The organism is Lachnospira multipara ATCC 19207, assembly GCF_000424105.1.
Lineage (GTDB): Bacteria > Bacillota > Clostridia > Lachnospirales > Lachnospiraceae > Lachnospira > Lachnospira multipara.
Map to the genome: position 1 here is coordinate 1 of NZ_AUJG01000009.1, position 95,540 is coordinate 95,540.

Here is a 95,540-nt window from a genome sequence, read left to right on the forward strand (position 1 = left end):
GAAGGGGCTTTAACCCCTTCTGACACTAGTAAGCTTTATACCCCCGCTTAAAGCTTACGCTTTTGAAGCGGGGGATTGCTTACACTGCGTTCAATAAAATAATGAAAAAAAGAGACCTAATATCGGGATTTTATCTTGATGTTAGGTCTCATTTTGCATTATACTTTTAAGGATTAATTATAGTAGACATTTAAGAAAGGACTAGATTTAGACTAGATTATAGATATGGCAAATAAGGTTATTAATAAGATTAAAGATAGAATGCTTTTGGGTTCGATTTATGACAACATAATGTTAAAGACAAAATATAAGGGGGAGCATCTTTCCTTTAATTACAATGTTATGATGGGGCAAAAGCACAGAATGCTTTATTATAAAAGACTTAAGAAGGAATATTTGGCAAAGGTTAGCGCTAATAGACCTTGGGAAAATTTGGAAAAAAGAGACAACAATGATCAGGTTTGGATTTGTTGGTTTCAGGGCTTAGAGGCAGCGCCAGAGCTAGTTAAGATTTGTGTTGATTCGGTAAAGAAACATTTGCCAGGTAAAAAAATTACAATTATTACTGAGGAGAATTATGGCGATTACGTTGAGATGCCAAGACACATTTTAGAAAAGAAGAAAGAAGGAATTATAAGCTACACTTACTTTTCTGACCTTGTAAGACTTGAGCTTTTGACAAAATACGGCGGATACTGGATTGATTCTACTGTTTTATTGACGGGTTCAAAGTTTGTGGAATTTACAGATAAGATGGATTTCTTTGCTTACTCTTTTTATTATTTTGGCTTTAATCCGGAGATTATGACAATTAATAACTGGTTTATGAAAAGTAAGACAAATAACAATATTTTAAATCTCACAAAGGAGCTTTTATACGCTTATTGGAAGGATTATGATAGGGATTTAAACTACTTTATTAACATGCTTTTTATGACTATGGCGGTGGATTTCTATAAAGAAGAATTTGAAAAAATGCCAATTGTTAGTCAGGTAAATGCCCATGTTCTTGCAAGTTACATGGGCGAGGAATTTGACGAGCTTAAATGGGAGCTTTTAAAGAGCATGACGGATGTTCATAAGCTTAGTAATAAGTTTTCTGAGAAGGAAACTAGCGGGGAGAATACATTTTATAAGAGATTGATGGCTAGAGAGTTGGATTAATAGGGAGGAATTATGCAGAAGAACGTTTTTACACAACCAGAGATTTCCCAGGTTAAGGATTTGACTTTGAAGTTGGCGAAGGCAAACAAGCAGCTATCTAATGAGCATAAGATTAGAAATCAGATGCTTGCAAACATTTCCCACGATTTAAGGGCACCAATGACTGCAATCAGAAATGCAGTTGATTACCTTAATACCTTTGAGGGTGAGGAAATGCCAAGTTCTGAGGAATTTCACTCTATTGTTGCCATGCTTGATAGACGTAGCACAGTTTTGGAAAATTTAATTCAGGACTTGTTCTACCTCACTTCTCTAGATAATCCTTCTCACAGATATAGTTTTGAGAGGGTCAACATGAAGAATTTTCTCAAGGAATATTACATTTATCTCTTGGAGGACAGTCGTTTTAAGACTAGAAAGCTAGAGTATTTAATTGGCTATGACCTTGAAGCCTTCTGTAGCATTGATATAGACACTTTTACCCGTACATTGGACAATTTATTCATAAATGCATTTAAGTACTCAAATGAGGGCGACAGCATTAAATTAGATGCTTATATAAAAAGGAGAAAACTTGTTATTTGCATCGAAGATACAGGGATTGGCATTGCTAAGGAAGATGTAGCAAAGATTTTTGATAGATCTTACACAGTTTCAAATGCAAGAACTCCAGAGTCGGTTACAACAGGTAGCGGACTTGGCCTTGCCATTGTGAAATCCATTATTGAGCATCACAAGGGAAAGGTTTACTGCGAAAGTGAATTAGGGGTTGGAAGTAAGTTTTTTATAGAACTTCCCCTAATTAAGTAGATCTGTGAAATAAAACATATAAGCTTTAGACTTGTAAAAATGGGACATGTATAAATTAAAATACGGATAAAATAAGACCTCTGCAAAATTGCAGGGGTCTTATTTTTATCCTTATCTTATTTAGCTTCAATAAAGCCTAATTTTTTAAGATTTTCTAAGAAACTAATTGTTGCACCTAAGCACTCGTCTTCTGAGACGTCGTACTGTGCTCTTAGATTTAATACTATATCTTCAACCTTTGTATCTTCTTGGATTATATCCCAAATTTCATTAGCTGCGCCTTTTAAAAGAAAGTATTTTCCAGTTTCAAAATCAATCATTGCCTTGTCGCCATCAAGTTCGGCAACCTCAAGCTTTTTTGTCAAATGGATTCTAGTGCTTTTATCCATAAGTTCCTCCTCAAATAAATATGTGAGATCAAAAAAACATAAAATTTTTTCTTATTATATAATACTTTATTTTAAAAAAATGTCAATTTAAAATTGATAAAAAAATTTCATTATAAGTAAATAAAACTAATATTGATATTCCCTGACTATCTTTGAAAATTTGTGAAATTTTTAGATGTATTTTCCAGACATATATGGTAAAATTTTTACACATTATTATATTTTAATGAGGTTTTGATAATGAGAAAGATTAAACGATTATTTGAGCTATGCTTTAACTTTATTTTTAAGAATCATGAGAAGTTAATGACTATTCAGGCAGTTATAGTTTCTGCTTATTATTTTAAATGTATTTATAAGATTCCGGCTAAAAAGCTAGAGGAAAGATTTGGGACGAGAGGCGTGGAATCCCCTGAAAAAGAGGATCTTGAAAATCTTAAGCTTGCAATGCATGTTGGAGATAGAGTTGCTAGAGTTACAACTAAAGCTCCTTGGGAGACTAAGTGCTTGTGCAGAGCTTGGACAGCCCAGTATCTTTTAAAGAAGAGACATGTTCACTCTACGATGTATCTTGGCATTGGCAAGGATGAAACAGGCAAGATGGTGGCTCACGCATGGTTACGATGCGGTCAGGTCTTTGTTACTGGTGGAGATGGTAGCGACTATACTACTGTTGCCAAGTTCTATGTTTAGAAATGAAGTGACTAAACGGATTCCGAATGTCCGCTTTACAAAATAAGACATAAAAAGACAGCCAAGGCAATGTAATGCTTTGGCTGTTTTCTTATATATTAAATAGTATGTTTATTCTCAATCTTAATTTCTCTATCACAGTATTTTAGTACACTTGATCTATGGGTGATGAGAAGGCAAGTTGGTCTTGGGCTAAGTTTTTTGATGCCTTCTAAGACTTTGATTTCAGTCTTTTCATCAAGGGATGAAGTGGCTTCATCTAAAACTAGGAAAGGCGCCTTACGAACTAAGGCTCTTGCGATGGCTACTCGCTGTGCCTGTCCTTCTGAGATACCGTGACCTCTTTCTCCAATAACTGTATCAATGCCCTTTGGAAGCTCGCTTATAAAGCTATCTGCAGCGGCCATTTTAACGGCCTCAAGGATTTCTTCTTCTGTGGCATTATAATTGCCCATTTGGATATTTTCACGGATTGTGCCGCTAAAAAGTGTGTTACCCTGTGGGACGTAGGAAATGAACTCTCTTGTAGAAGCGTTGGCGGGCTCTGATTCATTTTCCTTATTATAAAAAGAAATTAGGCCGCTTGCTTGGTTCATAAAACTCATAATAAGTCTTACAAGAGTTGTTTTACCAATACCTGATTCACCAACGATGGCAACGAATTCGCCAGGCTTGATGTCTAAATTTACATCTTCAAGGACAAAGTCTTTTTCTGTGTAACCAAAGTTTACATTGTCAAGCTTTACACCAACATTTGTTGAGTCAATTTTGTTTGGTAAACGGTCTTCTGTCTTAATGTCCTCAAGCTCAATGATTCGGCCAGCAGAAGTAAAGATAGAAACAATCTTAGGTAGCTGCTGTGCAAGGTTAATGATTGGAGCTTGAACTCTATTAACAAGAGTAAGGAAAATCGACATTGTACCGTATGTAATTGAGTTATTTGATAACTGAATGGCACCAAAGGCAAATGCTGCGATATAGCCAAACTGGAAGGCAAAATTAAGTGCTGATGAGCTGGCAATACCAACCTCGGCACGCTTTAATACCCACTTAAATCTGTTATCACGTAAATTTGTAAGTCTGTCTACTGCTTCATCTTCGATTGTGAAGGCCTTTACAATAAGTAAGTTAGCAAGGCTTTCTTGAACAAAGGAACGATAAGCAGATTCTGATTCTTGCACCTTCTTCTGGTATTTGTGCATTTTCCTAGCAAAAGCATAGCTAATTAAAGCTGATATAGGCGCTAGAATAATGGCAAATATAGCAAGAAGTGGCTCATAATAAAAGAGAGTAAAGAAGGTTGCACAAAGTTCAAAGAAAAGCTCGATGATTGTTGGTATTGTATTGACGATACCGTCTGCAACATTTCCTGCATCACTTGTAAAACGGGTCATTAAATCCCCTGTGTGATATTCTTTTATATCCATCCAATGAGCATGAATAATCTTCTCATAGACTTGCTTTCTTATGCCAAATGAAAAGCGCTCGTTAAGCATTATTGAAACGAGACTATTAGCCACCGTAAAGGCGATGTTTACAAAGATCATAATAAAGTAAATGCCAATAGCCCAGGCAATAATGTTACCACCTGTTGCCGAATCTATAATGGTCTTTGATAAAAGAGCCATAAGTATAGAAAAGACTGTGGCCATAATATTAAAAAACATAACCAAGATGATTCTTGGAATGTAAGGTTTCGAGTATGAAAATAACCAGCTGATGTATTCTTTCTTAGATTTTATCTTTGCTAGTTTTGAAAAAAAATTATTCACTAGTTCCTCCAAGTTAAATGATTTTTAGAAAAAAATAGAAGGGCTTAATTAAAGCCCTTCCAATTATAGTTTCCACTAAGTAAAAAGTCTATAAAAATTTCATAGAAAATTACCAAATCCAACCCTTACCGAAGAAACCATAAATATTGAAACCAGAACAGTTATCTCCACTAACTTCTTCTGCCCAACCTGAAATATCTACGTAATTTCCAGAGTTATTGCAGCTAGTTGTTGGTTGTTCATAGCTGTATCCACGGTCACATGCTGTATCCTTAATCTCAAATTCTTCGATTGCAGGTGTCTTCCAATTCTTCATAATTGAATCTCCTTTACTACGAAGTTAAATATTAAACTTAAGATTCAAAGCTTGCCCAAAGGTTACCATTCTCATCGATTCTAAATGCATCGAAAGATGGCTTAATGCTTTTTCCCTGTGCTGTCTCTACAATTTCAAGTTCTTCTACTCTAGGTGTTATCCAAGTTTTCATAATATAACTTCCTCCTTATTAAAAAACATCACAATTAATGTAGCATAAATACAGTAGTTGTAAAGCTTTCTAACGATTTTGTAAGTTATTAATTAGTCTTCTGCACCTGATGGGAAGCTAACCCAAAGGTTACCATTTTCATCTGTTCTAATAGCATCGAAAGTAGCCTTAATAACCTTACCCTGTGCTGTTTCTGTAATTTCTAATACTTCTAATTCTGGTGTTGTCCAAGTTCTCATTGTAAAATCCTCCGTTTTAAATCTTCTTCATTTTAATTTCATTAAATCATTAATCTAATAATTAGCTAAATCTTATTCTTCAGCTCCTGATGGGAAGCTAGCCCAAAGGTTACCATTTTCATCTGTTCTGATAGCATCGAAAGAAGGCTTAATAACCTTACCCTGTGCTGTTTCTTCAATAGCTAATACTTCTAATTCTGGCTTTGTCCATGTCTTCATAATGAAGTCCCTCCTTTTATTTCTTAATTCTTTTTTATTATATTATGAGATTGGAATTTGTAAAGCAATCTAACAACTTTGTAAGAATTAAATCTTTGTGAAATAAAAAACGAGTTTCGCACAAATGCCCTATTTGTGCGGTTGGAAACTTTGTTAGTTTACAAGGTTTCCAAATTCGGATAGACTAACCAAGCATAGAGTTTCCTGTATTTGGTCACTGTTTATCTGCTCTTTCGCCTCTAGTTCTTTTTTAAAGTTTTCTATTTTTTTCTTATCAAAGTACTCTAAAAGGAAAGGGTTTCCTAAGCTAGATAAAACCTTGCTTTTTAGCTCATGCTTCCAAACCTGATTTACTCTGTAAGCATAATCAGAACTTTGTAAGCCACGTCGATTTACAATATCAAGAATTTCATCTGGCACGATGCCCCTCATATAGTCTCTAACCATGCGGCGCTCCACACCATTTTTAACAAAGCAAGAAGGATCTGCCCTAAAGCAAAAGTCGATTATTCGCTTATCCTTTGCTGGGTCCCTTATAACAAGGCCATAAATAAGGCTAAGACGAGTGTCAAAGAGGCCTAGATGCTGTAGGATTCTAGTATCGTAAACGTAGCGCTCAAACTGCTTTCTAGAGTCCATGTAGCTACCACCCTCTCTAGTGAAATTCTCCTTTATAAGCTGCTTTATCTTGTACTTTTCAATTAAGTCTGCCCTTAGAAAATGTTCATCTATAGCAGAGATATCTAGGAAGAATTTATTCATAAATGTCTTTAAAAAGGTCTTAAGGAAGTATTTTTTAGAGACCTTACGGTAGTTGCAAAAAGCCTTGGCTTCTTTTAGTGCTGTGGCAAATTTACATTTTCTTAAATCCTGATAAACCCTTGATAAAATCTTGCCGTTAGAGATTGTGGAATTGCCGTACTGACCCTTTAACATAACCTTACAGTCATTGGCGCTTGCAAACTCGTAAATCTCGCTAATCCAAGTGTAGTTAACTAGGGATTTGTGAGGAAGTTCAGTTAGCTTAATGGTATTTTCTAAATCTGAGAAGGCAGTTTTTCCCTTACAATCTACAAAGTTTGGCTCAAGATTATCGTAGTATTTTTTGATGATTTTTGGGCCAAAGGATTCGTCATCGATGGCGTATTTGTCACTATCTGCGCTGGCTAGGTAGTCCTTTAGAGGAACAGAGGTGTAGGAATAAAGCTTCTTATCCTCTTTTTTAAGTTCCTTTAAGGCAAGGCAGGCAACAGAGCTAGAATCAAGGCCGGAACTTAAGGTACAGCCTGTATTTTTCTCAGATCTAAGGACTGATTTCACGCAAGTATTTAGAGTACTTACAAAGGCCTCTCTCCAGTCTTCATCACTTTTATACTTTAATTTGTTTTCCTTGGCTTCCTTTGCAGGATTGTAGTAGCTGTGGGACTTGATTTTGCCATTTTTTATGAAAATGTAATGGCCAGCCTCTACGGTATATATGCCCTCATAGGCAGACAAATTAACCTTGTAGATCATGTCTGGATTTGCAAGGGCAGAAGCTAGGCTAATCCACTCTTCGTTTAGCTTATAGCTTTTTTTAGTAGTTTCCTTTGTGGCCGCCTTAATACTATTAAGTAGGGTTCCAAAGTAGATGTAATCCCCATCTAGGGCATAATGTATAGTTCTAGTTGAGGTGTGGTCTGTGTATAGATAGAATTCCTTGCTATCTAGATGGTAAACTGCAAAGCTAAATATACCTAAAACTTTTTTTGGAAAATCTGGACCAAAGCTTAGGTATGCGGCATAGATAAGTTCCTGGTCAGAAATCTTCTCACAAGCTTTTTTGAAAGAATCAGACATTGAATCAGCCACATCTTCTTTGAAAAATTCTGACATATCAGTTACAAGATTTTCCTTTACTAGAGGAATCAATTCTTCCCTATTATCAATCATACAATCTGTGGCAAAGACGATTTGCCTTTTTTCATCATAGTATGGGGAGATGCTGTAGTGATCTTCTTTTGTGAAGTATTGCTCGCCGGAAACAAATACGAATTCTGGATTTGTTCGGGCGTTAATTTTATCGATTTTATAGCCCTGCAGACTTTTAGTCATTGCACTTTTAATGGCCTCTAGGTCTTCTAGGCCACCTGTTGTTTTAATTACGCCGGATATTGCTGCCATAATTTTTTCCTTCCTTTATATCTAATTTTAGCCTAAATCCAGCGTTACTAGATTTAGGCTATTAGGTAAATTTTTTACAATCTAAACATATAATTCAAATCTATAATTCAAATCTATAATTCTATCTTAAAGAAATCCTTTACAATCTCTAACTGCTCTTTTGTACTATCTATATTTTCTGGGCGAGTCATGTGGAGGATGTCTAGTTTAGAGGCAATTTTAAGGCATCTTGAGAAGTCCTTAATATCTGTCTTTAGCTCGCGCATGGCTGGGAATAGGAACCAGTTTGTATAAATAGCTGCTACTTTATCATTACCCTTAATGGCTTCATACTGGACTTTATCAACATCTGCTGAATGGTCAAGGACAATCATGCCAAGGCACTGGGCAGGCTCAGTTGAAAAACCTTCAGTTCTTGAAAGGGCAAATTTATCCTTAGTTTCATCTATGTAACGTAAATCTTCTTCTTTTAGGCCGTTACGTTCAAGGGCATCCCTACAAAGTTTTTGCTGTGGGAAGGCTGGGTAAGCAAGAAGCTTATCCTCTTCTATATTTACAACCACTACGTCGTCTGAGATGAGGCTCGCATTAGTTGTATCAAGGATACGAGTTGTAAGAGTAGATTTTCCACTACCACTAACTCCTGAAATTAAGAGAGCCTTGCCATTAATTCTTACGCAGCTGCAGTGAATTGAGTGCATATCTCTTTGCCAGAATAAAAAGGCAATGCAATAGCCAAGAATAAAAGGGTGAAGATTTTCTTCACTGGCATTTTCTCTTTTATAGGCTGTGATATATTTTCCATCTTTAATTCCAAAGAAGCCCCAGCTATTAGTAAAGTAGCTAAAGTGTCTATCAATCTTTGAAGCTAGTTCTGTGTCTGTAGGCAACTCCTTTAAAACTTCTTCTGGTAACTGCTCATTAGTAATAATAATATCGGCGTCGTCTTTGCTAATTTCATCAATGCTTACACACTGATAAAGCTCAAATTCAGACATTACCTTCTTTCCATAGAGTTTGTAGTAGTACATTTTCCTTTAGCTCCTTTTCTTTATAAAACTCTTAACCTTGTTAGAAATCATCTTAAAGCCATCAGTATTGTGATAAAAAATTATGTAAATAACGGACACAACAAGTCCTATGAAAATGATTTCCACAATTAACTTTGACCATGAATCAATAGTAAATCTATCTAGTAATAGCTTAAGTAAAACACAGCTAGCTAGGGCAATAAGCGCATTTTTAGCAATAGATGTGTAGTAACCTGTAGCACTTTTATCAAAGAAATCCTTAAATAAAACTATTGGTTCATATAAGAAGTAAGATGAAAGTCTTGATATAACTGTTGCAAGTAGAATTCCTGCAAGACCAAGCCAGAGGCCTAAAATTACTGATAAAACAATATTTAGGATGGAACCTGCAAGGGAAACATATTTTGTCTTCATGTAAAGACCTGTGGCATCTCTGTAAACCCAGAAAGGCTGTAGGATACATGAAAGGTATGTATTAAGTGTAATTGCCACTACTGTTAAGAAGTCTAGGGTAAAGTTAGCGCCTAACCAAACTGTGATAAAGTCGTTAATTACAAGGAAGAATCCACAAGTAATAACGCCGCTCATAATAAAGGATAGGGATTGAATACTTACAAAGACTTCGTATCTTTTCTGGCTATTTTCCTTGGCAATAACATTACCGATACTTGCTGTTAATGCTGAGAAAATGATTTGCAAAACGAGAAGTAGCTTCTGACTTATCATAAGATAGTTAGAGTAAAGTCCTGCAATTCCAATACCAACAATCATAGAAATGATGATGTTATCAGTTCCTGTAAATAAGGTGTTACTTAATTTGTAAATTACAACTGATCGCAAATTTTTATAAATACTTTCCCTGTCCTCTTTTGAAAGCTTTTCCTTGTTCTTGATGTAAGGATAGTATTTCTCGGCTTTCCTTGTGGCAATTAGATTTCTAATAAACTGAAGCACAACGCCTATTGCAAGATAGACAATGTAGTTTTGCCATAAAACAAGGGCTAGAATCTGTAAAAATGTTTTTCCAAAGGAAATGTAAATATTAATGGAAGTTAACTCATAATTCTTTTGGTCTGCTGTTAGAATAGTTGTTTTATATACAAAAAGATATGAAATAATTACTCCAGCAAGAGAGAATAGATAGTAAACTTCAAGAAGTGGTATATCTGTTTCTGTCTTTACAATTACACGTAGGAAAGGCACTAAAATAAGGCCAATTACTGTAATTGAAATTGCTATAATTCTATAGACATTACTATAGAAGGTTACAAGTGCGGCTAATTTTTTCTCATCCTTCATAGCAAGAGGCTTGTAAAAAGAATAAGCCATTGCTGTATTAAAGCCTAAATCTGCCATGGATAAAAGGTTTAATACATCCGAAAAAACACTGTTAATACCTAGATATTCTGCACCTAAATATCTAATAAATACGGTTCTTGATACAAAGCTAAGGACCATAGCCACAAATTGAGAAGCAAAACCCCAAGTCATATTTTTAGCAGTTTGTTTTGTTCTACTTTCTTTACTCATAAATCCTCCAAATTACTCATCAGTTCTAGTAAAGTCTAAGCCCATATTCTTATATAGGTCTACGATTGTCTTAGCTTTTGTAGTATCTACGCGAGTTAATTCAATTCTTCTCTTTCGACTTTCCTTATGTGTAAGGCCTTTTGCCCCTCTAACAAGCCAGTAGTAAGGCAAAAGTTCTGGGTGCTTGTTAAGCTTTGGATAGAATTCCTTCATGTAGGAAATTGGTGGGAAGAAGAACCATTTTCCCTTAACCACCTTTGCAATATCCTGGTTTTCTTCCTGCTTAGCAAACTGGCTAAAGAAGCCGTTTTCACCCTTACCATATACACCACAATCAAGCATAAAGTAGAATAAACTTTTTTCTAGACTGTCTAATTCCTTCTTTTCTAACCAGTCATAGGCAAGGCGTCTTGACTGGAATTCGAAGCTTGATAGACCACAAACTTCTAGTTCAGTTTCTAGCTTTTCGTAGTCTAATTTATTCTTAAAATGTTCTAAGTAGACATAGATATCTACTAAATTTCTAATGCCACATCCATTTTCATAAAAATGTTTCGCCATATGAGCAATCATGTAAACATAGAAGTCTTCAATACTAAGTTGGTAACAAGCCTTTGTGCCTTCCTTAAGAGTTGCTCTTTTAACCTGATAATAATCATAGATTTTCTTGTCTACATTTTTATCAAATAGAGCCCAATGAGCCTCAACAATCCAGTGAGGTTCTTTTTTATAAACGTCGTGAATCTTGACAGAATCAATAAGCTCATAACCCATGAACTTAAATAATTCTCTAGATCTATTCATGGTCTGGTCATAGATCATAAGGTCAATGTCCCCCATTTGGCGAAGTACAGACTTTGGATAGATTTCCTTTAAAATTGAACCCTTCATTAGCATATAGTCGACGCTGTAGTTTTCAAGGTTATTGGAAATGTTTTTTACCTGCTGTCTTTGACCTAGGTCAATGAAGGTATCTGTTGCTAGTCTTGCCTTAATTAACTTCTTGTATTTTTCATCAATATCTAGCTTAGTTAAGGGTTCTAGTAAAATGTATTCCATCTGATGTAGACTAGCTAGCTTGCACAAATCCTCAATATTTACGCCTTCATAAACACTTTTAATTTCTTCTTTTTCTAGTGATGATAAAATTAAGTCTCTTAAGAAATCAATGTTGATTGTGTTATTCATGATTAAAGCTCCCCCTCTATTTTTAAATTTCGTTTGTGTACTTTAAGATATAGTCTTTTCTAGTTTCAAAGAATTCTCTTATTGTATCTAGTTCACTAGAATATGCAGAGGATAAAGATCCACTAGAGATAAATCTCTTGTAACTATATTCAGTACCTTTTTCAAGCATGTCTGTGACTGCTGTTATGGCTTCGTTAACATTTTCCTCACTAAAAGTATTATTAGCGAAGTCTTCCATTGTCTGGATAAGCTTAGCTCTAAACTCTTCGTTGTCAATTAAAGACATAAACATCTTATCGTCCTGGAAAGCGTCGAAAAGATAAGAGTTAATAGTTGCGGAAGCAAGTCCGTTTGAGCTTGTATTTTCCATAGTTCCATCTAGTGGAGTATAGATATAGCGCCACTTTCCATCACTATATTCTGTCTCGCCGTCCTCAGAAACTGTTCTCCAAACATACTTTGTATCTGAATCAAGGTAGGCATTAGATAAATATAGATTTGCTGCCATAAACTGAATGTAGCTATCCATATCAATTCTTGCCTCTGCGTAGTCGTAGTTATCTTCATCAGCCATGTCATGCTTTGCAATCCAGCTAACAAGATCTGCGTATTCTTCGCCGTATTCAGAGTGATTACTATTAGATACCTCTCCTGTAGTTGTTGAAACTACTACGTCACTTTCATCTAGAGAATAAGTATCAGCAATATAGCCCTCATCAATAGTTGCTCGTAAGCAGTAAAGTCCCCAGTATTCGCCGTTAATAAAGACGGAAACTGGTGTGAGGCTTAAGCTTGCTACCTTAGTGTCCTCTAAAAGATTAGCAGCTAAGTATTCTCTTATCTTATAAGTGTTATCTGTAAGATTTGTTGTAAGTGTTAGGCTATTATTAGTGCCACCAAAGAATTTATTAAGGCTTGAGCCATCCCAATTTAAATCTGAATCTGAGCTTAAAAGTAAACTTTTTTGAGATGTAGAAACTGAGTAATCATTAATTACGCTAAGCTTAAGATTTCCCTCATAAGTCTTATCCTTACTCTTTTCATAATATTCAACTGTTACGTCCTTTTCATCAGCTGTTAAGAAGTTAGAGTAATCAGAAGCCTGAAGTCCTCTAGCAAGAGCTGATTCATAGCCAGTACCCTTCACATAAATACCATTAAAATAATCTGCAAAATCCTCTGGATTTATTGTGATTGAAAGGCAAGCGTAGTTTTTAACATCAGAGCTTGATTTCTGGCCGATGTAGTAAGTCTGAGTATAGACATTAGATACATTTCCATCAGCATCCACAGCAATAGCTCTAATTACTGTACCCTTACTTGAGCTTGTAGTAACATAAGAATCGTTATTCTGCTCTGCTACTTCTTTAGTAAGAGTAAGGTCTGTTCCACTAGCATTGCTAATCTTAATTTCATCTGTATAAATATTTGACTCTGTAGTTGGAGTCTCACCATTAGTTGTGTAGTAAATTGTCTTACCCTCAGCTGCTTCAAGGTTTAGAGAGATGTCGTTATCATAGTAACCACCATAGACACTAAAGCTTACATCATCAGTGCTTTTAACAATTGTAGCCTTTGAGTTGTTGCCATTTTTTGTCTGGCTCATAATGGCTGTAGATGTAAAGCTTGTATCTGTGTAGCCAAAGCTTTGATCTGCTGTAAGAGTTGGAACTGTTAAATAGCGGCCTCTAGTTCCAAGATAGTTTTCCATTGTATCATCCCCAAGGCTTACAATGTCATGCTCGCCGCTTCCAAGTGCTAGACCTGTTTCTACTACTAAATAGTCCTTAGAATCAAGACTTGTATTATCCTCAAAACTATAAATCTTTTCTCCGTTAAGATATAGAGAAAGATTTGAAAGGTCTGCCTCTGTCTGGTCGTTATTGTAGAGCTCTACATAACCACTAGCACTAACTTCATTTATATATACATTTTCTAAATTCACATTAGAATTAAGGGAAATGTCTGTTGCTGTTTCTAAATTCTCTAGAGTTTTTTCTTCATCCTTTTGGGCCATCTTATCACTAACGATGATAATGGCAAGAATTATGATGATTACAACACTTATTGCAATTATTATCTTATCTCTAGTTTTAAACTTATTCTTTGAAGCCATAATTTCCTCCATTTTTATTTCTAGCTTTTTTGATTAGTCTTATAATTAGCATTACTAAACAAGCAAGTATTGCGCCTATGAGCCCACCAGTTATATTAGTGATAATATCTTCCACTTCAAAATAACCACGGCCTGTGATTAACTGCACGGTTTCGATAGTTCCACTAGTTATAACGCTGTATAGGAAGGGCAATAATAGTTTTCCAATTAAGCCTTCTTTATAATGAGCCACACTAAGAATAAAGCCCCAAGGCATAAAGAGCGCTATATTTAAAATGTAATAAATAGACGCTGTTATAGCACCGACTTCTCCTAAATTTTTTAATAGTAACTTAGTTAATGGGAGCTTTGTTGGGTGACAGATAAATTCAAAAAATGTTTTAATCACCGTCTGGGTAACTTTAGTATCTAAATTTATTGTGCCCCTTGAGCCCTCTTCTCTATTTAAGAAGGTAATGCTAAGCAATACGCAGGCGTAAGCAAGTATTGCAATTATTATTGTTTCATCTAATGCCTTAACCTTTCTAATTTCTCTTTTTGAAAGAAAAAGACATATAGAATGTGTTATCAATGCAAGCCCAAAGACCGCCAAAATTAATAGTCCATATGAAACGCTTTGTGTTTGTTGATCAAATATTAATTTAAATAGCTCGTTATAGCTAATCTGTGTGTAACCATCCATAGATATCCTCCATTTTTAACAAACAGGATTATTTATAGCTTATAAATTTGGTAATTCTGTGTTATTTCTCTGGGCTAGATAGTAAGAATAGAAAGGAATATTTTTCTTTAATTCCTTATATCTCTTCTTTCTAACTAGTATTTGTACTTTATCATAGATTGCTGGATTTTTCTTTAAAAATCCCTTAATCTTTGCTTTTAATCCCTGACCTTCGTTGTCAGACTTAGTTCTCCATTCTCCTGCATTTAGGTGAATTGCATAGTGTCTACCTGTTAGAGTACCGATTTCAAAATACTCCTTAGGGAAGATTACAAAGTCGCCTAAATCCTGGAATTTGTTGTTTAACTTAAAGTCTTTATAGGTCTTTAAAATGTGGTAAGTGTGATAATAATTACTTGTTGGATAACCGTAGGCAATATATTTTCCATCTACAAAATCTAGCTGCTTGCCATTAGGTGTCTTTCCAAAAACAGTGTTATCATACATATCAAGTAAGTCTTTAATATACTTATTGCCTGGCTTTGCACCAATGATGGCAGTTCCTACTGAATCATCAAAGATGAAGTTAATAAAGCAAGGGTAATCAAGTAAATTATCAAAGCTTTTGTTTACTTTAACATCTGTATCAAGATAAATTCCGCCGTATTCGTATACAGCCTTTAATCTATAGTAATCTCCAATGAAGCCTAACTTTCTTTCTTTAAAGGTCTTTCTTACAAAATCATTTTCATCAAAAGAACAATTAGATTCATCCCAACGCATTATCTTATAGCCCTTTAGTTTTTCCCAAGTGTCAAGGCATTCTTTTAAGTCCTTTGGAAGTGGCTTACCGCCAAACCAGCAATAATGTAGAATCTTAGGAATTTTGTTTGTATTATTAGTCATTTGATCCTCCTAAATCTTAGCAGCTGCTTTTAACTAATTAAAAGCAAGTTAATATAAAACTGACTTCTTAATGAATTTTGAATTTGTCTTTAATTTACTATCCTCTTTTGGAACTTCTTTAAGGGGATGTGAATAGCAATCTCTACATATGAAAAGTGCAAATAAAATGTAGATGTACTTTAAGTTCATAAGGGAGTCAATCCAAAATAAATTAGCATAGGCACTTACTACACCAACGAAAAGTACGATGCAATAAGGGTCTTTGTAGCGGTAAATTTTTTTCACAAAGTCTTTTAGGAAGCTAAAGATTATTAAAATGTAGCTAAAAAGACCAGGATAAGCGTAACGGATATATTCGCAAATGTAGTAATTATCTACACTGTATACGTAGGAACCGTTAATCTCGGCACCAAAGGAACGCTTTCTACCAATACCTACAAGTGGGTTTAACCATTTTAATTTAAAAATGTCATAGAGCTGGGCTCTGTAGTTTGAAGACTCTGCCAAGGCTGAATCAGCACCGTAGTTTACAGAAAAGTTTGTTCCAAAGCCTTCATCTATAATACTTGTAATCTGAAGCATAACGTATCTACCAAAGGCCATGTTCTGTGTTAGGAATACCACCACAATCATAATAAGTATGAAAGGTACAAACATTGCCCCAAATCTTCTTTTATGTTCCTTGCTTGAAAAAATAAATAAAGCAAGAAGCTCAAAGAAGAGAATTGAAAGGGTTGAACGTGAGCCGCATAAAAATACATTTACAATAAGAAGAATCAAAAGACCTTTTCTTAAAAGGAAATCAATTCTGTTATTTTTGTAGTCAAAGACTACGAAAGGTGTCATGGTAACAAGCATAAGTCCGTATCCTAGGGAATGGATAGCAGGTCCCATGATTCTGTAACTTCCTGATCTAACAAAGACACCAGTGTAAAGACCCTTAATGGTTTCAAGCTTTGCAAATAAACTCTCGCCAAGTAGGTATTCAATAACGCCCATAATTAGTAGGAAATATATAAATCTTATAATCCATTTGAAAACGTAATCAGCGCCGTATTCTGTCTTTATTAAATAAATCAATGTAAATAAAATCAAAAATTCAATAAAGGGATTAAGAAAGGCACCAATATCTGCACGTAATACCAAAGTGTATAAAGTTACGAAAATGTAGAGCCCAATGAAAATGCTTTGCTTAAGATCCATTACCATTCCTGTAAATCTCTTTACTTCCACTTGCGAGGTGAAAATGATAAATAAGATCACAAAAAGCATAATACGCTGGGCAGTAAAATCTATGACTAGATGAAAGCCGAAGTACTGTGGAAGTACGTATAGGGCAAATAAAAAGAGCCAGGCAATTTTACTATAGAAGTTTTTTTCGTACTTATCTTTTATATATTTACTTTTCATATATTCTCCAATCTTGAAAGTAAATTATTAGTTCTTAATTGCCATCATAAGCTCCACAGGAATTGACTTTCTGCTGTGATAACAATTGTTATATTTAAAGATTAGTGGGATGGTGTTAAAAATTTTCTTATCCCTTAAAATTTCAATTCGTAAATCAGTAGCCTTTATATTTTTCTTTAAAAGGTCGATTTTTTTCAAATCTTTATCACTGGCCTCAACATAAGTTAAAGTCTGTGCATGGCTTTTCTTTAAATCCTCAAGGAACTTAATTCTCTTCTTTAAGTCACGCATCTTATGCATGGTGACGTTGTTAGAATGAAGTCGTCTATGAAGAGTTATGCCATGATAGAAGTAGAGGCCGCCGCGAACGAGAGCCATTTTCCAAAAGAACTCATCATGAGCCCAGCCCTTATACCAGAAGTCCTTGATATCCTCGTAAAAGCTTCTTCTAACAAGCATGCAGCAACCTTCACAGCCAATAAAGATGTTAGTAGAATTAAAGTCTAGCTTTACTAGTTCCTTATTGTTTGTAAAAGTCTTAGTTGCTTCTTTTGATGGTCTAGGGGCATCTGCTGAAGATACAAAGCTATCAAACTCAGAGCAGAGAAGGTCGATATTAGTGTTTGCCTCCATAAGGCTAGTCATGTTCTCCACCTTATCTTCCACCCATAAATCATCCTGATCACAAAAGAAAATGTAGTCGCCAGTTGTAAGGCTTACAGCTTTTAGAAAGTTTGAGGCATAGCCAAGATTTTCTTCATTTTTAACTAGCTTAATTAAATTTTCTAACTTCTTTTCCTTTATGTAATTAGTCACGATTTCAAAAGTCTTATCCTTTGAACCATCATCGCAAATAATGATTTCGTCTACCTTTTTAGTCTGATTGATTACTGATTCTAACTGTTCAATTATAAAGTCGGCTCCGTTATAGGAAGCCATTGCTACTGAAATTTTCATTTTACTAACCTCTCATAAGTCTAGCTAAAACTAAACTTATTAATCCTGCATTATAAGGGTTAATGAAGTTAATGTAAGTCTTTAACTTGCCCTGATAATATGGATTTTTCATGTATTCTGGAAACCAATTCTCAAGATTATAAAAACTATCTCTAATTAGTTTCTTCTTTAATTTCTTATCTGTAACTCGTCCGATTCTGCTTATGTTGCTGCATAGCAAAATCTTAGAGATAAAGTATTCAAGTTCCTTTTTGTATTCTTCATAGAAACCCTTATCTTTATAAAAATCAATAATGTCCTTTAAAACTAGAATTATGTCCCCAGTCTTTTGCTGCGCCTTTAAGGACTTAGAGTTCATGGTAGAACCCACTCTTAAAAAGTAGTGAACAAAAGGGTCTGAGACGTAGTTACTAGTCTTAATAAAAGGAATGGTCTTTATAAAAAATGCAGTGTCCTCGTAAATTAAGCCTTCTGGGAATTTAATGTTATTCTCCTTAAGGATTGAAGCCTTGTAGAGCTTATTCCAAGGGGAAACCTGAGGATTTATAAACATATCTTTATTGTCCTTATGGGCTCTAACTTCACCTCTAGTTTTAAGCTCCTTATAGTCCCCATTCTTATCTTCTATAAAGTGAAAATAACATTCCACATAATCTGCATCATTCTTTATTGCTGACTCATACATGGTCTTAAACATATCCTCTTCCACGAAATCGTCAGAGTCTGCAAAAGCAATGTAATCTCCTGTGGCAAGAGTTATACCTAGGTTTCTTGCAGTGGCTTGACCGCCGTTTTTCTTAGATATAACTTTTACCTTGTCAGGATAGGCCCTCTTATATTCCTCTAGAATTTCTAGGGAATCATCTGTTGAGCCATCATTTATGAAAATGATTTCTATGTCCGTAAGGCTTTGACCTACAAGATGATCGGCACATCGCCTTAGATATTTTGATGTGTTATAAACTGGAACTATGATACTAACCTGCATGTCTTACCTCACTTTTGAATTTAATTTACTTGTTTGCGCTATATTTTAAACCGTAGCCGTATTCCTTACCGTACTTCTTTGTGTTGTACTTGTATTCTCTAGAGTTTACGGCGATGCCATTATAGATAAATCCGCAAATGTCAGCTCCAAGTGGCTCGATAGTTCTAATTACATTTTCTTCCTTATCAAACTTAGTGTGGTTCTCGCGAACAACTAAGACGAAGCTTGTAACGCTATCAGCAAGGGCAAGAGCATCTGCTACTTCGCCAATAGGTGGGAAGTCAATAAAGATAACATCGTAAGTTTCTTTTAAGCTCTCAAGTAAGTTTTTACATTTTTCACTAGATAATAATTCCATAGGGTTTGGAGGAATCTCACCAGCAAATAAAATGTCTAAGTTGTTATTATAGTTAAATAGGTCATAGTCCTTATTAATACCTGCAAGGTACTGGCTTAAGCCCTGACGAGAAGTAGTCTTTAAAACTCTTGAGATACCGCTCTTTCTTAAGTCACCATCAATAAGTAAAACCTTCTTACCAAGGAAAGAATAGCTAATGGCAAGGTTCATAGAGTTAAGGGACTTACCCTCACCTGAATCTGCACTAGTAATGCCATAAATTGGGCACTTCTGATCCTTAGCTGTATATAAAAGTTTAGTTCTAATTGAGTTGTAGGCCTCAGTAATTGTGAAAGTGCTATCCTCATTTAAAACCTTAGGGTTGTAAGAAGTATTCTTAATAACCCCCTTAGCCTCTTCAGTTTCGATTTCAGGTACATCACCAAGGATTGGAATTGTAAACATATCCTCGATTTCGTACTTCTTTCTAATTGTTGTGTTTAGTAAGCCCTTTAAGATAAAGAAGATAAAGGCAAGGATTGCACCAAAGAAGAATCCAAGGATGGCTGTAAATGGCACATTTGTCTGCTGATATGGGCTTGTTGGAAGCTCTGCAGAATCAAGTACCTGCACGCCACCGGCCTTAACTAAAGTTACAATCATATCTGGTGCTAATTCGCCAATTGCGTTGGCGATTTTCTGTGCATTAAGTGGGTTTGAGTCTACAACGTAAACATAGAATACGGCTGTATCTTCAACGGCACTTGTAGAGATAATATTTTTAAAAGTAGATGTTGAGTAATTAAGTCCTGTCTCCTCCTTTAAGGCTTCAAGGAATGTGTTACTCTTTAAAATCTGTGTATAGCTAGAAATGAGGTTCTTTGCCTGATTTACTTCGCTATAAGTAATATTTACAGAAGTATCTGAAGCGTAGTCTGGATCTGAGTATGCGTAAAATGAAATCTTAGCCTGATATACAGAACTACGAGTTGCATAAGCATATCCTCCAAATAAAAGTGCAGCAACTAGGCCACAAAATACCATGTAAGTGAGATTCTTCTTAATAATCCAAAGAATCTTTTCTAAATGAAAGTTAGCTACAATAATCTTAAACATAAATCTTTCCTTTCTTAATAGTTTCCTTTCCTATAGACTTTCTTCTAATCTAGCTAGGTAATCTTCTAATCTTGCAATTACTTTATCTTTACTTGAAACGTATTTGTCAAACTTGTGTGTCTTTGCTTTATTTATGAGTGAGACAAGGTCGTCCCCCTCTTCATAGATGAAGCAGAAATTCTTTTTTGAAAATGCTTTCGCAATCTCTATCTGGTGATCATCCACATGTTCTTTAAACTTCGCTAGTCTTGGGGCTACAATTATAGGCTTGTCCTTATTAATGGCCTTTAAAATTGTTCCCACCCCGCTGTGACTAATTATCAAGGAAGCCTCCTCCATCTTTTTAGTAAATTCTTCATTTGAAAGAAAGTCTAAATACTGGTAATTTCTTGGCTTATAATCGCTGTTTCCAACTTGAGCAAATATTTCCTCTTTTATAAGGCCCTCTTCTTTTAAGTCATCTACAAGTTTTAATAGTCTGTTAAATTGGAACTTCTGAGTTCCTAGTGAAATAAATATCATAAAAGTCTCCTAAAAGATTCCACCAATATATTCAGCCTCTGGGAAAAATTCTTTGCATTCCTCCCACTGCACACAGAATAAATCAGCTTTCTTTTTCATTAACTTTCCTGTAAGAGAGGCAGAATCAACTCTTGCAAAGGATTCAATATAGATTACCTTTGCTCCAAGTCTTTTTGCCACCACACAAAAAGGATAGGTCATTAGGGCACCTGTTGAAATTACAACATCGGGTCTTTCCTTTTTTAGGATTTTCCTTGCCTTTAAAAATAGTTTTATAAAGGCAGGGATAAAATCCTTTTGTTTTCTATTTATCTGTGGCACTTTTATGCATTTGTCTCCCCAAAGGGTCTTCTCCTGGCCACCTTCTTCAGTTACTAAAAAAGAGTCATACTTTTTTGCAATTGGATACAGACAAGATATTTCTTCTAAATGTCCTCCCGAAGAGGCTAAAAAAGCAATCTTCATAATGTCTCCTTTAATATGCGTCATTTCTACCTATTACTGCCACAAAGGTCTTTAGTAAGATCTTTAGGTCAAGAGATGGTGTCCAATTGTCAATGTATTCCACATCTAAGTTAACTACTTCTTCAAAGTCTGTGATTTTACTACGGCCATTTACTTGCCAGTTTCCCGTAATACCTGGCCAAATAACAAGTCGCTTCCAGTGTCTTTGAGTGTAGTTGCTCACTTCATCCACTGTGGGAGGCCTAGTACCCACCAAACTCATATCACCCTTTAAAACATTAAATAACTGTGGTAGCTCATCAATACTTGTCTTTCTTATAAAACGTCCAACCTTTGTGATTCGTGGATCATCACTCATTTTAAACATAAGGTTGTTTTTCATTTGATTATTTTTTAACAAATCTTTCTTCTTTGCTTCGGCATCGTTACACATGCTTCGAAGTTTATACATATCAAAGATTCGTCCATTTTTACCAACTCTTCTTTGCTTAAAGAAAACTGGTCCCTTTGAATCAAGTTTTATTGCAATAGCTGCAACTAAAACAATTGGGGAAGTTACAACGATAAGAATCGAACTAACTATAATATCAAATAATCTTTTTAAGAATTTTGTAGACATACTAAGAGGTACTGCGTGATATGTCATAACAGGATACTTTCCGATACTACTTACGTAGCGCTGAATACTGTTAGATTTATATACATTAAGGATAAGTCTTGTAGTAACTCCCATTACATTACATATATCCATAATGTTCTGAATTGTAGCAATATCTTTCTCGTGCTTACTCATTATAAAAATTTGGTCAATATTGTTATTCTGAATGATTTCAACTAAATCATCTATGTTTCCAAGATAGTTGGCATCTTTTCCCTGCTCCCTGTCAAAGGAAAGAAAGCCTACGATTTCAGCATTGAAATTACTTCTATGCATACAATGGATGAAATCCTTATAATCTCTCTTGTTTCCAATCATGATAGAACGTTGTGATAGCAAATGAGTCTTTGTAACTAAGTATCTATTAAACATTGCATTAATTAAGAGCAATATAAAATAAATAATGACAAAGTAGAATAGCTGGAATGCATTATCATAAATTCTTCTATCATGTGTAAGGTAAGGTAGCAATACATTTACAGCTAAACTTAAAAGATAGGATCTTGTAACAAATAATACAAATCTATCTCTGTAAAAGAAGGTTGTAACATTATATGCCCTTGTGTCCTTGTTAGTCATTATATAAATAATGACGATACCTAAACAAACTGCCCATAGATCTGAAAATAGACTTGCTTCATCTAGGTAATAATGGTTAATTATTGCAGCAATATAGTAGGAAAAAATTCCTAGCAATATGTCTGTCAACATGTAAACAAAGTTGGTGTTAGCTCCACCATTTCGTCGGTACATGCTTTTACCGACTATTTTCCCTAATTTAGCACCCATAGAGTCTCCCGTCCTCACTATTTAAAAATAAATTGATTTTAGAAAAAATCAGATATGATTTTAACACTATATTGCAATTCTTTTCAATAGTTTCCAATGAGGTTTTAAATATAAATTTTAGTATTTTATTGACATTATACTGTCACTGCTTTCTGTATCTATAAAAGATATAGTAAGGCTTAATTTTCCCGCATTAAATGCATTGGAATATTCTTCTTTAGTTATGGCCTGATAGCTATCATTTATACCTACTCTTATGTACTTTGCTCCCTCTGGTACTTCAAAGGTGTTGTTCTTGTAACCGTAGTCACTATTGTTTGTTTCTATGACATTCATATTTTCATCGTAAAAATGTACATAGTGTATCTTTGTTGTTGCATATCCATCAGTGGAATTAAGATTTAAACTGATATAGTTAACATTTTCAGAAATCTCAATTCCTGTAGCTTGATTTCCTGTAACAATGGTGCCCCAGTACTTATCTTCCACTAGTTCACCCGTAGTTTGATTTAGTCGCATCCAGAGGAAATTCTCCATGCTATCCAAGCAGTAGCTATTAGTTGCCATGTAAACGCTAGGATTTATTAGGGCTTCAATAATGTCTGTCCTTGAACTTTCTAAATCTTTTCTATTAATTATTGCATAGTCATTCATGGAACCATTGTCCCAGTAAATGCACTTAATACCGTGATTGGCGGCATTGGCTACATAGTTTGAAGCATGAATATCTCTATATTTTACAGGCTTAAAGCTTTTATTAGAGCTTCCAAACTCTCCAATAATTATTGGAAGCTCATATTTTTTAGAGTATTCTTCTAAGTTAGCAAAGAAGCTATCAATCTCATCTGTGTAAACCGTTGAGTAATCATGAACCGTAAGGATTAATCTATCCTCTGCACTATCCTCTGGCACAACAAAGCTTTCAAGGTAATTAGTTTCCGCTCCATCAAGAAGGGTTGGAATCATAAGAAGTCTGTCGGTGTTATTGCCTCCAGTCTCTCTTACTGTGTCTACAAAAATCTGATTTAGTTTATTAACCTGTTGTGCAGCCTTGGTGCTATAATTCCAGCTTTGCTCTAAATTGTCCACTTCGTTGTAGCTCTCAAAAATCAAGTGCTCATCGTAATCTTTAAAGTAGTTTGCAATTTCACTCCAAAGCATGGCAGCGTTTGCGTATACATTTTCCATCTCCTCATCACTGACGCCGGCATAGATAAGCTCCTGCTCGTGGTGAGTATCAAGAATCACATAAAGACCATCCTCAAGGGCATAGTCCACAACTGTTTGCACGCGGTCAAGCCACTCTTCATAAACTTTCAGGTTTCCATTAGAATCCACATAGGTGTTGTTATACCAGGTCACGGGAATTCTTATGGTGTTAAAGCCGGACTCCTTCACGTAGTCAATTAGGTCCTTTGAAACTGTAGGGTTTCCCCAAGAAGTTTCCTGCTCTAGATTAGCGCTTTCGCCTCTATCTCCGTAGTGTGAATCAAGGGAATTACCAAGATTCCAGCCTACATTCATTGAGGCAACAAAGTCTGTTGCAGATAAATCCGACATGTTAGTGTTGTGCTCATATTTTGTAAAGAGGCTTAAGTCTATGGTCACATTTTCCTTAAAGAGTTTTTCAAAAAATGTGTAACCCTCCGTGTCGTTTGCACTAACACTTACAGCAATATAGTTTGTAGACTCGCTAGGAGTAAAAAACTCACCGTTCTCAAAGGAGTTGCTTTGTAAATAGTTGCCTTCGCTGTCAAACTCGCTAATTTGCATTGTAAGATAGTGGTTTGAAAGGCTGATGAGGTATTTGCTGTTGCTGGCCTCTAGATTTAGGTAGTATTTAACTCTTAAAGAGCTTGATTCTACCGCGATACCTTCTTTATAAAAACGACCGGATTCGTAATTGTCAAAGTCTGTGAAGTCAAAATCTGATAGAGATACATTTTCAAGGGTCTCATATCTAAAGCTATCACTAAAATCAATGACTAGGCCGTCCTTTAGTAAGTCAAGACAGTCACTGCCCCAATCGCTGGATCTTAAAATTATGCCAATATAGGCGCATTCTGGGTTCTTTGCCTTGTAACTACTAAGGTTTTTATAGTTTCCTGCGTAATCAAGCCATTTGCCGTTTTCGTCGTATTCGCTGATTTCTATGTTAACCCTGTAGTCGTTAACATTTACGCAATAGGTCTTGTCTGCATCGATTCTGTAAAAATCTCTAGTGCAATAGCTACCGCTATCAGAAGAATAGGAACCGCCCCAAGATAGGTAATAGCCGACTCTATAGTTACTATAATTTGAAAGGGAACCAGAACTTATATATGTGGAAAGTTTGGAATCATCCTCTGAAATGTCATTTAGATTGTTGATTTGTTCTAAATTGATGGAGGAAGTAAGTTGCTCCTCTAGGCTTTCTTTAGTGTTTGTAACCAGCTCTCCACTTTCGTATTCATAAAGGGAGAAGCTAACTTTATCTGTGTCCTCGTTTAAGGAAAATATATCGTGATCCCCTAAATCTGTGGACTTGATAAACAAATTATCTTCTGTATATTCATTAATTATTAGGCGCAGGGCACTGTTAATACTGATTCGATAAGAACTTGAATCAATACGGTAAAGGGCCTTAATGCATAGGTAATTATTATCTTTATTAAAATGTATCTGATCATCAACGATACCAGAACTAAAATCAGATTTAGAAAGGCTTATAGTGGTTTCGCCTCTGTAATCTTTAACCTCTAGTTTGCTATCTTTATTTGTAAATATTAATGTCCTAATAACTATTAATAATAAAATGACTGCAATTGATGCAATCCCTATTATTAGAGTTGGTTTTTTTAGTCTCATTTAACTAGCTCCTCTAAAAGATTTCGCTAATTATTTTACTGTATATAGCTATAAAATAAAAGAATTTTTTTAATAAAGAAAATTTATATTTAGCTATGTCATTGATACATTTTCATAAAGATGATAAAATTTTAAATTGCAAAGACAAAAATAAAGTTGGAGGATTTTATGGGAGAGTATGTTTTAAGTTGCTGTTCTACAGCGGACGTTAATAATGAGTGGTATAAAAATCGCGACATAAATAAAATTTACTTTCACTTAAGTGTAGGTGGAGATGAATATGATGACAACATTGGTGTAACTATTACTCAGGAAGATTTGTTTAAGAGAATGTTAAAGGGCGAGGAAGCTCATTCTTCTCAGGTTAATGTTTCAGAATATACAGAGTATTTCGAAAAATTCTTAAAGGAAGGCAAGGACATTTTACATGTTACTTTAACTTCTGGTATCTCAGGTACAATTAACTCAGCTAGAATTGCTGCAGATGAATTATCTGAGAGCTATCCTGATAGAAAGATTTACATTGTAGATTCTTTCGGAGCTTCAGCAGGTTATGGTTTACTTATGGATAAGCTTGCTGACCTTAGAGATGAGGGTAAGACTATTGATGAAGTTAAGGATTTTGCTCTTGCTAATAGACTTAAGCTTCAGAGCTGGTTCTTCTCAAACGACCTTACTTTCTTTATTAAGGGTGGCAGAATTTCTAAGGCTTCAGGTACTATTGGAAATATGCTTAACATCTGTCCTTTCATGGAAGTTGCAAAGGATGGTACACTTCAGGTTAGAGAGAAGATCAGAACTAAGAAAAAGGTTATTAAGAGAATGGTTTCTAAGATTGAAGAGACTGCCGAAAATGGCCTTGATTATTCAGGTAAAATCTGGATTAGTACAAGTGATATGCAGTCAGCTCTTGAAACAAAGGCTGCAATCGAGGAGAAGTTTACTAAAGTAAGTGAAATTCAGATTAGCCTAATTGGTGGAACAATCGGCGTTCACACAGGCCCTGGTACAGTTGCTGTATTCTTCTGGGGTTCTGAGAGAGTTTAGAATTTAGAAATTATTAAATTTAAAAAGCCTGTAGGGACTTGTAGTTGCAAATCCTTACAGGCTTATTTTTATTTACTTTAGTAGAGCTTGTTCTCCCATTTTCCACGGATTAATCTTACAAGGAAAATGATTCCTCGAACTGTAAGTTCTGTTGCCATGGCAATCCAAACGCCCCTTAGGCCAAGAGGCTTTACAAGCATGATGGATAGTGGAACTCTTACGCACCACAAGCTAAATAGGCACATAAGGCTTGGGGCAAGGGTATCGCCGGCACCTCTAAAGACACCGGAAGCTACAATACTTACAGCAAAGAAAGGTTCTGCGAAGGCTTCAATTCTAAGCACTGTTACGCCAAGGGCCTTAATTGCTGGGTCTGGGGTTAGGATTCCAATCATTATTGGAGCAAGGAAGTACATTAAAATACCAGTTAAGGTCATGATAATTACGCCTGTTCCAATGGCAATATAGCCAAGTTTCTTGGTTTGATCATTTCTTCCAGCACCGATGGACTGGCCAATGATTGTCGTAGCTGCGGACTGCACACCATAACCTGGCATGTAGCAAAGAGCCTCTGCTGTAACTGCAAAGGAATTGGCTGCCACCGAGATGGAACCTAGTGGAGCAATAATTCTTGTAACTGCCACGGATGCGCCGCTTGTGATTCCTCTTTCACAGGCAAGTGGAAGGGAAATTTTAAAGGCTTTCTTAATGTCAGCTAGCTGAATCTTTAACTTCTCATCCTTTCTTAGATGGAGAATGTCTGACTTAGCAAACATGTAGTAAATTAAAAATGCAGTAACTACTACGTAAGATACGCCTGTACCTAGAGCTGCACCAGCAACTCCAAGGCCTGCACCATAAATCTTTAGCTTTAAGCCAAGGATGTTATAAGTTGCAGTTGGGAAAATGAATATGAAGTTAAATATCATATCCAAAATAAACATTAATGTGTCACAGATGCTAGGGATCTTCATATTGCCGCTAGCCTGTATCATGGCACAGGTGATGTAGTTAATCATAAACACCGGAATAAATGCGCCATATACTAATAAGTAAAGTGTTGCGTTGTGTCTTATCTCTTCTGCTCCACCAAGCCATCCTGGCAAATAGAAGGAAATTGACATAACAAGAGCCATTAGAAGAAGGGCAATAAGCATATCAATAATTACGCCGGTCTTCATAAGATTTCTTGCTCGTTTGTTGTCTTTTGCACCGATAGAGTGAGCCATTTGCACACTAAAACCTTCAACTAGGGAAATCATAATTCCACCAATAACCCATGTACTTGAAGAAACCAAGCCAATTGAGGCAGAATCATTAGCACCGAGTCGCCCTACCATTGATGCATCTATATATTGCATTACAATAGATGAAATCTGGGCTAAAATAGCAGGTCCGGAAAGCTTAAGGATTAGTTGTACGCGCTGGTTAAAGCTTAAAGGTTCACCATCTCGTAGTGCTCTTAAGTAATCTTTTTTCATTTTCCTACTCCTTACGGAACATATATAAAGTGAGAATTCATGCTAGCACAAATTCTCACTGTAGTCCATTAATTATATATTAAATTTTACTTTTGTCTAGTGCTTTTGAAAATGTATTGTTAGTTTGAGTGCAGTGCCACTGCGTTCATGAGGAAGTAGCGAAGCGGTTTCCGAATGTCCGCTTTACAGCTTTGTCTACTTTCTATAGACAATCTTATTCTTGCCGTGAGTTTTGGCGCTATATAATAGGTCATCAACTCCCTTTAGGCAGCTATTCATGTCATTAAATTTATGACAGGCTACAAGTCCTATACTTACAGTTGTTATAAGGTCTGGAGCATTCTTCCACTTAGTATTTTCAAGACTTGTTCTTATGCTTTCTGCTTTTAAATAAGCTTGCTCAAAATTCTTTGCTCTATAAAGACACATGAATTCTTCTCCACCATATCTAGAGGCTAATTCTCCTTCTTCTTCTAGAATGTTATTCTTTAGCTTGTTAGAAAAATCCACAAGTACCTTATCTCCAAATAGGTGTCCGTAAGTATCATTTATAATTTTAAAATTATCTAAATCATACATTGCTATGTAAAAGTCCTTCTTATCAAGGGATAACTTAGGACTTATATTATCGTTTATATTAGTGTCTTGATTAGATTTAGAAGATTCATTTGCATATAAATTAAATAAAACATCGTAGAGATGACGTCTATTATATAGGCCTGATAATTCGTCTTTAATGCTCATTAGCTGTAGTTGTTCTAGCAGTTTATTACTCTTTATATGTTCCTGTCTATAAGCGTTTAAGGACATTAGTGTTAAGAAAAATATAGCTATACCCGCAGAAGCTAGTCCTATTGCATTGTCTAAATATCTTGCGCTTAAAGAAAGAACTGAAGTATTTAAATAATTGCCGTTATCGACGTAGGGTAACCATAAAATACTTATATGTATTATAAGAGTAATAATAAGACAGACAATACTTTGAACGCCTTCCAATAAAAGGGCAATTAAGAAAAAACTAGTCAACATATAAAGCGGAGATCCAGAGTCGATTCCACCACAAGTTAAGTATATAAAAGGAATTAAAATACAACATAATATGTAGGTGTATATTAATTTACCTAAAGCTATTTTATTATAGTGGATGGTTAAATATCCCACCCCTGCCATTATTATAAAAGACATAAATACAACAAGATTTGCAATAAGGCCGGAATCTTCTACGAAAGTGATGATAGATGAAAATAATGTTAAAAATGAACTGATAAAAACAACATTAATATATATTCTATCATCTAAATCAGAATGCCTATTGTAAAAATCTTTTAAGATCTTCTTAATATCCATATGAGCATATCCTTATTGTAAACAAATTTTTTATTAATTAGATTATATCACATTAGGTTTTTATTATAAAGAAAAAGGACTAGGAAACTATTAGATTATTCCTAATAATTCCCTAGTCATCTCTTTTATTGTTAGAAACTTCTGAGTCTGTTTATATATTTTTAATGTTGATTAGTCGATTGTATCAATGACATCAAGACTATGTGTCTCGTTCATCTGCTTACACATTTCAATGAACTTCTCAAGTGGAACATTGTTAAGCTTCTTGTTAGTACCTCTGATGTTGATAGATACTGTTCTTTCAGCAACTTCCTTATCACCAATAACGATGATATATGGATCCTTGTAGTTCTTGAATGTCTTAATCTTAGAATTCATGTTGTTATCTGAGTAGTTAGCTTCTACTCTAACGCCAGCCTTATCAAGTAAGTCAGCAACTTCCTTAGCATATTCGTTATGCTCTGGTAAAATAGGAACAACACCTACCTGGTATGGTGATAACCAGAATGGGAATGCACCTTTGAAGTTTTCTGTAATAATACCGAAGAATCTTTCGAATGAACCAAAGATAGCTCTATGTAATACTACAGGCTGCTTCATTGAACCATCAGCTGCAACATACTTAAGTTCGAAGTTCTTTGGAAGCTGGAAGTCAAGCTGGATTGTACCAGTCTGCCATTCTCTACCAAGGCAATCCTTCATCTTTAAGTCAATCTTAGGACCGTAGAATGCGCCATCACCTTCGTTGATTTCGTATCCGCCTTCGCCAAACATTTCATTTAATACGTTCTTTAAGCTTTCTTCAGCCTTGTTCCATACATTGATATCACCCATGAAATCTTCTGGTCTTGTAGATAATTCTACTCTGTATGTTAAACCGAATGTATTATAAATGTCGTTAGCAATTGACATGATGTTCTTGATTTCTGAACCAATCTGATCTTCTGTTACAAATAAATGGCAGTCATCCTGACGGAATAACTGAACTCTAAATAAACCATTTAACTGACCAGACTTTTCCTTACGGTGTACAAGGTCTGTTTCGTTGTAACGGATTGGAAGATCCTTGTATGAATGCTGCTTTCTTCTATAAACCATCATAGCGTTAGGACAGTTCATTGGCTTAAGAGCAAACTTAAAGATATCATCTGGATCTGTATCGTCATCTGCTTCTTCATTGTACATAAGGAACATGTTGTTCTTATAATGAGCCCAGTGACCTGATGTCTTCCAAAGTACTGTAGAGTTAACTACAGGAGCTGCGATTTCTTCGTAACCCTTCTTATCATGGATGCCTCTCCAGTAATCAAGTAAGGCATTAAACATCTTCCATCCTCTTGGTAACCAGTAAGGCATACCAGGAGCTGTCTCATCAAACATAAATAAATCAAGAGCTGGACCAATCTTCTTATGGTCTCTTTCAAGAGCTTCCTGAATTAACTTCTTGTGTTCCTTAAGCTGCTGCTTGTCTGGGAATGCGTAAACATAGATTCTCTGAAGCATATCTCTATGTTCGTCACCTCTCCAGTAAGCACCTGAAACTGACTTGATTTCAAAGGATGCTGACAATAATTCCTGTGCGTTAGGTACGTGTGGTCCACGACATAAATCATAGAAATCATCACCTGTGTTATATACTGTAATCTTCTCACCTTCTGGTAAGTCGTTAATCAATTCAACCTTAAATTTCTGATCTGCAAAAAGCTTTAAAGCTTCTTCCTTAGAAACTTCCTTAACAGTGAAATCTTCTTTTCTCTTTAAGATTTCTGTCATCTTGTTCTCGATAGTCTTGTAATCTTCCTTAGTTACTGTTCTAGGTAAGATAAAGTCATAATAAAAACCATCTGCAATCTGAGGTCCGATTGCAATCTGTACATTTTCCTTACCGAAAATTTCCATTACTGCCTTAGCAAGAATGTGAGCAAGTGAATGGCGGTAAACCTCTAAATACTCCTCTTTAACCATTATTGGCCTCCTTAAAAATATAAATGTAGTCTAAAGCTTACGCTTTAAAAAAGCCGGGACGATAAAAAAAGCCCCATACATCAGAATAAACAAACTAAATTAGATAATAAGAATCTTAAAATTTAGTTTTGCTTATCTAATGCACGGGACGTATAGTTTACTTTTACGCGGTTCCACCCTGCTTGCCAAAGTGTTATATAAAGGAGCTATGCTTAAATCGGAAAGTCTTAAAAGTTTCCTGCAATGGCTTACCCATAAGTTTAACTTCGGCCTCTCATTTAATGATTATAACGGAATCACCGGGCTTTATTAGAGCCTCTCAGAGCTGGTGTTCAATTAAGTTTAAGTTTGGATGCTTCCACCAAGCAATTGCCTGCATCCTTCTCTGGAACCTCCGCTTAATCTACTGGTCTCTTCAACGATTTATGCATGTATTTTTAAAATGTACATGCAAGATTTATTTTAGAACGAAAAAGAGAAAAAGTAAAGGGCAAATTCAGAGGAACCACAATCTTTTAAAGTTTATTGATAACTTGATACGTTTGTTTTTGATACGGCCTCGAAATCTACGTAGAAACAGAAATTATTATCATCTGCGCCTTCGATGGATTTCGTAGAATTTCCATTTGCAAGGGCTATGGCAACCTCTACTGCTTTTTTGGACTGACCCTCGGCATTTTGGTAAACTGTAAAGCTTAATTCGCCATTGGCAATGGATTTACAACCATCAGCTGTAGCATCTACTCCTGCTACAGGAACATCTGAGGTGCTAAGACCATGGGCCTTTAAGGCTGTAATTGCACCAAGCGCCATAGTGTCATTATTAGCAAAGATAACATCTAGGTCTTGATTTGTTTTAAAGAAAATTTCCATTAAGTTGGCAGCTTCTGTGTCTGACCAACTTGCATAGTCACAAAATACTATATTTAAAGTGACATTTTTCTCTTTAAAATATTGCTTTACAGCTTCTGTTCTTCCTATTGTTCCAGAGTGATTTCTTTCTCCCATAAGGATGATGGCATTTATACTAGAAGGCTTACCAAGTTTTTCATACATGTATTCGGCTTGTAGTCTTCCAGCCTGGTACTCATCTGAGGCTACATATACGTACTTATTAGCCTTTAAAACGTCTTCATCTGGTTTGTTATTCATAAATATTACAGGTAAATCTCCCGCTGCTATTTCTAATTGTAGAGCTGTAGCGGAATCTACTGGGACGCAGATAATCGCATCGTATTTTCCAGATTCGGCAGCAGCTTTTATATCAATAACTTGTTGGTCTACACTAGAACCACATAGAGTGGTGGTTACACTTGCCCCTTGTGCTTTTGCCATAGATTCCACTGATTCTTTAAGGCTTAATCTAAAGTCATCGTCAGTATCCTTTATAGTAAAGAAGAAGGATAAGCCAGAGCCTGAACCTGAAGAAGAATTACAAGCAGTTAAAAGGCTAGTAACAGGTAATAGACTAACAATTAATATGAGTGCTAAAATTCTTTTTAAAATCTTACTTGTATTTTTCATATATTTACACCTCCTATTCTTCATCATCACTTTCAAGCTTAAACTTAGATACATAGCTTGTAAGCTTTTCAGAGGTGTCTGCTAATTCTTCTGAATTAGCTGCAACGTCTTCACTATGTCTTGTGATGTTCTCTGCCTGTTCTACCATTTGCTTAGAGGTTTCAAGAATCTCATCAGCAGAGGCTGCCTGTTCCTCAGAAATAGCGGCTACATTAGTTGCAACGTCATCTACCTTAGTAACACCATTAATCATATCTGTTACAAGATTATTTGAAGTAGCAATGTTTTCATAAATCTTGTCAAAGGTTTCAACGGCAGTATCAATTAATACTGTATTTGACTGGATATTTTCTGCACTAGTATTAGCCTGAGTTACTACTTCGGATATTAAGTTTCTGATTTGTTCAATCAACTTAGCAATATTTTGAGCATTATCTGCTGAGTTTTGAGCTAATTTTCCAATTTCACCAGCAACTACAGCGAAGCCTTTACCAGCTTCTCCTGCTCTTGCTGCTTCTATACTTGCATTAAGTGATAAGAGGTTTGTTTCTTCTGCAATTTCTCCAATAAGACCTACAATACCTGTGATTTGTTCAGAGGCATCTCCAACCTTATTAATAGATAATAATAATTCTTCGATAGATTTTTGAATCTGGGTCATGGCAAAAGATAGTTTTTCCATATCTGTTTTACCTTGTTTAGAAATTTCTACAGATTCCTGCATAGACTCATTTGCTTTAGCAGAATTGCTTCTAGTATCTGATACGACTTCTGTTAAGGTTTGGGCATTAATGGCAATTTCGTTAACGGCTTTAGCAAGTTCATCTACAGTAGAATTTAAGTTTTGCATTGCCTTAGCCTGTTTTTCTGAAGCTTCATACATTGACTTGGCAACGACGTCACTAGTCCTTGATTGATCCTGAAGTTTGTCAGATTCTAGGGCTACATTTTTAAGCATATCTCGCATTCGAACAATGAAGTCCTCTACTTTATCACTCATAATGCCGATTTCATCATTGCTAGAGCTGTTTATGCTAATTGTAAAGTCGCCATCTGCCATGGCAGTAACGCCATCAGAAATTTTAGAAATTGGCTTAATAAGATAATTTACAATTACTATAATTACAACAGATGTAAGTAAAATAGCGAATACTGCAATAATTGCAAGTCTTCTTATTAAAACGTGAATAGAAGACATAACAATATCTTTTTTGATATAAGAAACTAATACCCAATCAGTACCGTCAATTTGAGTTAGGCTGACAAGATAGTTATTTATTTCCTCTTTGTTGTAATCCTGATTATCGATTTTTTTTGCAACTCCAGATAATAATTTATCAGAGCTTGAGTTGATATTTGTTGAAACAAGACTAGTATCAGGATGGGCTAAGATAGTGTTATCGTTAGTATCTATAAGGAAAGAATAAGCATTATCCATCTTTACACCAGAATTCACAATAATACTAATCTGGTCAAGGGATAAATCTGCAGCAAGTACCATTAACTCATCTCTATTAAGGTTTATAATACCTGAAGCAGAGATAATAGAGTCTCCTTTATAATCAGTATAAGTCTGTCCATAATTGAGGTTTACACGGGTTAAACCATCCTTATACCATTTTTCAGAAGTAACATTTTCACTAATCTTAGTAGATTCACTTGCCTTGTATAATTTACCTGTGGATGTGCCAATGTAAATACCATCCTTTGCATAGCTATTGTAGCCATAGAAAGAATCAAGAATTTCCTGAAGTTCTTCATCATCTGGATTTGTTGCTTCAATAGTTTGTTTTACTGAAGAGAAGTTTTCTAGATTTTTCTCTAGCCAACTTGTAATATTATCAGCTTGGTTGTTTAGAGAAGATTCTAGAGCATCTTCTGATAAGTTTTGTATCATTTTTTCAGAAAGAATTCCTGCCATAACAATAATTAGAATAATAAATATAATTATGGCTGGCATGATGAAAACAAGAAACTTATCACGCACTTTAATTACGCGTTTAGTTTTAGTTGCTTTGCTCATAAAAAAATTTACCTCCTAGCATCTTATTAAGTTGTCACATTATACTTATTCTAATTATATCATAGAGTTTAAAAAGATACAAATAGTATATATTTGCATAAGATAAGGGCTATCGTAAAAGATAGCCCCTTTTTATAGAATCATACAGATTTAATTACAATAATTCTTGAAACCTTACAATAAGTTAACAAATTCTAGGCAAGCCTTCACCCTGTAATACATCTAGTATTCGCTTTCCGCCTATCTCGGTTTCAATATATACGCAGGCTTTATCTTCCGCCATTTCTTTTACTTCTCCGATTATTACGGCATTTTCACCATATTTAGAATTTCTTATGACTTCAAGGGCTTTACCGGCTTCATTCTTTGGAACGACAATGATACATTTTCCTTCATTACCCATATAAAGAGGGTCTAGACCTAGAAGTCCACAGAAATCACGAACTGCATTACTTACAGGAATCTTATCTTCTTTTAGCTTTATATCAACCCTAGAACTTCTTGAGAGTTCTGTTAGTACTGTTGCTAGTCCGCCACGAGTTACATCTCGCATTGTATGTATATTAATCTTTTCTTTTAATAGATTAGATACTATGTCTGTTAAAGGTGCGTTATCACTTTTAATAGAGTTTGTAATATTCATGCGGCTTCCAAGAATTGTTGCATGGTGATCTCCTAAGTTTCCTGAAAGAATTACAAGATCCCCAGCAGTTAAATTCCTAGAGTTAATGTCTAATCCTTCCTCGACAAATCCCACACCGGCAGTATTTATCATGATTCCACCGTTACCATCTATAACCTTTGTATCTCCGGCAACTATTATTACTCCCGCTTCCTTTGCAGTTTCTGCCATTGAATGAACTATTCTTTTTAGAGTCTCTGAGTCTGCGCCTTCCTCTATAATAAAGCCACAAGTTATGTATTTTGCTTTAGCTCCACGCATAAGTAAGTCATTAACCGTTCCACAAATGCAAAGACGACCAATGTCACCACCGGGATATTCAATGGGTTTTACAACGAAACTATCTGTTGTCATTGCAATTTTTTTAGAACCTGGAATAACCGCACAGTCCTCTAGTTCCTTTACTGTTTCATTATCAAATTCCTTTATGAAAATTTCATCTATTAATTCAGAAGTGAAAGCACCTCCACTTCCGTGAGCCATTGTTATAATCATTTTTGTCCTAACCTTTTAATTGTAATTTTTAGGTTATCCTCCTATTCTTTATGAATTAATCGCCATTTTTAAATGCTTGATAGCAGCTTCCTTCTGAAGAAACCATACAAGCTCCTTGAGGTGTAAGGGGACTACAATACTTTTTAAAGAGTGGGCATTCTTTTGAAGAAATTTTACCCATTAAAACATCAGAACAGCGACAAGCTTTATTAATCTTATAATCGTCAACTAAGTTAAAGCTACCAGCATCATATTTTAGATATTCATCTTTTAGGTAAAGGCCGGAATTTTTAATGTTTCCCATACCTCGCCAGATTGCATCTCCCTTTTTAAAATACTTATTGATATTATCCTTTGCCTTAGTGTTACCTTCCTCTAAAACTACTGATTTGTAGTAGTTACCAACCAATGACTTTCCGGTCTTTATAAAGCTATCTTTATTGATGCAGGTTTTAGTTAAGGCATAAATTCCAACTAATAATTCCTTAGGACTAAAGCCAGTTACTGCCATTGGCACCTTGTATTTATTAGATACTTCGTAAAATGCTTTTGTTCCTGTAATTACACTAACATGGCCAGGTGCTATAAAGCCATCGATTTTAGCATCATTTGCACAAAGAAAATCTATGGCTTCTGGCATTGTTTTAAGTGCCGTTAAGAGCTTAATATTCTTAATATCCTCTCTAATTATTGCATCTAAAAGCAAGGTATAGACAGGAATTGTTGTTTCAAAACCCACACAGGCAAATATGTAATTAGTCTCAGGATTTTCTTTTGCCATAGGAATTATATCCATAGGAGAATAGACGTAGTCTACCTTTAAGCCCTTACCTTTTTCTTCATTTAGACTAGAATTCCTGCCTGGGATTCGCATCATATCGCCAAAGCAAACGATATGAGCCCCGGTTTTTCCTAGCTCTATTAATTTATCTACAAAGGCAGAAGGACTTACGCATACTGGGCATCCCGGACCAGAAATCAATTTTATCTTTGGAGAGATTATTTTTTTGATTCCTGATTTGGATATAGCTGCTGTATGACTGCCGCAAACCTCCATTAGCCTTAATTCTTTTCCATCATAGTTTTGTAAAAATTCGACATATTTTTTAACATCAATTTCAGCCATTAACTAAGTTCCTCTATTTCTTTGAAAATGTCTAGAATCTCCTCGGCTTCTGATTTAGAAACCTTTTGAATTATGCAACCTGCGTGCACTAAAACGTTATCACCAATAGAGACATCTACAAGTCCCGTTGCTGCATTAACTAAGTTGCCGTTAAAGTCCACAGTTGCTGTATTATTATCATTAATTTGGGTGATCACACCCGGAATTGCAACACACATATTTCCTCCTATTTTGTAAAAATCTTAATTTCCTAGATAAATCTGGCCAAGGGCAATGCCACCATCACCGCAAGGCACCTTCTCATTTAGGTAAACCTTAAAGTCCTCTTTTTCTAGTCTAGTTACTAGAAGTTTAAGCAGCAAGCTGTTATTAAAGCAGCCCCCGGATAGGGCGATGTCAGAACAATTTGTTTTATCACGCATGGCAATAGCCACGCTAACTAAGGCCTTTGCAAGGGAGTTGTGGAATTCAAAAGCAAGCTCATCCACTCTTGCGCCGGCAATATATAATTTGAATAAATCGGACATAAAGCCCTTACTATCCACTAAAATTTCACCATTGATTTCCTTTACTATTACAGGAATTATGGCTGGATTTAAATTTTCAATTCTCTCAAAATACCTTGTGGCAAGGGCTTCTAGCTTCATTGGTGCCTCGCCCTCGTAGCTATTTTTCTGGCAAATGTTCATAATCACCGCCGCAATATCAAAGAGCCTTCCAACAGAAGAGGTCTTGTAAGAATTTATGTGCTCTTTTAGCGCAGCCTTTAAAAGATCAAGGCTTGCGGAGTTGATATATTTTTTAAAGCAAGGATGATTAATCAAAAGCTCTTCATCCACTAGCTTTGCATTAATTGCCTGAATCATAGCCACCATGGCAGATTTATCAATATCCACCGTGGCATTGTCAGCTCCAATTAACTCTAAATAGTCAAAATGTCCCAAGCGCCTAAAATCAGTGTCCTTGCAGTACAAGAACTCGCCACCCCAGATATTTCCATCATTTCCATAGCCCGTGCCATCTAAAACAATGCCAATGCACTCGGATAGTGAATGTTCTGCCATAACCGAGGCCTGATGGGCGTGATGATGCTGAATTTCAAGGGCTTTAGTGCCTGCCTCATTTGCCAAAATCTTGGTATCTTTGTTGGAATAGTAGCCTGGGTGCCTATCCGCTATGAAACTCTCCGGCTTTAGGTCTAGTAGCTTTGTGAAAATCTTTCTAGCTCTGTCCTTTGCCTTTCTTGCCTCATAGTCGTCTAAGTCACCAAAATGGCCACTTAAAGTTACATAGTTTTTTCTTGCTAGAGCAAAGACGGATTTTAAATCTGCCCCTGCTGCGTAGTAATCATTTTTCAAAAATTTATTTATCTTAATTGGGTCAGGAACATAGCCCCTAGCCCTCCTTATAATCTGCGTTATTTCTCTATTATCAAGCTTTGTGACCTTCACAATAGAGTCATCCAATGGATTTATTATCTCTCTTTCATTATATAAGCTTCCGTCGATTTGTCCATTTTTTACAAGATCGAAAATGTCTTTATCCCTTGCAATAATAGGCTCTCCCGCAAGATTTCCACTAGTCATAATTAGACATTCAAACTCCTGCATTAGTAAAATCTGCAAAGGATTTGAAGGAAGCATTGCCCCAAGTCTTATGGCATTGTCATCGATTTCCTCAGATAAGTTGTAGCCAAAACTATCAGTGTCACTGCCAATTTCTTCTCTCTTTCTAACTAGCACAATAGGTCTTGCATTAGATTCAAGAAGCTCTGCTTCTTTTTCTGATACATAAGCGATTTTCTTTATTGTCTTAACATCAGGAAACATGACTGCAAAGGCCTTTTTCTCACGTGCCTTTACTTGGCGCATTTTCCTAATGGCCTTAACATTTTTGGCATCACAAACAAAGTGGTATCCGCCAATATCCTTGACGGCTAGCACTTTTCCTGCCTTTATTTCTTTAACAGCTTTTGAAAATGCATCTTCCCTTTCAAGTTTATAATCTTCCACTAGGCCATTAATTTCGTTTCGTTTTTTTGCATAAAACTTTAGAATGGGACCACAGTCATGGCAAGCGATAGTCTGAGCGTAATGTCTTATATTTTCAAAAGTCTTATACTCAGTTTCACAGGCCTCACACATTGGAAAGTCCTTCATGCTAGTGTTTTCCCTGTCGTAGGGAAGCTCATTAATTATGGTAATTCTTGGACCACAAGCCACGCAACTAATAAAAGGATAGCGATATCTTCTGTTATTTTTATCAAGAAGTTCGCTCTTGCATTTGTCGCAGGTTGCGTAATCCACGGGGATGAAACGAATGTTATCGTGGATGTTTAGAGAGTTGTTAATAAAAAAATTACGGGGAGGATTTTCATTGCTAGTTTCTGTGCTAATTAAAATATTGTCGACCCTTGAACCTGGCAAAACTGTGTTATTTTTACATAGCTTTGAAAGATTTTCTTTAAGGATATCGAGTCCTTTTTTATCATCAAATATTTTAATTAGGACTTGACCACCAATGTTGGATACACTTCCTTTCAGGTTTAGTTTGTTGCCGAGTTCCTCTACATATGGGCGAAAGCCCACACCTTGTACAAGTCCAGTAACATTTAAGCTATAAAGTGTATGCATCAAATCCCTCCCCGTTTATGTTTATGTTTATTCCTCTGCCTTAGCTTTTGCTGCGGCTTCGGCTTTCTGTTTTGCTATTTCAGCGGCCTTAGCTGCTGCGGCAGCCTTTGCCTCTGCTTCTTTTTTAAGCTGTTCCTCGGATTTCTTATAAGTAGCAACGCTCTTTTCAAATTCAGGTGTTTGATAACCTACCACCATTTTTAAACATTTTTTAGGACATTTATCTACGCAAAATCCGCAGGCTACACAGTCAAATCTATCAATTGACCAAGTGGCATTAGCTCTGTCTACGGCAAGGGCATTGCTTGGACATGAACGAACACACATACCACAAGAAATGCAATTGTCGATGTCGATTTCTACATGGCCTCTACTACCCTCTGGGTACTTAATTTCACTAGCTGGATAGCTAGTTGTTACAGGGGGAAGAAATAGATTTTTTAATGCTTGTGTAGCAAATTGTAAAATAGCCATATCTACTCCTTTCTGTATTTGTTGTTTCCAGATTTTGTTAAACTGCCGACCACAGGCCAAGCCTTTCGGCCGGCGATACATTTTCATTATCAAAATCTTATCTCTCGGTACAACTAATACATGGATCAATTGTAAGTACAAGTAAACCAACATCGGCTAGCTCTGTGTTCTTTAACATCTCGCAAAGGCCTGCAATATTGGCAAATGTAGGAGTTCTTACTCTGATTCTGTCTAGGTATGGAGTGCCATTTGCCTTGGCATAGTAGAAGGCCTCGCCACGTGGCTGCTCCACTCTCATAATAAACTCGCCGTTAGGATTTCCCTTAACTGGAGTGCTAAGTGTCTTGTCTGCTGGAAGCTTTGCAATAGCCTGACGAATAATGTCAATTGACTGGTAAAGCTCCTTTAAACGTACATAACATCTAGCATATGAGTCACAATCATTACTTGTAATTGGCTCAAAATCTATCTTAGAATATCCTGCATATTCTAGCTTTCTTAAATCTACTGCAAGGCCTGAAGCTCTTGCAAATGGACCAACACAGCCAAGTTCGTGCACCTTTTCCTTTGAAAGAATGCCCACGCCCTTAAGTCTTGATTCAACTGTGTAATCATAAAAGAAAGTCTTTTCAATAACTTTAAGTTCCTTTTCAACCTCACTAAGGGTCTCAAGAATTGTTCTTTGCTTATCTTCGTCGATGTCTCTTTTGACACCGCCAATTGTATTTACGGAGAAAATGAGTCTCGCACCTGCAGTTAATTCATGTAGGTCAAGGACCTTTTCACGAATTCTCCAGCACTGATAGAATAGATTTTCAAAACCAAAAGCATCAGCAAGTAAGCCTAGCCAAAGGAGATGAGAGTGCATTCTATTAAGCTCTGCCCAGATTGTTCTAAGAAGCTTAGCTCTATCTGGAACCTCCACATCCATGATGTGTTCTATAGTTTCGCAGTAGCCCATACCATGCTGGAAGCTACAAATACCGCAGGTTCTCTCAACTATATAAGTCATTGTATTATAATCTTTTTTCTTTACTAAGCCTTCCAAACCTCTATGAATAAAGCCGATTGAAGGAATTGCTTCAATTACTCTCTCATCCTCTACAACTAAGTCTAGGTGAATTGGCTCAGGAAGTACGGGATGCTGAGGGCCGAAAGGAATAACGCTACGTTTACCCATTGTTTTCTTCCTCCTTCTTCTCTTCTTGTGGCACACCCAGTGGCGCCTCCACGTTTATTCTATAGAGCTTATTGTCAAGATCGTTAGTAATTAACTTGATTTTGACACCGAAGATTTCCTTCATTTCATTTTCATAAAAAAGCGCTGCCGGAATAAATTCAGTAATGGAGTGAATCTCTTCCTCTGGCGAAATCACAACCCTTAAAGATAGCGCTTCAAGAGTTTCGTAATTTGAAAATGTATATGTTAAATGAAATTTATCTTCGTAATAGGCTGCGCAGGCTTGGGAAAATCTCAAACCTTCTCGCTTTAATTCTAGACATCTCTCAAGTAAGTCACTTGCTGGAATTTCCTCAATTTTTGAGAGCTGGCGCACTTTGTCGTTAGTCTTTAATTCAACAGTCTCATCCATTATGCAATTCCTCCTTCAAGTTCTCTTTCTAGAGCTTCTGCTCTTTGGTTATAAATTTCGATGCCTTTTAAAATGCCATCAATAATTGCCTGTGGTCTTGCTGCGCATCCAGGTACATAGACATCCACAGGAATTGTAGTATCTACGCCGCCTTTGATGTTGTAGCATTCCTTAAATACGCCGCCTGTACAGGCACATACGCCAATAGCAACTACCACCTTTGGGTCTGCCATTTGCTCATATAACTGTTTTACTGTGGCTTCGTTTTGTGCATTTACGCCACCTGTTATTACTAAAATGTCTGCCTGAAGTGGATCACCTGTGTTCATAACGCCAAGTCTTTCTGCGTCATAAACTGGTGTCAAACAGGCTAAAACTTCAATATCACATCCGTTACAGCTAGATCCATCATAGTGGAGAAGCCAAGGTGATTTTAATCCTTTTCCCATGTCAACCTCCATTATTTTATAATCATAAGAATTATTAAGTTAACTCCAGCAGTAAATAAAGTCACTACCCATGTAGTTTTAAGCATTGTCTGCCATTTTACTCTGGCGGAAGCATTATCAATTAATATTTCAAGAAAATATACTAATAACACTACGACTAAGGCAACAACTATGCTGATTGGATTTTTATTTACAACAAAAAGTGATACAACTGCCATTAAAAATACATTTTCATACCACTCAGTTACTGTAAATATAGCTAAATTCTTAGTTCCGATATCTGATGTTATACCCTTTACAATCTCCTGATTTGGATGGTGAGAAGTTGCTAAATCAAATGGTGACTTTCTCATCTTGATTGTAAGGATAAAGACAAAGGCTATGAAAAATCCTGGTAAGTACATAATTGCACTATCTGAACTTCTAGCAATGTCTGCTACGTTAAAGCTGCCTGTTGCAAGGTAGAAGCCAACGCAGGCAAATAATACTGCAGGTTCGTAAATCATCATGGATAAAAGCTCTCTTTGAGCACCGATTGATGCATATGGAGAACTTGTTACAACGCCTGCAAAATAAAGGAAAGTTGCTGCTGTACTCATTACAAAGAAGCACATTAAAATGTCAGTTCCTGAAAAGAACATTGCTCCTGTAAGAATCATTAAAACCATGTAAGAAATCAAAAGGAAATTCTGTGATTTTGTTACAGCAGTTTCTCTCTTAGTTAACAATTTTGATACATCATAGAAGGGCTGTAAAAGTGGCGGACCAACTCTTCGCTGCATTTTCGCAGATATTTTTCTATCTAGTCCATCTAGTAAACCGCCAATTAGTGGAGCTAGAAGGATGTAGCATATGGTAAGAATTATTCTAATCATAAGAACACACCTCCTATTATTCTACACATCATTACAACTATTACTGCTAGAGTAAAAATCTGTGATGGAATCATAAGTTTTCTTGAACCGATAATCTTATGGAAATAGAAATTAGACAACCAAAGGGTCTTTTCATTTCCTAAAGAATCTGTAAAGGCTCTGTTGTCCCCTGTGTTCACACCATTCATATAAGATAACTTAAGATCTTGCTTTTGCTGCTTACTACTTAGGTAAGCAAGGAATGGCACTGCAAATACAACAACGATTATTATTATCAAAGTAAATAAAACCTGATTTGACAATACATTTTCAGATTTACCAAACATCTCATTAACCAATGGATTCACAAAGGTTTCTGATACTAGTGGGAATAGGGCACATAGTGCAATCATAAGGATTGCGTGTATAGTAAGGGAAATCATTTCATTTTTCTTAGTCTTATCTTTAACAGGATTACCGTTTAGATGACTATGACTAATGATTTTGCCCATCCACTTTGTCCAATAAAAGGAAGTTGTTGCAGATCCAAAAATTATAAAGAATACTAAAACAATATTTCTTACGTCTACCGAAGCCTTTAGTGCTGCCCACTTGGAAATTAACATACCAAAAGGAGCAAGGAACATACCAGCAATACCAATAAACATAAAGATTGCTAGTTTTGGTAGCATGTAAAGAAGACCATGCATATCTTCTACGTCTCTTGAACCAAGAGCATTTTCTGTTGCACCAATGTCCTGGAAAAGAAGAGATTTTGAAATTGCGTGGAACATCATTAAAAATATTGCTGCCCAAACTGTCTCAGATGTACCAACACCAGCACAGGCCACCATAAGACCTAGGTTAGATATTGTTGAGAAAGCAAGAACTTTCTTTCCATCTGATTGAGCAATTGCCATGAAGGAGGTTATTAAAAATGTAAAACCACCTACGAAGGCTATCATTTCTCCTGTTAGTGTTCCTGACATAGCAGGAGCTAATCTTAGTAAAACATAGATTCCAGCTTTTACCATTGTTGCTGAATGTAGAAGAGCTGAGCTTGGTGTTGGAGCTACCATAGCACCAATAAGCCAAGTTGAGAATGGTAACTGAGCTGCTTTTGTCAAAGCTGCAAAAGATATTAAAGCAACGCAAATTACAGCACACTTTGACTGAATAGTACCCATGGATACTAAGACATGAAGATCAACATTTTCATAAGTATATCCATAGTAAACGATTGCGATTGCAAGAGCGCATCCGCCTAAAAGGTTCATCCATAATGCTCTAAAGGAGTTATTAACAGCTTCTTCTTCTCTTGTGTAGCCAATAAGAAGGAATGAGCAAATACTTGTCATTTCCCAGAAGAAGTCAATCCAGAGTAGGTTTTCTGATAGGACAAATCCAAACATTGCTCCAAGGAATAAGAATAGTAGAGCAAAGAAGTAATATCTTCTATCAGTAACGTTACTGTGGTGTGCGCTGTGGTGGTATCCATGCATATATCCCACTGCATAGACTACAATTAAGCTTCCTATAATTCCAACGATTATACACATTAAAATTGAGAGATAATCGATGTAAATGTGACCAACAACTTCGCGTGTTTCAGGTCCGAAGATCTCGTAATAGGCTATAAGAGCTGTTGGACAGATTGATAACAAACTTACCCAGGCCTTTTTATACTTAAAAGACAGATAAGTCACAACGCCCATTAGTACTATTTCAGCCGCTAATATAATGTGATCAACTAACTCAGTGTTATAGTAAAGAGTGATTGTTTCCATCCCTTTGCTAATCCATTGACATACTAGAACCCCAACAGAAACCATAATGACAACAGCTGATAAATAAGCTATAGCATTTCTGATTTTGTTAATTCTAGTACAGTACATTATTATGGCTATAACTAATGGAAAAATAATTAAGAATGGTATTATCGCCATAAGCACCCCCGTAAAATTATTTGACTTAATTTGTTATTTTATTTAGAAATGTTTTCTGTTAAGAATACATTTTTTTATAAGTCAATTCACATTACATTATATTATTTTTAGTGTTTGAATTCAATTATTTTTGAAAATAACTGACTTGTCATGACTGGTCTTATAGCAGGAAATTTTATATAATTTGGATAGTTTTTTTTAAGGGGGAAATGTAGCTATGCATGAAATGAGTTACTGTGTAAGAATTGTTGACGAAGCTATTAAAGCTTGTAAGGAGAATTCTTTAGAAAATGTATCAAGTGTTTATGTGGAAGTCGGCAGAATGACAGCTTGTGTAAACGAGCTTTTGATAAAGGCCTTTGATAAGGCAAAGAAAGATACTATTTTGGAAAATGCAAATCTTGTCATAACTAATCAAGATGTTGTGGCTTTTTGTGAGATCTGTAATAAAGAATTTAAACCTAGCATAGAAAATAACTACCTCTGCCCTATATGTAAGGGAGTTCAAAGTCGTATTGTTAAGGGTAGAGATTGCATTATTACTAGGATTGAAGGGGAGTAAAGATAAATATAGCCAGCCAAAAGGCTGGCTAGTGGAGTTGTAATGTTCTATGTTCTTTTGTTTATGCTTCTTTAATTTCGTTGAATTTCTCTAATATGGCATCTATCTCTGGATAATTTCTTTTTAGAGAGATTGGCTTGCCACTTTTATCTAGGAAACAATGCTCTGAGCTTCCAACACATTTAATTTCACATGTTTTTGAATCTGAAATAGTATATTTAATAGCTAATTTGATTCCGTTGTACTTAGTAACCTCTAAAGCTACATTTACAATGTCATAATAATGCGTCATTGATCTATATTTTGCTGAAACTGATAGAACGGGACTTATAATTCCCATTTCTTCCATCTTCTCATATCCCATTCCAATTTCTGTTAAAATATATGATCTTGCTTCCTCAAACCATCTAATGTAATTGCTGTGGTGGGCAATTCCCATTTGATCTGTTTCGTAGTACTGAACTTGGTGCTGGTAAGGTTTAATTGCTTTAATGTCTGTCATCATGATTCTCCTTTCTAATAGCCTGGATTTATGGATATTATAGACATTCTGCCATTAATATCTACGTCGTTTTTATTAACGATTCGTTCGTATCTATTCATCCATTTTGTTGTTATGCCTCCGAATTTTGCAACATTTTCCTTACTAACATTGCCCTTTAAAAGCATTATCATGGCGATGTGTCGTAGGCTCTGCATGGTGAAAGGAGCAATTCTTTCCTTTGGTGTGTTTACCATATCGATGTACTTTTGAAGTAATCGTTCTGTATCACGCATCTTTATCTGGTTATTTCTATTGTTGTAAAATAGCGGTCCGTGGGCTATTTCATAATCGCTTAAATATTTATCAAGAATCTTTGAAAGATCTGTATCTAATTCAAGAATTCTTCTGATTCTTTTGTTGTTATTTAAGCTAAGGGCTAGATGCTCTTCATCCACTAGCAATACATTTTCCATAGTCAAATGGCAGACCTCAGTATTAGTCAGGCCCAGCTTTAGGCATAAAGAAAATATAGTGAAAGCCCTATAATCATTACATTCTATACACTTATTTAGCACTAAGTCAATATCTTTAAGACTTGGTAAATCCTCTTCTTTTATGGTTTTATCCTGTTCTGGTAGGCTAAACTCTTTGAAATAATTAGTATATTCTTCTCCGTGATTTATCTTGTAATTCTCAATGAAGTCACATATAGAGCGCATTACAGAATATCGCATTACGGCGGTACTGTAGGAAAGCTTTTCCTTATTAATCTTGTTTAGCAAGTCCTCATAGAAGGTTTTCGTATCCTCCAATGTTAAATAGTAAGGATCGTGGCCAACACACTTTGTAAAATGTGTAACAACATTGTAGTATTCCTTCCTTGTTCTTGCTTTTAAATTAGTTTCAAAGTAAATCCAAATCTTGTCATTGAATTCTTTGCTGATATCTAAATTGACTTTGTTAATAGAAAACACCTCCTAAAGCAGTAGCAGTATTAGTATAAGTTAATTTTGTCATACATTGACGACATATGTCAAGCATTTTCAAAAAAACAAATCCCTCAACTTATCTCAAAATCAAATAAAAATCAAACAAAAAAGTAATTAAAGAAAAAAACGATTTTTGAACTGAGTTCAGAGTTTTATATCGATAATATTATTTATAAGTTATCCACAACAAAGCTAGTGTTTATGCACATTTCACCATTTTTACTGTGAATAAAATTATTTGATTTTATATCGCTAATCAAATATAATAGTATATGCGTTTTTAAATTTGTGACGTATTATTTAGACGGGGGTAAATTAATGGAACAATATTCAAGAAGATTCATCGAAGAGTTAGCTAACCATATTGATCCGCTTATTATTGATTACTTCAACAAAAAGAAGTCAGTCTATAAAGGTTTCAAAGCTGATAATGTTGCTGAATTAATAGATGAAGCTTTAATGGAACATCTTGAAGGTAAGACCAGTAGAGATGATTTAATTCCCATTATTAATAAAATTAAAAAATCTAGATTACAGAAAAGAGCTCGTTGGTATAAGAATTACATCAACGACATTAACACAATGAGCATTGATGATCCAAAGCATCCACTTGCTAATGATATCCAGATGGCCAAGACTATAGCTATCGATAAGTATGCTGATATTTTCGGAGATAAAGATATTCCAGAAATTATTGAGGATCGTAAAAATGCAGCTACTGAATGGAAGAACAACTCAAACAGTTTACTCATTAACTTTCCAGGTATCTCATCATTTACAGATAAGTCAATTTATAACTCTCTAAAGAATGATGTAATTATTAGTTCTTGGAAATATATTGAGTCAGAGCTTGCGGGTAACATAGATTCTTATTTAAGACAGTTCCCAGCTGAGTTGGTTGATAAACCACTCTTTAGTCCATCATCCTTTACACTTATGATGAACGAAGCATCAGAGAATATTTTACAAGAAATCATCACTGATGAAAATGGAACTGAACTTCTAGAGGTTCATGTTAACTCAGGTAAACTTAATCCACCTAAGGCAATGGACACTAACGATTTAAAACTTGTTAATGCTTTCATTTCCAATATCAATATGCAGGAGTTCTCAAGAGAGAAATCCGTAATCGTGGATTTGAATACTTTGGGTAAGGAAGTTGTAAATTATCATGTTGGTAAGAACGTTCTTAATAAGATTTCAAATTCTTGCCGCAAGCTTGTAGAATATAACTTCTTCTACGAGTCAGATGGAAGTAAGATTTTCTTCAACCTTTTCGATAATATTGTTATTAAGGAAGATGCTGAAAGACCTTATGCTATTGCTCAGTTCGGAGAAGTTTTAAGTAACGCCATCATTAAGAAGAAGCTTATCTCTATTACTTCTGCTTCTTATGATGTATTGCAAAACAATCTTTCAAAAATAATCTGCTACGCTATGAAACAGGAACAGATTGCAAACCAGGAAAACAAGGTGGGCGAATACAGCTACACTTATTTCCAGAAGATTGTTCGTTTTAAACTTAAGAATAAAAAGAAGAATCTTCAACTCATCCAAGATAGTCTTCAGGAATTCGTTGATAACAAAATTGCTATTGAAAGTTTCGAACTTAAGAATGGTGTTTTTATCATCAAGTTCCTACCACTCTCAGATGCTGAACTTGAAGATTTACAATTTGATAAGAAAGACAAATTAATAGATAACGTTGTAAAATAAAAAACTATGCTGCAGATTGATATGTACCCTCTTTACTGGACAATGTAAAGTTCAGTAAGGAGGGTACATATCAATCAGGCAGCATAGTTTTTTTAATCCTTTTTATCAAATACTAATATCTATAAATTTGAAGTTGCGCGTTTCTACGAGCGGTGCAAGGATGCACCGAATTGGCTGTCGGGAGCTTGCTCACGGACAGACATATTCGTGTGTAGACTTATAGTGCGACAGCGCGACATGAGCATGAAGCGTAGCGGAATGCGAATGCAGTCACCGCTCGACAAATCTCGATTTGTCAATCTACGGAATCACTTAAATTCAAATTGCTTCTTTCATCATACGAATAACTTTTTGAGCGGATTTTTCAATAGACAGCGATTTTGCAAGTTTTATATAATCAAGGCCTACAGAATACAAAGAATCGCGGTGCTCATACCAATACTCTATTTTGTGAACAAGATCTTCAGGATTTTCCGCCTTGTATTTGTTCTTTTCAGAAAGCGCATATATTGATGTTGAAGACAACTCACTGTCTGCAATAACGGGAACGGTTCCCTGTGCAAAGGCCTCCATACAGCCCATGCCTTCGATTTCCACATTGGCACAATGGACGTAAAGATCCGCCCGTCGGATTTCCTTTCTGAGCTCATCCTGCTCATAGAATCGCATGACCGGCGGGTTTGGCAGCGTTTTACCCAGCTTTTTGTATTCCTTTTCCAGCGGACCTCTCCCGGCAAGAATCAGCTGAATGTCCGCCGCATATTTACAGGCGCCGATGGCTCTGATCAGTGTTTTCTGGTCTTTTTCATTGGAATATCGCCCGACGCTGATGATTGTGAACATCCGATTCTTGTCAATGCAAGGCTCATCGGCAATGAACTCCGGAGGAATACCGTTAGATATCACGCAGAGCTTTGATTTGTATCCGCATCTTTCTAGTCGCTCACGTACTTTTTCCGTAGGACATTGTATCGCTCGGCAATACTGATAAACACCCCAGCGAAAAACATTCATGATGTTCATGTTGAACAGTTTGAAATTGAAAATCGGGACAGATGCCGTCATGTTTTCAGGGTACAGATGATACGTTCCAGTAATCGGGAGACCTTTTTTATGAGCGATCTTCGCCACCTGTATACTTAGTGGAAACGAATCTTCAATATGTACAATGTCCGCCCACGATAATGCCTCTTTTGCGACATCTGCATCCGGTTTTGCGAAATGGTAATTCTGCTTGTCCATAATTCCTTTAACAAGTGGAATATGCATTACCGGTACTGAATAATCGGATATACCGCCGTGATCTGATGAAAGCACCCGGACTTCTTCTCCCAAACGCACAAACTCTCTGACAAAGCGCTGAGTAGAGATCGAAAGGCCATTGCTTGTATTAAAGTATTCTCCGCAAACGATCAGTATTTTCATACATTAACTGTCCTCCGATAAATTCCAATCTGTAAATTTCTTATTAAATAAATAATACCATAACACAATTTAATATCCAAATAAATTTTACTATCTACATTTTTTCAAAATCACCTGTCTTAAATTCAATTTTTTATAAAAAGTTAGATTTCTTTAGTCTACATTATGTCTACATTTTTTCGAAATTTCCCTTTAAAAAATTCAAAGAAAAATTTTCCGATTCTAAAAATTTCATTTTGAAAAATGCCTTAATTTAGGTATTTTTTTATACTTTGTCGTCTTTTTCTTAAATTTAACTCGAACAAGTCTTCCTAAAACCGCATAAATACTGAATTCTAAAAAATCAAATTGTCATTTTTATTTTTATTAAGTTTATTGAATATAAAATTCACTACGATAATGTCGACAATTTTAGAGTAAATTTTTGTTTTTTTTAAATCGAATGTAGACAATTTCAGAGTAAATTTTTTCTATGTAGACAAAATTAGAGTAATTTTTGATTTTTTTCACCTTAATTTAAAATATTTTGTATACTAACAGTATATTTTACGCTGTAATTAGTATAATTTTTTATCTTTTTTTTTAGACTTCAAAAATCGGCATGTCTACATTTTTTCGATAAATAGGGCATTTTAGAAATTTTAAAGAAAAATTTCAGACTAAAAAAAGAAAATTGTAGATAAAATAAGAGTATTTTTGCGATTTTTTGTAAAAATTGCTCTACAAAAAAAAATTTCAAAAAAAACGTAGACAATTTCAGAGTAAATCAAGATAGATGTAGACAATTTTAGAGTAAATCGACGAAAAAATCGAGACTTTTCCACAATTTGTAGATATTTTACAAGTAAATACTTCAATTTGATAAAACCACAAGATATTGATAAACTCACAATAAAAAAAGGGGGTGAAAGATCTTGGATAAATTTGCTAATATCGGAAAAATTGTTATAGTTCCAGCTCTTGGTATTCAGAAAAACTACTCTGAAACTAGAAGCGTCGAAGTTCCAACTTTAGACTTTACTAATACAAGATGTAGTAATTGTATTAATAAATCAATCATTAACGCATTTCCTAAGTCATCAACTAAATATCAGCAAGCCTGTGATAACTGTAATAGTTGTCCTTACAAGTCTTTCACTAACCAGACCGTGACTGAAACAGTATATCATAATGAGAAAAATAAATTTGGTTACAAACCAATGCTTAAAGCTAACGGAATTAAGCTTTTACTACTACTCCACTTCTATCATCCAGATAGACATGGAATTATAGAAAACCTTGATGTTTTAGATTTAGCTAAGCAGCTTAATTGTAATCCAAAAACAATATGGAATAACCTCGAACTTCTAACAAGTTATTCATATATTGATTACGTTAAGTCAGATACTGATAAGGTTACAGTAATTATCAATAATTTCGAAAACTACTATCTTCCAGCAAATAAGGGAGGTCGTGGTTTTATTGTGTTATCTAGAGAACTTCTTAACCATTTAATTGCTATTAAGTCTTTAGTTGCGCTTCGAATTTATTTACGTGAGCTCATCAATCTTGATCAGACAAACTATAACGGAATCGTAAGCATAGATTCAGTAAATATCAAAGATATCAAGCGAGGCCTACCAGACTACTGCAAGCCTTGCATTATTAAGAGCTCTCTTGAAACACCAACTGACATTTTCAAAATCAATATCGAGAAGAAGATTATCAAGTTTACAATTAATGAGAAGTTCTTAGCTAAAAAGCAGAAAGAAAACCTTACTAATGAGTATGAGAAAATGTTTACTCAATTTGTAATGGACTTCAATAGAAACATTCCTATCATAAATTCATCTGGTCAGTATGAAAAACGATTTGAGGACTTCTTTAAAGATGAAACATGTGAATCAGGATTTAAGTTATTGAAATTTAGTCCAAAAGAAATTGAAAATATTTCAAGAATTGCTGTTCATTATTCTTATGATTATGTAATTGATGTAATACAAATTATTTACAAGAGCTATTATTTAACCAATCGTCAAAACGATATAAAAGACATTGGAGCCTTGATAAATTCAATATTACGATCTCAATTTAATAACAAAAATTTGGCTGCTTAAAACAAGTAGTCTTCTTTTTGTGTCCAGAAATTTTAAAAATTCACTTTCTCGTTTAATTTTAGCTCATTTTTTCTCTAAAAATATTAAATTATCATTTAATTTCCACAATTTTCAGTCATTTTTACCCTGAATTTTAAAACAAATTTAAAAAGTTTTATAAATAAGTAAGATTTTTATTCTTTTTACTAGAAAGTTTTCGACATTTTTTTGAATGTATTCAACTGTTTTTATCAGCTTTTCAACTATATCTTTTAAGCTTTCAACCTACAAAAAAAATATTCGACTATTAGGAAAATGTATTCAACATCCCTTAAAAGATTTCAACAATCCGCAGCAAAGAAATTTACTTTTGACATTCGTTGAAAACCGCACCACTACTGTGATTAAAAAAATTTGATTTAGCAATTAATGTTAATAATTAATGTATTGTATTTATGTTTATAAAAAGGGTATCTGGAATATATTTATTGATTTATAAATTAGATAAAAAAGAATTTTTAATATCGTTTTAACGATAGAATATGTTTATAACGTTACATGATCTCATTATTTAAGACTAACAATATATAATTTTATTACTTAATTTATGATAAAATCTTTAATGTTTTTCTCAAAGTATTTAAAATTACTATATGAATTATAAAAATTTAGGAAGTAAATTTTATTTTGGAGAATTTTCTTCTCTATTAAGCTCTTTTTAATTACTGTGATTAATAATTTAAAAGGGCTTGATTTATTTCTCCAGAAAATATAATTTACTTCCTGCTCTATTTTTTTTAAAATTTTCTCTTTTTGTGTATAAATCCAAATAATTTTTAAAATTATCCACAAAAAACTATGGCTTTAATTTGTCCATATAGCGACTTTTTTATTTAAAAGGATAAATTAATTAGCTTTTAACAAAAACGTCTATATGAGCAAATTAGAGGTTATTTAAAAGGTCATCCATTCTGCTCTTTAATAATTCAATTCTGAGACGTAAATCTGCATCATTTTTGATGACAGTTTTGTTATTCTTCAAAATGTCGAAATTATTTTCAAGTAAATTTAATGCCTGTTCTGTTTTTGCAATTGAAGAAATTCTTTTTAATTCTGAATCTGAAATTGCAGTGTTGCGTTGCTCTTTTTCTTTTTGAGCTTGCTTTAACTTTTCAAGGTTAGTTTCTAATCTAGCTCTTTCCTTTTCAGCCTTATCCTTAGCTTTAATTATATACTTGAGTTCATCTTCAAGATCTTCCTTGCTCTTAGTTGGCTGTGGAACGCTATTAATCTCATTAAGCTTGTTTTCTAGAAGGGTAAGCTTTTCATTTTTCTCTTCTAATTCTTTGGAAGCTTGCTGAAGTTTTTCTTGATATTCTTTAGCTTCTGCTTCCTTTTCTTCTGAGAGCTTTTTGATTGACTTATACTCTTCATTTTCAACCTTACCATTGTTCTTAATAAGATTTAAAATTGACATCTGAGCTTCTTCATCGAGCTTACCAAACTTATCAGCCTGGTTAAGATCAATACCGTTAGAGTTAAGTAATTCACTGAGCTCTGGAATTAACTTCTCGGCTGTAGTATATTTTCTTGCCTGTCTTTCACTGATGTTAAGTTGCTTAGCGATTTCAGCGTTAATATTGCTGATTTCACCCTTTAATTTCTTTGCTTCATAAAGCTCCTTAAGACGGCTAACTTCCCATCTCTTTACTTCCATTGAAGCTTCTCTTACATCATGGTTAGCAGATATAAGCATGATTTCTTCATCAAGTTCGCTTGTTGTCTGCTTTTCAACCTTACAAGGAATACCTGCTGGGAAAAGGTTGTTATATTCTTTATCTGTCATTGATGAAATAGCATTAAAACGTCTTTCACCTGATACTAATCTATATGTGTTTGTATCTACATCGAATAATACTGATAGATTGTGTCTTAGACCATTTACTAAGATACTTTCTTTTAATGCTTCAATACCATCCTGAGTGTACATTTCATTCTTAGGGTTTGCCTTAATCTGCTCCTTTGGAATGAACTTAAAGTTATATTGAGTTCTTGCTTGAAGATCCTTCATCTTCTCTCCAGCGTTGCCTAAATTACCTGATTTGGTTGTTCCTGCGCTAAAACTTTTTTTAGCCATAATTACTTTTCTCCTTTCAAGTATTTTGCAAGTTCTCTATAGTGCTTGTTATCCATTAATCCTAGATAATTTACAAGCTCTATATAATCCTGCGCTGCGCCACATCTCTTATCGTATGTTAAAAGTGGTTCAAATGTTGTATTTGACTCATTTACAGCAATACTATTTCTGATGTATGGTGGAAGGAATTTATCTCCGAACATATTTTCATAAGACTCAAACATCTGCTTAAAGAGTGTTGTTCTTCCAGCAACTCTTGTCATGAAAATACCTGCAAATTCAATATTTAAATTGTACTTTTCGTTTAATTCATCAACTGAATCTATAAGTGACATTAATCCATCATATGAGAAATTATCTACACAGATTGGAGTAATAATCTTATCACTTGCACACATTGCGCATGTTGTTAAATATGATTTAAATGGTGAATTATCGATGATGATATAATCGTATTTCTCTTTAAGAAGTGCTAAATTATGACGTAAATACAATTCAACGTTAGATTCTTTCATCTTGTCATAAATTACATATATTAGATTGTTTAATTCTCTTGATGCGGATAATATAGAAATGTTCTCGTATTCTGTTTCTGTAACATAATATTCGAGTTCTTCAAGATTATCCATCTTACTACAAAACAGCTGTTCATAGTTCTCATCTTCTATTCCTTCTGATAAACCAAACATTTTAGTTGTGTTCATCTGTGGATCTAGATCAATTAGAAGAGTCTTATAACCAGAAATTGCTAAAATCTGAGCAATTGTGATAGACGAAGTTGACTTACCAACACCGCCTTTTTCATTAATTAAGCTGATAACTTCAGACATTTTTGACCTCCCTTATTTCATCTAATATTCATTATACATCATATATTTTTTCATTCAAGGAAATTTCATCAAAAAGTACAATAATTTTGAACTGAGTTCAAACTATATTAGATGCTTTTATTTTTAACATTCATCTTCAAATCATCCTCAAATATTGTATCAAAGGAATATTTTGAACTGAGTTCACAATGCTTATATCCTACTCTTCCAACTAATACTTGGAAAGTGAATATTTTATGTTATCTAATAAGTTGAACTCAGTTCATTTTCTTTTTAATCCTATTAGATATTGTGATTGGATTTTGAATTCTAATTTAATAAATTGTGAACTGAGTTCAAAAATAATCTATGTTATTTATATTTATGTAGACTGGATTATGAACCAATTAATGATTAGCATTCGTTAAAATTTCCCTTTAAAGATTACTGATTCAAAATTGAACTCAGTTCACAATTATAATCTATAACAAACATAAAACTACAAATTTACAAATTACTAAGTTACTTAAACTATATTATACCTCATTCTGTACTTTATAATAACAGACTGAAAATTATATATCTCCATTAGAATATACCTCCAATTTTGAACTGAGTTCACATCTCATTAAAGAAATCTGAAAATATAGCAATTATGCAATACAAAATACATATAAACATACGTTCTTTGTTTCACGTGGAACAAGAACTCAAGGAATTAGAACTATTTGCGATTTTATTAAATCTTTAGGTGATTTTATATTTTAATCATGATAAAATAATTAATTGTATGACGACATAAGTAAAAAGCTTTAAATCTTATATTACAATGATATTAGTAGTTAGTTTTTATTAGAATTATGAGCTTATTAAGATATATGAGCTTTATGGTATATAAGAAATTGACAAATATAAGAAATCTGTAAGATTTAAGAGCATCTTCTTACAAATCACACGAAACTAAGAATAAGAGGTAGATTTAATGACATTTGAACGTTCTTATAGAATTGGTGTAGAGGATATTGGCTATGAAAATTTAGCCACAAACAAAACAATTTTAGAGATTATGGAAGATATTGCGTCAGTTCATTCAGCTTCCGTGGGCTTTGGCGTTAAGGAAATACAGGATAATAACGCTGCTTGGGCACTACTTGATTGGAAAGTAAAAGTTATTAGAAGACCAGATTATGACGAAGAAATCAAGGCAGTTACTTGGTCTAGAAAGGCTGACAGACTTTTAGCTTACAGAGATTTCAAATTATTCGATAAAGATGAGAATTTAATTGCAATTGGCAGTTCTAGATGGATTTACATGAACCTTGAGAAGCGTAGACCAATGAAGATTACTGCAGATATCATGGATAGATATGAGTCAGAGGATGTTTCTGTTTTTGATGAAGAAATTGCCAAGATCGATATCTCAGCCCTTGAAAATAAGCAGGAAATTGCTAGCTTAAACTATAAGCTTAGACGTAGAGACATGGATTATAACGGTCATATGCATAATATAAGCTATATTGATATTGCAAATGAAGTCCTTCCGGAAGAATTATATTTTAATAAACATTTTTCTGATATTAGAGTTGAATACAAGAAGGAAATCCTAAAGGATGACGATGTTGTGGTAAAGTATTTCCAGGATAATGACAGAGTTTTGGTAACATTTGAGACAGAGAATAAGCTTAATGCAGTTATAGAATATAAAAATTAAAGAAGATTGAAAGAAATAGGCCCTTATGGTATACTCAAATTAACAGAGATAGGTTAATTTAGTATACCTAAGGGCTTTTTTAATGCTTTTGAAAATGTATTTCTAACGGCCAAGAGTTTACTACAAATAGCCTAAAAGGAGGGATTTTTATGACACTAATTAATAAAGAGAAGTTTTTAAATGGTGTGGGAAAGGCTGTAGATGCTACTAATAATGCAGCTGATAAGGCTGAAGCTTATATTAAAGAGCACGAAATTGATAAGAAAACAAAGAAAGTAGCATCAGAAGCTGGAAAAACAGCAAAAAAGATTGGTAAAAAAGTAGGATCAAAGATAGCAGATTTTATCGAATAATGTTTTACGTGAAATATTGAAAAACTAATTATAAAAAGAGCTAAGTAATTTAGTTAAAACAATTTTAACTGATAAATTAAGTAAAATATATGTCTAATACTCAGAAAGCTAGATTTTATGCGCCTTTGTTGATCTTGAAACTGTATGACTTTGTATGAATGATGTGAAAAGGTTTTCATATTTTTAAAGTTTTAATACGTTAAAGCCGCATAAATACTGAATCAATAAATTGTGTAAAATCTAGTTCAAGACAAAAAAACAGTAAAATTTTTCAAAATAAGACAAAAAATCAGTAGTATAATATAAAATCGGTGATATAATAATACTTGTTCGTGAGACAGAAACGAACATTGAAAAAGCACAGAGACATGAAGGTTAATCTCCATATTCCTTCGTGTTTGACTATATTTCTATCCCCTCTACTCATCCCCGGTCCCCCAGGCCGGGGACATTTTTATATTTAGTAATTAAAATTCGGATTTTTAAATAAGTATATATATAAAGATAAATAAAAAGCGAAAGCCAAGATTATATTAATATCAAGGCTTTCGCTTTTTGTTTGAGGTTTTTTATGAAAAAAATCTTAGCGTTATTCAAGTGTTTTTTTATAATCAGTTCCCCATTCTGCCATAGAATTGATAATTGGTCTCATGGATTCACCGATTTCAGAGAGAGCATATTCTACATGAGGGGGAACCTCTGGGTAAACAGTTCTTGTGATAATGCCATCCTCTTCCATTGATCTAAGTGAATCTGTAAGAACTTTTTGACTAATTCCATCTAAACTGTTTTTTAATTCATTAAATCGCCAAGGTCTTACAAGTAAATTTCTTATTATAAGAAGTTTCCATTTACTGCCAATCAGACTAACTGTTGTAGCAACTGGACACTCTGGTAATTCTTGTTTTGTCTTCATGTGAACTCCTTTCGATTTAGAAATATTTTCATAATAAATAATTATAATCAATCATGTTATAAGTACAAATATGATTAAATGCATAAACGATTAAATGCAAATAGTATTTATTTCAATATAGCATGAAAGTATCGTAAGGTCTATAAAATAAGAAAATGATAGCAAGATATAAAACAAAATATAAGTTACAAAAAAGTAACTGGGTTATAAAAAAGTGCGTACTTTTCGATAATTTTAACTTAGTTTATAGTAAAGAAAAGAAAGCAAGTTAATAAACAAGTTTTCTAATATTTATATTCACAATTAAAAGGAGGATGAATTTTATGTCATTATTAAATCTTAATGGTTGGGTAAATGGTAGCGAAAAGGCTATGGCAGCATGCGGTTCAGCATGTGGTGCTTCAGATCCTAAGCCAGATGAAAAGCCAGCAGCATGCGGTTCAGCTTGCGGAGCAGGTGACAAGTAATTTTTTACCTAATAGATTATACAAACTTAAGTTTAAAAATTAGAACTAAGCAAAAACGTACATTACAGGCCTCCAGATATTTTTTTCTGGGGGCTAATTAAAAATAATGGAGGATTATATGAAATCATATTTTTCATTTCAATGGCATATAACTGACGAATGTGACCAAAGATGTAAACATTGTTACATATATTCAAGCGGCGAGCATACTTGTCTGGCATCTATGTGTCAGGAACAGATAGAGAAGACATTTAATAATTGCTTGGATTTTTGTAAAAAATATAATCGCACCCCTTACTTTTACTTGACTGGTGGAGATCCAATTCTTCATCCTGATTTTTGGAAATTAGTCGAGACTTTTAAAGCTAACGACATTAAATATACAATTCTTGGAAATCCATTTCATCTTAATGATGAGGTCTGTCAAAGACTTAAGGAGACAGGTTGTGAGAAATACCAGCTTTCAATCGATGGATTAAGAAAGACTCACGATTGGTTTAGAAAGCCGGGCTCTTATGATTGCACACTTGAAAAGATTGCTACTATAAATAAGGCAGGAATTAGAAGTGTAATTATGACAACGGTATCAAAGACCAATATGAATGAGCTCCCTGAAATTATTGATGAGGTTGTTAAAGCGGGTGCAAATGTATTTGCTTTTGCAAGATATGTTCCATCCGGTGGTGATTTAGATATTAGTATGACTGGTAAGGAATATAGAGAACTTCTTGCAGCATGTGATAAGAAGTTTAAGGAATATGAATCAAAAGGATGTAAGACATATTTTAATAAAAAGGACAATCTCTGGACGCTTTACGAATATGAAATGGGTGAGTTTAAGATTCCTGATTTCACAAAGCAAGATATGATTTATGGTGGATGCAATTGTGCAAACTGTCATATAACTGTGCTTCCAACAGGTGATATCTATGCTTGTAGACGTGTGGCTGATTCTAAGGTTGGTAATGTCTTTGAAGATAGAATTGGTGACCTTTGGGAAACAAGTTTTGAGAAGTATCGTGAATTTGATAAGTTTGAAAAATGCAGTCGCTGTAAGTTAAAGGCATGGTGTCGAGGATGTCCTGCAGTGGCAAAGGGAACAAATGGAAGTTTTTATTCTTATGATCCTCAATGTTGGCTAGAAGAGGACAGCGAATTGTTAGCATAGTAAATTGTTAGTATAGCGTATAGTTAGCATAGCGAATTGTAAGCATAGCGTGTTGTTAGCATAGAAAGGTGATTTATGAAAGAGTACATGAAGGCAGTGATTTTAGATAAGGTTACAGCGGCTTGTGACATTTTCTTATCTAGAAAGGAAATTCCAGAGGTGAAGCCTGGATGGCTTTTAATTAGGGTTAAAGCTTTTGGAATGAACCATTCAGAGCAGATTTTAAGACTTGAAGAAATTAAATACGATTATATAAAGAAACCGATTGTTCCTGGTATTGAATGTGTTGGGGAAGTTGTTGATGAATCTAATACCAGATTTAAAAAAGGGCAAAAGGTAATGGCACTTATGGGTGGTATGGGCCGTTCTTTTGATGGGGCATATGCAGAATATGCCTTATTACCTGAAAAAATCGTATTCTCAATAGATAGTGATATGAGTTGGGCTGAGCTTGGTGCAATTCCAGAGACTTATTTTACAGCTTGGGGTTCGCTATTTGAGGCTTTAAATTTGCAAAAGAACGACACACTTTTAATAAGAGGCGCAAGTTGTGCCCTAGGATATGCAGCAATTCAGCTAGCTAAGGCTCTAGGAAGCAAGGTAATAGCAACAACTCATAAGGAGTCTAAGCTAGAACTAATTGACGAGGCTGACGAATGCTTAATTGATGACGGTCAATTAACAGGAAAAATAAAGGGAGTTACAAAAGCTTTAGATTTAGTAGGCCCTAAAAACCTGATAGATACTATGAAAGCAGTAGAAAAGGGAGCTTTCGTATGTCAGACAGGAATCCTTGGCGGAGTTTATGCTTTTAATAATTTTGACCCTATAAAAGATATCCCAAACGGTGTTTATTTAACTTCGTTTTATTCAAATTATCCGACTCAGAAGCAAATTAACGATATATATACATTTTTAAAAGAACATAAATTAAGGCCAAAATATAATAAACTTTACAAGTTTTCAGACATAAAATCCGCCATTTTAATGCAAGAATCCGGTCAGGCAAAGGGAAAAATTGTCGTGGAAATGGATTAATTTAAAATGAACTGAGTTCAATTGCATTTTTATGAACTGATAAAATTTATTCTTTACAATTGTATTATCTCCTAATTTTTTATATTATATAGTTATAGTATAAGGAGGTATATGCGATGTACGAAAAACTTTTTACAGAGCATAATATCGGCCCCGTGACAGCAAAAAATAGAATAGTTTTTGAGCCAATGGGCAATTATTATGCAGAGCTTGACGGTAGCGTGTCAAAACGTGACATTGCTTTTTACGCTGAGAGGGCAAAGGGCGGATGCGGTATCGTAATGACAGAAGTAGCTTCTGTTAACAGTAAGACTGGACGTGGTAATCTTCGTAACATTTGTACAGACGACGATAAATTCATACCTGGCTACAAGGAAATGGCAGATGAGGTTCACAAATATGGATCGCTGCTTTTTGTTGAATTGTACCACCCGGGATGTCAGGGAATTGCTCCAATTAACGGCGGTTCCATGGCTTCACCAAGTGGTCAGGAAAGCAATTTGATTCATATGCCCACCCACGAAATGACAGTGGAGGAGATTAAGGCCACAGTTAAGGATTTTGTGGACGGTGCTGTGAGAATGAAGAAAGCAGACGTTGACGGTGTTGTTCTTCATGCAGCACACGGTTATTTATTGTGTGAATTTATCTCGACCTATACAAATCACCGTACAGACGAGTACGGCGGTAGCATTGAAAACAGAGTGCGCATCATTAAGGAAATTATTGAGGGCATCAGAAAGGAATGCGGCGACTATCCGATAATTATTAGATTTTCAGCAGACGAATATATGCGTGAAATCGGCATAGAAGGCGGCATGGTTTTAGAGGACGCTGTTGAAATGGCAAAGCTTTTCGAGCAGTACGGCGTGGATGCCATCGACGTTTCTTCCGGAAATTATGAGACTATGAATTGGGCTTGGGAGCCAACCGGATTTGATGAGGGTTGGAAGATGAAAAATGCGGAAACCATCGCAAAGGCAGTATCTGTCCCTGTTATTGGCTGTTCCGTTATTAGAACTCCTGAGGGCGCTATGGAATTCTTAGATCGTGGCGTGCAGTTTGTAGGTTCAGCAAGACAGTTCTTCGCAGACCCTGATTGGGGTAATAAGGTTAAGGAAGGTCGAGTTTGTGAGATAAGAAAATGTATTTCTTGTCTTAATTGTATGGAAAGCCTTATGGTGGCAAATGAAGATAATGGAATCAGAGCACAGTGTACAGTAAATATCGAGGGTGGCGATGAAATCACCTACCTTCCACTTAAGGAAGATGGTGCTGGCAGAAAGGTTCTTATCTTAGGCGCTGGTCCTGCGGGTCTTGAGGCGGCAGTAGTTGCGGCACGAAGAGGATTTGCACCGGTTATTGTTGAAAAGGATTCCTGCATTGGTGGTCAGCTAAATTTAGCAAACAAGCCACCTAAGAAGGAAAAAATTACATGGCTTATTGACTATTATCAGGCAATGCTTGATAAGTACAATATTAAGGTCTGTCTAAATACTGAGGCTACATTTGACTTAATAAAATCTGAGAACCCTTACAAGGTAATTAACGCTATTGGCTCTTCGCCTGTGCTACTAGGAGCAATCAAAGGCCTAGATCAGCCATTTATCATTACACCTCCAGAGGTATTATCAGGAAAATGTAAACTCAGTGGCAAAAATATTTGCGTCGTAGGTTCTGGTATGACCGGTATTGAGACTGCAGAATTCCTACAGGATCAGGGAAATAATATCGAACTTTACGAGATGGCAGATGACATTGGTCCAGGACTTTTCTTCCAGAATTTAATTGACGTAATGGGTAGATTAGCACCAGGAGGCTGTAAGTTCTTCCCTAAGCATCAGTTGATTTCAGTTTCAGAGCATGAAGCTAAGTTTAAAAAGACTGACACTGGTGAAGATGTTACAGCTAAGTTTGATAATATAGTAATTTCTCTTGGAACTAAATCAAATGATTTAGACGAGGAAATTAAGAAGAATTGCCCAGAGGTGATTTCTGTTGGTGATGCTTCTAAATCAGGTAGAATTAGAGCGGCCCTAGAGGATGGATATAAGGCGGCTATTAGTTTATAGGCTAGCGATATGCTTATAAGCTAATATTTGTGGGATAAATAAAATATTAATGGGACAAATTTTGAGATGGAGCTTCAAAGTTTGTCCCATTTTTTATTGATAAAAAATTATGCTTAATTAAATTAAACCAAAAATAATTTGACAAAACCTATCCTCTTATGTTAGATTATTGTCCTGTTAGCACTAGCTAACCAAAGATAGGAGGAAAAAACATAATGAGAGGTAAAATTTTCGCATTATTAATGACTTTAACTATTTTAGCTACAACAGTTATAGGTTGTGGCACTAGTTCAAAGAGTCAAGAAACAACTAATGAAAATCAGGTAGAGAGTTCATCTACTGAATTCCCAATTACAATAAAGCATGCTTATGGTGAGACAACTATCACAAGTCAGCCTGAAAGAGTTGTAACACTTTCTTGGGCTAATCAGGATGCTATATTAGCTTTAGGCGTAGTTCCAGTTGGAGTATCTGCAGCAAACTTTGGTATGATGTCAGAGAATAATCTTCACCTTTGGACAGAAGAAGCTTTTAACAATTTAGGAGAAACAAATCCTAACGTATTTAACGATGAAACAGGTTGGGATTATGAAGCAATTGCTGCAGCGCAGCCAGATATTATCGTTGCTTCATATTCAGGTATGACTGAAGAAGAATATAATTTACTTTCTGAAATTGCTCCTGTAATTCCATACCTTGAGACAGCTTGGAAGACTAACTGGAGAGAACAGACAATTACTAATGCTACAGCAATTGGTAAGAAAGAAGAAGGTGAGGCATTAGTTGAAGAAACAGATGCACTCATTTCAGATAAGTTAGCTAACTACCCAGAATTAGAGGGAAAGTCAGCAGCATTCTTCTGGATCTCACAGGATGACATGAGTACATTTTACGCTTACTTACCAGCTGACCCACGTGCTTCATACCTAAACGATTTAGGATTTACAACACCAGATAGCATTCTTTCTTTAGCTTCAAGTACAGAGGATTTCTCAGTTACTATTTCTAGAGAAAATGCTGAACTTTTAAACGATGTAGACATTATGGTTGTTTATGGTGATGAGGGCTTACTTGAAGCATTAAAGGCAGATCCTTTAATGAGTCAGATTCCAGCAGTAAAGAATGACGCAGTTGTATTACTTGATTCAACATCAACACTTGCAGCTGCAACAACACCATCAATCCTTTCAATCCCATATTCGATTGATGAGTATTTATCAGCATTAAGTGAGGCAGCAAAGAATATCGATGAAGAATAAGAAAATTACATTTGTATTTTTTCTTGGAATATTTATTTTAATGATAGCTGCTTTTGTATCTATAAGCTACGGAGCAAAATCCGTAGCTTTTTTAGATGTAGCAAAGGCATTGTTTGGCGGTAAAAGCACAGATTACAATATAAATGTTGTAAAGGCTAGAATTCCAAGAACAATTTTTGGAATAATTGCAGGAGCGTCCCTTAGTATTTCAGGGGTGCTAATGCAGTCCATTACTAAAAACCCAATAGCAGACCCAAGTATTTTAGGGGTAAATTCCGGAGCCTCTTTATTTATAGTGGTTGGAATTACATTTTTTAATATCCAATCAAAAATGTCATATATTGGCTTCGCTTTTCTAGGTGCCATGTTTGCAGCACTTTTAGTTTATAGACTTGCATCTTTTGGATTTGGTGGAGCAACACCTATTAAACTTGCGCTTTCAGGTTCAGCTATTAGTATTGCATTATCATCTATTATAAGTATGATTGTAATGCCTAACAGTAACGTCATGACAACTTATAGATTTTGGCAAATTGGAAGTATCGGTGGAACGAGTTATGAGGATATTAAACTTATTTTGCCTATTACAATTTTGGCGATTTTTGTTAGCTTGTGTATGTCAAATAGTTTAAATACCCTTTCTCTATCTGAGGAAACAGCTATTGCTCTTGGCTTAAATGTAAATCGAACTAAGATAATTGCAGCAATCTGCGGTGTTTTACTTTGTGCTACAACAACAGCCCTTGCGGGGCCAATTAGTTTCATTGGTCTTATGGTGCCGCATTTTGTAAGAATGCTAATAGGTTCTAATCATGCTCCACTTATAGCAATTAGCGGTGTATATGGTAGCTCAATTCTACTTTTCTCAGATGTTTTGGGTAGAATTGTAGGACGTCCCGCAGAACTTGAATCAGGAATAATGACAGCTCTAATTGGAGCACCTGTTTTCATTTTCTTGGTCAGAAAGGCAAAGGTTTCTAATCTATGAGAAAGAGTAAGAGAATCTACGTTATTAAATTATGTATATTAGCAGGTCTTGTTTTAGCTTTGGCCTTAATTAGCTTGTGTTTTGGAACGGTAAATTATTCCCTTGATCAAGTTTTTAAGGTTATATTTAAAATGAGTAAAACAGGGGCCTTTATCATTACCCGCTTAAGACTTCCTAGAGTTTATGCTGCAATTTTATGTGGTTTGGCATTTGGAATTGCTGGTAATATTTTTCAGACTTTACTTAACAATCCTCTTGCAAGTCCAGATATTATCGGGGTTTCATCAGGATCAACAGTTGCAGCGGTGTACTGTATTTTATTTTTAAGATTAAATAGAAATCTAGTATCCTTTATTTCTGTAATTGCAGGAATTGTGGTAGCTTTGGTTATCTATAAAATTTCATACAGAGACAAATTTTCAACAAATCGTTTAATCCTTGTAGGAATCGGCTTTCAGGCCTTCTTTAGTGCTTTGACAAATTGGATGATTATGAAGGCGGCAGAATATGATGTTCCAACAGCTATGAGATGGTTAAATGGTAATTTAAACGGCATAGTTACTGAATCTTTACCTATGCTTTTTATAGTTGTTATAGTTTGCGGTTTAACAGTTATTGGCTTTAGACATAGCCTTCAATCTATAGCATTAGGTGAGCAAATCGCAGTTGTTCACGGTGTTAGGGTAAATCGCGTTAGAGCACTTTTAATTATATGTGCGGTTATGCTTATTGCCTTTGCAACAGCAATTGCAGGCCCTATTGCTTCGATTGCATTTTTGTCGGGGCCTATTGCAGCAAGAATTTGCGGAAGAAATCAATCCAATATATTATCGTCAGGTTTAGTTGGGGCAATTCTTGTTCTAGCTGGTGATTTTGTAGGTGAAAACTTATTGGCAACAAGATATCCAGTTGGCGTAGTTACAGGAATTTTAGGAGCTCCATACTTGATTTATCTCTTAATTTATCAGCACAGGAAAGGAAAGGCATAATGAAGAAACACACACTTTTAGCTAACAATATTTGTGTAGGTTATGGTAATGAAAATATATTAAAATCCGTAAATCTACACATTCCTGAAAATAAAATAAGCGTTATTTTGGGCTCCAATGGAAGTGGTAAATCTACCCTTTTAAAAACATTCGCAAGATTATTATTACCAAGCCAAGGTGAAATTTTACTTGATGATAAGTCTTTGCTTTGCATAAAATCTAAAGAAATCGCTAAAACTATTGGCTTACTTCCACAGACTTTAATTGCTCCAGAGGGGATAAAGGTGGAAGAATTAGTATCAAGAGGTCGTTTTCCTTATAGAAATTTCATGTCGCCTTTAAAGTGTGAAGATTACAGAGCCATAGAAGAGGCAATGGAAGCAATGAAAATCAAGGACTTGGCGGAGAGAAGCATTGATGAATTATCTGGTGGTCAGCGTCAGAGAGTATTTATAGCTATGGCATTAGCGCAGGAAACTGATATTTTATTTTTAGATGAACCAACCACATACCTTGATATTGCTTATCAGATAGAGATTTTAGATCTTTTAAAGGAGCTTAACATGACTAAGAAAACCACAATAGTCATGGTTTTACACGATATTAATCTCTCTTCAAAATACGCAGATTATATCTTTGCAATGAAAAATGGAAAGCTTCTTACAGAAGGCACACCAACTAATATTGTGGTGCCAGAGACCATTAAGGAAATCTATGGAATCGATAGTGTTGTTATTCAGGATCCGATTTCTGCAAGTCCTATCGTAGTTCCAATAAGTTCGCATGATTATAACTTTGAGAAATAATATCAAAAAGAAGGGGTTAAATGATGATTTAACCTCTTCTTTTTTACTAATGTTTATTTGAATTGTTTATATACATTTTTGTTATTAATTAAGTGCCTTAATCTTGTCAATCTCAACTCTAGTAATGTGGCAGTAACCATTAGGGTTCTTTAGTAAATAGTCCTGATGATACTCTTCTGCCTCATAGAAGCAATCAAGTGGCTTTGTTTCTACGTGGAATTCAGAGTATTTCTTTTCTTCCTCTTTTATATAAGAAGAAACTGCCATTTTTATCGCTTCATCTTTGTAGTAAATTCCAAGTAAATATTGCTCGCCTATGTCCCCACCTTGTCCATCTGACTGTGTTGGGTCAACGCAGATAAAATAGGCTTTTAGGATAGTTTCTGTGTTTGTTAGTTCAGGCTTATAAGTTACACGAATGCATTCTCTAAAACCAGTTTCGTGTCTACAAACTTCTTCATAGCTTGGATTTTTAATGTGGCCGTTGGCATAGCCGACTTTAGTTTCAGTAACTCCCTTTAATTCTTTGAAAGCTCTTTCCATGCCCCAGAAACAACCGCCGGCTAGGTAAATCACCTTTTGACCTTCTGGTGCTTTGTAATTGTCATCTAATCTAGTTTCGTAAATTCTGTGTTCGTAGTATAGATTATCTTCGTCTTTTGAAATTGGTTCAAAGCCGTTGTGTTCAAGACAATGAATAGCCATTTCGTTTGACTTAGCCACGATGGCATGAACTATTGGTTCGTGTAAAACCTCATGGATGTGTGGCATTAAAAGAAATAGGGCATTGCTAGCATAGTGATTGCCACGTTTATCTTCTTCAATTTCGAAATAAATCTCGGACTTCTCGTTAAATTTTACAAGTCCGACTGTCTGCGAATTTTTAGTAATTGCAAATGTGTTCTTAGGGCTGTTTTCATCAAGCCCAATCTCAATAATTTCGTTTTGTAAAATTGTCATTTTCATTTTCCTTTGCGTGTAATTTAATTTTATACTATTTTATCACAGTTTTGACATCTGTACAGTGGGGAATTATTAGCTTGTGGTTGAAATGTTTTGGTGCTTTCTTGCTGGGCTATCTCCCCTCAATTCTTTCAAATATCTCCTTGCCTCATAAGTCGAATTAGTGGTAAATTAGTCTTATGCAAAAATAGCGAGAAACTAGAGGGTTAAATCATGATTTAATCAGGATTTAACCCAGTAAAAGAGGGCTCCATCAGAGAATTTGGACCTTTAAAATTTAGCGATATCGCAGAGAGTGGTAAGAATATGACTAGAAAAGAAATTAATGAGATTAAGGCACAGTACACACTTGAAGAGTGTGGAATTTCAAGACTTTGTGGCTGTTATGTTGACGGCGAGAAGAACAAAGTCACTACATTTACAGAGAATTTTTTAAATCTTCCAGAGGAGGAAAAGCACAAGTATTTTGACATTTTCAAAAAATCTTTATCAGGAACTCCTGGTAAAAATCTTCTTGATATGCAGTTTAACGAGGGAGCCTATGAAGCAGGCGGCTCGCAGGAATTTCTTCTTAAATTAAGAGATTCAGAATTAAAGGATGATGCGGTGGTTAATCAGCTCTACGACAAGATCATCGAGAACTACTATTATCCGGGCAATTACTTGATTTTGCTCATCCATCAGGCATACGACATTCCATCAATTACTAACGATAACATCGAGATGGAAGATGCTTCCGAGGAAGTGTTTAGTTACATTTTGTGTAGCATTTGCCATGTAAGCCTTTCAAAGCCGGGCCTTGGCTACAACGAGGATGACAAGGCTTTCCACAATCAGATTCAGAGCCATATGGTGGATTTGCCTGACGTGGGATTCCTATTTCCTGCTTTTAACGACCGAACAAGCAACACTGACATGACACTTTTTTACACTAAGGATGCTAACGATTTCCAGCATGGTGTTATTGAAAATGTACTTATGGTCAACGAGCCTATGGGTGCCGTAGATCAGAAGGAGACTTTTAATAATCTTGTAACTGAGACTCTTGGCGAGGATTCTAATTATGAAATCGTTAAGAATATTCATGAAAATCTAAATGAGAAAATCGCAGAGAAGAAAAAGGAATCTTTAGCACCTGTAATGCTTGATAAGACTGAGGTTCGCGAGGTCTTAGAAAAGAGTGGTGTTAAGGAAGAGAAGTTAGAAAATTTTGAAGAACATTTTGAAATGGCAACTGGTGAGGACGGCAAGCTTGCAGCTACAAATATTGTGCCTGCTAGAAAGTTTGAAGTTAAGACACCGGACGTTGTTGTTAAGATAAACCCTGATAAAACAGACCTTGTAACAACTCAGATTATCGATGGCAAGCAGTGTCTTGTAATTGAGATTGATGAGAGGTTGGAAGTTAATGGAATTTCGGTGAATCCTGAGACGGGGGAAGTGATCGAGAGGTAGAGATGGGAGAGAGTCCCGGGGGGGAGGGCGCTTGGAGCAGTCTGTTCCCTGAAGGACACGCTCTCGCTAAGGTAGCCACGTAGCGGTGGGTAAGGCCTTCTGTGTCTTGTCGCCCTACGGGCTTTCAGACTTGAAGGCCTAACCACCGACGCGTCTACATTGTCCTTTATGAAACACCTGCTCCCCGCGCCCGACACCCCCGCGACTTTCACGCCCTTCCGAGGGAGGGGTGTACGGCAAATGCGCTTCGCTGTTTGCCTACCGGGAGTTATACTATGCCGCGAGGGGCTTGAATTCTTGGTCGCGACCAACTTGCTTTCTAGTCCCGGAAGTGTGTTGTTCCGGGAAGTGCAGGTTTCTTGCAGAAATGCCCTAATATAATTAAAATTTTTATATCTAATATTGATTTGTTGACCCTAGAAGAAATTTTTTTCTTCTAGGGTCTATCTTTTTAAATTCAACGCTTCTTAGAATAATCCGTATGGACCGAAAATTTCGAATAAGTATTAAATGCCCTAAAAGCAAGTGAGTATTATAGGAAATTCGTAATCCTTTTCGAGACTTTTTTTACCGCTAGGTCAACAATCAAAAAAAGCAAGTTGTTTAGATCTCGAATTCTAATCCCTACAGGAGAAAAATCCTCCATTAGGTCAACCGCCTCCCGACCACATCCCAGAAATCTTCTCGTCCCGCCTTAAATTCTCGGTTTCATCCCTGGAGTCGTTGACCTAATGGAGAGAAAATCTCTCGGAAGGTCAATTCCTTCCCGACCGCATCCCAGAAATTTCACTAAAACCAACTATTTTTATAAAAGTTATAAAATAAAGCTATACATTTTAATTTTGTAAGTATATAATATATTTGTGGGTTATATAAAGCTTCTTTACAAAAGTCTGGGGTAGGCATATTTTGTGGGGAAGTCTAGCAAAAAATAATTTAATACGGGAGGTTTTTATGAGAAAGCTAAGTCTATTTAAAAATGGCTTCTTGCGTTCCAAAAAAGCAATCATTAGAAGAGCTTCGGGCTTTGCAATGGCTGCTTTTTTAATGGCCTCAACTGCACTAATTCCACTTGAAGGATTAGTGTATGTTAAGGCAGATACTACAAATGAGACCGCAAGTATTGTAGCATTTCCAGGCGCTGAGGGTGGCGGCATGTACGCTAGCGGCGGACGTGGTTACAATGTCTATGTAGTTACAAATCTAGAAGATTATGGGGTGAATGAAACACCTATCGAAGGTTCACTTCGTTACGGTATCGAGAATTCAACAGATGGTTGCATAATCGTGTTTAATGTCGGTGGTACAATTAATTTGAAGCAGACATTATCTTTCAGAGATAAGAAGAATATTACTATTGCTGGTCAGACAGCACCTGGAGATGGAATCACACTATCAGGTTACGAGACTAACATTAGTAATTCTGAGAATCTTATTATCCGTTTTGTACGTTTTAGAACTGGTTCTGAAAATGTGTACACAGCCGGTGATTCTATGGATGCCCTTTGGGGAAGAGATAATAAGACATTTATCATTGATCATTGTTCTTTTAGCTGGAACACAGATGAAACATTATCAACATATAGAGGTGCAGATGGAACTGTTCAGTGGTGTATAATCAGTGAAAGTTTAACAGTTTCAGGTCATAGCAAGGGAAGACATGGCTATGGCGGTATCTTTGGTGGAGATAATTGTGTATTCCAATATAATTTAATCGCTAACCATACTTCAAGAAACCCACGTCTTGGTGGCGGTACAATGACAGATCCAACAAAAGTTTATTCAATGGCAACAGTACAGTTAAGCAATAACTACCTATATAACTGGGGTTACTACTCATGCTACGGTGGTGGTTATACTTTAACTAATTATATTAATAATTATTTCAAGACAGGTCCTGGTACAAGAGATGCTGCGGCTAATACAATTCTTAACTTCGGTGAGAAGACTAAGCCAGGCGGAGTTTATTACACAGGAAATGTGTTTGAAGGAAACGATAGCGTAACAACTGATAATAGCAAAGGCTTTAAGCTTGAAGGTGTAACAACAGGAGATACTGCTACAGTTGTTAGTGATACACCTTATGAATCAGATGCATTTAATCAGATAACATTAAGATCAGCAACAGATAGTTCATCTCTTGTTTTAAATCAGGCAGGTTGTACTTACCCTGAAAGAGATGCAATCGACGCTAGAGTAGTTGCTGATGTTGAAAATGGCACAGGTTATTACATTAATACTCAGGACGAAGTAGGCGGCTATTGCACAGAGGAAGTACATAGAGACGCATCCTTTGATAGCGACCTTGATGGTATTCCTGATTATTGGGAAACTGCACATGGCCTTAATCCTAACGATTCAAGCGATAGTGCTAAGATTTCTGAGAGTGGATACGCTAACATAGAAATTTATTTCAACTCATTAGTTGAAGGAGTTACAGATATCAACTACGTTGCTCCAAATCCAACAGTATCAATTGATTTAGCTAATAACACTCAGGTAGATGAAGGACAGGATGTAACAGTTACAGCAAGTGCAGTAGCTAATAATGGTGGTTCAATTAAGAAGGTAGAATTCTATAATGGATCAGAACTTGTGGCTACAGATACAGAGGCTCCTTATAACTATACATTTTCAAATCTAGAAGATGGAACTTACAGCATATCAGTAAGAGCTTATGATAGTGATGACAACGAAACACAGTCAGATGCTTCAAAGCTTCATGTAAATTCATTAGCTAGCTCAGGAGATTGGCTAGACGCAGAAGTCGGTAACCCAGCTCTTTCAGGTGGTTCTAGTTTAGAAAATGGAGTGCTAACCGTAAAGGGTAACGGCAAGGTAGGTAGAGAAGAAGGCAGCGTTAAGGGAACAGAAAACTACGATGCTGCTGATGATGATTTTCACTATACATACCAGCAGGTTACAGGAGATGCAGAGCTTGTGGTTAAGCTTGATGAAGAGACAGTTGTAGATTGTCATACATTTACAGGCTTAATGTTTAGAGAAAGCTTGGCAGACGATGCAAAGCAGGTAGCTCTTGGCTTCTCAATGGTTAAGTTATCAAGCAGCACTTGCTGGGCAACACATATGTCAGCAAGAAAGACAACAGGGGGTTCAACTCCAGAACTTTCAGAAACCCTTGATAGTGCTTCTAAGGCAGAGTCTGCAGGCATTGGCTACGTTACAGACCTTAACTATAAAACAGGTGCTACAGTTAACGGAACATGGTTAAAGCTTGTAAGAAAGGGTGATACATTTACTGGATACGCATCTGATGATGGTGAGAACTGGACATTAGTAAGCGAGATGGAAGTTGATTTACCAGACACAGCATATATCGGATTTGCAGTAGATAGCGGTCAGGTAGCTAATGATATTAATAATTTAGTAACAGCAAAGTTTAGCAATATTAATTTAAATACTAACCCTTCAGAAACTACAGATCCAACAACAGAGCCAACAACAGGAGAGGATACATCTTCAGAAACAGATGAGTCTGAAAATAAATACGCTCCTACAGTGATTGATGAAAATAATTTACTTACTAAAACTGCTTCAGGTTCAACAATGATCTTAAAGCAGGCAGCAACAACAGGTAACTTAGCAATTTCTGGAACAACTAAAGATAGCAATGCAAGTTACATTCTCTTCCCAGAAACAACAAAGAATGGCAAGCTTGAGATGGATATCACTATCGATGGTTATTCAATCTTTGGTAATGAAGGTAAGAGATCTGGTGTATTTGTTGGTGCATTTGGTAGCACATTAAGTTCCTTTACAACTTTAGGACTTAGAGGCTACGATGTAAATACAGGTTCTGACTCAATTTCAGGCTACTGGACAAAGTCCACAGGCAGCGCAGGTAATGGCTCACCAAAGTATAATGTAGCTATTGGTGATACATATCACGTTGTAGTTGAGAGAACAAGCGCAGGTTATACATTAACATTTACAGATTTAACAAATCCATTAGAAGTTACAGCAACAGGTTCTACTTACTCAGGTAGCAAGACTATTAAGTTATCAGACCTTTACACAGGCGAGGGTAATGTGGGTACTAATAGTGCTGTAAGATTTGGTATTGCTTTAGTAGGTGCTAACGTTAGCGTTAAGAACATGGTTTACTATGATGCTAGTGGAAATGTTCTTTATAACCAGACAGATTACTATAAGGATGCTGGTACAGCTCCTACAATTACTAAGGTAAACACACCAGTAGTTAACGAAGATAGAACAGCCATCACAGTTTCTTATGAAGGCGAAGGCCTTACAGGAGATGGTAAGTATGAAATCTCAGTTTCTTCAGATGGTGGACATACATATAAGACACTTGGAACTACAACAGAAACAAGTTATTCATATTCACCAAGTGCATCTGGTAGCTATATTTTCAAAGTAACAGGTGTTATGGGAGAAACAATTTCTAACACAATGGAATCTGAGGCAGTTAGCTATAAGAAGCCACTTACAAGTCCAAGTAAGTTAACAGCTAGCTCAGGAAATGCTAAGAATACACTTTCATGGGCAAGCGTTAGTGGTGCTACAGGCTACAGAGTTTATAGAAAGAGTGTGGATGAAGAAGAATACACAGTTCTTGGTACAACAAGTTCAACAAGCTATGAGGATACAAGTGCTGTAAACGAGACAGTTTATAACTATGCAGTATTAGCTTATGATTCTGAAAATGAATCTAATCTCTCTAGTGCAGTGACAATTATGGCAACTGCAGGACATACAGGAGAGTACTATTTTGGTGATGAGGCTGCTAGCTTAACAGTTAGTGCCAAGTCAAATGATACAATTACAGATTCTTCAAAGGCTAGCTTTACAATTGCAGCTGATGAAGCTGGTAGTTGGGAAATCAAGTTAAATGGTGATTTAATTGATACAAAGAGCACTAATGCTAACGAGACAATTAGTGAAGAAATTAGTTTAGCAGACGGTAGAAATGAAGTAGTTGCTTACTTTACAAGCACAAGTGGAGTTAAGACATATAAGACATTCAATTTTGTTAAGTTAACAAATATTGATATTGTAGTAGATGCAAGCTATACAGGTGTGGCAGGCGCTGAAGTAGACGGTGTTCCTACATTTGCAACAGTAGGAGAAGCTATCGCAAGCGTAGATGCTAATAATAGCGAAAGAGTAGTAATCTACTTAAAGAATGGCAGATACTACGAGAAACTTACAGTAGATACAAGCTATATCACATTAATTGGTGAGGATTCTGAAAAGACAGTTCTTTACTATGATGTAGCATCAGGCTCATTAGACGCTAGTGGTAAGACATATGGTACATCAGGAAGTGCTTCTCTTACATTAAATGGAGGAGCTAGCCACTTTACAGCTGAGAATATGACAATTTCTAACGAATTTGATTATCCAAACGAGAAGATTGATGGCAAGCAGGCTGTAGCACTTCTTAATAATGCAGATGAGACAACATTTACTAATGTAAGATTCCTTGGATATCAGGATACTTTATATGCAAATGGATCTTCAAATGCAGCTAGACAGTACTATAACAGATGCTACATTGAAGGAAATGTAGACTTTATCTTTGGTAGAGCTATTGCAGCCTTCTATGATTGTGAAATCGTTTCAAATGGCGATGGATACTTAACAGCAGCTTCTACAGAAGGCAAGAACACAGTCGGTTATGTATTTATTAACTGCCACATTCTTGCTAAGTCAGGAGTTAAGGGCGTTTACCTTGCTAGACCATGGGGTTCAAACGCATCTGTTGCTTATATTAACTGCTATTTAGATAGTAAGATTAGAGAAAATGGATACTGCGATATGAGTAACAACTCATACAAGAACGCAAGATTTAGCGAGTATGGTTCATACGGTGCTGGCTTTAAGGTAAATACAGACAGAGTTCAATTATCAGCAGTTCAGGCAAGCAAGATTGACACAGTTGCAGAGGTTCTTGCAGCTGATGCAAATCAGTATAGTGATGGAGCTTGGGATGCAGAGGCAGAGTATGCAGCAATTAGTGCTTCTTATGTAGCTGCAGCAGCACAGGAGCCAACAACACCGGAAGAACCAACAACACCAGAAGAGCCAACAACACCAGAGACACCGGAGACTCCAGAGGAAATCAGCTATGAGATGCTCTCAGGCGACACAATCACAATCGTTCCTGGGGAAGAAGTTGTTATTCGTTCAGCAGCAACTGTTGATAAGTTCGTTGCAGTTTTAGTGGATGGTGAGGAAATTGATTCTTCATACTATACAATTACATCAGGTTCAACAATCGCAACAATTAGTGGCGATTACACAGCAACATTAGCCGAAGGCGAGCATTCAATTGCAATTAAGTCAACTGACGGTTCGGCAGTAGCTAAGGCATTAGTAGCTGCTAAGCCAGCTGAAGGCGAGACAGGTTCAAGTGAAGGTGAAACAGGTGCAGGCGAAGAGCCAGCAGTAGAACCAGAAGAGCCAGTTGTTGAGCCAACAGAACCAGTTGTTGAACCAACAGAACCAGTTGTTGAACCAACAGAACCAGTTGTTGAACCAACAGAACCAGCAACTGAGCCAGCAACAGAACCTGCGACTGAGAATACAGGAGACGTAGCAGCTGATGAGGAATCAGTAGCAAGAGATAGTGCAGTAGAAGCTGAAATCGAAAAGATTGCTGCTTATGAAAAGGAAGTCGATAGACTTATAGCAGAACAAAATGCTAAGCAAATTGCTAATAGTGAGGTATCTACACAGAGCACACAGACTGGTGATTTTGCAAATGCATTTATCTACGCAGTTGTAATGATTCTTTCAGTATTTGCTAGTCTTGTAATGATAATTTTTGGCGAAGGCGGAAAGAAGAAGGAAAATTAATAAAATTTTTCTTTAAAAATTTAACTGATATGTTATAATTCCTATTGTGTTTGACACTTTAGTATTGCATAATGGGAGGAATTATATATGGCAGACGGAGGAAAGAAAGGGATTTCTTTAGGATTCAATTCTCCAGTTGTATTAGGTTTTGCATTAATTTCGTTAGTTGCTTTATTTTTAAACGAAATATCAAACGGCCTAACAAATACAATGGTTTTTAGTGTTTACAGATCGGAGATTAGTCCTTTATTCTTCGTAAGGTTATTCGGACATGTACTTGGGCATACAGATTGGAAACATTTTTATTCTAATATGATGTTCTTTTTACTAATCGGACCGATATTAGAAGAGAAATATGGAAGCCTAGATTTGGCGGTGCTTATGTGCATTACTGCCGTAGTATCAGGTATTGTTAATATCATTTTCATGCCAACAACAGTGCTTTTAGGATCAAGCGGAATAGTTTATATGATGGTAGTTTTACTCTCAGCTTCAAGCATCAAGGGTAAGAAGATTCCACTTACACTAATCCTTATCTTATTTATGTACGTTGGCGGCGAAGTCGTAAACGGCTTTGAGGCCCAGGATACAATCTCACAGCTTTCTCACGTAATCGGGGGAATTTGTGGTGCTATCTTTGGCATAGTCCTTAATCTAGATACTAAGGATTTATAGGAAAATATATTGCTCTCACTAAGCTATGAAAGAGACTTTATGCTTTTTTCATAGCAAGGTGAGAGTTTTTTTTATGGATTTGTGCTATGCTTTAACAAAATGTAAATAAAGGAGAAGTAAAGTGAATAATCGATTAAAAGGAATAATTTGTATTGTGATTTCAGCCTTTTGTTTCGCCTTAATGAGCGCCTTTGTCCGCTTATCAGGAGATTTGCCATCGGTTGAGAAAGCATTTTTTAGAAACCTAATAGCCCTCATAATTGTTGTAGTGACTATTATTGTGAAGAAAGAAAAACTACATATGAAGAAGTCGGACGGCTTCGTGCTCTTCCTTCGTTCCCTTTTTGGAACTATTGGTCTTCTTTGTAATTTCTACGCCGTTGACCATCTAGCTCTTGCAGATGCTTCAATGATGCAGAAACTCTCGCCTTTCTTTGTAATCGTTCTATCTGCGATTATTTTGAAGGAAAAATGTAGTCCCGTACAGTGGATGGCGGTTATCGGTGCCTTTATTGGCGCACTGTTCATTATTAAGCCAAGTGGAAATTTCAACAATTTCCCAGCAGTAATTGCCGCAATCGGCGGTCTTGGGGCAGGTTCCGCCTACACTATGGTTAGAATTTTAGGAAAGAGAAAGGTAACTCCTGACCTAATTATTATGGCATTCTCAGGATTTTCTTGTTTAGTCTGCCTACCTCTAATGATAATTTCTTGGAAAACTATGACTTTAGTGCAGCTTTTAATGTTACTTTTAGCAGGCGCTGCAGCTGCAGGTGGACAGTTTGCAATCACTCGCGCATACATTTACGCACCAGCTAAGCAGATTTCCGTTTATGACTATTCTCAGATTGTGTTTTCAGCAATCCTAGGATTTATCATATTCGGACAAATCCCAGATGAATTTAGTTTCTTGGGCTACTTTATAATCATCGCCATGGCGGTTTGGATGTTTATTTATAATAAGAGGGAAGACTAGGAAACTGCACGCTTTTAAAGATTTTTGCGTAAACTTTAGCGCTTTATTTTTATAAAGTTTGTGTTATAATACGGTTATTCAAGTCATTTGGATAATAGTAAAAATATATAGGTTGTTGTAGAGATGGATAATAAAAATGTAAAACGAAAAAGCAATTGCATATTTGAGTCTTTGTTAAAGGAATGTACTCATGAAAAGTTAAATAAAGATTTAAGTCATGAAGAAATCCAGGAAATATGTGATATTTTATTTATCGGTGAGATAAATCTAGAAATAACAAATAAAGAAAATAGATTTGGCGATCGCGTTATTAATAAAAATATCTTTAAAAGAGATTGCGAATGTGAAGAAGCTATAAAATACATGTATCGTTTAAGTGATACAAGAGCCGGGGAAATCAGCATAGCGCCTATGAAAGGCCATGAGGAAGTTCCGGAGTATTCTATATTTGCCAATATTTTATTTTTAATTATCTACGAAGTGACAACAACTAGAGTTCTGAATAATTCAAGATTTATGGATCCACAAACTGGTGTGCCGAATTTGCGCGCTGTTAAGGATAAGATTACCTCTTTAGTAAAGAACGGCGACTATTCAGACTACATTATTATTTATGCTAATATTCAAAATTTCAAATATCTAAATGATTGCGGCGGCGTTGAGTGCGGTGATACTGCAATCGTTGCATATACAAGAAAACTAGTGGCTCTAGCCGAGGAGGACGAGGCTATTGGTCGACTTGGTGGAGATCACTTTATTATATGCGTGAAAAGAAGAAATCAATCAAAAATCATGCACGCCCTAGCAGGTATTACAGTTTCGGATCTTCCAAATACAGGAGATAGAAACTTTGTCCTTAGTTGCTGGGCCGGAGTTATGATTTCAGATAATAAGAAGCTAAGCTTTGATGAGAGAATGCAGTGCGCTGTGGATGCCTACACAATGGCTAAGACGCGCCTAAAGCAAAGAGTAGTTTTCTACAATGATAAGTTTAAGGCCAAGCTTGACTGGTCAAGAAATGTTAGAGAATTACTTGGAAAATCCATCAGCAAACAGGAAGTTTATCCTGTTTTCCAAGCAAAGGTCAACATGAAAACTGGCAAATTAGTGGGCTTTGAAGCCTTATCTCGTTGGAAATATCAGGGAAGAATCGTCTCTCCATCAGAGTACATCAGTATCCTTGATAATCAGGGCATGATTCACAACCTAGATATGTACATTTTGATGCAGACCTGCGAGTGCATAAAGAAGTGGGATGACGCTGGCATCGATTACCCAATTATTTCTGTAAATGTATCGCGAAAGAACTTGTTTATTCCAAACATCGAGGAAATAATCCATAGAATTACCACTACTGCTGGGGTTGAGCCTTCAAAACTAGATATAGAAATTACAGAATCCGCCACAGAGGACGAGTTTAGTAGGCTTTTAGATTTTATTACGAAAATGCGTCAATATGGCTACAGAATCTCTATTGACGATTTTGGTGTTGGCTATTCGTCTTTAAGCTTGCTTCACACTATTGATGCGGATGTAATTAAGTTTGATAAGAGCTTTGCAGATAATATCTGCAGTTCTAATAAGGTGGAATATATTGTTGAAAGCATTGTAAACTACGCAAACAAAATCGGCATGACAACCATCGCTGAAGGCGTAGAATCAAAGGAACAGGGAAAGAAGCTACTAGATATAGGCTGCGAATGCTGCCAGGGCTTTTATTATGGTGAACCCCTCTCCTTTGAAGAAGCAAGCGAAGTAATAAAAAAATCGATTTATAAACCAATATTAGAGGATTAAGGCGATTCTTAAGAAGTAATGAAAGTGCTGGGAATTAGTCAAATTGTGAGAAGTAACGAAAGTACTGGGAATTAGTACAAGTTGTGAAATGTATTGAGAAATAATATGTACTAAAAAGAACTCGTCAGATAGATTATATCATCTATCTGACGAGTTTTAATTTGCAATGTATTTGACAGCTGGTCTTGATAGTTGAATCTTGTTCTATCTGTAGTTTTCTATCATTTCGTTTATGTATTTTTCATCTAGACTTTCGCCAATAATAATTAATACATCCTGGCCTACGTTGATTTGTTTAATCTCTGTATTATCAACGGTTGCATTGATCTGATACCAACTGCTAGATGTTGTGGTTTCATTAGTAGAATCAGATTCTGCCTGGCTTCCTAGGTTTTCAGATTCTGGTTGATCTCCTTTAGCAAAGCCCTTAACTCTAAAGACTTTTCCGCATTTCTCATCACGATACAATTCATCAATTAATTTCTTAATGGAATCGATGGATAAGCCGTGGTTTAGCAAATACACTGAGTTATAGCTATTATTGTCGTCTATTCTTAATTTTTCGTGGTCAAAATTGTTGTAACCACAGTTTGTAAGCCCTTCTAATACTGAAGAATCTAGCTCGTTTAGGTTTGCTTCAATAAAGTCAGAGTCCACAAGCTCCCTGTTTCCCTTGAATTGAAGAAGGGCAGCCTTTAGGTGGGCCTTTGTATTCTCTATATCTTGTGTCGAGGCCAAATCGCTATGAGATAAAAGAATTTTACCTGAGCGGGAAACCTGTGAGCAGAGAAGATAGTTAGATTCGTTTGAGAGCTCATTTTCAAGCTTAGAATCTATAACTGTAATGACGTTGCCGATTTCATACAATCTGTTAAGGGGATCCTCATTCAAAACATCGAAAAATTCATCCACGTCATAGATGCCAGAAGGCTCAATCAAAACTCTGTCGTAGCCCAGCATTCCAAGGGCAATAAGCTTAGTCTTAAATCTACGTCTGTGGCAGTCGTAGTCGCAACCGCCCGCCACCATCTCAAGGTCAGCATCATCACCGATGGCATCCTCTAGAAGGAGCATGTCTACATTTACAGCACCATAATCATTCTCGATAATGCCGATGTTCTCGCCCTTGCTAATAAGATAGTTTACATATTGCTTTATAAAAGTGGTCTTCCCAGAACCTAGGAAACCAGTAATCAAATCTACTTTAATCATAAAATCACCAATAGGAATAAATATATTCGTGGCTATATTTACTCTTCCTTTCAGAGACAATTATATCATATGTGTAAAGATAAAAACTTTTTAAAACTACTTGTAAATAAGTCTATTTTGTGTTAAAACTGACTTATAGAAAAAACTTTTCTAAAAGTAAAGATTAAATTAATAGCTTTAAATTTTAAGCAATTTTTGGGAGGAAAATATGACTGAATTTTTTAAGAATGTCCCAGTTATTAAGTACGAGGGACCAGAAAGCACTAATCCATTAGCTTTCAAGTATTATGACGCAGAGAAGGTTGTTGCAGGCAAGAAGATGAAGGAGCATTTACCATTCGCAATGGCATGGTGGCATAACCTTGGCGCTAACGGTGTAGATATGTTTGGTGTAGGCACAGCAGATAAGAGCTTTGGAGCTACTCCTGGTACTATGGAACATGCTAAGGCTAAGGTAGATGCAGGTGTTGAATTCATGAAGAAGCTTGGTATTGAGTACTATTGCTTCCATGATGTTGACCTTGTACCAGAAGCTGACGACATCAATGAAACTAATAGAAGATTAGATGAAATCTCAGACTATATCTTAGAGAAGACTAAGGGCACTAACATTAAGTGTTTATGGGGTACAGCTAACATGTTTGGTAACCCAAGATTTATGAACGGTGCTGGTAGTACAAGTTCTGCTGATGTTTACTGCTTCGCTGCAGCTCAGGTAAAGAAGGCTCTTGATATCACTGTAAAGCTTGGTGGTAGAGGCTATGTATTCTGGGGTGGTAGAGAAGGTTATGAAACACTTCTTAACACAGATGTTAAGTTTGAGCAGGAAAATATTGCAAATCTTATGCACTTGGCTGTTGACTACGGTCGTAGCATCGGCTTTAAGGGTGACTTCTATATTGAGCCAAAGCCAAAGGAACCAATGAAGCATCAGTATGATTTTGATGCTGCAACAGCTATCGGTTTCCTTCGTCAGTATGGTCTTGATAAGGATTTCAAGATGAATATTGAGGCAAACCATGCAACACTTGCAGGTCACACATTCCAGCATGAACTTAGAATTTCTGCAATCAACGGTATGCTTGGTTCTATCGATGCTAACCAGGGCGATATGCTTCTTGGTTGGGATACAGATGAATTCCCATATGATGTATATGGTGCAACTTATGCAATGATGGAAGTGCTTAAGGCTGGCGGTCTTACAGGTGGTTTCAACTTTGATGCTAAGAATAGAAGACCTTCTAATACACCAGAAGATATGTTCTATGCCTTCATTTTAGGTATGGATACATTTGCATTAGGCTTAGAGAAGGCTGCAGCATTAATAGAAGATGGCAGACTTGAAGAAAATATTAAGAAGAGATATGAGAGCTTCAATTCAGAAATCGGTCAGAAGATCAGAAATCATTCAGCTAGTCTTGAGGAATTAGCAGCACATGCTTGTGAGCTTAAGAAGCCTGAATTACCTGTATCTGGTAGACAGGAATACTTACAGAGCGTAGTGAACTCAGTTCTTTTTAACTAGTTTTATGAAAATGTAGGCGCAAGCGCTTTTTTTACAAGCGCAAAAAAAATAAAATAAGACGTTTACCTTACGCTGATCCTAAAGAAGTGGGGAAGATTGGCAGGAAATAAGGTATGTGGGGGAATAGAAAATAGGCATAGTCTAAGACTTGAAGTTTTAAGTAACCGGAGAGGATTTGGGCTATGTCTATTTTTGTGTTTAGATAGTTCGAAGATATTTACCGCAAAGTTAAAAATATACTAAAGACCATATCTATTTGTGAAATATTGGAATATTACTATATCTATTATCAAACCTATACAAATATCTTAAAGACAACAGTACTTTCGTACTAGTTTACCATAAGTATAAGTACTTTAGTGTGAGAAAAATGGGGGGGGTGGCCCGATATTTTTTAAATTAGGAAAATGTTACTATCCAAATAGCGAATCCTTAACACCACAAGAGGGGAAAACAGTTGAGGATGATATAACGTAACAATAAAATAGGGAAAAACGAAAGGGGCTTAATTTATGAGATTAAGATTAGACAAATTAGTTTTAAGCGCTGGTTTAGCTTTAGCTATGGTGGCAACTACAATTCCTGTAGGGGCTGCAATCACAAAGACAGGTGATACAGTTACAGTAGCACCAGGATATATGGATGCAAATGGAAATGCTAAAGATGATTTAACAGGTTTAACAGAAACAGGTGATCCAGTTACTGTTAAAACAGGTTTAACATCAGTAACACAGATTACATATGTTGAAGGTGCTACAGACTCAGTTGATGTAAGCTATATTTCTTCAAAGGATTCTAATTATGCTTATGAAACAGCTGCGAACAAGGTTTCGAAGCCAGTGAGCAAACTAGAAACAGTTACTTATACACTTGATAATTATGTTGTTGACTATGCACTTGGAGGAGAAGAAACATTATCAGAAGCGAATGTTAAGGCAATTATTAAGGAAATTGCTGGTGAAACAAACGTAGCTTCAGGTATTGAAGTAGCAACATCATTAACTAGTCCTGAATATGTAGCAGTTACAGATGATGCTACAAAAACAAAAGTATCTGGAACATTTAAAAAGACAACAAAAACAGCTTTAACAGAATTACCTTCAAGCTATCAGAATTTGATTACATTTAATTCAGTTGAAGGTGCAAATGATTATATTGTTTATGAATATGATAAAAATTCGTGCGTTAGCATTGTGCCAGAATTAGCTACAAATGGTACTCCTTATATTGTGACAACAAGTGTTGGTAAGAGTTATCTTTTAGGATCTCGTACAGTTTCAGCTAAGGGAGCTTTATTATTTGAAGCAACAAATGGAGATTCAAAAACAACTACAGTTACAAATGCTGGTTATACAGCAACAGTAACAGCAGTTACAGATGTTGCTGGTTCTGGTGTTCTTGATGTATCAAAGGTAGAAGATTTACCATCAGATGCTGCAGTTGCAGGTTATTTTACAATCACAGTTGCAGGCGGTTCTGGTGTTGTAATTGATACAGGTGATACTGCATTAACATTTAGAATTGCTAAACCTAAGGATGTAACTGCAAGTACATGGTATGTTGCTACTTTACATACAGATTCAGAGGGTAATGAATCATATTTATTGTTACCAGCAACATTATCATCAGATGGAAATTATATTGAATTTAGTACATCTAAGTTCTCAACATTTGCACTTGTATATTCAGCAACAGCAGCTGATACAACAGAAGAAGAAACAAATAACGAAACAAATAACGAAACAGAAACAGCAACAGAAGCAGGAACAGAAGCAGGAACAGGAACTACAACAGCTGGTTCTTCAACAACATCAACAACAACTTCAACAAAGACAGCTGATAACTCAATGATGCCATTATTTATGACAACATTACTTCTTGCACTTTGCGCTGGTAGCCTTGCTATCTACAAGGAAAAGAAGACAAATTAATTTTAGTAAGTAAGAAAGACACAAGTTATATTAATTAACAACGTTATATCTAGCTAAAATTTTAAAATGGCCTCTCCGTTTGTGGTGGACGGAGAGGTCGATTTTTATGTATAAAATATTGTTAAATATAGAAAAATTGTGATTATTTATGGAGTTAAGTATAGACTTAGCTCCTTTTTTGTTTTTTTTGACATCTTTATAGTTTTAAAAATATATTAAAACAAATAAAAAATCACCCCAATTCTATACATGTGTATGAAATAAAATAGTACTCCGGTATGCATTTACTTAATGAATAGGATATTTAGTATGAGAAAGATAGGCGAGGAGTACGATATTTTTAAAATTAGGAAAATGTTACTATCCAAATAGCGAATCCTTAACAGCCACCAGGGGGAAAGTTAAGGATGATATAACGTAAACAATAAAATATGGAAAACGAAAGGGGCTTAATTTATGAGAATAAGATTAGACAAGTTATTTTTAAGCGCTGGTTTAGCTTTAGCTGTGATTGCCACCACAATTCCTGTTGGAGCTGGCGTTAATACAACAACAGCAAATGGTGTAACTACTGTTGATGGTGTAGTTGGTTATGCAACCTCTGATGGATTACCTCTAACTACAGAGAGTACAAAATCATTATTGGCAGCTATTTCAGGAGTTTCTACAGCAGATACATCTGCAGTAGAAACAGGTGTTGGTGGTGTAAAAAAGCAAGATGCATTACCTAGTGGTTTAACTGTTAATAAAGAATTATTTACGGGTAATCAGGATGTTACAGCTTATATTGAAGAAGTAGATGCAGACTATGAATTTGTAAAAGGATATAAAGTAGAATCTGATGAAGATGCATTTACACAGACAACAACATATACAGTTTCTGGTTATGAATATACATCAACGACAGCAGGTAGTGCTGTTGCTGCAGCAACTGCAGCTAAAACTGCTATTATAAATGCATTAAAAATTGAAAATGGTAGTAATTCATATTCAACATATACTGTATCAGTTAGTGAAAACGCTTTAACAGCTCATACAGCATCACAACCAACAGAAGATAGTTATGCTGAAGGTACTAAATTTACTGTTGATGGTTCATTTACAGTAACAAAGACGTATACAATTACATCTTTACCAGAGGGATATAGATATGATATTGTTCTTGATAAAGGTGAGGGTTCAAATTTTGAATATAAGGTTGCTTATAATGAAGGAACTAAAAATGGGGAATATACTAATATTACTGACCTTGATGAAGAAATAGTTGTTTCATTAACAAAGTTAAGTGGAACATATTATTTAGGTAAAAAGACAGTATCAGCATCTGGAAATTTATTATTTGCTCCTACAGAAGGAGATGATAGTGCTGATGCTAATGTTGTAAGTGGTGATTATACAGCAAGAATTACAAATGGTAGTGATGAAGAAATTGATCTTACTGAGGTAGCAGATTTACCAGAAGATGTGAAGTCAGCAGGTAAATTTAAAATTACTGTTACAAAGGAAGGTGTTGTTGGAGCTGTAGCAAATGGACCAGAAATTACATTTAAGATTGCTATTCCTAAGGATGTACAGCCTACATCTGCTGATAAGAAGATTAATTGGATTGTTGTAAGAGGTCATGATTATGATGATGGAAATGACGTAGTATATGAAATTATTCCATCTACAGTAGAAGGTGATTATATTGTATTTAGTTCAGATAAGTTCTCTACATACGCATTACTTTATACTGAAGTAGCAGCTGACACAACAGAAGAAGAAACAAATAACGAAACAAATAACGAAACAGAATCAGCAACAGAAGCAGGAACAGAAACTACAACAGCTGGTGGTACATCTACAACATCAAAAACATCTTCTTCAGGTACAGCTGATAACTCAATGATGCCATTATTTATGACAACATTACTTCTCGCTCTTTGCGTTGGTAGCCTTGCTATCTACAAGGAAAAGAAGACAAATTAATTTTAGTAAGTAAGAAAGACACAAGTTATATAAATTAACAACGTTATATCTAGCTAAAATTTTTAAATGGCCTCTCCGTTTGTGGTAGACGGAGGGGTCAATTTTTATGTCAAAATTAGATTTGACGGAAGATAAAATTGAACTCAGTTCTCTTTTTTTATAAAAACGGGTACTTACTTTATTATAATTGGATTTAAGAAAGTGTTTTAGAGATAGAATTGTAAGGAATTTAGGATGAATTTGAGAGGGATAATTAGATTTGTGAAGATGTGGGAATGGGTTGAAATACTGGAGTGAGGCGTGTTTTTGTGGAAATTAAATGAGGAATTAATTTTCAAAATATTAAAATAAATTGCTACGCTGTCTTTGTTTATACAATATTTGTGATAATATAGAATTGTAGGCATAGTTTAGCTTTTATACAGAAAGGAATCAAAATGGGGAAGTTAAAAAAACTAATAGAAAAGAGTGGGCAATTTGTAAAAAATAGAATAGAAGAAAGTATTCTTGTTGTTTCTATTATTTTTTTGATTGTTGGTCTTTTATTAGATTTAAATTGTATGAAAAAAACACCATTAAACAATATGGAAGATATGAGTTGGTTATTATCCATACAAACATCTATAGTAGTGTTGCCTATTGCTATAGTAGCTTTACTTTCTGGTATTATTTCTGAGTCTTATATGGGAGTTAAAAAAATTGCTTATTATTTGCGTATTAAACCACGTATTTTTAAACAGAAAAGTATTATTTCTATAGAATTTTTACTGCTGCTTATAAGCGTGTGTATGAATATGTGCCATTTTAATAATTTAATTTTTTCATGTTTGATTATTGAATTGATTATAATTTTACATAACATTTTTGGGATTTTTGAAGCTTATTATGGAAATATAGAAGTTGAGAATGAGATAAAAGAATACTTAGAAAAAGAGGCTGAGCTGAATAAAAAATGTGAAGCTCATATTTCTGCTTTAATATCTGATTGGGTAAAAATATCTTCAAAGCAATTGTATGATGAATTTGAAGATTATTTTAAAATATTTTTTAAGTTTAATCTTGCAATTATGCTAAAAGAAAAAGATACAAAGAAAGCTAATAGCAATGCTGAAAAAGTTGCTAAAGCTTTATTAACAAGTAATTCGAATGATTGTAAGTGTGATTAGATTAGCCTATTATATTAACTTTAACGATCAAGAAAAAAATCAAGAAATTGATTCTTTAATAGATTTAATGAGAAGTCTTGGCTATTTGTTGGATAGACAGGATAAAAAAGGAATAATCTATAATTCTAAATATTGGAAAGAATTGATAGTTCAATATCAAAGCAATAGCATATATTTGCCTTGTAAAGAATTGAGAAGAAGTGCTGACAAGAATTTTGCAGATTGTATTATAGAGCTTATTTTTGGGTATATTACAAATGGTTATATAGATTATGTAAAAGAAAGTTTATTTATAAATAAAATTGGTAATACAGATTTTGTGAATGATGATATATATGTGTATGAAATAATGACAATACACTGTATGTTGTATTGGATAGCTTATAGAGAAAGTGAAGATTATATAGATAATAATCTTAAAAATAAGGTAAAAGAGTTGCTTAATGATAAAGAAGTTATAAAAGTAATTAATAAATTCTATAGAGCAGTTTCGAAAAATTATGATGTTATGGATAAGAATTTACGTATAGAAATTTCTGAAACATTGAGGAAATATTAGAGAATTTTTCGAATGTAATGAAGAAAATTTATAAAGCACACTTAATTGAACAATCTAACAATAAAGAGAAATATTTTGTAGATATGCAATATGGAGAGAAATTCATTAAGGGTTTAAGTGAGTGTTTAGATATAAAAGTGAAAAATGAATTAAGTATTGTTAGTGAAGTATCAAATGTACAAGAAAAAATAGAAAAACATGAAAATGAAATGTATATAAAAGTACCGATTGATATTATTAATGATGATTGTCCTGGTATTAGTTTAAAGGGATATATTGATGAGTGTGTAACTAAGAACAAGTTTAAAATATTTGAAAATATAAAAAATGAATTAAAGACGGTTGGCATTGAAGTAATTAATAGGGATATAAAGTTTGAATCTGATAATGCTTATTTAGAATGGCTAGGCTCTAATGGATATAAAACTTTATGGGGATGTAAATATGAATTTGATTCATCGGATTATATGCATGAAAAAGAGTTTGCATTAAAGTTAGAGGATTTTGAAAGAAAATTCGTTTTTGGAATAAGTGATGGTTTAGTTATAAAGAGCAATGCCTTAAGTGTAAAAGTTGACAATTTTAAAGTTACTCTTGTGCCAGCTGATGTTGATAAAGATGGCTTTGATTATAAAAAAGTTAGTGATGATAAATATATGTATGAATCTAAAACAGGGATTAGATTGGAGTATTCAAAAGACGAGTTACGCCAGTATGTAGCATATATGCATAAAAAAGCAATAATTAAATATGATATAGAAATATGTTATTCAGGTAAGAAAGATGATGTTGTTATAATTACGAGAAAAAATTAGCTGTTATTTGTTAGAAAAAGGATACAATAATATTTTTTGTGAAAAAATATTGCATGAAAAATAAAGAGTGATATAATGAAATTGATATATACTCAAAAGGAGGTTTATACAATGATTATTGAGATAAGAGCAAAGAATTGTTTTGTTTTTGCCGATGAGATATCTTTTTCAATGAAGGCAGATATGAGAAATAAGAAGTTTGCATCTAATGTTCATAGAGAGAATAATTTTAATGTCCTTAAAACAGCTGGAGTATATGGTCCTAATAATGTCGGAAAGACATGCCTTATTAAATGTATAAGAGCTATAAAGAGTGTTTTATTGAATGAGAAGAATGATTTGATGCCTTGCATTTTTACGAAAGATGATGTGTGTTATTTAGGAGTAACGTTTTTGGAAGGCGGAAAAAAGTATTCATATGATTTTAATTATAATGCGAAAACTAATGAATATATATATGAATCGTTTTCTGAAATAAAAAAAGATGAGCATGGTAATGAGAAGACAGTGATTATGCTAAAAAGAGATACAGTACAACAGGAATATTATTGTACTAATGAATCGGTTCAAAATATGATGGCTATGATTTCTAAAAATAATTTGTTTTTACATTTAGTTGATGTTACTCAATTTGATTGCTTGAGTAACATGAAAGATATATTAGTTGGATTTGCCAAAAAAATTGACATTGTTAATATGAATAATATTCCAATGGAACATACTATTGAATTAATGAAAAATGAAAATAATTTGCAGCAAAAAATAGTCGAATTCATAAAAAATGCAGATTTGTATATGGATAACTTTGAATATGTTGAAAGAGAAAATATTCAATTAAAATCAAATGATAAAGAACGACCAGAGGAAAAAGCGTTAGATATTCCTGAAAAGATTATGGATCAAATTAGATTAGTGTCAACATATAAGGGTGTTCAAGTACCAAGTATGTTATTTGATTCAACTGGAACAAAAAAAATAGCAGCAATTGCAAGTTATGTAATAGAAGCATTAGAAAAAGGAAGAATACTAGTTGTTGATGAATTAGATAGTAGTATTCATTTTAAATTAACTAGAGCTATAGTTACATTATTTAATAATGAACTTAATACCAATGCTCAGATGATATTTACTGTACATGATATCAATTTAATGGATTGTAAAAAATTATTTAGAAAAGAACAGATATGGTTTATTCATAAGGATGAAGATGGAGTATATGTATATTCACTCGCTGATTTTACAGCTCAAATGGGTGTTCGTGATACAACGGATGTTATGGAAAAATATAGGAAGGGAACCCTTGGTGCACTTCCAGATCCAGAGTTAATTAAGTCGCTTTTAAGTATTAAGAGCAATGTAAATAATAACAAAGCATTGGACGGATGAAATTATTAAGTCGCCGTCAAAATCAGTTAATGCATCATTAATCGAAAAATATACAGGTGTAGAAAAGTATAAAGGTAAAGCTGAACAGATAGATGCTGTAATGGAGCACATTACAGCAGAAAACTACAATGATATGCGTGATCGTGTACATAATACTGAAAAAAATGATTCAGTTGTCGGAAGTACTAATTTTGGAATATTTATGGATTATTTTGAAAGTAAAGATGCTGGATGGATTGATGTTATTAACAAAGAATTGGAGGAGTGTTAAAGTATAAAAATCTGATATATTAATTGGATACTTCAATATAATCATGACTCAAAACTAATAATTTATCAATTTCAAATAAGTGAATAGTAGAATTGATACTGTCTACCTGTTCATATGATTCTGATGTGAGATTTACAGTAAGTGCTGTGAGGGTAGATGAGCAAGGGTGGAGCCCTTGAAAAATACGAATATCTTGACATTTTAGACTGTCCAGTTTGAATAAACATAAATTTGATCTTGTATCAGGGTCACATTTAAATAATGCTGGAAACGTATTGTTTGGCAAGAAAAACCCTGTGATGTTGAAAGCTGCTATATTTGCTACGGATGAGAAGCTAACTTTTCTAGATATGCAGATATTTGAAGATAATATTATTAACCTTTTAGATATTGCAGAGCAGTATATTTTTAAAAATATACATTGGGCAAATGAAATAATAGGTATGGAGCGTACAGAGATTCCGGAAATACCTGTTGCAGTTATCAGAGAAGCGCTAGCAAACAGTTTTGCACATTCTATTTATAATGGTTCAACATATCATGAAATATGCATATATCCGAGTAAAGTTACTATATATAGCCCAGGTACATATGCAAGTTCTCATAAACCGGAAGAGTATATTAAGAAGAATCTGCAATCTTCTATACGTAATGAAAAGATAGCCAAAATGTTATTTTTAAGCAAGTCTATAGAGCAGTTTGGAAGCGGATTTAAACGTATAAATAGTCTGTGTAAAGATGCTAAAATCAAGTTTAGTTATGAGATTGATGAAGCAGGGTTTACTTTTATAATTCATAGAAAAAAAGCTGGTGAAATATCATCGAATAAAACAAATGTCACTGTAAATGTCCCGGAAAATGTCACTCTAAACAAAATGGAAAAGCTAGTATATCAGTTATTATCTTCTAATCCACAATATACTAGAGAAGAACTTGCTGAAAAGACTTCCAAGACAGTAAGAACTATCCAAAGAACATTGAATTCGTTACGTGACAAAGGATATATAACAAGAATTGGAAGTGACAAAACTGGAAGATGGGAAATTCTAAAATAACTATAAGTAGAATTGATACTGAAATAGGGTGGAGCTAAGCGTGTGCTTAGCTCCTTTTTTTAAGGATTGAAAGAATTATCGAAATCGTTATATTTGCAAAAAAATTACAAAATTCAGCTTTTTATACTTGAAAATTGATAATTATAATTTATAATTAAGATAAAAGATACAATAGGAGGTAATATTATGTTATTACAGTTTACTGTAAAAAACTTTAAATCCTTTAGAGATGAAGCAGTATTATCACTAGAAGCATCTAATGACAAAGAACATGATAATAATATTATTGATGATGGAAAAGATAGGGTGTTAAAAACTGTATCAATTTTTGGCGCTAATGCAGCAGGTAAAACTAGTTTATTTAATGCGTTAACAGCTGCGATTCTTACAATTAAAACATCTAATACTAGACAGTTAGGTGAACCTATAGTTTTTATAGAGCCCTATGCTTTTAGACCTAATGCATATGATGAACCAACAGAATTTGAATTTGTATTTAAAGTTGATGGTAAAAAGTATGTTTATGGTTTTTCAGCAACCGTTAAGAAAATTATAACTGAGTATTTGTATGTATATAATACAGCTAGAGCAACAACAATTTTTGAAAGGGACGAAACAGATTCTGAGGTCTATAAATTTACAGTGCCTAAGATTAAGACAGAGTTAAATCCTTTAGTAGACAGAAATACAGAGAATAAGTTGTTTTTAGCAACAGCTACAGCATGGAATAGTGAATCTACTAGACAAGCAGCTATGTGGTTATTGAATATGATTAATACATATGACACAAAATATGAGAATATTCTTCCACTTACAGCTGCTATGTTTGAAAATGATGTAGATAATTCCATGAAACGTTTTACTAATAATATTCTAAGAGAGGCAGATATTAATATCGCTGATTTTAAATATGAGAGTAAAGATGTTCCTGTAACTAGTACTGATGGCAATAATCATTTAATTCCAATATTTCAAGATGATGTGTCTAGACTATCTCATAATGAATTTAAAATTAATGTTATACCTAGACAAATTCATAAATATAAAATTGATGCTATGCATAATGTTAAAGATGAAAAAGGAAACGATAACTTGTATTATTTACCAATAGATAAGGAATCAAGAGGAACACAAAGTCTCTTTTTTATGAGTCCAATTTTAAAAAGAGCATTTGAATCAGGAGAAACAGTTTGTATTGATGAATTTGATTCAAGTTTACATCCTTTATTAGTTGATTATTTGGTAGGCTTGTTCAACAATAAAGAAATTAATAAAAAAGATGCACAGTTAATAGTATCGTCACATACAATGTCACTTCTTAATTTGAAGTTGCTTAGAAGAGATCAGATATATTTTGTAGAGAAAAACCAGAAAAATGCTTGCTCTGAATTATTCTCATTAGATGAATTTTCACCTAGAAAAAGTGAAGATATTAGAAAGGCGTATTTGCAGGGAAGGTATGGTTCGATTCCAGATATTATGGAAGGAGCTAATTTATGGGATTAAAAAAACAAGTAAAAATAGCCAAATAAAAACTGCAGAAAAGAAGGCTAAAGAGAGTAAGTATAATATAAAGCTTATAACTACAGGACCTTGTATTGAATTATGGTTTTTATTACATTTTAAATATACAACTAAGAGTTACAATTCTAACGATGATGTAATAAAAGATTTAAAGGAATATATAAATGATTATAAAAAATCATCAGATAATATATATGAGTTATTAGAAGATAAATTAGATTTTGCAATTAAAAATGCAAAAAAACTAGAAAAACATAATCTGGAGGATGGAAAAAAAACACATACCGTAGAGTTCAGCCCTAGTTCAGAAGTTTATAAGATTTTTGATGATTTAAATAAGAAGGATAACTAGAAATAAAGGGGTGGCATCGAATGATTTATAAAAATATTACATTTAAAGCAGATCCATTTTCATACGATTTGATGTTTGATGATAGAATAACTCTCGTCGGTGGAGATAATGGCACAGGTAAAACTGTTCTGTATGAGATTTTAGAAGACTTAAGATTAACCGATGAATATAAAGCAATTAAATTGTTTAATTACAAATCAGATAATCTTTTAGAGGCAGTTAAACAGTGTAGGGATAATTTTATTGTGATTGATAATGCAGATATTTTGATTGATGATGATATCAGGAGATTCATCAATTTTGAGTTTTCCAATCAGTATATGCTTTTCTTAAGAAATTGTGATGGGCTCAATGTATCGGATAAGAGCTTTAAGGTGTTAAAACTTGAAGATAATAGGATAACACTGGAAGAGGAGTTGTGATATGAAATGGCAAAAAATGAACATGTTAGTACGCTGGTGTTGGAGAAAATCTGCAGAGTACTTGATTGTAATATAGAGGATGTCTGTGAATTTGTTATTGAGCAGGAGGGGAAGAGTTAAAAATGAGATTTGGGCCTAAGGAGATAATAGATAAAAATGGTCGAAAGGTAATTCTTAGAAATGCTGAAGTTGAGGATGCCAAAGCTCTTATAGATTACCTAAAAGTTACGACAGGAGAAACACCTTTTTTGATACGAGAACCTGACGAGGTGACATTATCTTTGGAGCAGGAACAAAATTTTATTAAAGATAAAATAGATGCAACTAAAGAATTGATGCTGATTGCTACAATAGATGGTAAGCATGTAGGCAATTGTTCACTGATGACTATCGCACCATATAAGCGGTATGCACACAGGTGTGATGTGGCAATAGCATTGTACCAAGAATATTGTGGATGTGGCATAGGAAAAATCATGTTGCAGACAGTGTTAAAGGTTGCAAAGAATGTCGGATATGAACAGGCTGAACTTGAAGTTATTTCAGATAATTATAAAGCAATTTCTCTTTATAAAGAACTGGGGTTTGAGAAGTGTGGACATTTTCCGAATAACATGAAATATGCGGATGGTAAATATGCGGATGCGGACTGGATGATGAAGAAATTATAATGAAAACGATTTGCAGAGTTTATTTCAAAAAAAATAATGAATTGAGGAACTAGATGGACAGAAAAAAGATTATTATTATAGGTTGCCCCGGGAGTGGGAAAAGCACATTTGCAAGAAGACTTCATGATGTAACGGGATTACCAATATACCACTTAGATAATTTATTCTGGAAAGCAGATAGAACTCACATATCCAGAGATGAATTTGATGCGCGTTTGAACGAGTACATGCAAGGAGATTGTTGGATTATTGATGGGAACTATTCGAGAACTTATGAGATGAGAATCGCGGCATGTGACACTGTCATATTCTTAGACTATGGGGAAGAAGTATGCATGCAAGGAATCACTAATCGGGTAGGAAAAGTTCGTGAAGATATGCCATGGATAGAAGATGAGTTGGATCCTGAATTAGTAGAAATGGTGCAACAGTACGAAACACAGAATAAACCCGTACTGCAAGATCTTTTCCGAAAGTATCCGGAGAAAGAAGTAATAACCTTCTACAACCGTGATGAAGCAATGAAATGGCTGGTTAGTGAATATAACAAGCGATAAAATTTGCAAACTCACATTGACATTATATAGATACATTTGCTATCATATCCAAGATATATATCAAATGCATCGATGCGAAACTTTCACAAGGAGTAGGCGATGAAGAAAGACAGCAAAGAAGTACCAAAGAGAATTTCAGTGGATGAGCACATCAAGCTTAATCCGAAGTCAATTTATAGGGACAATCGATCCCGATTATTCACAGCGATTTTTAGAGAAAAAGAAGATATGTTAAGCCTTTATAATGCGATTAATGGTACCAGTTACGATAATCCGGATGATGTAATTGTTACAGAGCTAGAAGATGCTATTTATTTAGGTCTAAAGGGAGACTTATCATTTATTGTTGATTTCAGGTTG

General features: G+C 35.0%; 81 protein-coding genes and 1 pseudogene. 38 read left to right on the forward strand and 44 right to left on the reverse strand.

Annotated elements, in window-relative coordinates; translation table 11 throughout:
• Positions 1–225 precede the first annotated feature (225 nt).
• Positions 226–1,164 (forward strand): capsular polysaccharide synthesis protein, encoded by a 939-nt coding sequence (locus G600_RS0108060; RefSeq protein ID WP_027431493.1) that lies wholly within the window; start codon positions 226–228, stop codon positions 1,162–1,164.
• Between the two features lie 12 nt (positions 1,165–1,176).
• Positions 1,177–1,974: a sensor histidine kinase gene (locus G600_RS0108065; protein ID WP_027431494.1), complete on the forward strand. Its 798-nt coding sequence runs from the start codon at positions 1,177–1,179 to the stop codon at positions 1,972–1,974.
• Between the two features lie 116 nt (positions 1,975–2,090).
• Here the strand turns inward: G600_RS0108065 and G600_RS0108070 are convergent, their stop codons facing one another.
• On the reverse strand, positions 2,091–2,363 hold the full coding sequence (locus G600_RS0108070; protein ID WP_027431495.1) for a PqqD family peptide modification chaperone: 273 nt from the start codon (positions 2,361–2,363) through the stop codon (positions 2,091–2,093).
• A 240-nt stretch (positions 2,364–2,603) separates the two neighbouring features.
• Between G600_RS0108070 and G600_RS0108075 the strand changes: the two genes are divergently transcribed.
• Positions 2,604–3,056 carry a lasso peptide biosynthesis B2 protein gene (locus tag G600_RS0108075; protein WP_034245987.1) on the forward strand — a complete coding sequence of 151 codons (453 nt, stop codon included), beginning with the start codon at positions 2,604–2,606 and terminating at the stop codon, positions 3,054–3,056.
• Between the two features lie 98 nt (positions 3,057–3,154).
• Here G600_RS0108075 and G600_RS0108080 read toward each other — a convergent pair whose 3' ends face one another.
• From G600_RS0108080 to G600_RS0108175, 20 genes are all read right to left on the reverse strand, one after another.
• A complete protein-coding gene (locus G600_RS0108080) occupies positions 3,155–4,828 on the reverse strand; it encodes an ABC transporter ATP-binding protein (protein ID WP_027431497.1) in 1,674 nt (557 codons plus the stop codon).
• Between the two features lie 109 nt (positions 4,829–4,937).
• A complete protein-coding gene (locus tag G600_RS0108085) occupies positions 4,938–5,144 on the reverse strand; it encodes a hypothetical protein (RefSeq protein WP_027431498.1) in 207 nt (68 codons plus the stop codon).
• Between the two features lie 37 nt (positions 5,145–5,181).
• Entirely contained in the window at positions 5,182–5,316 is a 135-nt protein-coding gene (locus G600_RS16035) for a hypothetical protein (RefSeq protein ID WP_278244400.1), read from the reverse strand.
• Positions 5,317–5,408: 92 nt separating this feature from the next.
• Positions 5,409–5,555, reverse strand: coding sequence for a paeninodin family lasso peptide (locus G600_RS15700; RefSeq protein WP_155885960.1), 147 nt, complete (start codon positions 5,553–5,555; stop codon positions 5,409–5,411).
• Between the two features lie 72 nt (positions 5,556–5,627).
• A complete protein-coding gene (locus G600_RS15705) occupies positions 5,628–5,774 on the reverse strand; it encodes a paeninodin family lasso peptide (protein WP_146058862.1) in 147 nt (48 codons plus the stop codon).
• 153 nt (positions 5,775–5,927) lie between these two features.
• Positions 5,928–7,937: an asparagine synthase-related protein gene (locus tag G600_RS0108105; protein ID WP_027431499.1), complete on the reverse strand. Its 2,010-nt coding sequence runs from the start codon at positions 7,935–7,937 to the stop codon at positions 5,928–5,930.
• A 113-nt stretch (positions 7,938–8,050) separates the two neighbouring features.
• Entirely contained in the window at positions 8,051–8,968 is a 918-nt protein-coding gene (locus tag G600_RS0108110) for a phosphoenolpyruvate carboxykinase (ATP) (protein ID WP_027431500.1), read from the reverse strand.
• 6 nt (positions 8,969–8,974) lie between these two features.
• Entirely contained in the window at positions 8,975–10,498 is a 1,524-nt protein-coding gene (locus G600_RS0108115; protein ID WP_027431501.1) for a lipopolysaccharide biosynthesis protein, read from the reverse strand.
• A 12-nt stretch (positions 10,499–10,510) separates the two neighbouring features.
• Complete coding sequence (locus tag G600_RS0108120; RefSeq protein ID WP_027431502.1) at positions 10,511–11,686, reverse strand: nucleotidyltransferase domain-containing protein; 1,176 nt, start codon at positions 11,684–11,686, stop codon at positions 10,511–10,513.
• 22 nt (positions 11,687–11,708) lie between these two features.
• Positions 11,709–13,802, reverse strand: a complete 2,094-nt coding sequence (locus tag G600_RS0108125; protein WP_027431503.1) for a CotH kinase family protein — start codon at positions 13,800–13,802, stop codon at positions 11,709–11,711.
• Positions 13,786–14,484: a VanZ family protein gene (locus G600_RS15045; protein ID WP_051195427.1), complete on the reverse strand. Its 699-nt coding sequence runs from the start codon at positions 14,482–14,484 to the stop codon at positions 13,786–13,788. The genes G600_RS0108125 and G600_RS15045 overlap by 17 nt, the downstream gene beginning before the upstream one ends.
• A 39-nt stretch (positions 14,485–14,523) precedes the next feature.
• Positions 14,524–15,369, reverse strand: a complete 846-nt coding sequence (locus tag G600_RS14095; RefSeq protein ID WP_051195428.1) for a glycosyltransferase family 32 protein — start codon at positions 15,367–15,369, stop codon at positions 14,524–14,526.
• Positions 15,370–15,417: 48 nt separating this feature from the next.
• Positions 15,418–16,779, reverse strand: a complete 1,362-nt coding sequence (locus G600_RS0108140; protein WP_027431504.1) for an O-antigen ligase family protein — start codon at positions 16,777–16,779, stop codon at positions 15,418–15,420.
• A 27-nt stretch (positions 16,780–16,806) separates the two neighbouring features.
• Positions 16,807–17,736, reverse strand: a complete 930-nt coding sequence (locus G600_RS0108145; protein WP_027431505.1) for a glycosyltransferase — start codon at positions 17,734–17,736, stop codon at positions 16,807–16,809.
• 4 nt (positions 17,737–17,740) lie between these two features.
• Positions 17,741–18,724, reverse strand: coding sequence for a glycosyltransferase family 2 protein (locus G600_RS0108150; RefSeq protein WP_027431506.1), 984 nt, complete (start codon positions 18,722–18,724; stop codon positions 17,741–17,743).
• Positions 18,725–18,749: 25 nt separating this feature from the next.
• Positions 18,750–20,177 carry a polysaccharide biosynthesis tyrosine autokinase gene (locus G600_RS0108155; protein ID WP_027431507.1) on the reverse strand — a complete coding sequence of 476 codons (1,428 nt, stop codon included), beginning with the start codon at positions 20,175–20,177 and terminating at the stop codon, positions 18,750–18,752.
• A gap of 30 nt (positions 20,178–20,207) precedes the next feature.
• Positions 20,208–20,699 (reverse strand): PssE/Cps14G family polysaccharide biosynthesis glycosyltransferase, encoded by a 492-nt coding sequence (pssE, locus tag G600_RS0108160; RefSeq protein ID WP_027431508.1) that lies wholly within the window; start codon positions 20,697–20,699, stop codon positions 20,208–20,210.
• Positions 20,700–20,708: 9 nt separating this feature from the next.
• Entirely contained in the window at positions 20,709–21,164 is a 456-nt protein-coding gene (gene pssD, locus G600_RS0108165; RefSeq protein ID WP_027431509.1) for a PssD/Cps14F family polysaccharide biosynthesis glycosyltransferase, read from the reverse strand.
• A gap of 10 nt (positions 21,165–21,174) precedes the next feature.
• Positions 21,175–22,611, reverse strand: coding sequence for a sugar transferase (locus tag G600_RS0108170; RefSeq protein WP_027431510.1), 1,437 nt, complete (start codon positions 22,609–22,611; stop codon positions 21,175–21,177).
• A gap of 117 nt (positions 22,612–22,728) precedes the next feature.
• Positions 22,729–25,458 carry a glycoside hydrolase family 5 protein gene (locus G600_RS0108175; RefSeq protein ID WP_027431511.1) on the reverse strand — a complete coding sequence of 910 codons (2,730 nt, stop codon included), beginning with the start codon at positions 25,456–25,458 and terminating at the stop codon, positions 22,729–22,731.
• 168 nt (positions 25,459–25,626) lie between these two features.
• Here G600_RS0108175 and G600_RS0108180 point away from each other — a divergent pair, with 168 nt between their 5' ends.
• Positions 25,627–26,505 carry a DegV family protein gene (locus tag G600_RS0108180; protein ID WP_027431512.1) on the forward strand — a complete coding sequence of 293 codons (879 nt, stop codon included), beginning with the start codon at positions 25,627–25,629 and terminating at the stop codon, positions 26,503–26,505.
• 77 nt (positions 26,506–26,582) lie between these two features.
• On the opposite strand, the gene G600_RS0108185 is transcribed toward G600_RS0108180, so the two are convergent.
• The 15 genes from G600_RS0108185 to G600_RS0108255 form a co-directional block, all read right to left on the reverse strand.
• The gene (locus G600_RS0108185) at positions 26,583–27,986 is read right to left on the reverse strand and encodes an MATE family efflux transporter (RefSeq protein ID WP_027431513.1); all 1,404 of its coding nucleotides are present in this window, start codon (positions 27,984–27,986) and stop codon (positions 26,583–26,585) included.
• Between the two features lie 195 nt (positions 27,987–28,181).
• Positions 28,182–29,333, reverse strand: coding sequence for a GGDEF domain-containing protein (locus tag G600_RS0108190; RefSeq protein WP_027431514.1), 1,152 nt, complete (start codon positions 29,331–29,333; stop codon positions 28,182–28,184).
• Positions 29,334–29,504: 171 nt separating this feature from the next.
• Positions 29,505–31,298 carry a threonine--tRNA ligase gene (gene thrS, locus G600_RS0108195; RefSeq protein ID WP_027431515.1) on the reverse strand — a complete coding sequence of 598 codons (1,794 nt, stop codon included), beginning with the start codon at positions 31,296–31,298 and terminating at the stop codon, positions 29,505–29,507.
• A gap of 522 nt (positions 31,299–31,820) precedes the next feature.
• Positions 31,821–32,822 carry a sugar ABC transporter substrate-binding protein gene (locus G600_RS0108200; RefSeq protein WP_034245992.1) on the reverse strand — a complete coding sequence of 334 codons (1,002 nt, stop codon included), beginning with the start codon at positions 32,820–32,822 and terminating at the stop codon, positions 31,821–31,823.
• 13 nt (positions 32,823–32,835) lie between these two features.
• Entirely contained in the window at positions 32,836–34,845 is a 2,010-nt protein-coding gene (locus G600_RS0108205; RefSeq protein WP_027431517.1) for a methyl-accepting chemotaxis protein, read from the reverse strand.
• A gap of 184 nt (positions 34,846–35,029) precedes the next feature.
• On the reverse strand, positions 35,030–36,022 hold the full coding sequence (hypE, locus tag G600_RS0108210) for a hydrogenase expression/formation protein HypE (protein ID WP_027431518.1): 993 nt from the start codon (positions 36,020–36,022) through the stop codon (positions 35,030–35,032).
• A 55-nt stretch (positions 36,023–36,077) separates the two neighbouring features.
• Positions 36,078–37,148 (reverse strand): hydrogenase formation protein HypD, encoded by a 1,071-nt coding sequence (hypD, locus tag G600_RS0108215; protein WP_027431519.1) that lies wholly within the window; start codon positions 37,146–37,148, stop codon positions 36,078–36,080.
• A complete protein-coding gene (locus G600_RS0108220; RefSeq protein WP_027431520.1) occupies positions 37,148–37,366 on the reverse strand; it encodes a HypC/HybG/HupF family hydrogenase formation chaperone in 219 nt (72 codons plus the stop codon). The genes hypD and G600_RS0108220 overlap by 1 nt, the downstream gene beginning before the upstream one ends.
• 24 nt (positions 37,367–37,390) lie before the next feature.
• A complete protein-coding gene (gene hypF, locus G600_RS0108225; RefSeq protein WP_027431521.1) occupies positions 37,391–39,781 on the reverse strand; it encodes a carbamoyltransferase HypF in 2,391 nt (796 codons plus the stop codon).
• A 27-nt stretch (positions 39,782–39,808) separates the two neighbouring features.
• Complete coding sequence (locus G600_RS14100; RefSeq protein ID WP_051195429.1) at positions 39,809–40,255, reverse strand: 4Fe-4S dicluster domain-containing protein; 447 nt, start codon at positions 40,253–40,255, stop codon at positions 39,809–39,811.
• Between the two features lie 97 nt (positions 40,256–40,352).
• Positions 40,353–41,435: a hydrogenase large subunit gene (locus G600_RS0108235; protein WP_027431522.1), complete on the reverse strand. Its 1,083-nt coding sequence runs from the start codon at positions 41,433–41,435 to the stop codon at positions 40,353–40,355.
• Positions 41,428–41,847 carry an NADH-quinone oxidoreductase subunit C gene (locus tag G600_RS14105; RefSeq protein WP_051195430.1) on the reverse strand — a complete coding sequence of 140 codons (420 nt, stop codon included), beginning with the start codon at positions 41,845–41,847 and terminating at the stop codon, positions 41,428–41,430. Before G600_RS14105 ends, G600_RS0108235 begins: the two co-directional genes overlap by 8 nt.
• On the reverse strand, positions 41,847–42,296 hold the full coding sequence (locus G600_RS0108245; RefSeq protein ID WP_027431523.1) for an NADH-quinone oxidoreductase subunit B family protein: 450 nt from the start codon (positions 42,294–42,296) through the stop codon (positions 41,847–41,849). The genes G600_RS14105 and G600_RS0108245 overlap by 1 nt, the downstream gene beginning before the upstream one ends.
• Positions 42,297–42,307: 11 nt before the next feature.
• Entirely contained in the window at positions 42,308–43,171 is an 864-nt protein-coding gene (locus tag G600_RS0108250) for an NADH-quinone oxidoreductase subunit H (RefSeq protein WP_027431524.1), read from the reverse strand.
• The gene (locus G600_RS0108255) at positions 43,168–45,096 is read right to left on the reverse strand and encodes an NADH-quinone oxidoreductase subunit 5 family protein (protein WP_027431525.1); all 1,929 of its coding nucleotides are present in this window, start codon (positions 45,094–45,096) and stop codon (positions 43,168–43,170) included. Before G600_RS0108255 ends, G600_RS0108250 begins: the two co-directional genes overlap by 4 nt.
• A gap of 217 nt (positions 45,097–45,313) precedes the next feature.
• Here G600_RS0108255 and G600_RS15050 point away from each other — a divergent pair, with 217 nt between their 5' ends.
• Positions 45,314–45,658 (forward strand): hydrogenase maturation nickel metallochaperone HypA/HybF, encoded by a 345-nt coding sequence (locus tag G600_RS15050; RefSeq protein WP_051195431.1) that lies wholly within the window; start codon positions 45,314–45,316, stop codon positions 45,656–45,658.
• 61 nt (positions 45,659–45,719) lie between these two features.
• On the opposite strand, the gene G600_RS0108265 is transcribed toward G600_RS15050, so the two are convergent.
• Both G600_RS0108265 and G600_RS0108270 read right to left on the reverse strand, forming a co-directional pair.
• Positions 45,720–46,160 (reverse strand): acyl-CoA thioesterase, encoded by a 441-nt coding sequence (locus G600_RS0108265; protein WP_207637195.1) that lies wholly within the window; start codon positions 46,158–46,160, stop codon positions 45,720–45,722.
• A 14-nt stretch (positions 46,161–46,174) separates the two neighbouring features.
• Entirely contained in the window at positions 46,175–47,116 is a 942-nt protein-coding gene (locus G600_RS0108270) for a tyrosine-type recombinase/integrase (protein ID WP_027431527.1), read from the reverse strand.
• Positions 47,117–47,449: 333 nt separating this feature from the next.
• Here G600_RS0108270 and G600_RS0108275 point away from each other — a divergent pair, with 333 nt between their 5' ends.
• The gene (locus G600_RS0108275; RefSeq protein ID WP_027431528.1) at positions 47,450–48,847 is read left to right on the forward strand and encodes a hypothetical protein; all 1,398 of its coding nucleotides are present in this window, start codon (positions 47,450–47,452) and stop codon (positions 48,845–48,847) included.
• A gap of 318 nt (positions 48,848–49,165) precedes the next feature.
• On the opposite strand, the gene G600_RS0108280 is transcribed toward G600_RS0108275, so the two are convergent.
• A complete protein-coding gene (locus G600_RS0108280; RefSeq protein WP_027431529.1) occupies positions 49,166–50,272 on the reverse strand; it encodes a glycosyltransferase in 1,107 nt (368 codons plus the stop codon).
• A gap of 914 nt (positions 50,273–51,186) precedes the next feature.
• On the opposite strand from G600_RS0108280, the gene G600_RS0108285 reads away from it, so the two are divergent.
• Entirely contained in the window at positions 51,187–52,368 is a 1,182-nt protein-coding gene (locus G600_RS0108285) for a hypothetical protein (protein WP_027431530.1), read from the forward strand.
• A gap of 922 nt (positions 52,369–53,290) precedes the next feature.
• On the opposite strand, the gene G600_RS0108290 is transcribed toward G600_RS0108285, so the two are convergent.
• Both G600_RS0108290 and G600_RS0108295 read right to left on the reverse strand, forming a co-directional pair.
• Complete coding sequence (locus tag G600_RS0108290; protein ID WP_027431531.1) at positions 53,291–54,484, reverse strand: ParB N-terminal domain-containing protein; 1,194 nt, start codon at positions 54,482–54,484, stop codon at positions 53,291–53,293.
• A 2-nt stretch (positions 54,485–54,486) separates the two neighbouring features.
• Positions 54,487–55,314 carry a ParA family protein gene (locus tag G600_RS0108295; RefSeq protein ID WP_027431532.1) on the reverse strand — a complete coding sequence of 276 codons (828 nt, stop codon included), beginning with the start codon at positions 55,312–55,314 and terminating at the stop codon, positions 54,487–54,489.
• Between the two features lie 961 nt (positions 55,315–56,275).
• Between G600_RS0108295 and G600_RS0108300 the strand changes: the two genes are divergently transcribed.
• Together G600_RS0108300 and G600_RS0108305 are read left to right on the forward strand one after the other, a co-directional pair.
• Positions 56,276–57,004: an acyl-[acyl-carrier-protein] thioesterase gene (locus G600_RS0108300; RefSeq protein WP_027431533.1), complete on the forward strand. Its 729-nt coding sequence runs from the start codon at positions 56,276–56,278 to the stop codon at positions 57,002–57,004.
• A gap of 149 nt (positions 57,005–57,153) precedes the next feature.
• Entirely contained in the window at positions 57,154–57,357 is a 204-nt protein-coding gene (locus G600_RS0108305) for a hypothetical protein (RefSeq protein ID WP_027431534.1), read from the forward strand.
• A gap of 589 nt (positions 57,358–57,946) precedes the next feature.
• On the opposite strand, the gene G600_RS0108310 is transcribed toward G600_RS0108305, so the two are convergent.
• A complete protein-coding gene (locus tag G600_RS0108310) occupies positions 57,947–58,273 on the reverse strand; it encodes a winged helix-turn-helix transcriptional regulator (RefSeq protein WP_027431535.1) in 327 nt (108 codons plus the stop codon).
• A gap of 323 nt (positions 58,274–58,596) precedes the next feature.
• On the opposite strand from G600_RS0108310, the gene acgA reads away from it, so the two are divergent.
• The 8 genes from acgA to G600_RS0108350 all read left to right on the forward strand — a co-directional run bounded on the left by acgA (position 58,597) and on the right by G600_RS0108350 (position 67,060).
• A complete protein-coding gene (acgA, locus tag G600_RS15455) occupies positions 58,597–58,740 on the forward strand; it encodes an ACGX-repeat peptide (protein WP_081669448.1) in 144 nt (47 codons plus the stop codon).
• A gap of 118 nt (positions 58,741–58,858) precedes the next feature.
• A complete protein-coding gene (acgM, locus tag G600_RS0108320) occupies positions 58,859–59,908 on the forward strand; it encodes a radical SAM/SPASM domain protein, ACGX system (protein WP_034245995.1) in 1,050 nt (349 codons plus the stop codon).
• A gap of 75 nt (positions 59,909–59,983) precedes the next feature.
• The gene (locus G600_RS0108325; RefSeq protein WP_242826367.1) at positions 59,984–60,946 is read left to right on the forward strand and encodes an alcohol dehydrogenase catalytic domain-containing protein; all 963 of its coding nucleotides are present in this window, start codon (positions 59,984–59,986) and stop codon (positions 60,944–60,946) included.
• Positions 60,947–61,062: 116 nt separating this feature from the next.
• Positions 61,063–63,018, forward strand: a complete 1,956-nt coding sequence (locus G600_RS0108330) for an oxidoreductase (protein WP_027431538.1) — start codon at positions 61,063–61,065, stop codon at positions 63,016–63,018.
• Between the two features lie 215 nt (positions 63,019–63,233).
• Positions 63,234–64,277, forward strand: a complete 1,044-nt coding sequence (locus G600_RS0108335) for an iron-siderophore ABC transporter substrate-binding protein (protein ID WP_027431539.1) — start codon at positions 63,234–63,236, stop codon at positions 64,275–64,277.
• Positions 64,267–65,265 carry a FecCD family ABC transporter permease gene (locus G600_RS0108340; protein WP_027431540.1) on the forward strand — a complete coding sequence of 333 codons (999 nt, stop codon included), beginning with the start codon at positions 64,267–64,269 and terminating at the stop codon, positions 65,263–65,265. The genes G600_RS0108335 and G600_RS0108340 overlap by 11 nt, the downstream gene beginning before the upstream one ends.
• Positions 65,262–66,254 carry a FecCD family ABC transporter permease gene (locus tag G600_RS0108345; RefSeq protein WP_027431541.1) on the forward strand — a complete coding sequence of 331 codons (993 nt, stop codon included), beginning with the start codon at positions 65,262–65,264 and terminating at the stop codon, positions 66,252–66,254. The genes G600_RS0108340 and G600_RS0108345 overlap by 4 nt, the downstream gene beginning before the upstream one ends.
• Entirely contained in the window at positions 66,254–67,060 is an 807-nt protein-coding gene (locus tag G600_RS0108350; protein ID WP_027431542.1) for an ABC transporter ATP-binding protein, read from the forward strand. Before G600_RS0108345 ends, G600_RS0108350 begins: the two co-directional genes overlap by 1 nt.
• Positions 67,061–67,144: 84 nt before the next feature.
• On the opposite strand, the gene msrA is transcribed toward G600_RS0108350, so the two are convergent.
• Entirely contained in the window at positions 67,145–68,020 is an 876-nt protein-coding gene (gene msrA / locus G600_RS0108355) for a peptide-methionine (S)-S-oxide reductase MsrA (protein WP_242826368.1), read from the reverse strand.
• A gap of 309 nt (positions 68,021–68,329) precedes the next feature.
• Between msrA and G600_RS0108360 the strand changes: the two genes are divergently transcribed.
• The 5 genes from G600_RS0108360 to G600_RS0108390 all read left to right on the forward strand — a co-directional run bounded on the left by G600_RS0108360 (position 68,330) and on the right by G600_RS0108390 (position 79,766).
• Positions 68,330–69,478, forward strand: a complete 1,149-nt coding sequence (locus G600_RS0108360) for a DUF4317 domain-containing protein (RefSeq protein WP_027431544.1) — start codon at positions 68,330–68,332, stop codon at positions 69,476–69,478.
• 954 nt (positions 69,479–70,432) lie between these two features.
• Positions 70,433–76,318, forward strand: coding sequence for a pectinesterase family protein (locus tag G600_RS15055; RefSeq protein ID WP_051195432.1), 5,886 nt, complete (start codon positions 70,433–70,435; stop codon positions 76,316–76,318).
• Positions 76,319–76,405: 87 nt separating this feature from the next.
• Positions 76,406–76,993 carry a rhomboid family intramembrane serine protease gene (locus G600_RS0108380; protein WP_027431545.1) on the forward strand — a complete coding sequence of 196 codons (588 nt, stop codon included), beginning with the start codon at positions 76,406–76,408 and terminating at the stop codon, positions 76,991–76,993.
• 121 nt (positions 76,994–77,114) lie between these two features.
• Entirely contained in the window at positions 77,115–77,969 is an 855-nt protein-coding gene (locus tag G600_RS0108385; protein ID WP_027431546.1) for a DMT family transporter, read from the forward strand.
• A 123-nt stretch (positions 77,970–78,092) separates the two neighbouring features.
• The gene (locus G600_RS0108390) at positions 78,093–79,766 is read left to right on the forward strand and encodes a bifunctional diguanylate cyclase/phosphodiesterase (RefSeq protein ID WP_027431547.1); all 1,674 of its coding nucleotides are present in this window, start codon (positions 78,093–78,095) and stop codon (positions 79,764–79,766) included.
• A 204-nt stretch (positions 79,767–79,970) separates the two neighbouring features.
• Here G600_RS0108390 and G600_RS0108395 read toward each other — a convergent pair whose 3' ends face one another.
• On the reverse strand, positions 79,971–80,978 hold the full coding sequence (locus tag G600_RS0108395; protein ID WP_027431548.1) for a GTP-binding protein: 1,008 nt from the start codon (positions 80,976–80,978) through the stop codon (positions 79,971–79,973).
• A gap of 208 nt (positions 80,979–81,186) precedes the next feature.
• Here G600_RS0108395 and xylA point away from each other — a divergent pair, with 208 nt between their 5' ends.
• The 16 genes and pseudogenes from xylA to G600_RS0108475 all read left to right on the forward strand — a co-directional run.
• On the forward strand, positions 81,187–82,503 hold the full coding sequence (gene xylA / locus G600_RS0108400; RefSeq protein ID WP_027431549.1) for a xylose isomerase: 1,317 nt from the start codon (positions 81,187–81,189) through the stop codon (positions 82,501–82,503).
• Positions 82,504–83,015: 512 nt separating this feature from the next.
• Complete coding sequence (locus G600_RS0108405; RefSeq protein WP_027431550.1) at positions 83,016–84,434, forward strand: hypothetical protein; 1,419 nt, start codon at positions 83,016–83,018, stop codon at positions 84,432–84,434.
• A 456-nt stretch (positions 84,435–84,890) separates the two neighbouring features.
• On the forward strand, positions 84,891–86,402 hold the full coding sequence (locus G600_RS0108410; RefSeq protein WP_027431551.1) for a hypothetical protein: 1,512 nt from the start codon (positions 84,891–84,893) through the stop codon (positions 86,400–86,402).
• A 437-nt stretch (positions 86,403–86,839) separates the two neighbouring features.
• Positions 86,840–87,568 carry a hypothetical protein gene (locus G600_RS0108415; RefSeq protein WP_027431552.1) on the forward strand — a complete coding sequence of 243 codons (729 nt, stop codon included), beginning with the start codon at positions 86,840–86,842 and terminating at the stop codon, positions 87,566–87,568.
• Positions 87,549–88,127 (forward strand): hypothetical protein, encoded by a 579-nt coding sequence (locus G600_RS0108420; protein WP_027431553.1) that lies wholly within the window; start codon positions 87,549–87,551, stop codon positions 88,125–88,127. The genes G600_RS0108415 and G600_RS0108420 overlap by 20 nt, the downstream gene beginning before the upstream one ends.
• A gap of 17 nt (positions 88,128–88,144) precedes the next feature.
• On the forward strand, positions 88,145–88,942 hold the full coding sequence (locus G600_RS0108425; RefSeq protein ID WP_027431554.1) for a hypothetical protein: 798 nt from the start codon (positions 88,145–88,147) through the stop codon (positions 88,940–88,942).
• 111 nt (positions 88,943–89,053) lie between these two features.
• Positions 89,054–90,328 (forward strand): AAA family ATPase, encoded by a 1,275-nt coding sequence (locus G600_RS0108430; protein ID WP_027431555.1) that lies wholly within the window; start codon positions 89,054–89,056, stop codon positions 90,326–90,328.
• A gap of 100 nt (positions 90,329–90,428) precedes the next feature.
• Entirely contained in the window at positions 90,429–90,599 is a 171-nt protein-coding gene (locus G600_RS15710; RefSeq protein ID WP_155885961.1) for a hypothetical protein, read from the forward strand.
• A gap of 215 nt (positions 90,600–90,814) precedes the next feature.
• Positions 90,815–91,654: an ATP-binding protein gene (locus tag G600_RS14120; RefSeq protein WP_155885962.1), complete on the forward strand. Its 840-nt coding sequence runs from the start codon at positions 90,815–90,817 to the stop codon at positions 91,652–91,654.
• Positions 91,655–91,840: 186 nt separating this feature from the next.
• Positions 91,841–93,160, forward strand: coding sequence for an AAA family ATPase (locus G600_RS0108445; protein ID WP_027431556.1), 1,320 nt, complete (start codon positions 91,841–91,843; stop codon positions 93,158–93,160).
• Positions 93,114–93,530, forward strand: a complete 417-nt coding sequence (locus tag G600_RS15060) for an RloB family protein (protein ID WP_027431557.1) — start codon at positions 93,114–93,116, stop codon at positions 93,528–93,530. Before G600_RS0108445 ends, G600_RS15060 begins: the two co-directional genes overlap by 47 nt.
• Positions 93,531–93,550: 20 nt before the next feature.
• Positions 93,551–93,952 (forward strand): hypothetical protein, encoded by a 402-nt coding sequence (locus G600_RS0108455; RefSeq protein ID WP_027431558.1) that lies wholly within the window; start codon positions 93,551–93,553, stop codon positions 93,950–93,952.
• A 6-nt stretch (positions 93,953–93,958) separates the two neighbouring features.
• A complete protein-coding gene (locus G600_RS15460) occupies positions 93,959–94,072 on the forward strand; it encodes a helix-turn-helix domain-containing protein (RefSeq protein ID WP_081669450.1) in 114 nt (37 codons plus the stop codon).
• 2 nt (positions 94,073–94,074) lie between these two features.
• The gene (locus G600_RS0108465; RefSeq protein WP_027431559.1) at positions 94,075–94,623 is read left to right on the forward strand and encodes a GNAT family N-acetyltransferase; all 549 of its coding nucleotides are present in this window, start codon (positions 94,075–94,077) and stop codon (positions 94,621–94,623) included.
• A 53-nt stretch (positions 94,624–94,676) separates the two neighbouring features.
• Positions 94,677–95,180, forward strand: a complete 504-nt coding sequence (locus G600_RS0108470; RefSeq protein ID WP_027431560.1) for a P-loop NTPase family protein — start codon at positions 94,677–94,679, stop codon at positions 95,178–95,180.
• 99 nt (positions 95,181–95,279) lie between these two features.
• A pseudogene (locus G600_RS0108475) lies at positions 95,280–95,540 on the forward strand (hypothetical protein); the annotation flags it as partial.

Coding starts and splice junctions, on each gene's coding strand:
- G600_RS0108060 (WP_027431493.1), top strand. CDS start 226: ATGGCAAATAAGGTTATTAATAAGATTAAAGATAGAATGCTTTTGGGT.
- G600_RS0108065 (WP_027431494.1), top strand. CDS start 1,177: ATGCAGAAGAACGTTTTTACACAACCAGAGATTTCCCAGGTTAAGGAT.
- G600_RS0108070 (WP_027431495.1), bottom strand. CDS start 2,363: ATGGATAAAAGCACTAGAATCCATTTGACAAAAAAGCTTGAGGTTGCC.
- G600_RS0108075 (WP_034245987.1), top strand. CDS start 2,604: ATGAGAAAGATTAAACGATTATTTGAGCTATGCTTTAACTTTATTTTT.
- G600_RS0108085 (WP_027431498.1), bottom strand. CDS start 5,144: ATGAAGAATTGGAAGACACCTGCAATCGAAGAATTTGAGATTAAGGAT.
- G600_RS16035 (WP_278244400.1), bottom strand. CDS start 5,316: ATGAAAACTTGGATAACACCTAGAGTAGAAGAACTTGAAATTGTAGAG.
- G600_RS15700 (WP_155885960.1), bottom strand. CDS start 5,555: ATGAGAACTTGGACAACACCAGAATTAGAAGTATTAGAAATTACAGAA.
- G600_RS15705 (WP_146058862.1), bottom strand. CDS start 5,774: ATGAAGACATGGACAAAGCCAGAATTAGAAGTATTAGCTATTGAAGAA.
- G600_RS0108105 (WP_027431499.1), bottom strand. CDS start 7,937: ATGGCAGCAATATCCGGCGTAATTAAAACAACAGGTGGCCTAGAAGAC.
- G600_RS0108110 (WP_027431500.1), bottom strand. CDS start 8,968: ATGTACTACTACAAACTCTATGGAAAGAAGGTAATGTCTGAATTTGAG.
- G600_RS0108115 (WP_027431501.1), bottom strand. CDS start 10,498: ATGAGTAAAGAAAGTAGAACAAAACAAACTGCTAAAAATATGACTTGG.
- G600_RS0108120 (WP_027431502.1), bottom strand. CDS start 11,686: ATGAATAACACAATCAACATTGATTTCTTAAGAGACTTAATTTTATCA.
- G600_RS0108125 (WP_027431503.1), bottom strand. CDS start 13,802: ATGGCTTCAAAGAATAAGTTTAAAACTAGAGATAAGATAATAATTGCA.
- G600_RS15045 (WP_051195427.1), bottom strand. CDS start 14,484: ATGGATGGTTACACACAGATTAGCTATAACGAGCTATTTAAATTAATA.
- G600_RS14095 (WP_051195428.1), bottom strand. CDS start 15,369: ATGACTAATAATACAAACAAAATTCCTAAGATTCTACATTATTGCTGG.
- G600_RS0108140 (WP_027431504.1), bottom strand. CDS start 16,779: ATGAAAAGTAAATATATAAAAGATAAGTACGAAAAAAACTTCTATAGT.
- G600_RS0108145 (WP_027431505.1), bottom strand. CDS start 17,736: ATGAAAATTTCAGTAGCAATGGCTTCCTATAACGGAGCCGACTTTATA.
- G600_RS0108150 (WP_027431506.1), bottom strand. CDS start 18,724: ATGCAGGTTAGTATCATAGTTCCAGTTTATAACACATCAAAATATCTA.
- G600_RS0108155 (WP_027431507.1), bottom strand. CDS start 20,177: ATGTTTAAGATTATTGTAGCTAACTTTCATTTAGAAAAGATTCTTTGG.
- pssE (WP_027431508.1), bottom strand. CDS start 20,699: ATGATATTTATTTCACTAGGAACTCAGAAGTTCCAATTTAACAGACTA.
- pssD (WP_027431509.1), bottom strand. CDS start 21,164: ATGAAGATTGCTTTTTTAGCCTCTTCGGGAGGACATTTAGAAGAAATA.
- G600_RS0108170 (WP_027431510.1), bottom strand. CDS start 22,611: ATGGGTGCTAAATTAGGGAAAATAGTCGGTAAAAGCATGTACCGACGA.
- G600_RS0108175 (WP_027431511.1), bottom strand. CDS start 25,458: ATGAGACTAAAAAAACCAACTCTAATAATAGGGATTGCATCAATTGCA.
- G600_RS0108180 (WP_027431512.1), top strand. CDS start 25,627: ATGGGAGAGTATGTTTTAAGTTGCTGTTCTACAGCGGACGTTAATAAT.
- G600_RS0108185 (WP_027431513.1), bottom strand. CDS start 27,986: ATGAAAAAAGATTACTTAAGAGCACTACGAGATGGTGAACCTTTAAGC.
- G600_RS0108190 (WP_027431514.1), bottom strand. CDS start 29,333: ATGGATATTAAGAAGATCTTAAAAGATTTTTACAATAGGCATTCTGAT.
- thrS (WP_027431515.1), bottom strand. CDS start 31,298: ATGGTTAAAGAGGAGTATTTAGAGGTTTACCGCCATTCACTTGCTCAC.
- G600_RS0108200 (WP_034245992.1), bottom strand. CDS start 32,822: ATGAAAAATACAAGTAAGATTTTAAAAAGAATTTTAGCACTCATATTA.
- G600_RS0108205 (WP_027431517.1), bottom strand. CDS start 34,845: ATGAGCAAAGCAACTAAAACTAAACGCGTAATTAAAGTGCGTGATAAG.
- hypE (WP_027431518.1), bottom strand. CDS start 36,022: ATGATTATAACAATGGCTCACGGAAGTGGAGGTGCTTTCACTTCTGAA.
- hypD (WP_027431519.1), bottom strand. CDS start 37,148: ATGGCTGAAATTGATGTTAAAAAATATGTCGAATTTTTACAAAACTAT.
- G600_RS0108220 (WP_027431520.1), bottom strand. CDS start 37,366: ATGTGTGTTGCAATTCCGGGTGTGATCACCCAAATTAATGATAATAAT.
- hypF (WP_027431521.1), bottom strand. CDS start 39,781: ATGCATACACTTTATAGCTTAAATGTTACTGGACTTGTACAAGGTGTG.
- G600_RS14100 (WP_051195429.1), bottom strand. CDS start 40,255: ATGGCTATTTTACAATTTGCTACACAAGCATTAAAAAATCTATTTCTT.
- G600_RS0108235 (WP_027431522.1), bottom strand. CDS start 41,435: ATGGGTAAACGTAGCGTTATTCCTTTCGGCCCTCAGCATCCCGTACTT.
- G600_RS14105 (WP_051195430.1), bottom strand. CDS start 41,847: ATGGATGAGACTGTTGAATTAAAGACTAACGACAAAGTGCGCCAGCTC.
- G600_RS0108245 (WP_027431523.1), bottom strand. CDS start 42,296: ATGGGAAAAGGATTAAAATCACCTTGGCTTCTCCACTATGATGGATCT.
- G600_RS0108250 (WP_027431524.1), bottom strand. CDS start 43,171: ATGATTAGAATAATTCTTACCATATGCTACATCCTTCTAGCTCCACTA.
- G600_RS0108255 (WP_027431525.1), bottom strand. CDS start 45,096: ATGGCGATAATACCATTCTTAATTATTTTTCCATTAGTTATAGCCATA.
- G600_RS15050 (WP_051195431.1), top strand. CDS start 45,314: ATGCATGAAATGAGTTACTGTGTAAGAATTGTTGACGAAGCTATTAAA.
- G600_RS0108265 (WP_207637195.1), bottom strand. CDS start 46,160: ATGACAGACATTAAAGCAATTAAACCTTACCAGCACCAAGTTCAGTAC.
- G600_RS0108275 (WP_027431528.1), top strand. CDS start 47,450: ATGGAACAATATTCAAGAAGATTCATCGAAGAGTTAGCTAACCATATT.
- G600_RS0108280 (WP_027431529.1), bottom strand. CDS start 50,272: ATGAAAATACTGATCGTTTGCGGAGAATACTTTAATACAAGCAATGGC.
- G600_RS0108290 (WP_027431531.1), bottom strand. CDS start 54,484: ATGGCTAAAAAAAGTTTTAGCGCAGGAACAACCAAATCAGGTAATTTA.
- G600_RS0108295 (WP_027431532.1), bottom strand. CDS start 55,314: ATGTCTGAAGTTATCAGCTTAATTAATGAAAAAGGCGGTGTTGGTAAG.
- G600_RS0108300 (WP_027431533.1), top strand. CDS start 56,276: ATGACATTTGAACGTTCTTATAGAATTGGTGTAGAGGATATTGGCTAT.
- G600_RS0108305 (WP_027431534.1), top strand. CDS start 57,154: ATGACACTAATTAATAAAGAGAAGTTTTTAAATGGTGTGGGAAAGGCT.
- G600_RS0108310 (WP_027431535.1), bottom strand. CDS start 58,273: ATGAAGACAAAACAAGAATTACCAGAGTGTCCAGTTGCTACAACAGTT.
- acgA (WP_081669448.1), top strand. CDS start 58,597: ATGTCATTATTAAATCTTAATGGTTGGGTAAATGGTAGCGAAAAGGCT.
- acgM (WP_034245995.1), top strand. CDS start 58,859: ATGAAATCATATTTTTCATTTCAATGGCATATAACTGACGAATGTGAC.
- G600_RS0108325 (WP_242826367.1), top strand. CDS start 59,984: ATGAAAGAGTACATGAAGGCAGTGATTTTAGATAAGGTTACAGCGGCT.
- G600_RS0108330 (WP_027431538.1), top strand. CDS start 61,063: ATGTACGAAAAACTTTTTACAGAGCATAATATCGGCCCCGTGACAGCA.
- G600_RS0108335 (WP_027431539.1), top strand. CDS start 63,234: ATGAGAGGTAAAATTTTCGCATTATTAATGACTTTAACTATTTTAGCT.
- G600_RS0108340 (WP_027431540.1), top strand. CDS start 64,267: ATGAAGAATAAGAAAATTACATTTGTATTTTTTCTTGGAATATTTATT.
- G600_RS0108345 (WP_027431541.1), top strand. CDS start 65,262: ATGAGAAAGAGTAAGAGAATCTACGTTATTAAATTATGTATATTAGCA.
- G600_RS0108350 (WP_027431542.1), top strand. CDS start 66,254: ATGAAGAAACACACACTTTTAGCTAACAATATTTGTGTAGGTTATGGT.
- msrA (WP_242826368.1), bottom strand. CDS start 68,020: ATGACAATTTTACAAAACGAAATTATTGAGATTGGGCTTGATGAAAAC.
- G600_RS0108360 (WP_027431544.1), top strand. CDS start 68,330: ATGACTAGAAAAGAAATTAATGAGATTAAGGCACAGTACACACTTGAA.
- G600_RS15055 (WP_051195432.1), top strand. CDS start 70,433: ATGAGAAAGCTAAGTCTATTTAAAAATGGCTTCTTGCGTTCCAAAAAA.
- G600_RS0108380 (WP_027431545.1), top strand. CDS start 76,406: ATGGCAGACGGAGGAAAGAAAGGGATTTCTTTAGGATTCAATTCTCCA.
- G600_RS0108390 (WP_027431547.1), top strand. CDS start 78,093: ATGGATAATAAAAATGTAAAACGAAAAAGCAATTGCATATTTGAGTCT.
- G600_RS0108395 (WP_027431548.1), bottom strand. CDS start 80,978: ATGATTAAAGTAGATTTGATTACTGGTTTCCTAGGTTCTGGGAAGACC.
- xylA (WP_027431549.1), top strand. CDS start 81,187: ATGACTGAATTTTTTAAGAATGTCCCAGTTATTAAGTACGAGGGACCA.
- G600_RS0108405 (WP_027431550.1), top strand. CDS start 83,016: ATGAGATTAAGATTAGACAAATTAGTTTTAAGCGCTGGTTTAGCTTTA.
- G600_RS0108410 (WP_027431551.1), top strand. CDS start 84,891: ATGAGAATAAGATTAGACAAGTTATTTTTAAGCGCTGGTTTAGCTTTA.
- G600_RS0108415 (WP_027431552.1), top strand. CDS start 86,840: ATGGGGAAGTTAAAAAAACTAATAGAAAAGAGTGGGCAATTTGTAAAA.
- G600_RS0108420 (WP_027431553.1), top strand. CDS start 87,549: ATGATTGTAAGTGTGATTAGATTAGCCTATTATATTAACTTTAACGAT.
- G600_RS0108425 (WP_027431554.1), top strand. CDS start 88,145: ATGAAGAAAATTTATAAAGCACACTTAATTGAACAATCTAACAATAAA.
- G600_RS0108430 (WP_027431555.1), top strand. CDS start 89,054: ATGATTATTGAGATAAGAGCAAAGAATTGTTTTGTTTTTGCCGATGAG.
- G600_RS15710 (WP_155885961.1), top strand. CDS start 90,429: ATGGAGCACATTACAGCAGAAAACTACAATGATATGCGTGATCGTGTA.
- G600_RS0108445 (WP_027431556.1), top strand. CDS start 91,841: ATGTTATTACAGTTTACTGTAAAAAACTTTAAATCCTTTAGAGATGAA.
- G600_RS15060 (WP_027431557.1), top strand. CDS start 93,114: ATGGTTCGATTCCAGATATTATGGAAGGAGCTAATTTATGGGATTAAA.
- G600_RS0108455 (WP_027431558.1), top strand. CDS start 93,551: ATGATTTATAAAAATATTACATTTAAAGCAGATCCATTTTCATACGAT.
- G600_RS15460 (WP_081669450.1), top strand. CDS start 93,959: ATGGCAAAAAATGAACATGTTAGTACGCTGGTGTTGGAGAAAATCTGC.
- G600_RS0108465 (WP_027431559.1), top strand. CDS start 94,075: ATGAGATTTGGGCCTAAGGAGATAATAGATAAAAATGGTCGAAAGGTA.
- G600_RS0108470 (WP_027431560.1), top strand. CDS start 94,677: ATGGACAGAAAAAAGATTATTATTATAGGTTGCCCCGGGAGTGGGAAA.